Annotated in this window: 116 protein-coding genes (2 of these 116 cut by a window edge); 66 read left to right on the plus strand and 50 right to left on the minus strand. The window is 66.8% G+C overall.

Annotated features, from left to right (window positions below; translation table 11 throughout):
• From panD to ACFC4D_RS05335, 11 genes are all read left to right on the plus strand, one after another.
• Positions 1-24, plus strand: the end of a protein-coding gene (panD, locus tag ACFC4D_RS05285) for an aspartate 1-decarboxylase (protein WP_364637629.1). 396 nt of this gene lie to the left of the window's left edge; 24 of the gene's 420 nt are visible here — the last part of the coding sequence; the start codon falls outside the window, past its left edge; the stop codon is at positions 22-24.
• A gap of 20 nt (positions 25-44) precedes the next feature.
• Entirely contained in the window at positions 45-845 is an 801-nt protein-coding gene (locus tag ACFC4D_RS05290) for a type III pantothenate kinase (protein WP_375962334.1), read from the plus strand.
• A 191-nt stretch (positions 846-1,036) separates the two neighbouring features.
• Positions 1,037-1,651 carry a cysteine dioxygenase gene (locus ACFC4D_RS05295; protein WP_364637633.1) on the plus strand — a complete coding sequence of 205 codons (615 nt, stop codon included), beginning with the start codon at positions 1,037-1,039 and terminating at the stop codon, positions 1,649-1,651.
• A 5-nt stretch (positions 1,652-1,656) separates the two neighbouring features.
• Complete coding sequence (locus ACFC4D_RS05300; protein ID WP_364638010.1) at positions 1,657-2,079, plus strand: rhodanese-like domain-containing protein; 423 nt, start codon at positions 1,657-1,659, stop codon at positions 2,077-2,079.
• A 178-nt stretch (positions 2,080-2,257) separates the two neighbouring features.
• The gene (lysS, locus tag ACFC4D_RS05305) at positions 2,258-3,724 is read left to right on the plus strand and encodes a lysine--tRNA ligase (protein WP_375963860.1); all 1,467 of its coding nucleotides are present in this window, start codon (positions 2,258-2,260) and stop codon (positions 3,722-3,724) included.
• A 117-nt stretch (positions 3,725-3,841) separates the two neighbouring features.
• Positions 3,842-4,204 carry an Lsr2 family protein gene (locus tag ACFC4D_RS05310; protein WP_364637635.1) on the plus strand — a complete coding sequence of 121 codons (363 nt, stop codon included), beginning with the start codon at positions 3,842-3,844 and terminating at the stop codon, positions 4,202-4,204.
• Between the two features lie 197 nt (positions 4,205-4,401).
• Positions 4,402-5,025 carry an FHA domain-containing protein gene (locus ACFC4D_RS05315; protein WP_364637637.1) on the plus strand — a complete coding sequence of 208 codons (624 nt, stop codon included), beginning with the start codon at positions 4,402-4,404 and terminating at the stop codon, positions 5,023-5,025.
• Between the two features lie 140 nt (positions 5,026-5,165).
• Complete coding sequence (locus tag ACFC4D_RS05320; protein WP_376061927.1) at positions 5,166-5,858, plus strand: DUF1772 domain-containing protein; 693 nt, start codon at positions 5,166-5,168, stop codon at positions 5,856-5,858.
• Between the two features lie 154 nt (positions 5,859-6,012).
• Positions 6,013-6,969 carry an esterase/lipase family protein gene (locus ACFC4D_RS05325; protein ID WP_376061928.1) on the plus strand — a complete coding sequence of 319 codons (957 nt, stop codon included), beginning with the start codon at positions 6,013-6,015 and terminating at the stop codon, positions 6,967-6,969.
• A gap of 249 nt (positions 6,970-7,218) precedes the next feature.
• Entirely contained in the window at positions 7,219-9,762 is a 2,544-nt protein-coding gene (locus tag ACFC4D_RS05330; RefSeq protein WP_364637643.1) for an ATP-dependent Clp protease ATP-binding subunit, read from the plus strand.
• Between the two features lie 82 nt (positions 9,763-9,844).
• Positions 9,845-10,627, plus strand: a complete 783-nt coding sequence (locus ACFC4D_RS05335; protein ID WP_376061929.1) for a phytanoyl-CoA dioxygenase family protein — start codon at positions 9,845-9,847, stop codon at positions 10,625-10,627.
• A gap of 3 nt (positions 10,628-10,630) precedes the next feature.
• Here ACFC4D_RS05335 and ACFC4D_RS05340 read toward each other — a convergent pair whose 3' ends face one another.
• A complete protein-coding gene (locus tag ACFC4D_RS05340; protein ID WP_376061930.1) occupies positions 10,631-11,425 on the minus strand; it encodes an LLM class flavin-dependent oxidoreductase in 795 nt (264 codons plus the stop codon).
• 174 nt (positions 11,426-11,599) lie between these two features.
• On the opposite strand from ACFC4D_RS05340, the gene ACFC4D_RS05345 reads away from it, so the two are divergent.
• On the plus strand, positions 11,600-12,256 hold the full coding sequence (locus tag ACFC4D_RS05345) for a VWA domain-containing protein (protein ID WP_375962348.1): 657 nt from the start codon (positions 11,600-11,602) through the stop codon (positions 12,254-12,256).
• 1 nt (position 12,257) lies between these two features.
• Here the strand turns inward: ACFC4D_RS05345 and ACFC4D_RS05350 are convergent, their stop codons facing one another.
• Both ACFC4D_RS05350 and ACFC4D_RS05355 read right to left on the minus strand, forming a co-directional pair.
• A complete protein-coding gene (locus tag ACFC4D_RS05350) occupies positions 12,258-12,920 on the minus strand; it encodes a response regulator (protein ID WP_376061931.1) in 663 nt (220 codons plus the stop codon).
• Positions 12,921-12,944: 24 nt separating this feature from the next.
• Positions 12,945-14,165 carry a sensor histidine kinase gene (locus ACFC4D_RS05355; protein ID WP_375962354.1) on the minus strand — a complete coding sequence of 407 codons (1,221 nt, stop codon included), beginning with the start codon at positions 14,163-14,165 and terminating at the stop codon, positions 12,945-12,947.
• A 126-nt stretch (positions 14,166-14,291) separates the two neighbouring features.
• Between ACFC4D_RS05355 and ACFC4D_RS05360 the strand changes: the two genes are divergently transcribed.
• Both ACFC4D_RS05360 and ACFC4D_RS05365 read left to right on the plus strand, forming a co-directional pair.
• Positions 14,292-15,188: an ABC transporter ATP-binding protein gene (locus ACFC4D_RS05360; RefSeq protein ID WP_376061932.1), complete on the plus strand. Its 897-nt coding sequence runs from the start codon at positions 14,292-14,294 to the stop codon at positions 15,186-15,188.
• Positions 15,185-16,033: an ABC transporter permease subunit gene (locus tag ACFC4D_RS05365; protein WP_376061933.1), complete on the plus strand. Its 849-nt coding sequence runs from the start codon at positions 15,185-15,187 to the stop codon at positions 16,031-16,033. The genes ACFC4D_RS05360 and ACFC4D_RS05365 overlap by 4 nt, the downstream gene beginning before the upstream one ends.
• Here the strand turns inward: ACFC4D_RS05365 and ACFC4D_RS05370 are convergent, their stop codons facing one another.
• A complete protein-coding gene (locus tag ACFC4D_RS05370; protein WP_376061934.1) occupies positions 16,034-16,651 on the minus strand; it encodes a TetR/AcrR family transcriptional regulator in 618 nt (205 codons plus the stop codon).
• Between the two features lie 104 nt (positions 16,652-16,755).
• On the opposite strand from ACFC4D_RS05370, the gene ACFC4D_RS05375 reads away from it, so the two are divergent.
• The 4 genes from ACFC4D_RS05375 to ACFC4D_RS05390 are packed head-to-tail and all read left to right on the plus strand — an operon-like array spanning position 16,756 to position 18,697.
• A complete protein-coding gene (locus ACFC4D_RS05375) occupies positions 16,756-17,403 on the plus strand; it encodes an FMN-dependent NADH-azoreductase (RefSeq protein WP_376061935.1) in 648 nt (215 codons plus the stop codon).
• Position 17,404: 1 nt separating this feature from the next.
• Positions 17,405-17,725: a DMT family transporter gene (locus tag ACFC4D_RS05380; RefSeq protein ID WP_375962365.1), complete on the plus strand. Its 321-nt coding sequence runs from the start codon at positions 17,405-17,407 to the stop codon at positions 17,723-17,725.
• 30 nt (positions 17,726-17,755) lie between these two features.
• A complete protein-coding gene (locus ACFC4D_RS05385; protein ID WP_375962368.1) occupies positions 17,756-18,202 on the plus strand; it encodes an SRPBCC domain-containing protein in 447 nt (148 codons plus the stop codon).
• A gap of 51 nt (positions 18,203-18,253) precedes the next feature.
• A complete protein-coding gene (locus ACFC4D_RS05390) occupies positions 18,254-18,697 on the plus strand; it encodes an OsmC family peroxiredoxin (protein ID WP_375962371.1) in 444 nt (147 codons plus the stop codon).
• 85 nt (positions 18,698-18,782) lie between these two features.
• Here the strand turns inward: ACFC4D_RS05390 and ACFC4D_RS05395 are convergent, their stop codons facing one another.
• The 3 genes from ACFC4D_RS05395 to mhuD form a co-directional block, all read right to left on the minus strand.
• Positions 18,783-19,574: a CbtA family protein gene (locus tag ACFC4D_RS05395; protein ID WP_376062243.1), complete on the minus strand. Its 792-nt coding sequence runs from the start codon at positions 19,572-19,574 to the stop codon at positions 18,783-18,785.
• A 41-nt stretch (positions 19,575-19,615) separates the two neighbouring features.
• Positions 19,616-19,810, minus strand: a complete 195-nt coding sequence (locus tag ACFC4D_RS05400) for a CbtB-domain containing protein (RefSeq protein WP_375962374.1) — start codon at positions 19,808-19,810, stop codon at positions 19,616-19,618.
• A gap of 206 nt (positions 19,811-20,016) precedes the next feature.
• Positions 20,017-20,331: a mycobilin-forming heme oxygenase MhuD gene (gene mhuD, locus ACFC4D_RS05405; RefSeq protein ID WP_364637671.1), complete on the minus strand. Its 315-nt coding sequence runs from the start codon at positions 20,329-20,331 to the stop codon at positions 20,017-20,019.
• A 73-nt stretch (positions 20,332-20,404) separates the two neighbouring features.
• Between mhuD and ACFC4D_RS05410 the strand changes: the two genes are divergently transcribed.
• The 3 genes from ACFC4D_RS05410 to ACFC4D_RS05420 all read left to right on the plus strand — a co-directional run bounded on the left by ACFC4D_RS05410 (position 20,405) and on the right by ACFC4D_RS05420 (position 23,295).
• Positions 20,405-21,169 carry an alpha/beta fold hydrolase gene (locus ACFC4D_RS05410; protein ID WP_376061936.1) on the plus strand — a complete coding sequence of 255 codons (765 nt, stop codon included), beginning with the start codon at positions 20,405-20,407 and terminating at the stop codon, positions 21,167-21,169.
• 78 nt (positions 21,170-21,247) lie between these two features.
• Positions 21,248-22,420 carry an acyl-CoA dehydrogenase family protein gene (locus ACFC4D_RS05415; protein ID WP_376061937.1) on the plus strand — a complete coding sequence of 391 codons (1,173 nt, stop codon included), beginning with the start codon at positions 21,248-21,250 and terminating at the stop codon, positions 22,418-22,420.
• Positions 22,421-22,482: 62 nt separating this feature from the next.
• Complete coding sequence (locus ACFC4D_RS05420; protein WP_364637677.1) at positions 22,483-23,295, plus strand: enoyl-CoA hydratase/isomerase family protein; 813 nt, start codon at positions 22,483-22,485, stop codon at positions 23,293-23,295.
• An 18-nt stretch (positions 23,296-23,313) separates the two neighbouring features.
• On the opposite strand, the gene ACFC4D_RS05425 is transcribed toward ACFC4D_RS05420, so the two are convergent.
• From ACFC4D_RS05425 to carD, 6 genes are all read right to left on the minus strand, one after another.
• Positions 23,314-23,592 (minus strand): DUF4190 domain-containing protein, encoded by a 279-nt coding sequence (locus tag ACFC4D_RS05425; RefSeq protein WP_364637679.1) that lies wholly within the window; start codon positions 23,590-23,592, stop codon positions 23,314-23,316.
• 162 nt (positions 23,593-23,754) lie between these two features.
• The gene (rlmB, locus tag ACFC4D_RS05430) at positions 23,755-24,738 is read right to left on the minus strand and encodes a 23S rRNA (guanosine(2251)-2'-O)-methyltransferase RlmB (RefSeq protein WP_376061938.1); all 984 of its coding nucleotides are present in this window, start codon (positions 24,736-24,738) and stop codon (positions 23,755-23,757) included.
• Between the two features lie 135 nt (positions 24,739-24,873).
• On the minus strand, positions 24,874-26,268 hold the full coding sequence (gene cysS / locus ACFC4D_RS05435; protein WP_364637683.1) for a cysteine--tRNA ligase: 1,395 nt from the start codon (positions 26,266-26,268) through the stop codon (positions 24,874-24,876).
• Positions 26,269-26,327: 59 nt separating this feature from the next.
• A complete protein-coding gene (gene ispF / locus ACFC4D_RS05440) occupies positions 26,328-26,795 on the minus strand; it encodes a 2-C-methyl-D-erythritol 2,4-cyclodiphosphate synthase (protein WP_376062244.1) in 468 nt (155 codons plus the stop codon).
• Between the two features lie 14 nt (positions 26,796-26,809).
• Positions 26,810-27,532, minus strand: coding sequence for a 2-C-methyl-D-erythritol 4-phosphate cytidylyltransferase (gene ispD, locus ACFC4D_RS05445; protein WP_375962386.1), 723 nt, complete (start codon positions 27,530-27,532; stop codon positions 26,810-26,812).
• Positions 27,533-27,534: 2 nt separating this feature from the next.
• A complete protein-coding gene (gene carD, locus ACFC4D_RS05450; protein ID WP_067569016.1) occupies positions 27,535-28,023 on the minus strand; it encodes an RNA polymerase-binding transcription factor CarD in 489 nt (162 codons plus the stop codon).
• Positions 28,024-28,328: 305 nt separating this feature from the next.
• On the opposite strand from carD, the gene ACFC4D_RS05455 reads away from it, so the two are divergent.
• Both ACFC4D_RS05455 and radA read left to right on the plus strand, forming a co-directional pair.
• Positions 28,329-28,976, plus strand: coding sequence for a hypothetical protein (locus ACFC4D_RS05455; protein WP_376061939.1), 648 nt, complete (start codon positions 28,329-28,331; stop codon positions 28,974-28,976).
• 231 nt (positions 28,977-29,207) lie between these two features.
• Positions 29,208-30,608, plus strand: a complete 1,401-nt coding sequence (gene radA, locus ACFC4D_RS05460; RefSeq protein ID WP_376061940.1) for a DNA repair protein RadA — start codon at positions 29,208-29,210, stop codon at positions 30,606-30,608.
• Between the two features lie 100 nt (positions 30,609-30,708).
• On the opposite strand, the gene ACFC4D_RS05465 is transcribed toward radA, so the two are convergent.
• Positions 30,709-31,383: a hypothetical protein gene (locus ACFC4D_RS05465; RefSeq protein ID WP_364637689.1), complete on the minus strand. Its 675-nt coding sequence runs from the start codon at positions 31,381-31,383 to the stop codon at positions 30,709-30,711.
• Positions 31,384-31,495: 112 nt separating this feature from the next.
• Entirely contained in the window at positions 31,496-32,119 is a 624-nt protein-coding gene (locus ACFC4D_RS05470; protein ID WP_364637691.1) for a carbonic anhydrase, read from the minus strand.
• 113 nt (positions 32,120-32,232) lie between these two features.
• On the opposite strand from ACFC4D_RS05470, the gene ACFC4D_RS05475 reads away from it, so the two are divergent.
• Positions 32,233-33,111: an A/G-specific adenine glycosylase gene (locus tag ACFC4D_RS05475; protein ID WP_364637693.1), complete on the plus strand. Its 879-nt coding sequence runs from the start codon at positions 32,233-32,235 to the stop codon at positions 33,109-33,111.
• Positions 33,112-33,230: 119 nt separating this feature from the next.
• Here ACFC4D_RS05475 and ACFC4D_RS05480 read toward each other — a convergent pair whose 3' ends face one another.
• The 5 genes from ACFC4D_RS05480 to kstR all read right to left on the minus strand — a co-directional run bounded on the left by ACFC4D_RS05480 (position 33,231) and on the right by kstR (position 39,885).
• A complete protein-coding gene (locus ACFC4D_RS05480; protein ID WP_364637695.1) occupies positions 33,231-34,109 on the minus strand; it encodes a metal ABC transporter permease in 879 nt (292 codons plus the stop codon).
• Entirely contained in the window at positions 34,106-35,080 is a 975-nt protein-coding gene (locus ACFC4D_RS05485; protein WP_376061941.1) for a metal ABC transporter ATP-binding protein, read from the minus strand. Before ACFC4D_RS05485 ends, ACFC4D_RS05480 begins: the two co-directional genes overlap by 4 nt.
• Positions 35,081-35,216: 136 nt before the next feature.
• The gene (locus ACFC4D_RS05490; protein ID WP_376061942.1) at positions 35,217-36,116 is read right to left on the minus strand and encodes a metal ABC transporter solute-binding protein, Zn/Mn family; all 900 of its coding nucleotides are present in this window, start codon (positions 36,114-36,116) and stop codon (positions 35,217-35,219) included.
• A gap of 231 nt (positions 36,117-36,347) precedes the next feature.
• Positions 36,348-38,918, minus strand: coding sequence for a trehalose-phosphatase (gene otsB, locus ACFC4D_RS05495; protein ID WP_375962403.1), 2,571 nt, complete (start codon positions 38,916-38,918; stop codon positions 36,348-36,350).
• A 301-nt stretch (positions 38,919-39,219) separates the two neighbouring features.
• Positions 39,220-39,885: a cholesterol catabolism transcriptional regulator KstR gene (gene kstR, locus ACFC4D_RS05500; RefSeq protein ID WP_364637704.1), complete on the minus strand. Its 666-nt coding sequence runs from the start codon at positions 39,883-39,885 to the stop codon at positions 39,220-39,222.
• A gap of 147 nt (positions 39,886-40,032) precedes the next feature.
• Here kstR and ACFC4D_RS05505 point away from each other — a divergent pair, with 147 nt between their 5' ends.
• From ACFC4D_RS05505 to ACFC4D_RS05530, 6 genes are read left to right on the plus strand one after another with little or no spacing between them, the layout of a single operon-like run.
• On the plus strand, positions 40,033-42,198 hold the full coding sequence (locus ACFC4D_RS05505; RefSeq protein WP_375962406.1) for an acyl-CoA dehydrogenase: 2,166 nt from the start codon (positions 40,033-40,035) through the stop codon (positions 42,196-42,198).
• A gap of 26 nt (positions 42,199-42,224) precedes the next feature.
• Entirely contained in the window at positions 42,225-43,313 is a 1,089-nt protein-coding gene (locus ACFC4D_RS05510) for an acyl-CoA dehydrogenase family protein (RefSeq protein ID WP_375962409.1), read from the plus strand.
• The gene (locus ACFC4D_RS05515) at positions 43,298-44,467 is read left to right on the plus strand and encodes an acyl-CoA dehydrogenase family protein (RefSeq protein WP_375962411.1); all 1,170 of its coding nucleotides are present in this window, start codon (positions 43,298-43,300) and stop codon (positions 44,465-44,467) included. The genes ACFC4D_RS05510 and ACFC4D_RS05515 overlap by 16 nt, the downstream gene beginning before the upstream one ends.
• A 17-nt stretch (positions 44,468-44,484) precedes the next feature.
• Positions 44,485-45,435, plus strand: a complete 951-nt coding sequence (locus ACFC4D_RS05520) for a bifunctional MaoC family dehydratase N-terminal/OB-fold nucleic acid binding domain-containing protein (RefSeq protein WP_376061943.1) — start codon at positions 44,485-44,487, stop codon at positions 45,433-45,435.
• Positions 45,432-45,851, plus strand: coding sequence for a MaoC family dehydratase (locus ACFC4D_RS05525; protein WP_364637714.1), 420 nt, complete (start codon positions 45,432-45,434; stop codon positions 45,849-45,851). Before ACFC4D_RS05520 ends, ACFC4D_RS05525 begins: the two co-directional genes overlap by 4 nt.
• Positions 45,848-47,020, plus strand: a complete 1,173-nt coding sequence (locus tag ACFC4D_RS05530) for a lipid-transfer protein (RefSeq protein WP_375962415.1) — start codon at positions 45,848-45,850, stop codon at positions 47,018-47,020. Before ACFC4D_RS05525 ends, ACFC4D_RS05530 begins: the two co-directional genes overlap by 4 nt.
• A gap of 59 nt (positions 47,021-47,079) precedes the next feature.
• On the opposite strand, the gene ACFC4D_RS05535 is transcribed toward ACFC4D_RS05530, so the two are convergent.
• Entirely contained in the window at positions 47,080-47,280 is a 201-nt protein-coding gene (locus ACFC4D_RS05535; protein WP_375962418.1) for a hypothetical protein, read from the minus strand.
• Positions 47,281-47,351: 71 nt separating this feature from the next.
• Here ACFC4D_RS05535 and ACFC4D_RS05540 point away from each other — a divergent pair, with 71 nt between their 5' ends.
• The 12 genes from ACFC4D_RS05540 (at position 47,352) to ACFC4D_RS05595 (ending at position 59,269) form a co-directional block, all read left to right on the plus strand.
• Positions 47,352-47,915: a TetR/AcrR family transcriptional regulator gene (locus ACFC4D_RS05540; protein WP_375962420.1), complete on the plus strand. Its 564-nt coding sequence runs from the start codon at positions 47,352-47,354 to the stop codon at positions 47,913-47,915.
• A gap of 84 nt (positions 47,916-47,999) precedes the next feature.
• Positions 48,000-49,028, plus strand: a complete 1,029-nt coding sequence (locus ACFC4D_RS05545) for a medium chain dehydrogenase/reductase family protein (RefSeq protein ID WP_376061944.1) — start codon at positions 48,000-48,002, stop codon at positions 49,026-49,028.
• 53 nt (positions 49,029-49,081) lie between these two features.
• The gene (locus ACFC4D_RS05550; RefSeq protein ID WP_376061945.1) at positions 49,082-50,416 is read left to right on the plus strand and encodes a carotenoid oxygenase family protein; all 1,335 of its coding nucleotides are present in this window, start codon (positions 49,082-49,084) and stop codon (positions 50,414-50,416) included.
• Between the two features lie 72 nt (positions 50,417-50,488).
• Positions 50,489-50,797 (plus strand): hypothetical protein, encoded by a 309-nt coding sequence (locus ACFC4D_RS05555; RefSeq protein WP_375962428.1) that lies wholly within the window; start codon positions 50,489-50,491, stop codon positions 50,795-50,797.
• A 92-nt stretch (positions 50,798-50,889) separates the two neighbouring features.
• The gene (gene zapE / locus ACFC4D_RS05560; RefSeq protein ID WP_376061946.1) at positions 50,890-51,849 is read left to right on the plus strand and encodes a cell division protein ZapE; all 960 of its coding nucleotides are present in this window, start codon (positions 50,890-50,892) and stop codon (positions 51,847-51,849) included.
• Between the two features lie 179 nt (positions 51,850-52,028).
• Positions 52,029-53,180, plus strand: a complete 1,152-nt coding sequence (locus ACFC4D_RS05565; protein WP_375963865.1) for a glycosyltransferase family 4 protein — start codon at positions 52,029-52,031, stop codon at positions 53,178-53,180.
• Between the two features lie 2 nt (positions 53,181-53,182).
• The gene (locus ACFC4D_RS05570) at positions 53,183-54,664 is read left to right on the plus strand and encodes a UDP-glucose dehydrogenase family protein (protein WP_376062245.1); all 1,482 of its coding nucleotides are present in this window, start codon (positions 53,183-53,185) and stop codon (positions 54,662-54,664) included.
• Between the two features lie 280 nt (positions 54,665-54,944).
• On the plus strand, positions 54,945-55,895 hold the full coding sequence (locus ACFC4D_RS05575) for a DUF4129 domain-containing protein (protein WP_364637730.1): 951 nt from the start codon (positions 54,945-54,947) through the stop codon (positions 55,893-55,895).
• Positions 55,892-56,395, plus strand: coding sequence for a hypothetical protein (locus tag ACFC4D_RS05580; RefSeq protein ID WP_375962434.1), 504 nt, complete (start codon positions 55,892-55,894; stop codon positions 56,393-56,395). The genes ACFC4D_RS05575 and ACFC4D_RS05580 overlap by 4 nt, the downstream gene beginning before the upstream one ends.
• A gap of 28 nt (positions 56,396-56,423) precedes the next feature.
• Positions 56,424-57,386 (plus strand): MoxR family ATPase, encoded by a 963-nt coding sequence (locus ACFC4D_RS05585; RefSeq protein WP_364637734.1) that lies wholly within the window; start codon positions 56,424-56,426, stop codon positions 57,384-57,386.
• A 180-nt stretch (positions 57,387-57,566) separates the two neighbouring features.
• A complete protein-coding gene (locus ACFC4D_RS05590) occupies positions 57,567-58,841 on the plus strand; it encodes a DUF58 domain-containing protein (RefSeq protein ID WP_375962437.1) in 1,275 nt (424 codons plus the stop codon).
• Positions 58,838-59,269 (plus strand): hypothetical protein, encoded by a 432-nt coding sequence (locus ACFC4D_RS05595; protein ID WP_364637738.1) that lies wholly within the window; start codon positions 58,838-58,840, stop codon positions 59,267-59,269. The genes ACFC4D_RS05590 and ACFC4D_RS05595 overlap by 4 nt, the downstream gene beginning before the upstream one ends.
• Positions 59,270-59,302: 33 nt before the next feature.
• Here the strand turns inward: ACFC4D_RS05595 and ACFC4D_RS05600 are convergent, their stop codons facing one another.
• Entirely contained in the window at positions 59,303-59,650 is a 348-nt protein-coding gene (locus ACFC4D_RS05600; protein WP_364637740.1) for a hypothetical protein, read from the minus strand.
• Between the two features lie 184 nt (positions 59,651-59,834).
• Here ACFC4D_RS05600 and ACFC4D_RS05605 point away from each other — a divergent pair, with 184 nt between their 5' ends.
• Positions 59,835-60,869, plus strand: a complete 1,035-nt coding sequence (locus tag ACFC4D_RS05605) for an AraC family transcriptional regulator (RefSeq protein WP_375962442.1) — start codon at positions 59,835-59,837, stop codon at positions 60,867-60,869.
• Between the two features lie 187 nt (positions 60,870-61,056).
• Here ACFC4D_RS05605 and ACFC4D_RS05610 read toward each other — a convergent pair whose 3' ends face one another.
• Both ACFC4D_RS05610 and kstD read right to left on the minus strand, forming a co-directional pair.
• Positions 61,057-61,920 carry a MaoC/PaaZ C-terminal domain-containing protein gene (locus tag ACFC4D_RS05610; protein ID WP_375962444.1) on the minus strand — a complete coding sequence of 288 codons (864 nt, stop codon included), beginning with the start codon at positions 61,918-61,920 and terminating at the stop codon, positions 61,057-61,059.
• Positions 61,921-62,166: 246 nt separating this feature from the next.
• The gene (gene kstD, locus ACFC4D_RS05615) at positions 62,167-63,873 is read right to left on the minus strand and encodes a 3-oxosteroid 1-dehydrogenase (RefSeq protein WP_375962447.1); all 1,707 of its coding nucleotides are present in this window, start codon (positions 63,871-63,873) and stop codon (positions 62,167-62,169) included.
• A 151-nt stretch (positions 63,874-64,024) separates the two neighbouring features.
• Between kstD and ACFC4D_RS05620 the strand changes: the two genes are divergently transcribed.
• From ACFC4D_RS05620 to dmpG, 3 genes are read left to right on the plus strand one after another with little or no spacing between them, the layout of a single operon-like run.
• A complete protein-coding gene (locus ACFC4D_RS05620; protein ID WP_375962449.1) occupies positions 64,025-64,810 on the plus strand; it encodes a 2-keto-4-pentenoate hydratase in 786 nt (261 codons plus the stop codon).
• 23 nt (positions 64,811-64,833) lie between these two features.
• Positions 64,834-65,742, plus strand: a complete 909-nt coding sequence (locus ACFC4D_RS05625; RefSeq protein ID WP_376061947.1) for an acetaldehyde dehydrogenase (acetylating) — start codon at positions 64,834-64,836, stop codon at positions 65,740-65,742.
• A 14-nt stretch (positions 65,743-65,756) separates the two neighbouring features.
• Positions 65,757-66,809 carry a 4-hydroxy-2-oxovalerate aldolase gene (gene dmpG / locus ACFC4D_RS05630; RefSeq protein ID WP_364637752.1) on the plus strand — a complete coding sequence of 351 codons (1,053 nt, stop codon included), beginning with the start codon at positions 65,757-65,759 and terminating at the stop codon, positions 66,807-66,809.
• A gap of 79 nt (positions 66,810-66,888) precedes the next feature.
• Here dmpG and ACFC4D_RS05635 read toward each other — a convergent pair whose 3' ends face one another.
• A complete protein-coding gene (locus ACFC4D_RS05635; protein ID WP_364637754.1) occupies positions 66,889-67,098 on the minus strand; it encodes a DUF433 domain-containing protein in 210 nt (69 codons plus the stop codon).
• 83 nt (positions 67,099-67,181) lie between these two features.
• Here ACFC4D_RS05635 and ACFC4D_RS05640 point away from each other — a divergent pair, with 83 nt between their 5' ends.
• From ACFC4D_RS05640 to ACFC4D_RS05655, 4 genes are all read left to right on the plus strand, one after another.
• Complete coding sequence (locus tag ACFC4D_RS05640) at positions 67,182-67,421, plus strand: glutaredoxin family protein (protein WP_376061948.1); 240 nt, start codon at positions 67,182-67,184, stop codon at positions 67,419-67,421.
• 359 nt (positions 67,422-67,780) lie between these two features.
• Entirely contained in the window at positions 67,781-68,173 is a 393-nt protein-coding gene (locus tag ACFC4D_RS05645; RefSeq protein ID WP_376061949.1) for a hypothetical protein, read from the plus strand.
• Between the two features lie 121 nt (positions 68,174-68,294).
• Positions 68,295-69,221: an NADP-dependent oxidoreductase gene (locus tag ACFC4D_RS05650; protein WP_376061950.1), complete on the plus strand. Its 927-nt coding sequence runs from the start codon at positions 68,295-68,297 to the stop codon at positions 69,219-69,221.
• A gap of 80 nt (positions 69,222-69,301) precedes the next feature.
• Positions 69,302-70,234, plus strand: a complete 933-nt coding sequence (locus ACFC4D_RS05655; RefSeq protein ID WP_375962461.1) for an AraC family transcriptional regulator — start codon at positions 69,302-69,304, stop codon at positions 70,232-70,234.
• Between the two features lie 89 nt (positions 70,235-70,323).
• Here the strand turns inward: ACFC4D_RS05655 and hsaB are convergent, their stop codons facing one another.
• The 4 genes from hsaB to hsaA are packed head-to-tail and all read right to left on the minus strand — an operon-like array spanning position 70,324 to position 73,870.
• Entirely contained in the window at positions 70,324-70,902 is a 579-nt protein-coding gene (hsaB, locus tag ACFC4D_RS05660) for a 3-hydroxy-9,10-secoandrosta-1,3,5(10)-triene-9,17-dione monooxygenase reductase subunit (RefSeq protein ID WP_364637764.1), read from the minus strand.
• A gap of 14 nt (positions 70,903-70,916) precedes the next feature.
• On the minus strand, positions 70,917-71,816 hold the full coding sequence (gene hsaC / locus ACFC4D_RS05665; protein ID WP_364637766.1) for an iron-dependent extradiol dioxygenase HsaC: 900 nt from the start codon (positions 71,814-71,816) through the stop codon (positions 70,917-70,919).
• Between the two features lie 2 nt (positions 71,817-71,818).
• Entirely contained in the window at positions 71,819-72,697 is an 879-nt protein-coding gene (gene hsaD / locus ACFC4D_RS05670) for a 4,5:9,10-diseco-3-hydroxy-5,9,17-trioxoandrosta-1(10),2-diene-4-oate hydrolase (protein WP_364637768.1), read from the minus strand.
• A 3-nt stretch (positions 72,698-72,700) separates the two neighbouring features.
• Complete coding sequence (hsaA, locus tag ACFC4D_RS05675) at positions 72,701-73,870, minus strand: 3-hydroxy-9,10-secoandrosta-1,3,5(10)-triene-9,17-dione monooxygenase oxygenase subunit (RefSeq protein ID WP_364637770.1); 1,170 nt, start codon at positions 73,868-73,870, stop codon at positions 72,701-72,703.
• A gap of 214 nt (positions 73,871-74,084) precedes the next feature.
• On the opposite strand from hsaA, the gene ACFC4D_RS05680 reads away from it, so the two are divergent.
• Entirely contained in the window at positions 74,085-75,296 is a 1,212-nt protein-coding gene (locus tag ACFC4D_RS05680; RefSeq protein ID WP_375962468.1) for a Rieske 2Fe-2S domain-containing protein, read from the plus strand.
• The gene (locus tag ACFC4D_RS05685) at positions 75,296-75,625 is read left to right on the plus strand and encodes a hypothetical protein (protein ID WP_364637774.1); all 330 of its coding nucleotides are present in this window, start codon (positions 75,296-75,298) and stop codon (positions 75,623-75,625) included. Before ACFC4D_RS05680 ends, ACFC4D_RS05685 begins: the two co-directional genes overlap by 1 nt.
• On the opposite strand, the gene ACFC4D_RS05690 is transcribed toward ACFC4D_RS05685, so the two are convergent.
• On the minus strand, positions 75,622-76,032 hold the full coding sequence (locus ACFC4D_RS05690; protein WP_376061951.1) for a cupin domain-containing protein: 411 nt from the start codon (positions 76,030-76,032) through the stop codon (positions 75,622-75,624). The genes ACFC4D_RS05685 and ACFC4D_RS05690 overlap by 4 nt on opposite strands.
• A 20-nt stretch (positions 76,033-76,052) precedes the next feature.
• On the minus strand, positions 76,053-76,805 hold the full coding sequence (locus ACFC4D_RS05695) for a DUF427 domain-containing protein (RefSeq protein ID WP_376061952.1): 753 nt from the start codon (positions 76,803-76,805) through the stop codon (positions 76,053-76,055).
• Between the two features lie 85 nt (positions 76,806-76,890).
• On the opposite strand from ACFC4D_RS05695, the gene ACFC4D_RS05700 reads away from it, so the two are divergent.
• Positions 76,891-78,288 (plus strand): amino acid permease, encoded by a 1,398-nt coding sequence (locus ACFC4D_RS05700; protein WP_376061953.1) that lies wholly within the window; start codon positions 76,891-76,893, stop codon positions 78,286-78,288.
• A gap of 15 nt (positions 78,289-78,303) precedes the next feature.
• On the opposite strand, the gene ACFC4D_RS05705 is transcribed toward ACFC4D_RS05700, so the two are convergent.
• The 7 genes from ACFC4D_RS05705 to ACFC4D_RS05735 all read right to left on the minus strand — a co-directional run bounded on the left by ACFC4D_RS05705 (position 78,304) and on the right by ACFC4D_RS05735 (position 85,993).
• A complete protein-coding gene (locus ACFC4D_RS05705) occupies positions 78,304-78,627 on the minus strand; it encodes a heavy metal-binding domain-containing protein (protein WP_375963870.1) in 324 nt (107 codons plus the stop codon).
• A gap of 186 nt (positions 78,628-78,813) precedes the next feature.
• Positions 78,814-80,061, minus strand: a complete 1,248-nt coding sequence (locus ACFC4D_RS05710; RefSeq protein ID WP_375963873.1) for an MFS transporter — start codon at positions 80,059-80,061, stop codon at positions 78,814-78,816.
• Positions 80,062-80,238: 177 nt separating this feature from the next.
• The gene (locus ACFC4D_RS05715) at positions 80,239-81,282 is read right to left on the minus strand and encodes an acyl-CoA dehydrogenase family protein (RefSeq protein ID WP_376061954.1); all 1,044 of its coding nucleotides are present in this window, start codon (positions 81,280-81,282) and stop codon (positions 80,239-80,241) included.
• 40 nt (positions 81,283-81,322) lie between these two features.
• Positions 81,323-82,390, minus strand: a complete 1,068-nt coding sequence (locus ACFC4D_RS05720) for an acyl-CoA dehydrogenase family protein (RefSeq protein ID WP_376061955.1) — start codon at positions 82,388-82,390, stop codon at positions 81,323-81,325.
• A 16-nt stretch (positions 82,391-82,406) separates the two neighbouring features.
• Positions 82,407-83,537: an acyl-CoA dehydrogenase family protein gene (locus tag ACFC4D_RS05725; RefSeq protein ID WP_376061956.1), complete on the minus strand. Its 1,131-nt coding sequence runs from the start codon at positions 83,535-83,537 to the stop codon at positions 82,407-82,409.
• Positions 83,538-84,449, minus strand: a complete 912-nt coding sequence (locus tag ACFC4D_RS05730; RefSeq protein ID WP_364637796.1) for an enoyl-CoA hydratase — start codon at positions 84,447-84,449, stop codon at positions 83,538-83,540. It lies immediately after the preceding gene.
• Positions 84,446-85,993, minus strand: coding sequence for a FadD3 family acyl-CoA ligase (locus tag ACFC4D_RS05735; RefSeq protein WP_376061957.1), 1,548 nt, complete (start codon positions 85,991-85,993; stop codon positions 84,446-84,448). The genes ACFC4D_RS05730 and ACFC4D_RS05735 overlap by 4 nt, the downstream gene beginning before the upstream one ends.
• Positions 85,994-86,063: 70 nt before the next feature.
• On the opposite strand from ACFC4D_RS05735, the gene ACFC4D_RS05740 reads away from it, so the two are divergent.
• From ACFC4D_RS05740 to ACFC4D_RS05765, 6 genes are all read left to right on the plus strand, one after another.
• Positions 86,064-87,284: an acyl-CoA dehydrogenase family protein gene (locus ACFC4D_RS05740; RefSeq protein WP_376062246.1), complete on the plus strand. Its 1,221-nt coding sequence runs from the start codon at positions 86,064-86,066 to the stop codon at positions 87,282-87,284.
• Positions 87,281-88,075, plus strand: a complete 795-nt coding sequence (locus ACFC4D_RS05745) for an SDR family oxidoreductase (protein WP_375962489.1) — start codon at positions 87,281-87,283, stop codon at positions 88,073-88,075. The genes ACFC4D_RS05740 and ACFC4D_RS05745 overlap by 4 nt, the downstream gene beginning before the upstream one ends.
• A 305-nt stretch (positions 88,076-88,380) precedes the next feature.
• Complete coding sequence (locus ACFC4D_RS05750) at positions 88,381-89,070, plus strand: hypothetical protein (RefSeq protein ID WP_375962491.1); 690 nt, start codon at positions 88,381-88,383, stop codon at positions 89,068-89,070.
• Between the two features lie 44 nt (positions 89,071-89,114).
• The gene (locus ACFC4D_RS05755; RefSeq protein ID WP_375962493.1) at positions 89,115-89,723 is read left to right on the plus strand and encodes a TetR/AcrR family transcriptional regulator; all 609 of its coding nucleotides are present in this window, start codon (positions 89,115-89,117) and stop codon (positions 89,721-89,723) included.
• A gap of 96 nt (positions 89,724-89,819) precedes the next feature.
• On the plus strand, positions 89,820-90,971 hold the full coding sequence (locus tag ACFC4D_RS05760) for an acetyl-CoA C-acetyltransferase (RefSeq protein WP_375963876.1): 1,152 nt from the start codon (positions 89,820-89,822) through the stop codon (positions 90,969-90,971).
• Between the two features lie 141 nt (positions 90,972-91,112).
• Positions 91,113-92,942 carry a multicopper oxidase family protein gene (locus tag ACFC4D_RS05765; RefSeq protein ID WP_376061958.1) on the plus strand — a complete coding sequence of 610 codons (1,830 nt, stop codon included), beginning with the start codon at positions 91,113-91,115 and terminating at the stop codon, positions 92,940-92,942.
• Here ACFC4D_RS05765 and ACFC4D_RS05770 read toward each other — a convergent pair.
• On the minus strand, positions 92,932-93,792 hold the full coding sequence (locus ACFC4D_RS05770; protein WP_376061959.1) for a putative PEP-binding protein: 861 nt from the start codon (positions 93,790-93,792) through the stop codon (positions 92,932-92,934). The genes ACFC4D_RS05765 and ACFC4D_RS05770 overlap by 11 nt on opposite strands.
• Positions 93,793-93,873: 81 nt before the next feature.
• Here ACFC4D_RS05770 and ACFC4D_RS05775 point away from each other — a divergent pair, with 81 nt between their 5' ends.
• Together ACFC4D_RS05775 and ACFC4D_RS05780 are read left to right on the plus strand one after the other, a co-directional pair.
• Complete coding sequence (locus ACFC4D_RS05775; protein WP_376061960.1) at positions 93,874-94,467, plus strand: YbaB/EbfC family nucleoid-associated protein; 594 nt, start codon at positions 93,874-93,876, stop codon at positions 94,465-94,467.
• Positions 94,468-94,559: 92 nt separating this feature from the next.
• Positions 94,560-95,939, plus strand: a complete 1,380-nt coding sequence (locus tag ACFC4D_RS05780) for a uracil-xanthine permease family protein (protein ID WP_376061961.1) — start codon at positions 94,560-94,562, stop codon at positions 95,937-95,939.
• A 1-nt stretch (position 95,940) separates the two neighbouring features.
• Here the strand turns inward: ACFC4D_RS05780 and ACFC4D_RS05785 are convergent, their stop codons facing one another.
• The 9 genes from ACFC4D_RS05785 to ACFC4D_RS05825 form a co-directional block, all read right to left on the minus strand.
• Positions 95,941-97,371: an FtsW/RodA/SpoVE family cell cycle protein gene (locus ACFC4D_RS05785; RefSeq protein ID WP_375962506.1), complete on the minus strand. Its 1,431-nt coding sequence runs from the start codon at positions 97,369-97,371 to the stop codon at positions 95,941-95,943.
• Positions 97,372-97,386: 15 nt separating this feature from the next.
• On the minus strand, positions 97,387-98,484 hold the full coding sequence (locus tag ACFC4D_RS05790) for a hypothetical protein (protein ID WP_376061962.1): 1,098 nt from the start codon (positions 98,482-98,484) through the stop codon (positions 97,387-97,389).
• A gap of 49 nt (positions 98,485-98,533) precedes the next feature.
• Positions 98,534-99,517: a cytochrome c oxidase assembly protein gene (locus ACFC4D_RS05795; protein WP_376061963.1), complete on the minus strand. Its 984-nt coding sequence runs from the start codon at positions 99,515-99,517 to the stop codon at positions 98,534-98,536.
• Positions 99,518-99,571: 54 nt separating this feature from the next.
• Entirely contained in the window at positions 99,572-100,555 is a 984-nt protein-coding gene (locus tag ACFC4D_RS05800; protein WP_376061964.1) for a cation diffusion facilitator family transporter, read from the minus strand.
• A gap of 118 nt (positions 100,556-100,673) precedes the next feature.
• Entirely contained in the window at positions 100,674-101,534 is an 861-nt protein-coding gene (locus ACFC4D_RS05805) for a metallophosphoesterase (RefSeq protein ID WP_376061965.1), read from the minus strand.
• Positions 101,535-101,771: 237 nt separating this feature from the next.
• The gene (locus ACFC4D_RS05810; RefSeq protein WP_364637822.1) at positions 101,772-102,857 is read right to left on the minus strand and encodes a nitronate monooxygenase; all 1,086 of its coding nucleotides are present in this window, start codon (positions 102,855-102,857) and stop codon (positions 101,772-101,774) included.
• Entirely contained in the window at positions 102,854-103,612 is a 759-nt protein-coding gene (locus tag ACFC4D_RS05815) for a CoA-transferase subunit beta (protein WP_375962519.1), read from the minus strand. The genes ACFC4D_RS05810 and ACFC4D_RS05815 overlap by 4 nt, the downstream gene beginning before the upstream one ends.
• Positions 103,612-104,490, minus strand: a complete 879-nt coding sequence (locus tag ACFC4D_RS05820; RefSeq protein WP_364637826.1) for a CoA-transferase — start codon at positions 104,488-104,490, stop codon at positions 103,612-103,614. Before ACFC4D_RS05820 ends, ACFC4D_RS05815 begins: the two co-directional genes overlap by 1 nt.
• Before the next feature lie 5 nt (positions 104,491-104,495).
• A complete protein-coding gene (locus ACFC4D_RS05825) occupies positions 104,496-105,260 on the minus strand; it encodes an enoyl-CoA hydratase family protein (protein ID WP_375962522.1) in 765 nt (254 codons plus the stop codon).
• Between the two features lie 56 nt (positions 105,261-105,316).
• On the opposite strand from ACFC4D_RS05825, the gene ACFC4D_RS05830 reads away from it, so the two are divergent.
• From ACFC4D_RS05830 to ACFC4D_RS05850, 5 genes are all read left to right on the plus strand, one after another.
• Positions 105,317-106,105, plus strand: coding sequence for an SDR family oxidoreductase (locus ACFC4D_RS05830; protein ID WP_376062247.1), 789 nt, complete (start codon positions 105,317-105,319; stop codon positions 106,103-106,105).
• A gap of 30 nt (positions 106,106-106,135) precedes the next feature.
• Entirely contained in the window at positions 106,136-107,047 is a 912-nt protein-coding gene (locus ACFC4D_RS05835; RefSeq protein ID WP_376061966.1) for an SDR family oxidoreductase, read from the plus strand.
• Positions 107,048-107,537: 490 nt separating this feature from the next.
• A complete protein-coding gene (locus ACFC4D_RS05840) occupies positions 107,538-108,845 on the plus strand; it encodes a hypothetical protein (RefSeq protein ID WP_376061967.1) in 1,308 nt (435 codons plus the stop codon).
• Between the two features lie 4 nt (positions 108,846-108,849).
• Positions 108,850-109,362, plus strand: a complete 513-nt coding sequence (locus ACFC4D_RS05845; RefSeq protein ID WP_364637834.1) for an ImmA/IrrE family metallo-endopeptidase — start codon at positions 108,850-108,852, stop codon at positions 109,360-109,362.
• Positions 109,359-110,387: a hypothetical protein gene (locus tag ACFC4D_RS05850; protein ID WP_375962527.1), complete on the plus strand. Its 1,029-nt coding sequence runs from the start codon at positions 109,359-109,361 to the stop codon at positions 110,385-110,387. The genes ACFC4D_RS05845 and ACFC4D_RS05850 overlap by 4 nt, the downstream gene beginning before the upstream one ends.
• Before the next feature lie 603 nt (positions 110,388-110,990).
• Here ACFC4D_RS05850 and ACFC4D_RS05855 read toward each other — a convergent pair.
• Both ACFC4D_RS05855 and ACFC4D_RS05860 read right to left on the minus strand, forming a co-directional pair.
• Positions 110,991-111,407, minus strand: a complete 417-nt coding sequence (locus ACFC4D_RS05855) for a helix-turn-helix domain-containing protein (protein WP_011207048.1) — start codon at positions 111,405-111,407, stop codon at positions 110,991-110,993.
• Between the two features lie 371 nt (positions 111,408-111,778).
• Positions 111,779-112,805, minus strand: the 3' portion of a protein-coding gene (locus ACFC4D_RS05860) for a steroid 3-ketoacyl-CoA thiolase (RefSeq protein ID WP_364637838.1). Its footprint extends 140 nt past the window's final position; the window shows 1,027 of its 1,167 coding nt (coding positions 141-1,167); the start codon falls outside the window, past its right edge; it ends in the stop codon at positions 111,779-111,781.

A 112,805-nucleotide genomic window follows, 5' to 3' on the forward strand; every position in this document is an offset into this window, starting at 1 on the left:
CCGCGTTCTCTATCCACGAACTGAACGGAGCGTCGGGGACACCCATGCTGCTGACCATCGATGTCCGCAATACCAGCATCGAGCTGGGCCTGTTCTCCGGTAGCGGGGAGCACGCGAAGCTGGTGCGGCAGTGGCGGACCCATACCAATCCGCTGCTGACCGCCGATGAATTCGCGCTCATGGTGCGGGGTTTGATCGGTGCGGACGCGGAGCAGGTTATGGGTGTCTCCGCGCTGTCCACGGTGCCGCCGGTGTTGCGCGAGCTCCGTGAAATGCTCGGCCGCTACTGGGGTCATGTCCCGAACATTGTGGTGGAACCCGGTGTGCGAACCGGTATTCCGTTGCTCGTGGACAATCCCAAGGAGGTGGGCGCGGACCGTATTGTGAACTGTCTCGCGGCCTACCATCGGTACCAATCCCCGGCCATTGTGGTGGATTTCGGTACGGCTATCTGTGTGGATCTGGTGTCGGCCAAGGGAGAATTTCTCGGCGGCATCATCGCGCCAGGTGTGGAGATTTCCACCGAGGCGCTGGTGGAGCGCAGCGCGCTGCGCCGGGCCGAGCTGGCGCGGCCGCGTTCGGTGATCGGTAAGAACAGCATGGAATGCATGCAGTCCGGTGCTGTTTTCGGTTTCGCCGGTATGGTCGACGGCCTCATCGATCGAATTCGCGATGAATTCGACGCCTTCTCCAGCGATGATGTGGCGATCGTGGCGACCGGTGCGACGGCCCCGTTGATCGTGCCGGAGTCCGAGACCATCGAGCATCACGAACCGCATCTGACCCTGGATGGTCTGCGCCTGGTCTACGAGCGCAATCAGCAGCGCAAGGTGCGCCAGCCGTAATGCGTACCCGTCGGTTTGTGACGCAGTCGTTCTCCGTGGCCTCTGTTGCTTCGGCGAGAACGGCTGCTAAGCTCCCCCTCGTGTATTTCCGCGTGAGCACCCAGGAGTGTTGTCGAGGCTGACCAGCCTCGGCGTCGTCGAGGCATCGTTTTTGCCCTCGACCGTGCACACACTTCTTGGAGTTTCGCCTCATGCGATCTTCGGTACTTTCCCTTTCCACAGCCAATGCGCCCCACGGCGGCTCGCGGCTCCTGCCCGAGGTGACCGAACGGGCCACCGCGTCGGCTCTCCCCACCCGGCTGCGTCCCGCCGACCTGCTGCGTCTCACCGATGAGGGCGCCGAGGACGTACTGGCCGGGCGTTACGATCACCTGCTGCCCGCCGATGGCCTGTGGCCGACCGAAAAGCGCTGGGCGGTAAGACTTCTCGCCGATGACGAGGTCGACCTGTGGCTGATCAGCTGGGTGGCCGATATCGCCACCGAATTGCACGATCACGCCGGTTCACTGGGCGCGCTGACCGTGCTCTCCGGCGCGCTCTCCGAATTCCGCTGGAACGGTAAGGAATTGCGCCGGCGCACGCTGTCCGCGGGCGATCAGGCTTCCTTCCCGCTGGGCTGGGTGCACGACGTGGTGCGCGCCCCCGCCGCCGAAGCCGGTATTTCCGGCCCGCTCGATCCGACTTTGAGTGTGCACGCCTATTCGCCGCCGCTGACCGCGATGTCCTATTACGAGGTCACCGGTCACGGCACGCTGCGCCGCACCCGTTCCGTTCTCACCGACCAGCCCGAAGGCGAACTCGAATGACCCACATGACGATCGACGGCATGCTCGCCGAAGCGCGTGAGCGGCTGCGACGCCTGTACCCGGTGGAAATCCCGCAGGCCATCGCCCGCGGCGCCCTGCTGGTGGATATTCGCCCGCAGGCGCAGCGCATGCGGGAGGGCACGCTCCCCGGCGCACTGGTGATAGAGCGCAATGTCCTGGAATGGCGTCTGGACCCGACCAGTTCGGCCCGCCTGGCCCTGGCCGACGATCACGACCGCGAATGGATCATCGTCTGCTCGGAGGGCTATACCTCCAGCCTGGCGGCCTCCTCGCTGCAACAGCTGGGCCTGCGCCGCGCCACCGATCTGGTGGGCGGATACCAGGCGTTGAAGGCCGCCGGACTGCTCATGGTGGCCGCCACCGCACCGCATTTCGAGCGCGAGGTCGTCACCCTCGCGTGGCTCTGAGCCGATTCGCGAAAATCGGGCCGCGGTTTGCCCGGGCGGCGGAAAAATGGGTTTCCACCGCAGGATAAGCTAAAGCCCCGTGAGCACCCCCACCCCCTCTTCCTCCGCAGGCACCACGTCTCCCGCAGGTCAGAAGCGTTCCGCGACTCCGGTCGTGGAACAGGATGTCCCCGAGCAGATGCGGATTCGCCGCGAGAAGCGGGAGCGGTTGCTGGCCGAAGGCCGTGAGGCTTATCCGGTGGTCATCGACCGCACGCATACCCTCGCCGAAATTCGCGCCGCATATCCCGAACTCGAAGCCGATACCCAAACCGGTCAGGTTGTCGGAGTCGCGGGCCGCGTAATTTTCCAGCGGAATAGCGGAAAACTGTGTTTCGCCACTCTCCAGGAGGGTGACGGCACCAAGTTGCAGGCCATGATCAGCCTCAACGGCGTGGGCGCGGAGTCGCTCGCGGCGTGGAAGTCCGATGTGGATCTGGGCGATTTCGTGTTCGTGCACGGCGAGGTGATCGCTTCGCGCACAGGCGAATTGAGCATCATGGCGGATGGCTGGGAGATGGCGGCCAAATCGCTGCGCCCGCTCCCGGTGGCGCATAAGGAGATGAACGAGGAGTCCCGCGTCCGGCAGCGCTATGTGGACCTGATCGTGCGCCCGGAGGCGCGTGAGATGGCCCGCACCCGCGTGGCCGCGGTGCGCGCGCTGCGAGACGCGCTGGAGCGCAGGGGTTTCCTCGAGGTCGAGACCCCGATGCTGCAGACCATCCACGGCGGTGCGGCGGCGCGCCCGTTCGTCACCCACTCGAATGCGCTGGATCTGGAGTTGTTCCTGCGTATCGCTCCGGAGTTGTTCCTGAAGCGATGTGTGGTCGGTGGTATCGAGAAGGTCTTCGAGATCAACCGGAACTTCCGAAACGAGGGTGCCGACTCCACCCATTCGCCCGAGTTCGCAATGCTGGAAACCTACGAGGCGTACGGCACCTACGACGATTCCGCGAAGATGATGCGGGAATTGATCCAGGAAGTGGCGCAGGCGGTCTACGGCACGCAGGTGGTCACTCTTGCCGATGGCACGGAATACGATCTGTCCGGCGAGTGGACGACAGTGGAGATGTACCCGTCGTTGTCGGAGTCGATCGGTGTGGATGTCACGCCGGAAACTTCCGTACCGGAATTGCTGGCACTGGCCGAACGCGTCGGTCTGGAAATTCCGCAGGACAAGGGCTATGGCCACGGCAAACTGGTCGAGGAACTCTGGGAGCACGTCTACGGCGACAAGCTGTACGCGCCGACTTTCGTTCGCGACTTCCCGGTGGAGACCTCTCCGCTGACTCGTCAGCATCGGAGCAAGCCCGGGGTTACCGAGAAGTGGGATCTGTACGTGCGCGGCTTCGAACTCGCGACCGGATATTCCGAACTCGTTGATCCGGTGATCCAGCGGGAACGTTTCGAGGATCAGGCGCGTTTGGCCGCTGCGGGCGACGATGAGGCCATGCGGCTGGACGAGGACTTCCTTGCCGCGATGGAGCACGGTATGCCTCCGACGACCGGAACGGGTATGGGAATCGACCGGTTGCTGATGGCCCTGACTGGCTTGGGAATCCGGGAAACGATACTCTTTCCAATTGTGCGTCCAGTAGCTCGCTGAGTTCTCTGGATTGCATTGTCGGTGCCCGTTCTGGGACTATCGAATTCAGCGGTATTCTAGTTTTGGGTAATCGGCCTAACTATGCGGGTCGCACGATTTCGAGAGGACGTTCATCTCATGGCAAAGAAGGTCACCGTTAGCCTGATCGACGATGTCGACGGTGAGTCCATCGCGGACGAGACCATCGAGTTCGCAATCGATGGCGTCTCGTACGAGATCGACTTGTCGACGGCTAATGCGTCCAAGCTGCGGGACGGTCTGGAGGTCTGGGTTGCCAACGCTCGTCGCGTGAGCGGCCGGCGCCGTACCAAGGGCGCTGCCGTCGCTTCGACGGGTCCGAAGAGCCGGGTTTCGATCGATCGTGAACAAAGTGCGGCGATTCGTGAATGGGCGCGCCGGAATGGGCACAAGGTTTCTGCTCGTGGGCGTATCTCCGCGGACATCACGGAGGCTTACAACAAGGCCGCTGCGAAGAACTAGTCGTCTTTGCGACTGCCGTCCGGGTGTTTCGTGCGAGCCCGGACGGCAGTGGTTTATTCATACGCTTTGCACATAACTCGTATGGGTGCGCCGTGCCCATATCCATGGCACGATCTTGCTCGTGCCGAGGCGGCACGGCACCATTGAACTGTGCGGACGATGTCACTGGCTGGGTGTAGAGACGAGGTATCGGCGCAGTGACCGCATTTCACGGCTCATTACTGCGGGTCAAGGATCACGAGGGCCGTCAGCACGAGCTGATGCTGACCCCGGATCAGCCGCGCATCACCATCGGCCGCTCCCCGCAGGCCGACCTCTCGCTCTTCTGGGACGTCGAGGTGTCCCGCCTGCACGCGACCGCCGAATACCTGGGCGCGCACTGGACCATCGTGGATGACGGGCTCTCCCGTAACGGCACCTTCGTCAATGGGGATCGCCTGGTCGGACGGCATCGGCTGGCGCCCGGCGATGTGATCCGAATGGGCACCTCGCGGGTCACCTTCCACGATTTCTCCGGCGCCGCAGGCGATGTCACGCAGACCTCCACCGGTGGACTGCCCACGCTGCGCTCGCTCACCGAAACCCAGCGGTCCGTGCTCATCGCGCTGTGCCGTCCGCTGCGCGGCAATGACGGGTTCGCCTCGCCGTCGTCGAATCAGCAGATCGCCGCGGAGCTGTTCCTGAGCGTGGACGCCATCAAGACGCATCTGCGGGCGCTGTTCGCCAAGTTCGGCGTGGAGGATCTGCCGCAGAATCAGAAGCGCGTGCAGCTGGCGAATCTGGCCATGCGCAGCGGCGTGGTGTCCGAACGGGACCTCTGATCGCATCTCCGAGCGTCTCGAGACGCTCGCTGATGTCCCCGAGCTTCTGGGGTATGTCGCACGCTCGCTCCGGACGGTTGACTGGAAGTCGTTGAACAGCCCGGGAATTCCGGGATGAGGACCCAGTCAGGAGATATCTGATGTTTGCGCTTCGTATGGCCGCGCTGGTGGCGGCGACCCTGTCGACCGGTGTCATCGCCGGCCTTTTCTACGGCTACGCGAACTCGGTGATGCCCGCTCTGGGCCAGACCGACGACCGCGTGATCATCGACGTGATGCAGCGCATCAACGTCATCATCGTCAATCCGCTGTTCATGCTCGCCTTCATGGGCACGGTCGGTTTCACCGTGCTGGCGGCGGCACTGCACCTGGGCAAGGATTCCCGCACCACGCTGCTGTGGATCGGTATCGCACTGGTGCTCAACGTGATTGCCTTCGCGGTGACTTCGGGGCTGAACGTTCCGCTGAACAATCAGCTGGCGGCGGCCGGTGATCCGGCGCAGATCGGTGATCTGGCGGCGGTCCGGGCACAGTTCGAAACCTCTTGGGTGCGTTGGAATATCGTCCGCGCGGTGCTGCACACCCTGGCGTTCGCGGTGCTGATCGGCGCGCTGTTCGTGGCCGGTGTGCAGCACGGTAAGGCGAACGCGGCGGCTGCTCCGGCGGGCACCTCGGTGGCGGGTGGCCCGGTGGCGAGTGGCTCGGTCTCGAATGGCCCGGCGTTCCAGCAGCCGCGTGGCGGGTTCGCCGCTCCGGTGGCCCAGCAGCGTTTCGCTCCGGCGGCACCGGGTTTCGCACCGCTCCCGCAGCAGGCTTACCGCCAGCAGTACTGATCACCTCGCACGCAGAACCGGGATCCACTTCGGGTCCCGGTTTTTTGCTGCGTGAGAGACTGAAACAGGTTTCATAAATTACCCGCCAGTATCCCATCTCGCGTGCTTGTTTTTCGATTACGTTGTCGGAACGCGTTCTAGTTTGGGAGGGAACATGCGTGCTGCGCTACTGCGCCGTTCGCCGGGATCACTGCTGGCGATGGCTCTTCTGGCGGTCCTGTCCCTGGGGGTGAGCGGGACGGCCCGCGCCGACCTGCCGGTGGACTACAACTTCTTCGCGGGGATTCCGTACGAACTGGCGAATCCGGGCGGTTCATTGCCCGGGGCCAATGACTGGTCCTGCAAACCGACTGCGGCACATCCGGATCCGGTGGTGCTGATCCACGGCACCGCGGGCGGCGCGCAGACCAACTGGGGTGCGTACGCCCCGCTGCTGGCCAATGAGGGCTACTGCGTCTACTCCCTCACCTACGGCAGTCTCGATGTGCCGTGGCCGCTTTCGGCCATGGGCGGTATGAAGCCGATTCCCGAGAGCGCCGCGCAACTGGGCGCGTTCGTGGACCGGGTGCTGGCCGCGACCGGTGCGCCCAAGGTGGACTTCATCGCCCATTCGCAGGGCAATACCGTCGGGAACTACTACATCAAGCGCGCGGGCGGACACGGCAAGGTGGACAAGTTCGTCGCCATCGCCCCGCCCTGGCTGGGCCTGTTCGGCGACAGCATGAACATGCTGCGTGCGTTCGGGAAGCAGTTGGGCGCGGACGCCGACGCGGTGGACAACATGATCAGCGCGGGTGTCTGCCAGGCGTGCCCGCAGATGCTGGGTAACTCGTCGTTCGTGAACGCCCTGAACGCCGACGGCATCTACGATCCGACCGTCTCGTATACCAATGTGGCCTCGAATTTCGACGAAGCCGTCTGGCCGTCGGTCGCGCTGGTGCCCGCCCCGAATGTCGTGAACATCCTGGTGCAGAGCGATTGCGCCACCGACTTCTCCGATCACATGGCCATCGCCGGCAGCCGCCGAGTGGCCGCCGATGCCCTGAATGCCCTGGACCCGGCCCATCCGCGGGCCGTGCCGTGCGTATTCATCCCACCCTTCACCGGGTAATCGTTCGCGTGTTCGCTGTGGGCGTAGCCGGGACGGAAACGTTCCCGGCTACAGCCCCGTTATGAGGGAATGAGTCGTACTGAGGCCGGTTCGCAATAGGGTGGACGGACGACGTGCGTGACCCCCGCCAACTAGAGTGGAGGCGGGGGATGCAACCCCAGGGCTTCATGGCAGGCTGGCGACCAGAAGGGCAGCACAGGGTCTGAAGCGCCGGATGCCGTAGCAAGCGGAGCAGGAAGTGAGGGAGCGATGTTCGAGAGGTTCACCGACCGCGCACGGCGGGTCGTTGTCCTGGCCCAAGAAGAGGCCCGGATGCTCAACCACAACTACATCGGCACCGAGCACATCCTGCTGGGCCTGATTCACGAAGGTGAGGGCGTCGCAGCGAAGTCGCTGGAGTCGCTGGGCATTTCGCTGGAGGGTGTGCGGTCGCAGGTCGAGGAGATCATCGGGCAGGGCCAGCAGGCGCCGTCCGGTCACATCCCCTTCACCCCGCGTGCCAAGAAGGTTCTCGAGCTGTCGCTGCGTGAGGCGCTGCAGCTCGGCCACAACTACATCGGCACCGAGCACATTCTGCTCGGCCTGATTCGCGAGGGCGAAGGCGTCGCGGCTCAGGTGCTGGTCAAGCTGGGCGCGGATCTGAATCGCGTGCGGCAGCAGGTTATTCAGCTGCTGTCGGGATACCAGGGCAAGGAGCCGGTCGAGGGTTCGGGCACGCGCAGTGAGTCGGGCACCCCGTCCACGTCGCTGGTGCTGGATCAGTTCGGCCGCAACCTGACCCAGGCCGCGCTGGAGGGCAAGCTCGACCCGGTCATCGGCCGCTCGAAGGAAATCGAGCGCGTCATGCAGGTGCTGAGCCGCCGTACCAAGAACAACCCGGTCCTGATCGGTGAGCCCGGCGTCGGTAAGACCGCCGTCGTGGAGGGTCTCGCTCAGGCCATCGTCAACGGCGAGGTGCCCGAGACGCTCAAGGACAAGCAGCTGTACACCCTCGACCTGGGTTCCCTGGTCGCGGGCAGCCGCTACCGCGGTGATTTCGAGGAGCGCCTGAAGAAGGTGCTCAAGGAGATCAACACCCGCGGCGACATCATCCTGTTCATCGACGAGCTGCACACCCTGGTGGGTGCGGGTGCGGCCGAGGGCGCCATCGACGCGGCCTCGATCCTCAAGCCCAAGCTGGCTCGCGGTGAACTCCAGACCATCGGCGCGACCACGCTCGACGAGTACCGCAAGTACATCGAGAAGGACGCCGCACTCGAGCGCCGGTTCCAGCCGGTGCAGGTCGGCGAGCCGACGGTCGAGCACACCATCAATATCCTCAAGGGTCTGCGGGACCGCTACGAGGCGCACCACCGGGTGTCCATCACCGATGGCGCTCTCGTCGCCGCCGCGACGCTCGCGGATCGCTACATCAACGATCGGTTCCTGCCGGACAAGGCGATCGACCTCATCGACGAGGCGGGCGCGCGCATGCGCATCCGCCGGATGACCGCACCGCCGGACCTGCGCGAATTCGACGACAAGATCGCCGACGCCCGCCGCGAGAAGGAAAGCGCCATCGACGCGCAGGACTTCGAGAAGGCAGCGCGCCTGCGTGACAAGGAGAAGCAGCTCGTCGCCAAGCGGGCCGAGCGCGAAAAGCAGTGGCGCTCGGGCGATCTGGACGTCGTGGCCGAGGTCGACGATGAGCAGATCGCGGAGGTGCTGGCCAACTGGACCGGTATCCCCGTCTTCAAGCTCACCGAGGAGGAGACCACCCGTCTGCTCCGCATGGAGGATGAGCTGCACAAGCGGATCATCGGCCAGGAGGACGCGGTTCGGGCTGTCTCCAAGGCAATTCGCCGTACGCGTGCCGGTCTGAAGGACCCCAAGCGCCCGTCGGGTTCGTTCATCTTCGCCGGTCCGTCCGGTGTCGGTAAGACCGAGCTCTCGAAGGCGTTGGCCAACTTCCTGTTCGGCGATGACGACGCGCTCATCCAGATCGATATGGGCGAGTTCCACGACCGCTTCACCGCTTCGCGTCTGTTCGGTGCCCCTCCGGGCTACGTCGGCTACGAAGAGGGCGGCCAGCTGACCGAGAAGGTGCGGCGCAAGCCGTTCTCGGTGGTGCTGTTCGACGAGATCGAGAAGGCCCACCAGGAGATCTACAACACCCTGTTGCAGGTCCTCGAGGATGGTCGCCTGACCGACGGTCAGGGTCGCACGGTGGACTTCAAGAACACCGTCCTGATCTTCACCTCGAACCTCGGCACCTCGGATATCTCGAAGGCGGTCGGCCTCGGCTTCGCCCAGAGCAATGCCGAGGGCTCGAACTACGAGCGGATGAAGCTCAAGGTCAACGACGAGCTGAAGAAGCACTTCCGCCCCGAGTTCCTGAACCGCATCGACGATGTCATCGTCTTCCACCAGCTGACCCAGGATCAGATCATCCAGATGGTGGACCTGATGATCGGCCGCGTCGCCAAGCAGCTCAAGAACAAGGATATGGAGATCGAGCTGACCGAACAGGCCAAGAGCCTGCTCGCCAAGCGCGGTTTCGATCCGGTGCTCGGCGCTCGTCCGCTGCGTCGCACCATCCAGCGTGAGATCGAGGACCAGCTGTCGGAGAAGATCCTCTTCGGCGAGCTGGGCGCCGGTCAGATCGTGAAGGTGGATGTCGAAGGCTGGGACGGCGAAGGCCAGGGCGAGAACGCGAAGTTCACTTTCGCGGCCCGCGCCAAGCTGACCAAGAAGGACACCGCCGAGGAGCAGCCGGTGGTCGTCGCAGGAGAGGCCGCCGCTGTCGGCGAGTAGTCTCCCGCGATGAAAATCGCTTGATCGCGAAGCCCCCTCTCACCAATGGTGTGAGGGGGCTTTCGCGTATCGAAGGGACGGCATGCTCACAGACACTCAGGTGGACGCGTTCATCACCGATGGATTCGTGAAGGTCGACCAGGCCTTCCCGCGCGAGGTGGCCGATGCAGGCCGCGCCTTCCTCTGGCGCGAAACCGGTTGTGATCCGGACGATCCCGCCACCTGGACGCAGCCGGTCATCCGATTGAACGGGTACGGCGACGAACCGTTCCGGCAGGCCGCCACCGCGCCCGCACTGCTCGAAGCCTTTGATCAGCTGGTAGGTCCGGATCGCTGGGTACCGCGAAAAGGTATCGGCACCTTCCCCATTCGCTTCCCGAGCAGCCAGGCTCCCGGTGACGACGGCTGGCATATCGACGCGAGCTTCCCTGGCGACGACGATCCGACCGATTACTTCCGGTGGCGGATCAATGTGCGCTCCAAGGGCAGAGCCCTGCTGATGCTCTTCCTGTTCTCCGACATCACCGCCGCGGACGCGCCGACCCGGATTCGGGTCGGCTCGCATCTGCGACTGCCGAAGGTCTTGTCCCCCTATGGGGAATCCGGTGTGCCGATGCCGGATCTGTTGGACGCCTACGCGGCCACCGCCGATCTACCGCAGGCCGAGGCGACCGGGCGGGCCGGGGATGTCTATCTCTGCCATCCCTTTCTGGTCCACGCCGCCCAACCGCACCGCGGGCGCACCCCTCGTTTCCTCGCCCAGCCTCCACTGGAATTGCGGGAACCATGCGTCCTGGAGCGGAGCGACGGCGTGTATTCGCCGCTGGAGCAGTCGATTCGGCTCGGGCTCACCGAGGCCCGGTAAAACTCACCGGAACCGCGACAGCACGGGCGCGAAGGCGGCGCCGAGCTCGCCGGGCACCAGCAACTCGTCGATCCCGTACTTCTCCCGGTAGTACTCGAGCATTTCGGCGGCATCGGTCGGGTCGGCGGGCAGCAGCGCCGCGGCCCCCGCCTCGCGCAGTTGCTCGATGGTGATGCCGAGATGACGGGAGACATAGAACGGCAATTGATCGCCGATGCCCACCAGTTGCAGGCTGAACGGGATCGGCCGGGAGGTCCGATCGCGGACGGTGGTGATGATCGCGGCCAGCTCCTGTTCGGTGGCGGCGGGGTCGACGGCCAGATGGATGCGATCGGCGTGGTCGGCGGCGACCGCGAGCATACGGGGACCGGCGGCGGCGATGACGATCGGCGGCACGGGCTGCACGGACGTGCGCACGGCCTCGATGGTCTCGATCAGCCGCTGGCGCCGTTCGGTGGCCGAACCCCAAGACACACCGAGCTTTTCGGCCTCGCGTTCGGCGTCGGGCCGGCCGGTGCCGAGGCCGAGTTCGAAGCGGCCGTCGGAAAGCAGTTGCAGGGCAGAGGTTTCGCGGGCGGTCACCATCGGGGTGCGGAGTGGGGCGGCGATGACATTCGGTCGCAGGGCCAGGGTTGTTGTCACGGCGGCCGCCGCGGCCAGCGCCGGGAACGGGGAGGGCGTATAGAGGGTGTCGGGGAGCAGGAGCGTCCCGTAGCCCCGCTGTTCCGCGTCCCGGGCGGTGCGCGCCCATTCCGCGCCGGAGCGGGGTGGGATGACGATTCCGAAGTTCATGCTCATGGTTCGAGAATGCGGTGCGGCGGTGTCGCGCACATCGGTTTCGATGCGGTCACCGGACTACGTCTCGAGGCGTAGCGGGGCCGGGTGGAGCGGCCGAAAAGTCGGCGGCGGGGTCGGTTTCGCGGGCGTACGGTGGGCGGGGTCAGTCACCAATTCGGCTCGGGGGAGCGCACCATGACCAATCCTGATCTCACACTCATCGCGGTTCTGCTGGACCGTTCGGGCTCCATGCAGTCCATCAAATCCGATACCGAGGGCGGGTTCGCCGCCTATTTCGAGCAGCAGCGCGAGGTGCCCAAGCGCATCGAGGTGACGCTGGCGCAGTTCGATACCGAATACGAAGTGGTCTACGCGAATCGGCCGCTCGCGCAGGTGCCGCCGCTGGACTTGCAGCCGCGCGGGATGACCGCGCTGTACGACGCGGTGGGCAAATTGATTACCGATGTCGGTGCGGAGCTGGCGGCTCGCGACGAGTCGAATCGCCCGGGCACGGTCATCGTGGTGGTCATGACGGACGGCCACGAGAACTCGAGCCGCGAGTGGTCGCACACCGCCGTGAAGTCCCTGATCACCCAGCAGCAGGACACCTGGAACTGGAACTTCCTGTTCCTGGGCGCGAATATGGACGCGGTCGCCATCGGCGCGGATATGGGTTTCTCGCCCCGCCAGTCCATCACCTATGCAGCCGCCCCGCAGGGCGTCTCCGGCGTCTTCAAAGCCGCCTCCGCCTACTCCGCCCGCCTCCAGGCCCCGCCCGCCCCGGGCAGCTACTCACCTCGCGAGGAGGGCTTCACCGACGCCGAGCGGGATCAGTCCAACCCCGGCCGCTGAACTACTGCCAGCCGGGGCGGACCAGACCGGATTCGTAGGCCATGACGACCAGTTGGGTACGGTCGCGGGCGTTGAGTTTCAACAGGATTCGGCTGACGTGGGTGCGGGCGGTGGCGGGGCTGAGGTAGAGGCGTTCGGCTATCTCGGCGTTGGTGAGGCCCTCGGCGACCAGGGTCATGACTTCGCGTTCGCGGTCGGTGAGTTCGGTGAAGGTCTGGGCCGGTGCGGGTTTGGCGTGGGTGGCGAATTCGGCGACCAGGCGTCTGGTGACGCTGGGGGAGAGCAGTGCGTCCCCGGCCGCCACCACCCGCACGGCCTTGACCAGGTCGGCGGGTTCGGTGTGTTTGACCAGGAAGCCGGTCGCGCCCGATCGCATCGCCTCGAAGACGTACTCGTCGAGTTCGAAGGTGGTCAGCACCACCACCCGCACCTCGGAAAGTTCGGGGGCGGCGGCGATTTCGCGGGTGGCGGCGAGGCCGTCCAGGATCGGCATGCGGATATCCATCAGCACCACATCGGGGATGAGTTCGCGCGCCAATCGCACGGCCTGATCACCGTTGTCGGCCTCGCCGACCACCTCGATATCGTCCTGTGCGTCCAGCAGGGCCGCGAAGCCCGCGCGGACGAGCGCCTGATCATCGGCGATCAGAACCCGGATGTTCATGAAATCTCCTGCGGCACAGTGAACCTAGGCGGCCGGTTCGGGATGGTTCAGGTGGACGGGTAGCCGGGCTTCCACGCGGAAGCCGCCATCGGCCTTGGGTTCGGCGAGCAGCCGCCCGCCGAGCGCCTTGGCGCGTTCGGTCATACCGGTGATGCCGTGCCCGCCGGTGCCCGCGATGGCGGCGGGTGCGCGCGTGGGCCGGGTGTTGTCGACCGCCAGATGCAGTCGATCGGCCGAATAGCGCACGGTGACAAGCACACTCGCACCGGGTGCGTGCCGCACCACGTTAGTGAGCGATTCCTGCACGATGCGCGCGGCGGCCACGTCGACGACCGAGGGCAGTCGTTTGGGCACCCCGGTGACGATGGCCCGCACCTCCAGGCCGGTGGCGCGGGCGGGTTGCAGCAGACTCTCCAGATCGCTGATGACGACCGTGGGCGTGATCGGCGCGGGCACGGTGCCGGTGCCGCCGCGAATGGAGCGCAGCAGCGCGTGCACCTCGCCGAGCGCGTCCTTGCTGGCGTCCTTGATCGCGGCCAGCGCGGTCGCGGCCTGTTCGGGCCGACGATCGATCAGTTCTAGCGCCACCGAGGACTGCACATTGATGAGCGAGAGGCTGTGCGCGAGCACATCGTGCAGTTCACGGGCGATGGCCAGCCGTTCCTCGCTGACCCGCTGTTCCCGTTCGGCCGCCACCCGTGCGCGTTCGGCGGCTTCGCGTTCGTGCTGCGCCTGTTCATTGCGGCGCGCCTCCTCGGCGCGTCCGCGGCGCGCCGTAGTGGCGGCCATCCGCTGACGCAGTCCCTCGGCGATGGCGACGAGCACGACCAGCCAGGCGAGCAGTCCGAACTGCTGCCACGAATTGGTGTCGTAGCCGCGCCAGCCGGGCACCGGCCACACCATGAGCAGATAGCCGACCGGTACGAAACCGTAAGTGCGCCAACGCGGTCCGCGCACCCCTGCGGTGAGGAACGACACAACGAGCGCCAGGAACACCGGACCGTATCCGTAGCCCGCCAGCAGGTAGGCGCTGGTGATCGCGAGCACCGCGTAGAAGACCGGTTCCGGGTAGCGCCGCCGGAACAGCAGTAGCAGCGGTCCGGCCGCCAACAGTGCGTATCCGAGCAGGTCGAGCCCACGTGTTCCCGTCTGATGCTCGTTGGCCAGGGTGCCCGCGCCGAGCTGGATCGCGGCGACCACCAGTGCGAGCAGCACATCCCACCGCCGTGCCGCACTCGTCTCCATAGCTGCACGGTAGCGCCGTATCCACCGGTTCGGCACTGTCTCGGGGGTAAATACGTCGCGATACGTACGCCGGATCGCGCTGTGCGGCGGATGTTTCTGCGCAGGTCGCGGCGGATTCTCGTAGTCATGAAAGAAGCGATCGCCGAGACCGGCCGGTTGACCAAACGCTACGGCGCGCACACCGCGGTGGATGCCGTGAGCATGAGCGTGCGACGCGGTGAGATCTACGGATTCCTGGGCCCGAACGGTGCGGGCAAGACCACCACCCTGCGCATGCTGGTCGGTCTGATCCGGCCCACCGAGGGGACCGCGACGGTGCTCGGCCGACCGCCGGGCGATCCCGAAACCCTGCGCCGCATAGGCGTTCTCATCGAAGGCCCGGGTTTCTACCCGTACCTGTCCGGCCGCGACAACCTGCGGGTGCTGGCGCAGTATCGCGGCGTCTCCCACGACGAGGTGGAGCAGGCACTGCACCGGGTCGCCCTCGCCGATCGCGGTGGTGACAGATTCCGCACCTATTCACTCGGTATGAAACAGCGCCTGGGCGTGGCCGCGGCCCTGCTGGGCAGTCCCGACCTGCTGATTCTCGATGAGCCCACCAATGGCCTCGACCCCGCCGGGATGGCCGAGATGCGGGAGCTCATCACCGGACTCGCCGCCGACGGGCACACCGTTGTGCTGTCCAGTCACCTGCTCGCCGAAGTGCAGGAGATCTGCGATCGCGTCGGCGTCATCTCCGGTGGGCGGCTGCTCGCCGAATCCACGGTGCGCGAATTGCGCGGCGCGGCATCGCTTTTCCTGCGCGCCGAACCGCTGGACCTGGCCTTCCCGGCGGTGCGCCGGGTGGTCGGGGAACGTGCCGCACTGCTCACCGCGAACGGCATCAGGGTCGATGCCGGTGTGGCGAAGGCGCCCGCGGTGGCCCGTGCGGTGATCGAGGCGGGCGCGGATCTGTTGGAGCTGCGCACCGACGAAAAGTCCTTGGAGGAAGTGTTTTTCGAGATGACGGAGACCGCGAAATGAATGATCTGATCGCCAGTACCCGGGCCGAGCTGCTGCGCCTGCGCAAATGGCCCGCGTTCTGGATCGTGCTCGGGACATGGATCCTGTTGAATCTCACGTTCGCCTACCTGTTCAACTATCTGGCCTATACGACCGGCGATTCCAGCCGGATGTCGAACGGCCAGCCGCGCGAGGTCCTGCTCCAGTTGATGCTCCCGTCGGCCGTCCCGGAGGTGTTCACCCAGGGCATGGCCATGTTCGGCGGCGCGCTCATGCTGGTGCTGGGCGCCCTCGCGGTGGGCAGCGGATACGGTTGGGGCACTTGGAAAACCGTGCTGACCCAGGGACCTTCGCGGGCCGCCGCGATCGGCGGGGTGGTGGTGAGCCTGGCGGTGACGGTGATCGCGCTGGTGCTGGTCGCCTTCGTGGTCGATACCGGTGTGGCCGCGCTCATCGCCGCGACGCAGGATCAGCCCCTGGCGCTGCCGCCCGCGAGCCGGATACTGCTCGGAATCGCCTCGGGCACAGCCATTCTGGGCATGTGGACGCTGGCGGGCGCATTGATCGGGGCCATCGCTCGCGGTCCCGCGCTCGCGGTGGGCCTGGGCCTGGTGTGGGTGCTGGTGGTGGAGAACCTGCTGCGCGGGGTAGCCGGAATCTTCTCGCCCATAAAGGCTCTCACCGATCACCTGCCCGGCACCGCCGCCGGATCCCTGGCGGGTTCGCTGCGCACCACCACCGGTCCGGGCACCCCGGGCGTGCTGGATATCCTCACCCGGGGTGAGTCCCTGCTGGTGCTGGCGGCCTACGTCGCGGTCTTCGCGGCGGGCACGATCTGGCTGATCCGCCGCCGGGACATGATCTGATCAGTCGGAAGTTCTTGCGGCACAACCGATGACGCCGTCCGCGAGCTGTCGCAGGGCGGCGTCGATCTGTGCCGGGGTCAGCCCGCGTTCGCGCTGATACCGATAGACCTCCGCCGCGAGCGGCGCGAGCAGCACGTCCACCAGCGGTTCCGGTTCGGCCACACCGGCTTCGGTGAGCAGAGACCGCACATGCACCCGCCAGAACTGGTACGCGCCGGTCCGGAAGCGCGCACCGCCGGTCTCCGCGCCCAGGATCAGATTGGCATGCGTGCCGAGTAGTTCGAGCATCGCCGTATAGAACGCCGCGAGCCGCTCGGCAGGCGGCGCACCCGGCCCCAAAGGCGGTGCGCCGCGCAGTAATTGCTCCTGGAGTTCACGTTCGTGCTGATCGAGCAGGGCCACGGCGATGGATCCGGCATCGGGATAGCGCCGGTACAGCGTCCCGCGTCCCACCCCGGCGGCCTTGGCGATGTCGTCCATGGTGACGGTGCGCGGATCGCGGGTGCTGAACAGTTCCGCCGCCGCGGCGAGGATCTTGGCCCGATTGCGCGCGGCGTCGGCGCGTTCCGGCGGCGGGGTCTGCGCCGCGCCGATCAGCGGTAGTCCTGCCGGTTCCATGCGGCCACTGTAACCCCGAAACGGATAAGTGGACAAGCTGTCCGGTTAGCGCTATCGTTCGAATCATCAAACGGACACACTGTCCACTTATGAGGAGAATGGTCATGCCGACCCTGCTGCACATCGATTCCAGCGCCCGCCGCACCTCCATCAGCCGCGAACTCGGCGCGGCCTTCGCGGACTCCTGGCGGGCCGAACACCCGGACGGGAACTACATCCACCGCGATGTCGCCGCCGATCCGATTCCCTTCATCGACGAGGGCTGGACCGAACTCTGCGACCGTGTCCTGGCGCACGGCAGCACCGATCTCGATCACCTCGCCGAACTCGCCGATACCCCCGCCGCGGCGGCCGCCTGGGCGATCGCCGAACCCCTGCTCGCCGAGATCCGCGCCGCCGATGTGGTGCTCATCGGCACCCCGATGTACAACTACTCGATTCCGGCCAGCCTCAAGGCGTGGCTGGATCAGCTCACCTTCCCGCGAATGTCGCTGGCCCCCAGTCGTTTCGTGGTCGTCACCGCGCGCGGCGGCGCGTACACCCCGGGAGCGCCCAAGGCCGCCTTCGACTATCAGGAGCGCTATCTGCGCGACTTCTTCGCGGGCCATTTCGCCGTGCACGACACGGTTTTCGTCAATGCGGAACTGGTGAACTCCCGGCAGGATCCCGTGCTCGCGCATCTGCGCGAGAAGCATGACGCGTCCTATGCCGCCGCCCTGGACGCCGCCCGCAGACTCGGCAAGGAGTACTGACATGAACTGGGTCATCCTGGGCCTGGCCGGTCTGGTGGAGATCGCCTGGTCCCAATCCATCAAGCCGACACAGAATTTCACCAAACCGCTGGCCACCCTGATCTGCTTCGTGCTCATGGTGATCGCGGTGTACCTGCTGTCCTATGCCATGCGGACGCTGCCGGTCGGCACCGCGTACGCGATCTTCACCGGAATCGGCGCGGTCGGGGCGATCGGCCTGGGCGTGATCGTGCAGCGTGATCCGCTGTCGGCGGGGCGGGTGCTGGCGCTCTCGCTCATCATCGGCGGCATAGTGCTGGCACGGGTGACCAATCCCGAATGAACCGCGGCGCGGACTGTATCGTGCTCCGCCATGGACGTTGCGCCGATCCGGCCTCCCGACCTCTCCGCGCGGCCCTTCTTCCTGGCCGTGGAACGCATTATGTCCGCTTCGCCCGATGAGCTGTATCGCATGGCCACACAGCAATTGGGCCTCTGGTTCGCCGATCCGGGTTCGGTGCTCATGCGCCCCGCGGTGAACGAACCGTTCTTCTTCACCGCAGGCGGCGGACATCCGCACTACGGGCGCTTCCTGCGCCTGCTCCCGGACCGCCTGGTCGAATTGACCTGGGTGACCGGTCCCGGCGGCACCGAGGGCACCGAAACCGTACTCACCCTGGAACTCTCGGCGCACGGCGCGGGCAGCGCGCTGCTGCTCACGCACGCCGGATTCCCGACCGCGGCCGCCCGCGACCGGCATGAGCGGTCCTGGCCGCAGGTGCTCGAGCAGTGGGATCAGCGAACCCTCGCGGTGAGCTGAAACCGGCGGGGTAGGTTCGGATTCGTTCTCCCCTCACTCGAAAGGACAGCGATGCCAACACGTACCGCACGCACCGCCTGGACCGGCGGCCTGCAGGACGGCTCCGGTCAGGTCGAACTCGTCAGCTCCGGCGTCGGCAAGTACGACGTCAGCTTCCCCAAGCGCGCGGCCGATAACGCCGACGGCACCACCAGCCCCGAAGAGCTGATCGCTGCCGCCCACTCCTCCTGCTACTCGATGGCGCTGTCGGGTCAGATCGCCGCCGCCGGTGGCACCCCGGAGAGCCTGGACGTGACCGCCGACGTCACCTTGAGCCCGGATCCGGCGGGCGGTTTTCGCATCTCCAAGATCAAGCTGACCGTGGTCGGCCGCGCCTCCGGCATCGACGCCGACGGTTTCGCGACCGCCGCCGCGGCCGCCAAGGCGGGCTGCCCCATCTCCAAGGCCCTCGCGGGCGTGGACGATATCGAGCTGGACGCCACCTTCGAGTCCTGAGCTCGGACAACGGCTTTCGCTCCACATACGAAAAGGCAGTGCCGGTATCGCACCGGCACTGCCTTTTTCGCTGTTTCGAAGGGTATTACCGCACCACGGCTTCGGCGGTCTGCGCCTTGCTCGCCGCGAATTCGGTGAGCGCCGCGAAACCCAGCCCGAGCACCAGCCACAGCGTGCCGGTCTCGGCCAGCGACGCCGCCCGGAACTGCCACAGCAGCGCCGCCGGGAAGTCGGCCTTCACCTCGTTGATGCCGGGCAGCAGCACGTATCCGATACCCGCGACGACCACCAGGGCCAGCACGGAACCGATCAGCCGTACGGTGCCGAGCTGACTCCGCAACAGCTTGAACACGTACACGCTCACCCCGACCGCCGCGAAACCGAGCAGCACCACCGCGACCCACAACCAGGTGCGCTGATTGATGGTGTCCGGATCGCCGACGGCCGGCGGATTGGCCGGGTACTTGAAGAACGGAATGATGACGATGGCCAGCCAGCCGCCGCCCGCCAGCGCGAGCGCCAGCCGCGGACCGGACAGCGTGGAGTACCGCCGCGCCACATTCGCCACCACGGCCAGCAGTGCGCCGATGGCCATGCCGAACAGGCCGAGCGCCAGGAACTGACCGGCCTTCTGCCCGGACCGGCTCACCAGTGGCTCTTCCTCGTCACCGTGCGAATGACCGCTCGCGGCCTGATCCGCGGCCGCGCCGTGTTCGTGGGTGTCCGCGGCCTGGGACTGCGATTCCTCGATGGCGATGGCCGCGTTGATCTTCGGTTCACCGACGAAGAAGCCGACGGTGGCCGCCAGCAGTCCGGCGATGAGCCCGGCCAGCAGGCCGCGCAACAGCAGGGTCTTGAGCGAACCGGTCAGCGGCAGCGATTCGTTCGGCCGGGATGCGGCCTGCGTCTGGGTCTCGGTCAGTGGCACGGGACGCCCAGCAGGTGTCGTCCGTCATGCATGAGCTCATGCATGTACATGCCACTGCGGGAGATCGCGCCCTGATCGAAACCGACCAGGTACAGCGTGAGCAGTGCCAGTAGAACGACACCCGCCGAGACGAGCAGCGCGGTGAGCGCGTCGTTCGACCGGGCAGGGCTGTGGACGATTGCCATACGAGTCCTCCTAGGGGATGCCGCGTCCCCGCGAGCTTCGGGTGCGACGGTGCCGGTGTCTGGCTCTCCCTCTCGGGACACAGTGGCGCGACCGCCCCGGATTCCCACCGGGTTACGCGTCACCGTCGCTTACTTCACCCCGAACTGTGACATCCGTGTCGGCTCTGCGTCAACACGCATGCTGATCAGGCATTCTCAGCAGAAGTTCAGGAGTTCTTGGCGGGCACGTCCAGGACGACCTCGAACTCCAGCAGCGAAGCGCCGGTGGAGACGGGCTGCCGGTTCTCGCCGCCCGCGTGCGCCGCGCGCGCCGGGCCGTCCCGCCACGCCTCGAAGGATTCGTTCGAATCCCAGTGCGTGACAACGAAATACCGATTGTCACCGGACACCGGGCGGAGCAGCTGGAAGCCGAGGAAACCGGGGGAGCCCTCGACGGCGTGCGCGCGATGCGCGAACCGCTTCTCCAGTTCGGGGCCCGCGCCCTCGGGAACTTCAATAGCGTTGATCTTGACGACTGCCATGCAGCCGAGGCTACGCCCGCCGCCGGACGGGGCAGGACACCGCCGAATGGTTCGCGCGTCCTAGATTGATGGCGTGTTGGTTGACGATCACGGCCCGCTGCACGACGAGGGCGGAAGCGGAACTCCAATCCTGTTGCTGCACGGCCTGATGGGCAGTGCGCGCACCTGGCAGCGGCAGGTGGACTGGTTACGCGGGTTCGGGCACGTCTACACCTTCGATGCGGCGGGGCACGGCCGCCCCGCCCCGGCGGAACTCACCACCGAGGCATTCGTGGCCGATCTCGCGGCGGCGACCGCGGCCATCACCGAACCCATGGTGGTGATCGGGCATTCCATGGGCGGACTGCACGGCTGGATGTTCACCGCCGCGCATCCGGACCGGGTGCGCGCCTTGGTCGTCGAGGATATGGCCCCCGATTTCCAGGGCCGCACCGCCGAACACTGGGCCGCGGTGATCGGCGCGTGGCCGCAGCCGTTCCCGAATGACGATGCGGTACTTGAGTTCTTCGGTCCGGTGGCCGGGCGGTATTTCCTCGACTCCTTCACGCGCGGACCCGACGGGTACCGCCTGCACGGCGAGGTCGCGACCTTCCGCGATATCTCCGAGGAGTGGGGCACCCGCGACTTCTGGACCCAGTGGAAGTCGATCACCGTGCCCACCCTGCTCATCGAGGGCGAGTACACCATCACCCCGCCCGGGCAGATGGCCGAGATGGCGGCGGTGCATCCGGACGCGCGGCACGTGGTGATCGCGGCTGCCGGGCACCTCGTGCACGATGATCAACCCGCCGCCTACCGGGCCGAAGTCGAGGCTTTCCTGCGCCGCGTCATCGTTTGAGGGCGGGTGCCTTCAGTCTCCGGTGCGGCCCGTCGTATGCTCGGCTCCGACGCAACCCGGAATGAATGGTGACCAACGATGATCGACTTCACGATTCCCGCCGAACTCGCCGCCGAACGCGATCGGGTGCGGCAATTCGTCATCGACAAGATCGTCCCGTACGAGCGCGATCCGCGCCTGACCGCGCACGGCCCCACTGACGAATTGCGCCAGGAGCTGGTCGAACTCGCGCGCGCGGAGAAACTGCTCACCGTGCAGGCCCCCGTCGAACTCGGCGGCCGCGGACTCAGCCATATCGAGCAGGCGGTCCTCTACGAGGCGGCGGGCTGGTCGACGCTCGGACCCGTCGCCATGAACTGCGCCGCACCCGACGAGGGCAATATGTTCCTGCTCTCCAAGGTCGCGAATCAGGAACAGACCGAACGCTTCCTGCAGCCCGTCATCGACGGACAGCAGCGCTCGGTGTTCGCCATGACCGAACCGGACGGCGCGGGCTCGGACCCCAACCAGCTCACCACCGCCGCCACCTTCGACGGTGAGAACTTCACCATCAACGGCCGCAAATGGCTGATCACCGGCGCGGACGGCGCGAAGACCTGGATCATCATGGCGCGCCTGGCCGATAACCCGCACCTGCCCGCCGGGCCGACCCTGTTCCTCTGCGACGGTGACACCCCGGGCATCGTCATCGAACGCATCATGAACACGATGGACCGCAATTACGTCGGCGGCCACGCGGTGGTGCGCTTCGAGAACCTGGTGCTGCCCAGGGAATCCGTGCTCGGCGAGACCGGTCAGGCGCTGCGCTACGCCCAGCTGCGGCTGGCTCCCGCGCGGCTCACGCACTGCATGCGCTGGCTGGGCGCGGCCGAGCGCGCGCAGTCCATCGCCATCGACTACGCCAAGACCCGCACCGCCTTCGGCAAGCCGATCGGCGAACATCAGGGTGTGTCATTCATGTTGGCGGACAACGAGATCGCGCTGCATCAGTGCCGCCTCACCATCTGGCACGCCTGCTGGCTGATGGATCAGGGCGAGAAGGCGCGGCACGAGAGCTCCATCGCCAAGTCGTATGTCTCGGAGGAGCTGTTCAAGGTCACCGACCGCTGCGTCCAGGTGCTCGGCGGCATCGGCATCAGCGATGAGACCGTGGTCGAGATGATCTTCCGCGATATGCGCGCCTTCCGCCTCTACGACGGCCCCACCGAAGTTCACAAGTACGCCATCGGCCGCCAGATCCTGCGCGGCTGAGCACGTAAAGGCAGCTCGGACATGGCCCGTGGCGGGCGGGGGTTGCATTAGGATTCCGGGGCATGAGCTCGGAACTGCATGTGGACGTGTCCGACGGGGTCGCTGTGCTCACGCTCAATCGGCCCGCTCAGCAGAACGCGCTCACGCCCGGCATGGCCGCGGCTCTGGGCGCGGCACTGCGCCGCTGCGATAGCGAGGACGCCATCGGCGCGGTCGTCATCACCGGCACCCCGCCCGCCTTCTGCGCGGGCGCGGACCTCTCGCTCAAGGCCGGTGAGGTGAACGGGCTCATCGACCCGCCGCCGTTCCGGATCCGCAAGCCCGTCATCGCCGCGGTGAACGGGCATGCGGTCGGCATCGGCCTGGAGCTCGCGCTGCAATGCGATCTGCGCTACGTGGCGCGCGATGCGGTGTACGGGCTCAACCAGGTCCGCCGCGGCGCGCTCGCGGGCGGTTACGCGCACTGGACGCTGCCCCGCCTGATCGGCAGCGCGAACGCCGCCGACCTACTGCTCACCGGCCGCACCTTCGACGGTGACGAAGCCCGTGCGCTGGGTGTCGCCAATTCCTGCCTGCCCGCCACCGAGGTGCTGCCGACGGCCCTGGCGATCGCGCACGATATCGCGCACGGTTCCGCGCCGCTGCCGGTCGCGCTGTCCAAGCGGCTGCTCTGGGAAGCACCCACCATGAGCCCGGAAGCCGTGGGCCGCTTGGAAACCGAACTCAACGACTACGTCGCCAAGAGCGCCGACGGTGGTGAGGGCGTCGCGGCTCTGAAGAACGGCCGCGCGCCCAAATGGTCCGGCACGGTCAGCACCGAATGGCCCGCCTGGGACGCCGTCACCGGCGGTGAGGCCCGCCCCGGCCTGGACTGACCCGGATCCGCTTGCGGCTCAACCTCTTCCGCCGATGGCGAGCAGCAGGAAGAGAATGCCGAAGATGACCATGAGAATGGTCCCGATGATCCCGAGCACATAGCCGACGACCACCTGCACGCGCCCACCGTACGCACCCCCGGACGCCTCGATGTCATTGAGCGCCCGCCGCCCCAGCGCCCACGCGATCGGCCCCAGTGCGCCACAGCAGAACACGCTGAGCGCTCCCAATAGCAACACCGCCGTCGCATGCTCGTGCTCGGTCGGTGCGCCGATGGGCTGCTGAGGGATCACCACCCGTCCGATTTTACGTTCAGCACCCGTCCCTGAGCATGCTGACGCGCGGACTTCCCTTGCGCCACTTCACCGGTCACGCCCTCGAAGACACGAAATCCCCGGTCCTGGCCGGACCGGGGATTTCACGAATCATGTTTTACCGCAGTGTTTTCGGCTCGCGGATCAGGCGCGGCGCTGGCGGGCCAGATCGGCGAGCACCACGCCCGCGGCGACGGAGGCGTTCAGTGATTCCACCGGTCCGGCCATGGGGATGCTGATGATGGCGTCGCAGGTTTCGCGGACCAGGCGGGACAGGCCCTTACCCTCGGAGCCGACGACGATGACCGTGGGAGCGGTGCCGTCGAAGGCGTCCAGATCGGTATCGCCGCCCGCGTCCAGGCCGACGATCTGGTAGCCCTGATCGGCCCAATCCTTCAGTGTGCGAGTCAGATTGGTGGCACGCGCCACGGGCAGCCGGGCGGCCGCGCCCGCACTGGTGCGCCAGGCGACGGCGGTGACGCTGGCGCTGCGGCGGTGCGGGATCACCACGCCCTGACCGCCGAACGCGGCGACCGAGCGGATGACCGCGCCCAGGTTGCGCGGATCGGTGATGTTGTCCAGCGCCACCAGCATGGCCGGTTCGCCCGACGCGCGGACCCGGTCCACCAGATCGTCCGGATGCGCGTAGCGGTACGGCGGCACCTGCAACGCCAGCCCCTGATGCATGGCGTTGTGGCTCATCTTGTCCAGGTCGGTGCGCGGCAGTTCGAGAATGGTGATGCCGGTATCGGCGGCGATCTTCACCGCCTCGGTGAGACGCTCGTCGTTCTCGGTGCCGACGGCGACGTACAGCGCGGTGGCGGGCACTCCGGCGCGCAGGCACTCCACGACGGGGTTGCGGCCGAGCACCAGCTCGGGTCCCTCATTGTCCTTGCGCCCGGCGATCGGCCGCGAGGCATTGCGGGCGCGGGCATTGCTGGCCGACGTCGCCGCCTTGGCCGCGGCCTTGGCGCGCTTGGCCGCTGGATGCTTGGTGCGCTCCACGGCGGGCGGGGTCGCGCCCTTGCCCTCGAGTCCCCGGCGGCGCTTACCGCCCGAGCCGACGACCTGCCCCTTCTTGGTGCCGGTCTTGCGGATCGCACCGCGCCGCTGCGAATTGCCTGCCATTACTTCGCCTTCCGTATTACGCGGGGAACCCGCGGTCGGCCGGTCACGGGAGAACCCGCTCTCGGTCGATCATGCGGGATACCTGCATCCGGTCGGCGCAGCGAACGGCTGCGCCCAAATATCTGTCGAGACCCGTCATTCCTTGGTCAAGGCCCATTCCGGTCCGCGCGGGGTGTCGGTGACCTCCACGCCCGCCGCCTTGAGCCGGTCGCGGACCGCATCGGCCGCTCCCCAATCCTTATCGGCCCGGGCCTGTTGCCGCCGATCCAGTTCCGCGCCGATGAGCACATCCAGGGCCGCGATGGCCGCGGACGAATCGGCCGGTGCGGCCCAGTGCTCGTCGAGCGGATCGACGCCGAGGATGCCGAGCATGGCCCGCACCTGTGCGGCGTACGCGCGCGCACCGTCCAGATCATTGGCGTCCAGGGCCTTGTTGCCCTCGTTCACCACACCGTGAATCTCGGCCAGCGCCTTGGGAACCCCGAGGTCGTCGTCGAGGGCCTCGGCGAATCCGGGGGTCCAGGTTCCGATCGGCACGGCTCCGGCGCGCTCGCCGACCCGCTGCACGAACGCCTCGATGCGCTGATACGCGGCGGCGGCCTCGGTGAGCGCCTTATCGGAGTACTCGACCATGGACCGATAGCTCACGCTGCCGAGGTAGTAGCGCAGCTCCACCGGCCGCACCCCGACCCGCTCCAGCACATTCGGCACAGACAGCACATTGCCGAGGGATTTGGACATTTTCTCGCCGCCCATGGTCACCCAGCCGTTGTGCAGCCAGTAGCGGGCGAACCCGTCCCCGGCCGCGCGCGACTGCGCGATTTCGTTCTCATGGTGCGGGAAAACCAAATCCATTCCACCGCAATGAATATCGAATTCGGGTCCGAGATAGAACTCGGCCATGGCGGAGCATTCCAGATGCCAGCCCGGTCGGCCCGGACCCCACGGCGACGGCCAGCTCGGCTCACCGGGTTTGGCGGCCTTCCACAGCGTGAAGTCGCGCTGATCCTTCTTACCGGTGCCGGCGCTCTCGCCCTGGTGCACATCGTCGAGCTTGTGCCCGGACAGTTTTCCGTAGTCCGGATAGCTCACCACGTCGAAATAGACATTGCCCTCGGACGGGTAGGCGTGCCCGCGCTCGATGAGCCGTTCCATCATGGTGACCATCTGGGTGATGTGCCCGGTGGCCCGCGGCTCCGCGGACGGCGGCAGTACGCCGAGCGTGGCGTAGGCGCGATCGAAGGCACGCTCATAGGTGGCGGCCCATTCCCACCACGGGCGGCCGTGTTCGGCGGCCTTGTGCAGAATCTTGTCGTCGATATCGGTGACATTCCGAATGAAGGCGACATCGAAACCATTGGCGCTCAACCAGCGTCGCAGCACGTCGAAGGCGACGCCGCTGCGCAGATGTCCGATGTGGGGTTCGCCCTGAACGGTCGCGCCACACAGGTACACCGAAGCGTGGCCGGGGACCAGCGGCGTGAATTCACGCAGGGTCCGCGTCTCGGTGTCGAAAAGGCGCAGAGTCACGACAGAGCATCCTAGCTGTTGGGATGGAGCGGAATTACGGCGGATACGGCTGCTGATTGTCAGGAACGACAACACAGCAGCGCGGTGGCGACCGATGCCACGCCTTCGCCGCGACCGGTCAGACCCAAACCGTCGGTGGTCGTGCCCGAAACCGAAATCGGTGCGCCCAGAATTTCCCCGAGCACTTTTTGCGCCTCGGCGCGCCGCGGGCCGATCTTGGGACGATTACCGATTACTTGTACAGCCGCATTGACAATGCTGAACCCGGCCTCATCCAACAGCCGTCGCACTTCCTTCAGCATGGCGGCCCCGGAAACACCTTCCCATTCCGGGCGGCCGGTGCCGAACACCGCGCCGACATCGCCGAGACCGGCGGCGGACAGCAGTGCGTCGCATAGTGCGTGAACTGCGACATCACCATCGGAATGGCCTTCGCAACCGCTATCGCCCTCGAACAGCAGACCGGCCATCCAGCAGTCCCGGCCGGGTGCGATGGGGTGCACATCGCTGCCGATGCCCACGCGCATGGAAGCGGGATCGATCATCGAGTTGTCACCGCCTCCCGCGTTCCGGTCGTACCGTCCTGGGCCACCAGTGTATTGGCCAGGACCAGGTCCAGTGGCGTGGTGATTTTGAAGGCCAGGGCATCGCCCGGCACGGTACGCACGGTCGCGCCGAGCAATTCGACCAGGCCCGCGTCATCGGTCGCCTGGGTGCCGGTGGCGTAGGCCGCGCGCAACAGCGGTGCCTCGAAGCCCTGCGGAGTCTGGATGGCGCGCAAGCCCGCTCGATCCGGCGTCCCGACCACCGCGCCCGTGGCGTCCACGGCCTTGATGGTGTCGGTGACGGGCAGTGCGGGAATCACGGCCTGTGCGCCCGCGCGCAGCTCATCCACCACGCGGGTGATGAGCGAGTGCGGGGTCAGGGCGCGTGCCGCGTCGTGCACGAGCACGAAGTCGGCGTCCGGCGCGGCGTCGAGCCCGGCGCGGACGGAATCGGTGCGCTCGGCGCCGCCGATGACGACGTGCACCGGGATATGCGACACCGGGAGTAGTGCGCGGGTCTCGTCGACGAGTTCGGCGGGCACCATAACCACAACTTCATCGACGGACCCGGAATCGATCAGGCCGCTTACAGCGAGTGCGAGCATGGGACTGCCGCCGACTGGAACGAACGCCTTGGGCTTGTTCTCACCCAGGCGCACGCCCATACCGGCGGCAGGGACCAGCGCTACGACACGGCTCGCACCGTGTGACGCGTTCACGATCAGGAAGCCGCGGCGAGAACCTCGTCGAGCAGGGTCTCGGCACGTACATCATCGGTGCCCTCCGCGAGCGCGAGCTCACCGACGAGAATCTGCCGGGCCTTGGCCAGCATGCGCTTCTCACCGGCGGACAGGCCGCGGTCCTGTTCCCGACGCCACAGGTCGCGAACGACCTCGGCCACCTTGTTCACATCGCCGGAGGCGAGCTTCTCGAGGTTGGCCTTGTAACGGCGAGACCAGTTGGTGGGCTCTTCGGTATGCGGTGCGCGGAGCACCTGGAAGACCTTGTCGAGACCTTCCTGGCCGACGACGTCGCGGACGCCGACATACTCTGCGTTCTCTGCGGGAACCCGAACGGTCAGGTCGCCTTGAGCGACCTTCAGGACCAGATACTCCTTTTGTACACCCTTGATGGTGCGGGTTTCGATTGCTTCGATCAGCGCCGCTCCGTGGTGGGGGTAAACGACGGTGTCTCCGACCTTAAAAATCATGTGTCCCGTGCCCCTTTCGATGTTCACAGTTTAACATGCGACTCGGTAACGGCGCGATCAACGGTGCAGGTCAGAGCCACAACCAACCGGCGGTGGGGGTTGACAACCGCCGAAGTGTGTGCATCTTGTTGTGGCATAACGGGATACCGCTCAGTTGTGTTGGAAGGCGAATGCGCGACCGCTCTCCGCATACGCGACTTTCCGTATAGCCGCCCCCTCGAGGGGGCGTGGGAACACACGCATTACTCTTCTGGACTACTACTCTGCATAGTGGAGTGAGCCCGGTCGACATGGAGGAACAACCCGTGACTGCCCTGAAAGCCACCACCGCGTCCAAGACGCGCCGGCGTGCCATGACGGTTGCCGCACTCGCCGCGGGCGCGGTGCTCGCGCTGACGGGTTGCGGCGCCGGTCAGATCTCGCAGACCGCCCACCAGGTCGCGGCCGTCAACGGCAACAGCGCCAACGTCGGCAAGGTCGCGCTGCGCGATGTGCGCTTCCTGCTGCCGCAGACCGAGGAATACGACAACGCCAAGGGTGGCAAGGCCGTGCTGGCGTTCAGCGCCGCCAACCTCAGCGAGGCGAACCAGGACGAGCTGGTCAGCGTGACCACCGAGCTGGGCACCGTGAAGATCGGCGGCAAGGCCGAGGTCAAGCCGCAGACCACGCTGGTCGCGGACCTCGCCAAGAAGGAAGCCGCCCCGGCAGCCGGGCACGATTCGCACGGCACCGAGACCGCGAGCGATAACAAGGCCACCACCACCGACCCGGACGCGCATCCGCTGCTCGTCGAGGTCACCGGGCTGACCAAGGACGTCACCCCCGGCCTGACCTACCCGGTCACCTTCATCTTCAAGGAAGCGGGCACCGTCGTGGTGAACGTTCCGGTCGACGCCGGCCCGAACAACCCGCGCCCCGAGCCGGTGAACACCGAGACCAAGTCCGGGCACTGAGTTTCGACTCGAATTCGCTTGAACCGCACCCGCTTCGGAATTCCGGAGCGGGTGCGGTCGTATTCGGGTCCGGAAAATATCCGAGCCGATGTTCGCCGGGCGTGTCGATGCGGAACGGATTCGCGTCGCTTTCTTCCCCACGATGGGAATGGACTCGCGCCGCTTTCCCTCGGCTCGAATGGACTCCGCGTGGCGCGGGTTTCTGTCGGGGGCGGTTATTAGGCTGCGCGCGTGGCCAAGGTGAAAACCGTGTATCGGTGCGCTGATTGCGCGAATGAGCTCGCCAAATGGGTGGGGCGCTGCCCGGCGTGCGAAGCCTGGGGGACGGTCGAGGAGGTGGCGGCTTCCGCGGCGTCGGTCGCGCCGGGGCGGCGGGCCATGTTGCCGAGTACGGCGGCCACGCCCATTTCGAGTATCGATTCCAAGACCACATTCGCGCGCACCACCGGTGTGTCGGAATTGGATCGGGTGCTCGGCGGCGGGATCGTGCCCGGGTCGGTGGTGCTGCTGTCCGGTGAGCCCGGGGTCGGCAAGTCGACGCTGTTGCTCGAGGTGGCGCATCGGTGGGCGCGGGCGCGCGATGAGATCGCGCTGTACGTGACGGCCGAGGAATCGGCGGGTCAGGTGCGCCTGCGCGCGGACCGGACGGGCGCGGTGCACGAAAAGGTGTACCTGGCGGCCGAATCCGATCTGGCCACGATTCTGGGGCATGTCGAGCAGGTGCGGCCGTCGCTGCTGGTGGTCGACTCGGTGCAGACCATGCTGGCCGCGGATGTGGACGGGGTGATCGGCGGCGTCACCCAGGTGCGCTCGGTGACGGCCGCGCTCACCTCGCTGGCCAAGGCGACCGGTATCGCGGTGCTGCTGGTCGGTCACGTCACCAAGGACGGTTCGGTGGCGGGTCCGCGCACGCTCGAGCATCTGGTGGACGTGGTGCTGCAGTTCGAGGGGGACAAGCATTCGACGCTGCGCATGGTGCGGGGCATCAAGAACCGCTTCGGCAGTACCGACGAGGTCGGCTGCTTCGAGATGCGCGAGGCCGGAATCGTCTGTGTGGACGATCCTTCCGGGCTGTTCCTGCATCACCGTGGGTCTGCGGTGCCGGGTACCGCGGTCACCGTCGCCATGGACGGGAAGCGGCCGATGCTCGGCGAGGTGCAGGGCCTAACGGTCGACACCCAGGTGCCCGCGCCGCGCCGTGCGGTGAGCGGGCTGGACTACAACCGCGTTTCCATGGTCCTGGCTGTCCTGCAGAGCCGCTGCGGGGTCTATGTGGGCAAGCAGGATGTCTACGCGGCCACCGTAGGCGGTATGCGGCTCACCGAGCCCGCAGCGGATCTGGCTGTCGCGCTTGCCATTGCGAGCGCCAGTCAGGACAAGGCGTTGCGGCCGGGCATGGTGGTGCTCGGCGAGGTCGGGCTGGCGGGGGAGGTGCGGCAGGTGACGGGGGTGACGCGCCGACTCGCGGAGGCGGAGCGGCTCGGCTTCACCGAAGCTCTCGTACCGACCGGTGTGGATCGTGCGGGGCGCACCATCAAGGTGCACGAGGTCGCGGATCTCAGTGCGGCACTTGCCGCCTGCGGGCTGCGGCATCCGCGCCGCAAGGCCAAGGCGGGCAGCGACGAGGACTGACCCGAATCCCGTTCCGCTTCAACAGCGAAGGCCGGACCTCTTCCGAGGTCCGGCCTTCGTGCTGAAAAACGCTGGCTGTCAGGCGATATTGCGTCGGCTGTCAGGCAATATTGAACGGCTCCGGTGAGCTGCGCACCGAACCCAGTTGGGCCACAACGGTGTACGGCCCCGAGGGCACCGGGACGCGATCCCCGGCGCAGCCGGGCTGGGAACTGGCCCCGGACCAGGTGACGGTGAAAGCCGCCTGCTGGCCGGGCATCAGGGTGCGCATATCGGGGGTGCCGTCCGGATAGCAGTCGGTGCTGGCCCACAGGCGGCGCTGACCGTCCAGCGATTGCACCGAAACCAATTGCAGGCCCGAGCCCATATCGCGCTCGCACGCCGTGCTCGAGATATTGGTGATGACGATGCCGAACACCGGCTGCTCACCGGTCTTGTAGGTGGGTTGTCCGACATTGACTTTCACGGCCAGCGACTGATCCGAGCACTGTCCGGCGCCGGCGACCGGCGCGGCGCTGCCGCTGACCGGAGCCGCGGACGGTTTGGCAGAACTCGGATCGGCCGCACCCGAGCTGCTCCCGGCGGCCTTGTTGGTCGCGCCGGGAGCGGAGGTGGGGGCTTTGGCGTCGGCTTTCTTCTCATCGCCGCTGCCACCGCGCAATAGCGCGAAACCCACCCAGAGCACCAGTAGCAGCGCGATCGCGATCGCGCCTATGGCGACCAGGCGACGGCGCCAGTAGATTTCCGGCGGCAGTGGTCCATTCGGTTCCAGCACGCTGTCAACGGTAAGGGCACCGTCGGGTGTGTCCGCGCCAGGGTCTCGGCGTGTCGGAGGTGAAAGAGCCTACGGGGCAGGTACATTTCGCCGCCCCGGGCAGGCGACCAGCTCAGACCACCTCGCCGATATTGCCGATCACGCGATGCAGTTTGATCTGGCCTTCTTCGAGGTTGTAGGTGACGCAGGCGATGGCGCACTCTCCGGTGGCCACGCGCTGGGAGATGATCATCGAGCGCTGCATGAGCAGGCGGGCGGTCTCCTCGACATGCCTGGCCTCCAGCTCATCGACCGATTCGAGTCCTTCGCGACGACCGATCAGAATGGACGGCGTGACGCGTTCGACCACACTGCGAATGAAGCCGCCGGGCACATTGCCGTGGTCCAGGGCGTCGATGGTGGCGCGCACCGCTCCGCAGCTGTCGTGGCCGAGCACCACGATGAGCGGAACCTTCAGTACTTCCACGCCGTATTCGATGGAGCCGAGCACCGAGGAGTCCACCACGTGACCGGCGGTGCGCACGACGAACAGATCGCCGAGGCCCTGATCGAAGATGATCTCGGCGGCCACGCGGGAGTCGCCGCAACCGAACAGGATCGCGCCGGGCTGCTGGCCGCCGACGAGTCTGGCCCGGTCCGCCGCCCCCTGGCTAGGATGCTGCAACGTACCGTCGACGAAGCGTTCATTGCCTTCGCGGAGGGCCTTCCAGGCACTGATCGGGTTGTTATGCGGCATGTGTCTCATTTTCCATACGGAAGCGGTTACCGGCGAGTCCGGAACGTTACGGTCCGGCAACTAGCAACCGACCGGTCGACCGCTCAGCTGGTGAGCCGGGGGTAAGGGAACGAATGACGATAGACAGCGACACCCTCATCGACTGGTACGAGGAGACCGCCCGGGACCTGCCGTGGCGGCGGCCCGAGGTGACGGCCTGGCAGATCTTGATGAGCGAGATCATGCTGCAGCAGACCCCGGTCGTGCGCGTCGAACCCATCTGGCGCGAATGGGTGGCGCGCTGGCCGGTGCCCTCCGCCATGGCCGCCGCACCGCAGGGAGATGTGTTGCGCGCCTGGGGAAAACTCGGCTACCCGCGCCGGGCGCTGCGCCTGCACGAGTGCTCGCGGGTGCTCGCGGAGCAGTACGGCGATGAGGTGCCGACGGATGTCGATGTACTGCTGAGCCTGCCCGGTATCGGTGATTACACCGCGCGCGCCATCGCCTGCTTCGCCTACGGTCAGCGAGTTCCCGTGGTGGACACCAATGTTCGGCGCGTCGTGGCTCGCGCCGTGCACGGCCGCGCCGATGCGGGCAATCCGGCCAGCCGCGATCTGCGCGAGACCGAAGCCCTGCTGCCCGCCTCCGTACCGCGCGCGGCCGTATTCTCCGCCGCTCTCATGGAATTGGGCGCGACCGTGTGCACGGCCCGCACCCCGGACTGTTCCCGCTGCCCGCTCCCCACCTGCGCGTGGGTCACCGCGGGCCGCCCCGCCTCCGATATCGTCCGGCGCACACAGAAATTCGAGGGCACCGACCGCCAAGCGCGCGGCCGCCTGCTGGACGTACTGCGCGCCGCGACCGGCCCCGTGGAGCGAATCCGCCTGGATATGGCCTGGACTCGCGATATCGGCCAGCGCGACCGCGCCCTGGATTCCCTGCTCATCGACGGCCTCATCGAGCAGACCGCCGACGGCCTGTTCGCGCTGGCGGGCGAAGGCGGAGCCGCGTAGCCGGACGAGAACGTGCGCGACCATTTCCGGACGGGACGAGGGGACGTCGTCCGGAAATGGTCGCGGCACGGCACGATCTGCCACCCCTCATGTGGCAGATCGGGAATGGGTGCCCGGAATCAGGCGGCTACGAGTTCGCGGCGGCGAGTTCTGGTGCGGGAGCCGATGATTCGGCACACCAGGTAGATGGTGAACGAGATCGTGGTGACGAAGGTGGACACCGGGACGCCGGGCGCGAGGGACAGCAGGATGCCGCCCACCGCCGCGGTTTCCGCGAACACGATCGCGAGGATGGTGGCGCGCACCGGGCTCGCGGTGATCTGCGCGGCGGCCGCCGCCGGGGTGATGAGCAGGGCCAGCACCAGCAGTGCGCCGACGATCTGCACGCCGAAGGCGGCGGTGATGCCGAGCAGCACGGCGAACACGATGGACAGCGCCCGCACCGGAACCCCGCGCGCCACCGCCACTTCCGGATCGGAGCTGGCGAACAGCAGCGGCCGGTAGACCGCCGAGAGCACGATCAGCACGCCGACCGTGCAGGTCGCCAGCAGCGTGAGCCCGTTGTAGCCGACGCTCACCACCTGTCCGGTGAGCAGTGAGAACTTGGATCCCGCGCGCTCCGGGCCGAGCCACAGGAACAGCACCGACAGACCGAGCCCGAAGGACAGCACCACGGCGATGACCGAATCCCGTTCGCGGGCACGCGAACCCAGCACGCCGAACAGTACGGCCGCGACCACGGATCCGGCGATCGCGCCGAATCCCACGCCGACACCGGCGAGCAGCGCCGCCGCCGCACCGGTGAGCGACAGCTCGCTCGTCCCGTGCACGGCGAACGACATCTGACGGCTGATGATCAGCGGCCCGATGGCTCCCGCGAGCAGTCCGAGCAGTGCGGCCGCGAGCACCGCCTGCTGCACGAAGTCGTAGCCGAGCAGGTGTGCGGTGGTGGAGAAGTCGAACATCTTCGAGAAGACGCCGGAGAGTTTGTCGATCATGCGGATACCCCGTCCGTCTTGCCGTGCTTGTCGTCGCTGCCGTGGCAGTGGCCGCCCGCTTCACCGAGGGCGTCCATGACGTCACCGGTGCCGACCACCACGAGGCGGCCGCGGACGCGCAGCACATCCACCTGGGTGCGGTAGAGCTCGGACAGGACCTCGGAGGTCATCACCTCGTCCGGGGTGCCGATCCGGAATTTGCCGTCGACCAGGTAGAGGACTCGATCCACCAGGGGGAGAATGGGATTGATCTCGTGGGTGACGAACAGGACCGCGGTGTCGTGGGTGCGGCGGCGCTTGTCGATGAGTTCGGAGACCAGGCGCTGGTTGGCCAGGTCCAGGGACAGCAGCGGTTCGTCGCAGAGCAGCACGCTCGGATCGCCCGCGAGGGCCTGTGCCACGCGTAGTCGCTGCTGTTCGCCGCCCGAGAGCGCGTCGATCGGCGCGTAGGCGTACTTCTCCGCGCCGACGTCCGCGATCGCCTGTGCCACTTTGCGTTTGCGTTCCTTGCGGCCGCGGAAGCCGAGGCCCCAGCGGTGGCCGTCGACCCCGAGGCCGACCAGGTCGACCCCGCGCAGCTGTACCCCGGCGTCCATGGTCTTCTGCTGCGGGATGTAGCCGATATCCGAATTGCCCAGCCGGGCGGGCGATCCCGCGATCTCGGCGGTGCCGTCGGAGAGCGCCACCTGGCCCAGCAGCATTTTCAGCAGTGAGGTCTTGCCCGAGCCGTTGGGGCCCAGCACCGCGATGAATTCGCCGGGCGCGACCTCCAGATCCAGTCCCTGCCACAGGGTTCGCGCGCCGTACGCCAGCCGCGCGTTCGTCAGTCGCACCGCGGGCACGGGTGCGGCGGTGGGGACGGCGCTCACGCGCGGTTCCGGGGCGGTGCCGTCACCGGCGTGCGCGCCCGGGATCAGGCAGTCGGATCCCGGTGCGGTGCCGAGGGTTTCGAAGGCGGGTTCGGTTTTCATGGTGGCGCTCCCGGCTGCGGAGGTGGGAGAACCCCCGGGCGCGGGATGCGCGGCGGGGGTTTGCTGGGTGACTCGGCCGCTGGCTGCGGCCGGGGTTCCCAGGGGTAATGCTTTGGCGGCGGGCATGATTCCGGATCTAGGACAGTGCGGTGGACAGGGATTGGGCGTTGCGGGTCATCCAGCCGATGTAGTCCAGGCCCTGCGGCAGGGTTTCGGTCACCTCGACGACGGTGATGCCCGCGGATTGCGCGGTGGCGCGCATATCCTTGGTGGTCTTGTCCTCGGTCTGGATGTTGTAGACCAGGGCGCGAACCTTCTTGCCGGACAGCAGGTCCCGGACCGCCGCCACATCGGCGGGGGAGGGGTCGGTGCCCTGTTCGATGGCTTCCTGGAAGGAGTGCGGGGTGCGGTCGTCGGCCTTGGCGGCGAGCAGCATGTAGTAGGCGAGCGGCTCGGTCTGCACCACGGGCTGATTCGGGTGCTCGGCGGCGATCTTGGCCGTAATGGCTTCGATCCCGGTCAGTTTCGCGGTGAAGGCGGCGGCGCGATCGGCGTAGTCCTGCTTGTGCGCGGGATCGATCTGGCCCAGGCTGTCGGCGATGTGCTCGGCGACATGGCCCGCGGCGTGCACGTCGTAGAAGACGTGTTCGTTGCCGTGCTCGTGATCGTGGCCCGCGGTCTCCTTGGCGGGTGCGGCCGCACCGTGCGAGTCCTCGCCCGCGATGTCGACGGCGTTCACGGTGCGCTTGTTCTTGCCGGAGATGGCCTTGTCGATGAATTCGTCGTAGCCGCCGCCGTTGTAGACGATGAGGTCGGCATCGCTGATCTGCGCGGCCTGCACGGCGGTGACCTCGTACGAGTGCGGGTCGGCGGCCGGATCGCTGATCAGGGATTCGACCTTGGCGTCGGGTCCGGCGACGGTCTTGGCGATATCGCCCCAGACATTGGTGGAGGCGACGACGGTCACCCCGGAATCATTTTTCGAGGATCCGCAGGCGGTCAGGGTGGCCACGGTGGCCAGTCCCGCGGCGAACACGGCGAATCCTTTTGCAAAGCTTCTGGTCACGCGGGTACTCCTGAAACGCTTATCTGAAACGAAAACGATTGCCAATAAAATGTAGCGCAAGTGCCCGGCGCTGCCTAAATCCGACCGGTAGGTGTGGTAGGCGACACACGGGCGCTCGCCATCCGAAACCACCGTGAACAGCGAAGAACCCCGCGAACAACATGTTCGCGGGGTTCTGGATTCCTTCGTCCGGATCGCGGACTAGGTCAGTGCGGCTACCGGCTGGCTCAGCAGTTGAGCGCAGCGGAGGAGGCCGAGGTGGCTGTAAGCCTGGGGGTGGTTGCCGAGGGAGCGTTCGGCGACCGGGTCGTACTCCTCCGACAGCAGGCCGGTGGGGCCCGCGACGTCGACGAGCTGGGCGAAGAGCGCCTCGGCGTCCTCGCGCTTGCCGATGAGGAGGTAGGCCTCGACGAGCCAGGCGGCGCAGAGGTGGAAGCCACCCTCCCCGCCGGGCAGGCCGTCATCGTGGTGGTAGCGGTAAACGGTTGAGCCGCTGCGCAATTCGGCTTCGGTCGCGACGACGGTGGCGGCGAACCGGGGGTCGGAGGGGTCGATCAGACCGCTCAGGCCGATGTGCAGGGTGGCGGCGTCGAGGTCGGTGCCCTCGTAGGCCGCGGTGTAGGACTGGACCTCTTCGCTCCAGCCTTCGACCTTGACCTCTGCCGCGATGGTGTCGCGGAGTTTCTCCCAGCCGGGTTCGACGGTGCGGCCGAACTGGCGGGCGAGGGTGATCGCCCGGTCGGCGGTGAGCCAGCCCATGACCTTGGAGTACACGTGGTGCCGCGGGTTGCCGCGGATCTCCCAGATGCCGTGGTCGGGTTCGCGCCAGCGCCGCTGTACGGCGGAGACCATGGCGTGCACCAGATCCCAGTCCGCGTCCGGCAGGGCCTTGGCCGGATCGGTGATGCCCTTGCGTTCGCGGGCGTGCGCGAGCTGTGAGATGAGGTCGACGATCGGCCCGAACACGTCGAGCTGCACCTGCATATTCGCCGCGTTGCCGACTCGCACCGGCCGGGATCCGGCATAGCCGGGCAGCTGGTCGATGACGGCCTCGGGCGGCAGGGTTTCGCCGTAGAGCGTGTAGAGCGGGTGCAGCCGTTCGGGTCCGGGGATGGTCTCCAGCACCCGGTGCACCCAGGCGAGTAGTTCCTCGGCTTCGCCGACGGAGCCCAGCGATACCAGTGCGGACGCGGTGAGTGAGGCGTCGCGCAGCCAGCAGTACCGGTAGTCCCAGTTGCGCACGCCGCCGATGTCCTCGGGCAGCGAGGTGGTGGCCGCCGCCAGGATCGATCCGGAGGGGGCGTGCACGAGTCCGCGCAGGGTGAGCGCGGAGCGTTTCATGAGATCCGGCTTGAGCGGCGGAAGTTCCAGCGCCCCTGCCCATTCCGACCAGTACCGTTCGGCTTCGCGCCGCCGGTCCGCCTCGGGTGTCATGCAGGGTGCGAGATCTGAGGTGCCGCAGCGCATTTCGAGCACGATCGGACCCTGGCGCGGGTCCACGACGGCGCGGGCGGTGTGATGATTGCCCTCGTCGATGATCACCCATTCCACGCCCGGGGAGCGCAGGACGAGTGGATCGTTGGTGCCCTGCACCCGCAGTCCGGCGTTATCGCGCACGATGCGCACCGGCACCTGACCGAATTCCGGTCGCGGTGCGAAGGTGATGACCGCCTTCGCGTCACCGGTGATGACACGGGTGAGGTCGGTCCGCACCGCGGCTACGTCGTGCGGCAGGTAATCCACCACTTGCAGACTGGCCCACCGGGTTTCGACGGTCATGGTGCCGTCGATATAGCGCTGGGACAGCGGCAGTCCGGCCCGTTCGGGCTGGATGGTGAAATGCCCCGCGCCGGGTCCGCCGAGCAGGTGCGCGAACACCGCCGCCGAATCGGGTTCGGGGTGGCACAACCAGGTGATGGTGCCGTCGGGGGTGACCAGGGCCTTGGATCGAGGGCTGGCCAGCATGGTCAGCCGTTCGATTCGAGGGGCGGAGGCTCCTGCCAGCCAGGTGCGCCGCTCCTCGAGCAGGAATGCGAGGGCCTTGGAGACGTCCTCGGTGCTGGAAACCCGGAATTTGGCGAGGCTTTCACCGTCGCCGACCTTGATGCCGACGTCCGGTCCGGACAGGCGTTTGAAGGCCTTCTCATCGGTGACGTCATCACCGATGAATACCGCCGCGGACGCGCCCTGCTGGTGCCGGACGATGTCCAGCGCCGCGCCCTTATCGGTTTCGACGACCGCGAGCTCGATGACTTCCTTGCCCTCGGTGGTCTGCACGCCGACCCAGCTGGACGGGCCCTGGCGGACCTGAACCACTGCGCGGCGGCCTATTTCGGGGCTGGCGTTGCGCACGTGCAGCGCGACGCTGGCCGGTTTGATCTCGACGGTCGCGCCGGGGTTGTCCTGCGCGATCTGGGTCAGCGTCGACTGCACTTCCTGCAGTAGCTGTTTGGCGTCGTTATCGATGGCGTGCACGAAGCCGACATCGAATTCGGAACCGTGGCTTCCGATCAACTGCACCTCGACGGGCAGCCGGGAGAGAGCCGCGAGATCTCGCAGCGCTCGTCCGGAAATGACGGCGGCGGTGGTACCGGTCAGGCCGGAGAGTGCGCGGAGCGCATTCACCGACTCCCTATGGGGATAGGCCTTCGCGGGGTCGTCAACGATGGGTGCGATCGTCCCGTCGTAGTCCGAAGCGACCAGCAGCCGTGGCACTCGGGCGACAGCCGCCAACGCACGGCGAAGTTCCAGTGGCAAATCCTGTGCGCTCACGCATCCAACCTAGTGATCGGAGGAGATTTTTCAGGGCGAGCCAGACTCTACTGGGTCTTGATTGCCCGCTCGTTCTGACGGTGATACATAGCGTTTACAAGACACTTGCCTCCGGTTCACCATATGTCCGATTTCCGCTCGGGCAGTACGGCTTCGGTGCCTGTGACCTGTGACGTTGTGGTTGAACGCGAAAGGGCCGGATCGTCTCGAAAAGACGACCGGCCCGGATGCATCCGTGCGAAAGCCCGGAGTGCGTTTGCCGCGTGCTACCCCCGGTGCTGGGAGTAAACCCGGAGAAATCTCACTTGTCGCCGATCAGCAGATCCACTGTGAGCTCCAGTCGTTCGGTGACATCGGTGGCCGATGCGCGACGGGTGAGCCAGGCGACCAGATTCGACAGCCACACATCGCTTATCACGCGGGCGATGGCGAGCTGGCGCTCATCGGGCACCTCGTCGGACAGCGCGCGGGCGAAGAATCGGTCCATCACCTTGCCGACCCGATCCACCTCGGCGGCCGCGGAGGCGTCGGCGAACATGAACGCTCGCGTCATGGCCTCGGTGAGCAGCGGATCGCGCTGCATGGCACGGGTGATCTGGGTGAGCATGAGGTGCATGCGCTCGCGCGGATCGCCGCCGGGCAGCGGCTTGCGGCGGCTCTCCAGCTGTTCGAATTCGCGGGCCAGGGCCGAGACGAGCAGGTGCACCTTGGACGGGAAGTACCGGTACAGGGTGCCGACGGCGACATCGGCGCGCTCGGCGACCGCGCGCATCTGGACGGCGTCGTAGCCGCCCTTGGAGGCCAGCGCGAGGGTGGCGTCGAGAATGCGTTTGCGCCGGTCGCGCTGTGCAGCCGAGCTCAGATCCTCCTCGCTGAGGGTGGTGACGGGCGCACTGCGCCCGGTGCCCACAGGCGCGGTGCCCGCAGCGGCGCCATCGGCGGACTGCGATCGGGAGGGACTGGCCATCGGTTGAAAGTCCTTTCCTGCACGAATCGTTCGATTCATCCCGGCTACGAGTTCGTACCGCGATTGGGCGGCGCTTGACTTACGCCCGGCTCGAACATTAGAACATGTTCTAGGAGTGGAAGTCACCCCGGAAAGGCGGTACGTGGTGTGACCATAGCCACCACTGACGAGCATAAAGCCGTCCAGGAGTCCATGCGCGGGTGGGCGGCAGCGGTGCGCCCAATTGCAACAATGCGTTCCGGTGGGTCGGATTTCTGGCGCGAATACTGGTCGCGCCTCGCCGATCTCGGGATATTCCGGGTCGCGGTCCCGGAGGAGGCCGGCGGTGCGGGTTGTTCCGTCGGAGATCTGGCCGTGCTGGTGGAGCAGGCGGCACATGATCTCGTAGGCGGACCCGTACTTTCGACGGCCCTCGCCGGCCTCGTTGCCGGAGAGATGCTCGACGAGAATACGCCGTGCGGTATCGCGCTCGGTGGCGAAATCGCGATATCGGTCGGCGAATCCGGGGCAATTCTGTCCGGTGAGTGGGACTCGGTTCTCGGCGCCGCGCCGGGCACCGCCGTCCTGGTGCCGGTCGTCGACGGTGAGCGCCACCTGTGGGGTCTGATCGACGCCGATGCGGCGGGCCTGCGGGTGGAGCCGCTGCCCACCATCGACCAGACCGTCCCGCTCGCGCGGGTGGTCTGCGCGGAAGTTGCTGTCGCGCCGGACCATTTGTTCGAACCCACGCAATCCGTACTCGATATCGCCGCCACGCTGATTGCCGCCGAGGCCGCCGGTATTGCCGGATGGTGTTTGGAAACCGCGACCGAATACGCGAAGGTGCGCGAACAATTCGGGCGCAAGATCGGCGAATTCCAAGCGGTCAAACATATTTGCGCGTGGATGCTGTGCCGGGCCGAGCAGATTCGCGCGGTGGCTGCCGATGCGGCCGCCGCGGTTGATGCTGAGACGAACGAACTTCCGCTCGCGGCGGCGGTGGCACTGTCCATCGCGCTGGACGCCGCGGTGGAAACCGCCAAGGACTGCATTCAGGTGCTGGGTGGAATCGGTTTCACCTGGGAGCACGACGCGCACCTGTATTTGCGCCGGGCCACCGCCATGCGGCAGTTGCTGGGCGGTTCCGCGCGCTGGCGCGCCCGGGTCACCGAATTGACATTGCAGGGTGTGCGCCGCACGGTCGGTCTCGATCTCGGCACCGCTTCCGGCGGGGCCGAGGGCGAACCCAATTGGGACGCAGTCGGTTTGACCGCGGCCGAGGCCGCGGTGCTGGCCGCGGACCTGGCCAAGATCGCCGCGCTGCCCGAGGCGGAACAGCGCAACGCGCTCGCCGAGTCCGGTCTGCTGGCCTCGCATTGGCCGGTGCCGTACGGACGCGGCGCGGGTCCGATCCAGCGCACCTGGATCGATGACCAGGTGCGCAAGGCGGGCATCACGCTGCCCGAACTGGCCATTGCCAACTGGGCGATTCCGACTCTGCTGCAATGGGGTTCGCCCGAGCAGATCGAGCGCTACGCACTGCCGACGCTGACCGGTGAGGTCATCTGGTGCCAGCTGTTCTCCGAGCCGGAGGCCGGTTCCGATCTGGCCGCGCTGCGCACGGTGGCCGAGCGGGTCGAGGGTGGCTGGAAGCTGCGCGGTCAGAAGGTGTGGACGTCGCTGGCGGACAAGGCGACCTGGGGCATCTGCCTGGCGCGCACCGATCCGGCCGCGCCCAAGCACAAGGGCATCAGCTACTTCCTGGTCGATATGAAGAGCGCGGGCATCGATATTCGCCCGCTGGTCGAGATCACCGGTGAGGCGCGCTTCAACGAGGTCTTCCTGGACGATGTGTTCGTCCCGGACGACTGCCTGGTCGGTGCGCTGGAGAACGGCTGGAAGATCGCGCGCTCGACGCTGTCGGCCGAGCGGGTCGCCATGGGCGGCAAGGGAATCGGGGATGAGCTGGAGGCGTTGATCGCCGCCGCGCCCACCTCCGGACCCGGTGCGGAATTGGTGGCGGATCGACTCGGCGGACTCGTCTCCGAATCAATCGCTGGAACATTGCTGGACGCGCGCGCGGCGCAGAAACTGCTATCCGGTGGAGACCCGGGTCCGCAGAGCAGCGTGCGCAAACTGGTCGGTGTCAGACACCGGCAGGCAGTCGCCGAATTTGCCGTGGAAGTGGCTGGCGCGGCGGGTGCTTTGGAAACCGATGTGGTGAAAGAATTCCTGCTCACACGCTGTTTGTCCATTGCGGGCGGTACCGAGCAGATTCTGTTGACCGTCGCCGGTGAACGAATTCTCGGACTGCCGCGCGAATCGCACGGTTAGCCCACACCTCAACCGGGAGTAATGAATTGGACTTCACGCGGGACGAGAGCCAGGATGCTGTCGCCGAGGTTGTTGTAAGTTTGCTGGAGCGTGAAAGCGCACGCGATATCGCGCTCTGGCCGATTTTCGCGGGCAGTGGACTGCTCGCCGTGCCCCTACCCGAGCGGTTCGGCGGTGACGATATGGGTCTGCTGGAAGTTTCCGCCATGCTGACCGAGCTCGCCACCGACGCCGTGCAGATTCCGGCGCTCAGCACGCTCGCCTTCGGCGTGCTGCCGCTGCTGGCCATCGGCGTGCCGGATACGGTGGCGCAGAAGGTGTTTCCCGCCGTCGCCGACGGCGCGGTGCTCACCGCCGCACTGCACGAGGCGGGCGCGCCGTTCACCGTGAAGCCCGAGACCACGGCGGTCGCGGACGGTGACACCGTGCGCGTCACCGGTTCCAAGGTGGCGGTGCCGTACGCCGATACCGCGCGCTGGATTCTGGTCCCGACCACCTCGGGTATCGCGATCGTCGACGGTGACGCGCCGGGCGTCACCAAGACCGCGAGCCCGACTTCCGATGGGGTGCCGGAGTTTTCGCTGCGCTTGGACGGTGTGCAGATTCCCCCCGAGCAGTTGCTGCCCGGCGGTATCGCCGAACTGCACCGCTTCGCGCTGGCCGGAATCGGCTCGGTCGCGGACGGTCTGCTCAAGGGCGTTCTCGCGCTGACCGCCGAACATGTGCGCACCCGCGAGCAGTTCGGTCGTCCGCTGGCCGAATTCCAGGCTGTCGCACAGCAGATCGCCGATGTGTACGTGGTCTCGCGGACCCTGCACGCGGCGGCGGCATCGGCCAATTGGGCGCTTGCGCAGGCTGTGTCCTTCTCCCGGGACGGGGTGGACAACGCCGAACACCTGGACCGCACCGAAGACGATCTGGATGTACTCGCCTACACGGTGGCATCGGAGCTGCCCGCTGCCATGCAGCAGTGTCATCACCTGCACGGTGGTCTCGGCGTCGATATCACCCATCCACTGCACCGCTACTACTCACAGGCCAAGGACATCGCGCGCTGGCTGGGCGGCGAATCGTTCCGGCTGGACCGTTTGGGAGCCAGATGTTCATCGAACTGACCGCTGAGCAGCGCCGGCTGCGGGACGAATTGCGTTCGTATTTCACCGGTCTCGTCACTCCCGAAGAGGAGGCCGAGATGCTGGTGAACCGGCACGGTGACGCCTACCGCACGGTCGTGAAGCGCATGGGCGCGGACGGCAAGCTGGGCGTCGGCTGGCCGAAGGAGTACGGCGGGCAGGGTTTCGGGCCGCTGGAACAGCAGATCTTCTACAACGAGGCGGTGCGCGCCGACGTACCCGTCCCGCTGGTGACGCTGCTGACCGTCGGCCCGGCGCTGCAGTCCTTCGGCACGGATGAGCAGAAGCGGAAGTTCCTGCCCGGAATCCTCACCGGCGACATCCATTTCGCGATCGGCTACTCCGAGCCCGATGCCGGAACCGACCTGGCGGCACTGCGCACCAGCGCCGTGCAGGACGCCAACGGTGACTGGATCGTCAACGGGCAGAAGATCTTCACCACCGGAGCGCACGAGGCCGATTACATCTGGCTGGCCGTGCGCACCGGCACGGTGGAATCGCGGCACCGCGGCATCACCATCCTGATCATGGACACCAAGGATCCGGGCTACTCCTGGACCCCGATCATCACCGCCGACGGCGCGCACCACACCAACGCCACCTATTTCGACAATGTGCGCGTGCCCGCGAGCATGGTCGTCGGCGAGGTGGACAAGGGCTGGAAGCTCATCACCACCCAGCTCAATCACGAGCGGGTGAGCCTGGGCCCGTCCGGCAAGATCGAACAGCTCTACACCCGGGTCCGCGAATGGGCGCATAAGCAGGGCGTACTGGGTGAGATCGAGGTGCGGCGGTCGCTGGGCCGGTTGCACGCCATGGTGCGGCTCAACGAGCTGCTGAACTGGCAGGTGGCCTCCAATATGGAGCGCCCCGACGCCGATCCGGCCGATGTGATCGCCGACGCGTCCGCGACCAAGGTGTACTCCACCGAGGCGCTGCAGGAGGCCGGACGCCTGGCCGAGGAGATCGTGGGCCGCTACGGCGATCCCGCCGATCCGGCGACCGCGGAACTGCTGGTGTGGCTGGACCGCCGCACCAAGCAGAATCTGGTGGTCACCTTCGGCGGCGGCGTCAATGAAGTCATGCGCGAGCTCATCGCCCAAATGGGCCTGCGGCTACCCCGCGTGCCGCGCTAGCAAGAAGGAATTCGACAGTGACGCAAAGCTTCACGGCCGACGAGATCCGAGCGGCCGGGGAAAAGATCAAGGAAGCGGGGCAGTCGTCCCCGCGTCTGGCCCGCGATCCGGTGAACCAGCCCATGATCAACAACTGGGTGGAGGCCATCGGGGACGCCAACCCGATCTATGTCGACGAGGCCGCCGCCATCGCCGCCGGACATCCCGGCGTCGTGGCCCCGCCCGCCATGGCGCAGGTGTGGACCATGCTGGGGCTCAACGGGACCCGGCCCGCCGACGACCCGATGACGGTCACCAACGAGCTGCTCGACGCGGCCGGGTTCACCTCGGTGGTGGGCACCAATTGCGATCAGGTGTACCACCGCTACCTCGAGGTCGGCGAGCAGGTCACCGTGCGTTCGTCGCTGGATTCCCTGGTGGGGCCGAAGCGCACGGGTCTGGGTGAGGGCTGGTTCGCCACCTATCGCACGAATTGGTATGTGGGAGAAGAGCTCGTCACCGAGATGCTCTTCCGCATCCTGAAGTTCGCGCCCGGCACCGGTGCCGCGCCCAAGGCCGATCCGGCGGCGGATCTGGCCAAGCGGGTCAAGCCGGTGGTCTCGCACGACACCCAATTCTTCTGGGACGGCACCAAACTCGGCGAGCTGCGGATTCAGCGACGACCCGACGGCACGCTCCAGCACCCGCCGGTTCCGGCGATCTGGCAGGACAAGGCCAAGGAGACCGAATACGTCGTGGCCTCCGGGCGCGGCACCGTCTTCAGTTTCGTCGTGCACCATGCCCCGAAGGTGCCCGGCCGGGCGCTGCCGTTCGTGGTCGCGCTGGTCGAACTGGAGGAGGGTGTGCGCATGCTCGGTGAGCTGCGCGGTATCGATCCCGCCGACGTCGCCATCGGTCAGGCCGTCGAGGTCGGTTTCGAGGCCCTCGATGACGACAACACCGTGCCCTATTGGAAGGCTGTGTCATGACCTCCACCGTGGAACTTGCCGCAGTGCAGGTCGGAACGACGTTGCCGGAGTTGGTGATTCTCGCCGACACCACCTTCATCGTGTCCTCGGCGCTGGCCACCCGGGACTTCCAGGACGTGCACCACGATCCGGCGCTGGCGGTGGAGCGCGGCTCCAAGACCATCTTCGCGAACATCCTCACCGATACCGGTGTGGTGCAGCGCTTCGTCACCGACTGGGCCGGTCCGGCCGCGCGGGTGAAGTCGATCTCGCTGCGCCTGGGCGTGCCGCTGTACTCGGGTGACACCCTCACGCTGTCCGGCACGGTATCGGCCGTGCAGGGCACCGAAATCACCATCGACGTGGTCGGCAAGGACAGCCTGGGCGACCACATCACGGCGAAAGCCGTTATCTCGCTTCAGGAGGCACGCGCGTGACGGGTCTGAGTGGCCGCGCCGCCATCGTAGGCATCGGCGCCACCGACTTCTCCAAGGACTCCGGCCGCAGTGAACTGCGCCTGGCCGCCGAGGCGGTCACCGCCGCACTCGCCGACGCCGGACTCACCCCCGCCGATGTGGACGGCCTGACGACCTTCACCATGGACACCAATACCCAGGCCGCCGTGGCCCGGGCCGCCGGTATCCCGAGCCTGAAGTTCTTCAGCAATATCCCGTTCGGCGGCGGCGCGGCGGCGGCGACCGTGCAGCAGGCGGCCATGGCCGTGGCGACCGGTGTCGCGGATGTCGTTGTGGCGTACCGCGCTTTCAACGAGCGCTCGGGTCACCGCTTCGGTCAGTTCTCCACCCAGCTGGCGGGCAATGCCACCTCCTCCGGTGTGGACAACGCGTTCTCGTACACGCACGGTCTGGGCACCCCGGCCGCGCAGGTGGCCATGGTCGCGCGTCGCTATATGCACGTATACGGCGCTACCAGTGCGGATTTCGGCACCATCGCGGTGACCGATCGCAAGCACGCCGCGGTGAATCCGAACGCGCACTTCTACGGTAAGCCGATCACCCTGGAGGAGCATCAGGCTTCCCGCTGGATCGCGGAGCCGCTGCATCTGCTCGACTGCTGCCAGGAGACCGACGGCGGTGTGGCGATCGTGGTCACCAGTGCCGAACGGGCCAAGGATCTTCCGAACAAGCCCGCCGTGATCGTCGGCGCGGCACAGGGTTCCGGCGCTGATCAGTACGTCATGACCAGCTACTACCGTGATGCCATGACCGGCCTGCCGGAAATGGGCCTGGTCGGCGATCAGCTGTGGGCCCAAAGTGGTTTGCGCCCGGAGGATATGCAGGCCGCGATCCTCTACGACCACTTCACCCCGTTCGTGCTCATGCAGCTCGAGGAACTGGGTTTCTGCGGTCGCGGTGAGGCCAAGGACTTCATCAAGGACGGTGCGCTGGAGGTGGGCGGGCGACTGCCGCTGAACACCCACGGCGGCCAGCTCGGTGAGGCGTACATCCACGGTATGAACGGCATCGCCGAGGGCGTGCGCCAGATTCGCGGCACCTCGGTGAATCAGGTTGCGGGACTGAGCAATATCGTCGTGACGGCCGGCACCGGCGTCCCGACCTCGGGTCTGGTGCTCAGCTCCAACTGATCCGTCATGTCGAATGCCCGGGTGAGATCCGTTCTCGCCCGGGCATTTCGCGTTCATGGCTACCTGCGGTGGAACACCCGGTAGAGGTTGAAGTCGTAGCCCCAGCCGTAGGTCTTGGGGGTGAGGAAGCGCGGCTCGTCCGGATTCCACCAACGCGCCTTCGCTCGCTCCCAGGTCGGTCGCCGCCAGTCATAGGGCATGCCCAGGAAGGTCCCCTGGGGTTCGGGCGGTGTCTTGTCGGTGCGCTCCGGTTCCGTCATAGGGCCAGGCTACGACCATTTTCGAGGTGGGGGGTTGCGCGCCGCGAAAGAGTGAGTGTACAGTCACTCACATGACCAAGCGCGGAGTTACCCTCTCCACCTCGGACGTTCGCCGGGAAGCCGTTCTCGACGCGGCCATCGTGGAGTTCGCCCGGACCGGGTATCACGGCACGCCGATCACCACCGTCGCCACGGCGGCCGGGATATCGACGGCCTACGTGTTCAAGCTCTTTCCGAGCAAGGTCGAACTGTTCGTCGCGGCACTGGACCGGTGCTTCGAACTGGTGGAGCGTTCGCTCGCCACGGGTGCGGCCCGGGCGGGGGAGGGTGATCCCGAGAAGATCCTCTACGAGATGGGCGGGGCCTACGCCGAACTCATCTCGAACAAGAGTCTGCTCATGCTCCAGGTGCACGCCCAGTCCGCGACCGATATCGCCGATATCGCCGACGCGCTGCGCCGGGGCCTGGCCCGGGTCACCGACTATGCCAAATCACGTTCGGGCGCAACCGATCCCGAGGTGCAGAAGTTCATCGCCTACGGGCAGCTGTGCCACCTCATCACCACGCTGGGGCTGGACGGGAGCGAGGGCGGCTGGGCCGCGATCCTCAATCTCGGCATCCGGCATCCTGGCTGATTTTTCGAGCCTCTCGAACGAGAGGCTTTTCATTTACCCATCGAGTGACTGACCGGTCACTCACACATCAGGAAGAAGAAGATCATGTCGATCACCGCCACCGAAATCGTCCTGCCCGGCACCGTCGAGCCCGAGGGACTGCTCACCACCCACCGCGAACTGGCCGCCCCGAAGCCGGGCCAGGCGCTGATCGAGGTCGAGGCCACCGGCGTCTCCTTCGCCGAACAGCAGATGCGCCGCGGCAAGTACTACGACCAGCCCGCCTTCCCGTTCGTGCCCGGCTACGACCTGGTCGGCACGGTCGTCGAGGTCGGATCGCCCGCCGATGCCGGACTGGTCGGCAAGCGGGTCGCCGCGCTGACCAAGGTCGGCGGCTGGGCCAGCCACGTGCTGCTGAACAGCGCCGATCTGATCGAGGTGCCCGCCGAACTCCCCGCCGACGCCGCCGAAACCTTCGTCGTCAACGGCATCACCGCCTGGCAGATGCTGCACCGCTACGCGAAAGTGCGTGCGGGACAGACGATCCTGGTGCACGGCGCGAACGGCGGCGTCGGCTCCACGCTGGTGCAACTGGCCCTGGCCGCAGGGGTAAAGGTGATCGGCACCGCCTCGGCCCGCAATGCCGACCAGGTCACCGCACTCGGCGCGACCCCGGTCGACTACCGCGGCGATGTCGTCGCCCAGGTCCGCGCCCTGGCCCCGAACGGCGTCGACGCGGTCTTCGACCACGTCGGCGGCCCCGGCATCGTGGACTCCTTCAACCTGCTCGCCCCCGGCGGCACCCTGATGGCCTACGGCACCGCCTCCACCAAGGACGACACCGGCAACTCCCGCCTCCCGGTCCTGAAACTCTTCGCCCGCCTGCTGCTCTGGAACGTCCTGCCCAACAAGCGCAGCGCGCACTTCTACAACATCTGGGCCGGACAGCGCCGCGCGAGCACGTTCCGCCGCAAGCTCACCACCGACCTGACCGCCGTCTTCGCGCTCGCCGCCAAGGGTGACCTGCGCCCCCAGATCGCCGCCCGCTTCCCCCTGACCCAGGCCGCCGAAGCGCTGACCCTGGCCGAATCCCGCACCGTCACCGGCAAAGTCGTGCTGCTCCCCGCGCAGTAGTCGCCAGTCGCTCGCTCGCCCAGCAGCTTTCATACAGCAGAGGAAGAACCGTCATGCTCGCCAAGCCGTACCTGACCGCACACTACGAGCCCGTCCCGGATGAGCTGACCGCCCACGATCTCACCGTGCGCGGCAGCATCCCGCCCGAGCTGAGCGGCCGCTACTTCCGCAATGGCCACAATCCGAAACCCGGTGACGTGCCGACGCATTGGTTCAAGGGCGCGGGCATGATCCACGGCCTGCGACTGCGGGACGGCCGCGCCGAGTGGTACCGCAATCGCTGGGTGCGCACGCCCGCGCTGGACGGTGCGCCGCTGCTGCGGGAAGACGGTTCGATGGATCTGACCGCGAGCATCGCCGGGACGCACATCATCGAGCACGCCGGTCGCATCCTCGCACTCCAGGAGGCGAACCTCCCCTTCGAGATGACCCCCGAGCTGGATACGGTGGGCCCCTACGATTTCGGCGGCAAGCTCACCACCGCCATGACCGCGCATCCCAAACAGGATCCGGTCACCGGTGAACTGCACTTCTTCGGCTACTCGCCGATTCCGCCGCATCTCGTCTACTACGTCGCCGGTCCGGACGGTGTGATCCTTCGGCAGCAGATCGTCGAGGGTGCGGGGCCGTCGCTCATGCACGATTTCGGCATCACCGAGAATTACGTTGTCTGGCTGGATATGTCGGTGATCTTCGATCACGCCGAGCAGTCCGGCATCCCGTACCGGTGGAGCGATGACTACCGGCCGCGCATCGGCATCCTGCCCCGCTCCGGCGGCGCGGTGACCTGGTTCGACGTGGAACCCGGTGCGCTGCTGCACGTCTCGAACGCCTACGAGGACGAATCCGGCCGCGTCGTGATCGAGGGGCCGCGCTTCGACCGGTCGGCCTGGGAGACCGGCTGGAAGTGGTGGATCGGCGCTCCCGGATATCCGCCCAGCCCCAATGGTGGTGCGCTGCAACATCGTTACGTTCTCGACCCGCAGGTGGGGCGGGCGCGGGAGACCATGATGGACAGCCTGATCACCGATTTCCCCACCATCAACGAGGACTACATCGGGCGGCGCAATCGCTACAGCTACGCGGTCGCCTTCCCCGGTGCGGGGTTGGAGGGCGTGGGAATCCTCAAGTACGACAACGATTCCGGTACGAGCACGCTGGCCGCCACCGGTGCGGGCCGGATTCCGGGCGAGGCGGTGTTCGTCCCCGCCGCCGGGGCCACGTCCGAGGATGACGGCTACCTGCTGACCATTGTCGGCGATGCCGCCTCGGCCTCCTCCGAACTGCTCATCCTCGACGCGCACGACATCACCGCACCGCCCATCGCGGCCGTCGAACTGCCGCGCCGGGTGCCCGGCGGCATCCACGGATCCTGGATCGAGGATTGATCCGCAACCGGGTCGCCGAGCCCCGGCCCGGGCGTACGTTGGGGGGACGTATGTTCGGGAAGGGGATCGGTCATGTTGCAGGATCGGATGAAAGAGCTTCCGGCGGTGGATCATTCGCTGGTTTACGGGGCTCCGCTGCAGACGGCGGATGGGTCGACGATCATCACCGTGACCGGGACCTCGGGGTTTTTCCGGCCGCGGCCGCGTCCGCTGGGGGTGTTCGTGGTGCACGGGGGTGAGGTCAAGTGGGAGCCGGTCGAGGATGACGGGCGGATCGCGTTGATCGGGGTGCTGACCGGGTTCGTGGCGGCGGCGTTCGCGACCGCCGCGATGGTGAAGCGCCCGCCGTGGCCGGATGTGCGTATTACGCAGCAGAACTGAATCGTCCTGTGCGAGTGGTCACCTTCGGCTCCACTCGGCGGCGAATCCCTCTATAGATATAGAGGAAGGTGATTCGGGCGCAGGAGGTTGCCGTGCAGACCAGCGATATCGTTCTCGACCACGATCAGCGGCTGGCCGCGGATCGACTCGACGAGATCGCCGCGCGGGTGGGGAAGCGGTGGCATCGGCCGCGCGGGCTGTACCTGTACGGCGGCCCGGGACGCGGCAAGACCATGCTGATGGATCGGTTCTTCGCCGCGGTGCCCTCGGAACGCAAGCGGCGCTTCCACTTCCACAGCTTCTTCGCGCAGCTCAACGCGGGCATCCACGAGCACGGCGGTATCGATGCCGCCGCCGCGGCCCTGCTCGGTGACGCCCGGCTGATCTGCTTCGACGAATTCCACGTGCACGACGCGGGTGATGCCCGGCTGGTGGCACGGCTGCTCGATATCCTGTTCGCTCGGCACATCACGCTCGTGGTCACGTCGAATTACCCGCCGCGGGAGCTGATGCCGAACCCGCTGTGGCATCCCATGTTCGTGCCCACCATCGACCGCATCCTGGAACACCTCGATGTGCTCTCGGTGAACGGTCCCCAGGATTACCGGCGGCTCGGCGGCAGGCACACCGGATTCGCGGCCGGGCGGTACCTCGTGGGGGAGTGCCCGGCCACCGGGCGCGCGGAGGTTCCCATCGCCCATCGCCTGATGCACGCGCGCGCCGCCGAAAACGGGGCGCTGACGGTCGATTTCGCCGAGCTGTGCGGAATCCCGGTGTCGGCGGCCGATTTCCTGGAGCTGACGCGGCGGTTCCGGACGTGGACCCTGTGCGAGGTGCCGCCGCTGGATTCGGTGCCGCCGGACTGGGTGATGCGGCTGGTGAATCTGGTCGACGTGCTCTACGACGCCGATCTGGAACTGTCCGTGTACGCGCGGGTTCCGCTCGCGGATATGGGCGCTGACGTGGCCCGGGTCCCCGATCTGTACCGGACGCTGAGCCGCCTCGGCGAGCTCTCGGTACCGGCGCGCGACGCGGTGGCGACGCTCGGGTGAACACGTCGACTTGATCGACGGGAACGGTTCATGTGCCGTCTACGCGGAAGGGTGCGTGCGTTGCAAGTGACTTCTTACCGTGCATTCAGGAGGCAGCACCGAACCGGAGGGGACCGATGCGAATCCGCGAGCAGGCCAAGGGCACAGCGCCTCGCCACCCGAGCATCCCCGGCGGCCGATTGCGCGTGCTGGTGGTCGCCGAATCCTTCCTTCCCCAGGTCAACGGCGTCACCAACTCGGTGCGGCGGGTGCTCGATCACCTCGCCGCCAAGGGGCACGAAGCAGTTCTGATGGCCCCGACGGGTCCGGCCAAGTACGCCGGATTCCGGGTGCACGTGGTGCGCGGGGCGCGCCTGCCGTTCTATCGCGACTTCCGGATCGGGCTGGAGACGCGTCGCCGATTGCGCAAGGTCATGCGGGAATTCGAGCCCGATGTCGTGCATATCGCCTCACCCGCGACGCTGGGATATCAGGCGGCCCGGGTGGCCGGTGAGCTCGGCGTGCCGACGGTCGCCATCTATCAGACCGATCTTGTGGGTTTCGCCGAACGCTATGACCTGCCCGGTGGTGTGCGCACCATGACGGCGCTGACCCGGCGCATCCACCTGCAGGTCGATCGCACGCTCGCGCCTTCCACCGCAAGCCTGCGGCAACTCGAGCTGATGGGTGTGCCGGGCCTGGCGCGCTGGCCGCGCGGGGTCGACCTGGAGCAGTTCGGCCCGTTCCGGCGCTCGGCGGAACTGCGAAAGCGGCTGGCCCCCAACGGTGAACTGCTGATCGGCTATATCGGCCGCCTGGCTCCGGAGAAGGAGCTCGAGCTGCTCGCGCACCTGCTGCCGCTGCCGAATGTGCGCCTGGTCATCGTCGGTGGCGGCCCGGAGGAGAAGCGCCTGCGAAAGTTGTTGCCGGGCGCGGCTTTCCTGGGTGTGCTGCACGGCGAGGAACTCGGCGCGGCCTACGCCTCGCTGGATGTGTTCGTGCACACCGGACGTCACGAAACCTATTGCCAGGCAGCGCAGGAGGCTCTCGCCTCCGCCGTGCCGGTGGTCGCGCCGCGCTCCGGCGGCCCCATCGACGTGGTCGCGCCCGGCGCCGGATTCCTTTATCCCCCGGGCGATGCCGAGGCTTTGACAGCCCTGGTTCGCCGTCTCGTCGACGATGCCGAGTTGCGCGCGCAGACCGCGCAGAACGCTCAGCGCAGCGTGCGCGACCGCTCCTGGGCGGCCGTGAACGATCTGCTGATTCGCCACTACCGCGAAGTGATCGCGGAACGCCGCCGACTGCCAGGCGATGGCGACCTCCGCAGCCCGCTCTCCAAGGAGGCATCCTGATGCTGCGCATCTCCGTCATCGGCACCGGTTATCTCGGTGCCACGCACGCCGCGGGCATGGCCGAACTCGGCTTCGAAGTGCTCGGGGTGGACAATAATCCGGCCAAGGCGGCCGCGCTCTCGGCGGGGCGGGTGCCCTTCCACGAGCCCGGACTGCCGGAACTGCTGGCCGGACATGTGGAATCCGGCAGGCTGCGGTTCGGCACCTCGCTGGTGGCGGCCGCCCGGTTCGCCGATGTCCATTTCCTCTGTGTCGGAACGCCGCCCGGCACCAACGGCGCGGCGGATCTGTCCCAGCTGTACGGGGCCATCGAGGGCCTGGTGCCGCATCTGACCCGCAATTGCCTGATCGTGGGCAAGTCGACGGTGCCGGTCGGCACCGCCGAGGCGCTCACCGCTCGCATCGCCGAGCTGACCCCGGCCGGGATCTCGGTGGATCTGGCCTGGAATCCGGAATTCCTGCGCGAGGGTCACGCGGTGCACGACACGCTCAGCCCCAATCGCCTGGTGTTCGGCGTGACCACCCCGGACGCGGAATGGGCTCTGCGCCAGGTGTATTCGACCCCGATCGCGGGCGGCTCGCCGGTGGTTATCACCAATCTGCCGACCGCGGAATTGATCAAGGTCTCCGCGAATGCCTTTCTGGCGACCAAGATCTCGTTCATCAACGCGATGGCCGAACTGTGCGAGCTCACCGGTGCGGATGTGACGCTGCTGGCGGACGCGCTCGGGCACGACGATCGGATCGGCCGCAAATTCCTCGGCGCCGGACTGGGTTACGGCGGCGGCTGTCTGCCCAAGGATGTGCGCGCGCTCATCGCCCGCGCCGGTGAACTGGGCGCGGCCGAGACCGTGGACTTCCTGCGCGATATCGACACCATCAATCTGCGCCGCCGCGAACGGGTGGTGCGCGAGACCCTGGATCTGCTGCACGCCAGCGGTTCCCATCGGGTCGGCATTCTCGGCATCGCCTTCAAACCGCTGTCGGACGATGTGCGCGATTCGCCCGCGCTCGATGTGGCGGTGCGCCTGCAGGCCGCGGGCGTGCAGGTCACCGCGTTCGATCCGGCGGCCACGGTTCCGGCGCGCGCGGTCGCCCCGCAGCTGATCTACGCGGCCACCGCGGCGGCCGCGCTGCACGAGGCCGATGTGGTGCTGCACCTCACCGAGTGGAGTGAGTTCAGGGACCTTGATCCGGTCTTCCTGCGCACGGTGGCGCGCGGTCGCACCCTCATCGATGCCCGCAACGCCCTCGATCCGGAGCCGTGGCTGGCGGCCGGATGGGATTTCCGGGCACTGGGTCGTCTGGTCGAGTCCCGGAATCCGGTGGCGCGCGCGGAATCCCGCGAGTCACTGAACGCTCCGGCGCCGGAGTCGTTGCGTCCCGGCTCGCTGCGTGGCTCCCGCCGGGGTGTGGAAGCACCTGCCACACTGGCGGATTCGGCGCTGACCCGATTGCGGGCCCGGGTGCGCCGCTCCGCGTGACCCGATGCGGACGTCTCGGCTCGGCCGCCCGGGGTGGCCGAGCCGCCGCTGCTCGGATGCGGTCCGGTCCTTCCGATCGGATCTATTCAGTGCGGTTTGTTATGAGCGGAACATGCGAATTGTCCGGCCCACTACCACGGGACGTGCGATGCGGTCACCGAACCTCGAGCGCGAATATATTCAGGATTCGCATGTAATCGGTGTTTCGCAATTCCCCCCAACCGGACCTACCGGCATGTAACTATGTGCCTGATTTGCAGGACTCTGGTTAGGGGTACACGTGACTGGGGTGGGGACGCTGGCATCGCGGGTGATCGGCTTGATCGCCCTGCTGATGCTCGCCGTTTTCGCGCTGCGCGGCTACATCCCCGGCACCGGCGGACCCTCCGCGCCGGGTGCGCCGTCGGCGGTGACGCTGGCGCTCATGCCGGTATTGCTGCTGGTCTCGGTGGTGATCCTGGCCGCGGGCGTGATCAATAGCCAACACCGGCTGCCACTTTCGATGCCCGAACCCGATCCCGATCGCGAGCGCGAGCGCACCGGACTGCCCCGGCTCGGACTGCTGGTGCTGATCGCGCTGGCCGCCATCGCACTGGTCGCGACCGCGGTGCTGTCGATCTACCTGGTCGGTCCCGGCCGCAAAGAACCCGCGGATCAGACGTTTTCGACGCCGTCGCCGACCACCGGCGGCACGCAGCCGGTGGACACCCTGGCCCCGCCGCCGGAATCGCTGCCCGATCCACCGCTCAGCGGCACCGTGCTGGTCCTGGTGGCCGTCGGTGCGATCGCGCTGGTACTGGTGGCCATGACCGGACTGGTGGTGGTCGCGGTCGGCTCCACGCGCCGCCCGGAACCGAAAATCGCCGGTATCGTGCCCAGTTCGCCCACCGAGGCGGTGTCACTGGCCAAGGTCGCGGAAATGGGCCTGGCGGCCATGATCGCGCCGGGTCAGGATCCGCGCACCGCCATCATCGCCTGCTATGTCGCGATGGAACGCGGTCTGGCGCAGGCGCGGGAGGTGGCTCCGCTGGCCTCGGACACTCCCTCGGAGGTGCTGGCGCGCGCCTTCGATCGCGGCTTCCTGCACGATGCCTCGGCGCGAGAGTTGGTGGCGCTCTTCGAGGAAGCCCGGTTCAGCCCGCACTCCATGCTGGAGTGGCAGCGCATGCGAGCCGAACAGCTGCTGCGCATCGTCTTGGCCGATCTACAGGGACAGGCGGAAACCGCATGAGCCGGATAGCGATAGTGGTCGGCGGCCTGCTGCTGGCGGGTCTGTTCGAGATGTTCGCACTGCACAATGACCGCACCACCCTGCTCCCGGTGGCGGCCATTCCGGTCGCCGGGGTGCTGGGATTGCTGGTCTGGTCGCTGCTGGACCGGGCCCGCCGGTATCAGCCCGCCAGTCCGGAAGATCACGAGATCGACAATGGCCCAGCGGAAATGCTCAATCGCTGGCAGGCTCGGGCACAGATGCTGGCGGATCGGTCCGAGGGCAGCCGCGCGGACTGGGACCGGCATCTGCGGCCGCTGCTCGCGAAGGAGTTCGAACTGACCAGCGGCCATCGGATGGCCAAGAACCGGCGCGCCACCGAGACCGCCGGGCAGCTGCAGTTCGGACCCGAACTGTGGCGCTGGGTGGATCCCGCCAATTCGGCGCTGCGTGACCAGACGAATCCGGCACCCGGCCGACCGGCGCTGGACGAGATCCTGCGCCGCCTCCAGAACATGTGAACGGGTTTTTCGATATGCGAGTACTGATATGACCTCACCGATGGACGTGACCGTCAAGCGCACCGATGCCGTGCTGCGGGAGATGTCCCGGGTGGTGGTGGGCAAGCGGGATGAACTGCAGCTGATCATGATCGCCGTGCTGTCCGGCGGGCACATCCTCATCGAGGATCTGCCCGGTCTGGGCAAAACGCTCATCGCCCGCTCGTTCGCGACGGCGCTGGGGTTGAACTTCACCCGCGTGCAGTTCACCCCGGACCTGTTGCCCGCGGACCTCATCGGCTCCACCATCTACGACATGCATTCGGGCCGGTTCACCTTCCGGCGCGGCCCGGTCTTCACCAATATGCTGCTGGCCGACGAGATCAACCGCACCCCGCCCAAGACCCAGGCCGCGCTGTTGGAGGCGATGGCCGAGGGCCAGGTGTCGATCGACGGGGAAACCTTCCCGCTGCCACAGCCTTTCGTGGTCATGGCGACCGACAATCCGATCGAGTACGAGGGCACCTATCCGCTGCCCGAAGCCCAATTGGACCGCTTCGCACTGCAATTGCGGCTCGGCTATCTGTCCGAGACCGATGAGATGCAGATGATCCGCCGCAGGCTGGAGCGTGGCTCGCAGCCCGCTCAGATCGGCCAGGTGGTCGACGCCGAGGGCCTGATGGAAATGCGCCAATCGGTGGAGTTCGTGACCGTGCACCCCGATGTGGTCGGCTACGTCGTCTCCCTGGCCGCCGCCACCCGCAGCCACCCCCAGGTCGAGGTCGGCGCCAGCCCCCGAGCCGAACTCGACCTGGTCCAAATGGCCCGCGCCCGAGCCCTTCTCAACGGCCGCGACTACGTGGTACCCGAGGACGTCAAGGCCCTGGCCATCCCTGCCATGGCGCACCGCATCACGCTGCGCCCCGAAATGTGGGTCCGCCGCATCCGCGGCGAGGACGTCATCGCCGAACTCTTGCGCCGCCTCCCGGTACCCCGCGCCAACCAGGCATGAGCGATCGCGTAGGCCGAACATGAACTCCCACCCCGCATTACCCAACCCGCCGCACACAGCGCGTCCCACTGCCGCCCGGGTGGGACCCGCCCCCACGAGATCTGCCGAGCGTGCCGGAATGAGGCTGCGTCGCGAGGGCATCGAAACGGCGCGGCGACCTGAGCGGTCTGCGGGGCGCTTGTGAAGCATCGGGATGAGAGTGCGGCCTCCTCGACCGAATTGCGGTGGCGGCCCGCGCCGTTGGTGTTCATGCTGGCGGTGGTGTCGGTGCCCGCGCTGGTGGCGGCGATCGTATTGGGGCAGTGGCAGTTGGTGGTGTTCGCCGCGCCCATGCTCGGGGTGCTGGCGACCGCGCCGTTGCAGTTGTCGCGCACCAGGATTCAGGTGGACGGGGTCGGGGTGCTGCGCTGCTTCGAGACCGAGGAAGTGGTGCTGACCGCGGCCGCCTTCGTGGAGAGCGGACATGCGTTGCTGCGCATGCATTCTCAACGGGTGGCCGGGATGGACACCCAGGTGGAGGAGGCGTTCGATTCCGGGGCGGCACCCGCCGGGATGCGCATCGCGCTATCCGCGCCGCGCTGGGGGCGGTACCCGATTCCGGTGCGGGTGACGGCGTTGAGTCCGGCGGGGCTGGCGGTGGCCTCCGTGCAGCTGCCCGCGGGCGACGTATACGTGTACCCGATCACCGATCCGCAGCGAATGCGCCTGCCGCGCACCGAACTTCCCGAGCGGATCGGCACGCATCTCACCCGCAGGCACGGTCCGGGCGTGGAGTTCGCCGATGTGCGCGCGTACGCGCCGGGCGATCAGCTGCGCACGGTGAACTGGGCGGTGAGCGCCCGGCGCGGACGCCTGTTCGTGACCGAGCGCTTCACCAATCGCGCGGCGGATGTGGTTGTGCTGGTGGACACCTCGCTACAGGCCCCGGGTCCGGCCTCGGACTCACTGGAGCTCTCGGTGCGCGGCGCGGCGCAGGTGGCGCAGTCGGCGCTGCAGGCCGGTGACCGGACAGCCGTTGTCTGCCTGGGCCGTTCGCCGCGCTGGCTGCGCCCGGATATCGGCCGCCGCCAGTTCTATCGCATCGTCGACACCGTGCTGGACGTGGGCGATGAACATATCGCCACCCAGGGCTCGCTGGCCCCGCACGCGGGTGTGCCGATCGGCGCGGTGGTGGTCGCCTTCTCCACGCTGCTGGACACCCAATTCGCGCTGGCGCTCATCGATCTGCGCAAGCGCGGGCACGTCGTGGTGGTGGTGGACGTGCTGCGCGGCCCGCCGTTCTCCGACGGCCTGGATTCCACCCTGGCGCGCATGTGGCAGCTGGAGCGCACCTCCATGTACCGCGATATGAGCACGGTCGGCGTGGATATCGTGCCGTGGCCCGAGGACGCGCGCCTGGATCAGATCATGCGCCTGCTGCCCCAGCAGCGCCGGACCGTGCGGGTGCGCCGATGACCAGATTCCTCGCGGTGCTCTCCGGTCTGCTGCTCGCGCTCGGTGTCGCCCTGGTGTTGCCGTGGGCGGCCATTCCGACGGTCGTGCTCGCGATCGCGGGCTGGCGGTGGCGGGTGAGCGCGGTCGGCGCGGTGCTGGCCGCACTGGCCGTACTGGCCTTCGTCGAGACCGGCGCGCTGGTCGCCGGGGCGATCGGCCTGGTGGCCACCACCTACCTGCTCAATACCGCGACGGTGTCGGCTCCGATCGGGGTGGTGCCCACCACCATCCCCTCGGTGGCGGGCGCCCTGATCTTCACGGTGGCCGCCGGAACGGCGACGTTATTGCCTGCGGGCTTGTCCTGGATTCCGATCGTGGCGCCGATCGCGGTGATCCTGCTGTACGCCTTGATCATTCGAGGACTGGTGGACGAACGTTCCGGCGGGTGAAGACTTTCGGAGTGACCCCGGGGCCGACCCGGGTTACTGCAGGGCCGGCGGCATCCGCGTCGGCTTGATGCGCCCGGCGTCGACGAGGGCGCGGAAGGCCGCACCCTTGCGATCGCATTCGCCGACCACGCAGCGGCGGTGCTGCTGCATGGTGCGGTGCGCCTCGGTCACATCGAGTTCGTGATCGGGTGCGCCGTGCGACCAGACGGAAGTGGACAGGATGGGATCGGCGGATGCGGTGTGCTCATTGCTGATTCGCTCGCGGATCCGGTCCACCGACAGTCTGTCCGGATCACGATGCGGTTGATGCAGGCTCACGAACGTGACGGCCATGATCGTGAGCATTGCCAGGGTGGCTGTGAACACCTGCCAGCCGGCCATTGGTTCACCTTCTCCATGTCTATCGGTTGAATCGGGGGTAGTTCGCTAGATATTCACCATAAGGCCGCGAGCGTTACTTGTTCCAGTACTTCATAGGTCAGAAACAGCCGAATTTCGGCCTATAACAGCAACTTACCGACCGGTTCCGGCCCGAAGTACGCCGAGAGTTTGCGAAGATTTTCCTGTGACCGACGGCCAGGCGCAGTTGCGTTCCATAACCAGTGCGGCACTGCTGGTCGAATTCGCGTCGGGACGGGGGATACCCACGCCTGCGCTGTTGCGCGGCACCGGAATTCGCGAAGGCGATCTGCTCGACTCCACCGCCGAGATCACCCTCGGGCAGGAATTGGCGCTGATGCGCAATGTGGTGGCCGAGGTCGGCGACGAACCCGGCATGGGTCTGATGGCCGGATTGCTGTGCCATCCGCCCAGCTTGGGCGTGCTGGGCTTCGCGCTGATGAGCTGTCCGACCGTGCGCGACGCGGTCGGTCTGGCGTTGCGCTACGCGGATCTGTCCTTCACCGTCGCCCGGCATCACCTGGTCATCGACGGGCAGGATGTCTCAATTGTCCGGGACGACAGCGGTGTTCCGCGCGAGGTGCGGCGCTTCGCGGTGGAACGCGATGTGGCGGCCATCTGGACGATTCAGCAGGATGTGCTGCCCATGCGGCCGCCCATCACGCGGGTCGCGGTGGCCTTTCCGCCGCATCCGGTCTACGAGATGTTCGGGGCCATGCTGGGGGTCGAGGAGGTGACCTTCAATGCCGCCCGCTCGGTGGTGACCGGTCCCGCCGATATTCAGAGTCTGCAACTGCCGCAGGCGAATTCGGCCACGGCGCGGTTCTACGAACAGCAGTGCGCCGATCTCATGCAGCGCCGCCGCAGCCGGGTCGGCATCAGCGGGCGGGTGCGGCAATTGCTCATCAGCCGGGGCGGTATCGCCGATCAGTCCCGGATCGCGGCGGAACTCGATCTGAGCGTGCGCACCCTGCGCCGCCGGCTCGCCGATGAGGGCACCACCTTCCGTGAACTGACCACCGAGACCATCGGATTGCTCGCCGAGGAACTGCTCATCACCGGAATGACGGTGGAGCAGGCCGCGATTCGGCTCGGCTATGCCAGCGTGTCCGCGTTCACCTCGGCCTTCCGCGCCTGGAAGGGGCAGTCGCCCGGGCAGTTCGCGCGCGAGAACCGCGGACGGGTGTCGCGCGCCAGCTGAACGCTGCGTCACGGTCCAGCTGAACGCTACGGCTCGCGCGGGTGCGAATCGGGCGAAGGCCGCACTCCCGGACCGTCGAATGCACTATGGCGATTGAAATATTCCGATCTCCCGGAATTCTTCCGGTGGCCCGAATCAGCAAGGGCCGCGACCGAAAATCGGTAGCGGCCCGGCTGTTTCGGGGGGTTTACGCGGTGTGGGTCAGCACCACATCGGCCAGTACGGGCGCGTCATCGCGCTCCACCACGGTCGCGGCGATGAGCAGTTCGCCCTCGGTCTCCCAGATGCGGGTGCGCAGGGTCTCGCCCGGGTAGAGGACTCCGGCGAACCGGGCGCGGAATCCGGTGACGCGGGCGGCATCCGAGCCCAGCGCGGTATCGGTGGCGGCCTTGAGGACCAGGCCGTACGTGCACAGGCCGTGCAGAATCGGGTTGGGGAATCCGGCATTACGGGCGAATTCCGGATCCGAGTGCAGCGGATTGCGGTCACCGCACATGCGGTACAGCAGCGCCTGCTGCGGCAGGGTCGGGGTCAGCACATCGAAATCCGGTGCGCGGTCCGGGAGTTCGGCCTTGGCCGACGGTCCGCGATCGCCGCCGAAACCGCCCTCGCCCTTGGCGAAGATGGAAGAGCGCGCGGTCCACAGCAATTCACCGTCCGAGCTGGTGGCGGTGTGTTCCTGCCAGATCACCGCGGCCGAGCCCTTATCCCAGATCTCACTGATCCGGCGCTCGAAAACCGCCTTGCCCGAAGCCGGAATCGGCCGGTGCACCACGATCTCCTGGCTGCCGTGCACCACCTTCGCGAGGTCGATGTCGACACCCGGGAACTGCACCTTGGGTGGCTCCGTTTCGTGGAAAAACGGTGCGACAGTTGCGAAAGAGGGCAGAACCTGCGGATTGCGGTCATCCAGGTACCGAAGTTCGGCCGGTTCGGTCCAGCGCGCACCCGCGCCCAGCGCCAGGTTGTACAGCTGCACATCCGACGGCGTCCAACTGAAGTCGACGGACGGCAGCACCGCGCCGAGCGCGATATTCGGATCGATGGGCATTACTACTCCTCGTGAGATCGGTGGGCATAGACCCATCGGGTCCGATACTCCGGTGCACAGGCCGCGCGCGGCAAGCGGCGCGCCCGCTCGCCGGGACAGCCGACCCCGGTGACGTTTCAGTTTGTGATGCCCGCCGCGCCACCGGGCAGGGGGTTCCGGCGATGCGGCGGGCAGGGGGGTGGGCTGGGCGCGAGCACGACGTGACCCGACTCGCGCCCAACCCGTCCTGAACTGGGTTGGGACAGTTCAGGAGTTCTGGTCGGCCGTCACGGCCGCGCCGTTCTTCGCCTTGGCGGCGATATCGAGCGCGGCGAGGTAGCCGAAGGTGATCGCGGGTCCGATGGTCGCGCCGGGACCCGCGTAGGTGTGGCCCATGACGGGGGAGGAGGTGTTGCCCGCGGCGTAGAGGCCGTCGATGACGGTGCCGTCCTCGCGGAGCACGCGGCCGTCGTTATCGGTGACCAGACCGCCCTTGGTGCCGAGATCGCCCGGGTACATGCGGACACCGTAGAACGGGCCCACCTCGAGCTTGTTCAGGCACGGGTTCGGCTTGATGGTCGGATCGCCGTAGTAGCGGTCGTAGGCGCTCTTGCCGCGGCCGAAGTCCTCGTCCACGCCACTGTCCACGAAGCCGTTGAAACGCTCGACGGTCGCGGTCAGGCTATCGGCGGGCACGCCCAGCTTCTCGGCGAGTTCGGCCAAGGTCGGCGCCACGACGATGTTGTCGTTTTCCATCCAGCGGGACGGAAAACGCTGACCGGGCTGCAGACCAGCGAAGATGTAGCGACTCCGGTAGCGCTGGTCGAACACCAGCCACGAGGGCACGTTCTCGCCCGGACCATCACCCTGCCCGTATTCGCCGCCGTACATGGTGTGCACAGCCTCGACGTAAGGAGCGGACTCATTACCGAATCGCTTGCCTTCGTCGTTGACGATGATGCATCCCGGCAGATTGCGCTCGGCGAGCGCGAACCACGGCTTGCCCTGGCCCTTGAGTGTGGTGGGACCCCACCAGGCGTCTTCCATGAAGTCAACGGCCGCACCGGCATCCAGGCCCGCGCGGATGGCGTCGCCGGTATTGGCGGCCGCACCGGTGGTCCATTCGGTGGTGATGGGTTCACGCTGGTACTTGTGCCGCATATCGGCGTTGTGCTCGAAGCCGCCCGCGCCCAGGATCACGCCGTATTTGGCGTTGAAGCGGACGGTCTCGCCGTTCTGCTCGGCCTCGACGCCGGTGACGACGCCGTTCTCGATGACCAGTCCGGTGAGCGGAGTGTTCAGCAGCACAGGCACATTCGCGTCCAGCAGGCCCTTGCGCATACCGGCGATGATCGCCTGTCCCATGCCCACGAGCGCCTTACCGGTGACTTTGCCCCAGGCCCAGCGGGTTCCGACGCGCAGCACCGTGGCGAAGCCGATGGGGTGCCGGCGCAGCAGGTTCAGCTTCTTGTAATCCGCCTGCAGGATAACGACATTCAGCGGAGCCTTGGAGTAGGGCGGTTCCAGGTTGAAGCGTTCGGCGCCGAGGATCTTGAGGTTCAGCGGTTTGGGTTCGCAGGAGCGGCCGTCCGCCTTGCCGCCCGGTGCCTCCGGGTAGTAGTCGGAGTAGCCCGGCACCCACTTCATCTTCAGCGCGGAGTGGTCCAGCACGAAGTCGAAAGCCTCCGCGCCGCGGTCGATATAGGTATCGATCTTGTCGGCGGGCACCACATCGCCGATGATGCTGCGCAGGTAGGTGCGGGCTTCCTCGCGGTCGTCGGGACGTCCCGAAGCCTTGAGCGCCTTATTGCCCGGAATCCAGACACCACCACCCGAGCGGGCGGTGGATCCGCCGTAATGCGCGGCCTTCTCGATGAGCACCACGCGCAGACCGCGGTGTGCGGCGGTGAGGGCGGCGGTCATACCGGCGGCACCGCTGCCGACCACCACCACGTCGTAATCCCGATCAGTCATGTAGAACACGTTATAGAATCAATCCTGGTTTGGTCTATGTTGGTCTGGCAGGTGGGACTGCTGAGGCGATTTACTTCACAAAAACTCGTTTCAGTTTCTAGTCTCGTAACTGCTTGGCCACCGGCCGGCCCCTTGTACGGAAGGAAACAGCGTGCTGACCGACGCGCTTCGTGAGGAACTTGCGGACGAACTCGCCGTAGCGGAACGGGACCGTATCGCGCTCGACCCCCTGGTCGCGCGGCATCCCGACATCGACGTGGTCGATGCCTACGAGATCCAGCTGATCAATATGCGTCGGCGGTTCGCGGGCGGAGCCAAGGTGGTGGGCCACAAGGTGGGCCTGTCCTCCAAGGCCATGCAGCAGATGATGGGCGTGGACGAACCCGACTATGGACATCTCCTCGCGGAGATGGAGGTCTTCGAAGACGTTCCGGTCGACACCGCCAAATTCCTGTACCCGCGCGTCGAGGTCGAGGTCGGCTTCATTCTGGGCGCGGATCTGCCCGGCGAGGACTGCACCGAGGAAGACGTGCTGAAGGCCACCGTCGCCTACGCGCCCTCCATCGAGTTGATCGATACCCGCATCAAGGACTGGAAGATCGGCCTGTGCGACACCATCGCCGATAATGCCTCCTCGGCCGGATTCGTCCTCGGCAAGCAGCGCGTGGCCCCGGATCAGTTGGATATCAAGGCAATCGACGCCGTGCTGACCCGCAATGGCGAGGTCATCGCCGAGGGCCGCTCCGACGCCGTGCTCGGCGACCCCACCATCGCGGTGGCGTGGCTGGCCCGCAAGGTCGCCCAGTTCGGCGTGCGACTCAAGGCCGGAGACATCATCCTGCCGGGGTCCTGCACCCGCGCCATCGACGCCCGTCCGGGTGACGAGTTCATCGCCGAGTTCACCGGACTCGGCTCCGTCCACCTGTCTTTCAGCTGAGCTCACCGAAGTAGGAGAAAGCCGTGACCGCAAGCAAAGTCACCGCCGCGATCGTCGGGTCCGGCAACATCAGCACCGATCTGCTGTACAAGCTACTGCGTTCGGACAAGATCGAGCCGCGCTGGATGGTCGGCATCGACCCGGAGTCCGAGGGCCTCAAGCGCGCTCGCGGCCTGGGTCTCGAAACCTCCCCCGAGGGCGCGGATTGGCTGCTCGCCCTCGATGAGAAGCCCGATTTGCTGTTCGAGGCCACCTCGGCCTACGTGCACCGCGCGTACGCGCCGAAGTACGAGGCCGCGGGCATTCGCGCGGTCGACCTCACCCCCGCGGCCGTCGGCCCCGCCGTCATTCCGCCGGTGAACCTGGACTCGCTGCGCGACGCCATGAACGTCAACATGATCACCTGTGGTGGCCAGGCGACGATTCCGATGGTCAACGCGGTCTCCCGGGTCGTTCCGGTGTCCTATGCCGAGATCGTGGCCTCGGTCTCCTCGGTGTCGGCCGGTCCCGGCACTCGCGCGAATATCGACGAGTTCACCAAGACCACCTCCAACGGCGTGGTGAGCATCGGTGGCGCCGAGCGTGGCAAGGCGATCATCATCCTGAACCCGGCCGAGCCGCCGATGATCATGCGCGACACCATCTTCTGCGCGATTCCCGAGGACGCGGACCGCGATGCGATCAGCGAGTCGGTCTTCCGCATGGAGAAGTCCATCCAGGAGTACGTGCCCGGTTATCGCCTGCTCAACGACCCGCAGTTCGACGACCCCTCGCTGGTCTCCGGTGGCCTGGCGAAGGTTTCGATCTTCGTCGAGGTCGAGGGCGCGGGCGACTTCCTGCCGCCGTACGCGGGCAACCTCGACATCATGACGGCTGCGGCCACCAAGGTCGGCGACGTGCTGGCCGATCAGATCCTCTCGGCTCGGGTGTAAGGGAGAACTCAACCATGAGCAATGTGCTGAAGCCCTTCTCGGGCGAACTCGATGTGCGCGTCACGGACACCTCGCTCCGCGACGGCTCGCATCACAAGCGCCACCAGTTCACCGTCACCGAGGTCCGCGATATCGTCGGCGCCCTCGATGCCTCCGGCGTGCCGGTCATCGAGGTCACCCACGGCGACGGCCTCGCCGGTTCCTCGTTCAACTACGGTTTCTCCAAAACCCCTGAGCAGGAACTGATCAAGGCCGCCGCGGAGACCGCCAAGCAGGCCAAGATCGCCTTCCTCATGCTGCCCGGCGTGGGCGTGAAGGAAGACATCAAGATCTCGCAGGACAATGGTGCGTCCATCTGCCGCATCGCCACGCACTGCACCGAAGCGGATGTGTCCATCCAGCACTTCGGTTACGCACGGGATCTGGGTCTCGAGACCGTCGGCTTCCTCATGATGGCGCACTCCACCACCCCGGAGCTGCTCGCCAAGCAGGCGCGCATCATGGCCGATGCGGGCTGCCAGTGCGTCTACGTCGTCGACTCCGCCGGTGCCCTTGTGCTGGAACAGGTTTCGGATCGCGTCTCCGCGCTGGTCGCCGAACTCGGTGATGACGCGCAGGTCGGGTTCCACGGCCACGAGAACCTGGGTCTGGCCGTCGCCAACTCGGTGTACGCGGTGCGCGCCGGTGCGACCCAGATCGACGGTTCGGCGCGCCGCTTCGGCGCGGGCGCGGGCAACCTGCCCGTCGAGGCGTTCATCGGCGTCTGCGACAAGCTCGGCGTCAAGACCGGCGTCGACTTCTTCGCCATCACCGATGCCGCGGAAGACGTTGTGCGCCCGGCCATGCCGAGCGAATGCCTGCTGGACCGTCAGGCCCTGATGATGGGTTACGCGGGCGTCTACTCCTCGTTCCTGCGGCACGCGGAGCGTCAGGCCGAGCGCTACGGCGTCTCCGCCGCCGAAATGCTGGTGCGCGCGGGCAAGCGCAAGCTGGTCGGTGGCCAGGAAGATCAGCTCATCGATATCGCCCTGGAACTCCAGCGCGAGCAGGCGGCGGTCACCGCCTGATCCGCTGGCATAACGAACTGGGCCGCAACCACTTTCGGTTGCGGCCCAGTTCGTCGTCACGCACCGCTCAACCGCGCAGTCAAGGAACGGCGACCGCCAGCGTCGCGTATCCGAGCGCCGCGAACACGTCATCGGCTTCCAAATCGGGATGATCGCCGAGAATCTCCTCGACCGAAACCCCCGCCGCGAGCAGCTCGAGCACCAGCTCCACGGGATAGCGCATCCCTCGAATCACCGCCCTGCCACCGCAGACGGCCGGATCGAAGGTAATCCGCTCCTGATAGGACATGCCCCGAATTCTAGGGTCGCACCCTAACCGAACTCTGTGGTTGCGGTGATCCCACCCTATGACTTGTCCTCTACTGTCAACCCATGACCGACATCGTCCTCTACGGAGCCGACTGGTGCGGCGACTGCCGCCGAGCGAAAACCTGGCTCCGCGAAAACCACATCCCCTTCACCGAGATAGACGTCGAACACGACGACACCGCCCGCGAAAAAGCCATCGCCCTCGCCAACGGCCGCAAAAACATCCCAGTAGTGGTCTTCCCCAACGGCACAGTCCTCATCGAACCCACCAACGCCGACCTCGCCGCGGCTCTCGCGGATTAGCGTCGCGGCTGGTAGCGGCCATTGGCAGGAAAGTGCCAATGCTGGCCAACGGGTGTTTCGGGGCCGATGATGGGGGGATGCGGCAGCAGAGTGTGAATGTGCCGGGGGTTGTCCGGATTCGGCCCAGTGGGGATTTGGGTGGGGACGTGCGGCGGTTGTTGCGCGGGGTGCGGAGTGAGGCCGTGGTGGCGGTGTCGGGGTCGTTGCGGGGGGAGCGGCATTATGTGTTGGGGCACAGTGCTGTTCGGCAGTTGACGGGGGCTGGGAAGCGGGTTCGGGTGTTGTATTCGCCGGACTTTTTGGAGTCTCGGGATCGGTTGCCGTTGCTGGCGGATTCGGCGGTGGGGCCGGTTATTCGGGTGTCCAGCACCGGGTTTCGCAATGCGCTGATCATCGATCGGCGGGCGGCGGTGCTGTGGAGCGGGGTGGGGGCGGTGGATCCGTATGTGGTGCTGGTTCGGGATCCGGTGTTGATCGGGACGATTCATCAGTTCGCGACCATGACGTGGGAGGCGGCGGCCCGGGTGGAGGGGCGTAGGAAGATCGGGCAGCCGAGCTTCGACGACAGGTCGCTGGCGGTGCTGGATGCGCTCGCGCAGGGGGTCAAGGATGAGGTGGCGGCGCGGGAATTGGGGGTTTCGCTGCGGACCTATCGGCGGGTTGTCGCGGATCTGATGGTGCGGCTCGAGGTCGGTACGCGCTTTCAGGTGGGGGTGCGGGCGGCACAGCTGGGGCTGATCTCCCTGGACTAGGGTGAGACTTGCGGATAAATAGTCGAGATTTTCAGCTATTCATCGTCTTGTTCTGTCCGCATAACGTAGTCCTCGTTCGGTTCGCCGGAATGGCCGGAGACCAGCGGTAGAGGAGAAGACGATGCGGGCGGTTATTCAGGAAAGCTTCGGTGGGCCCGAGGTGCTCAAGGTGGTCGAGGTCGCGAAGCCGGAATTGCTGTCGGGTGAGGTGCTGGTTCGGGTGCGGGCCAGTGCGGTGAATCCGGTGGATGTGGCGGTGCGGTCGGGGGCGTTCCCGCTGCTGGGGCAGCCGCCCTTCGGGGTGGGCTGGGATATTTCGGGGGTGGTCGAGGCCGCCGGACCGGGAGCCCGGTACGAGGTCGGTGACGAGGTGTACGGGATGCCGTTCTTCCCGCGTGCCGCGACCGGATACGCCGAATACGTGGCCACGCCTTCGCGGCAGGTGGCTCGTAAGCCCAAGTCGCTCAGTCATGTTGAGGCGGCCGCGCTGCCGTTGGCCGCGCTGACCGCGTGGCAGGGGTTGGTGGATCGGGCGGGCGTCAAGGCGGGGGATCGGGTGCTGATCCACCGGGCCGCCGGTGGCGTCGGGCATCTGGCGGTGCAGATCGCCAAGGCGCACGGTGCGTATGTGATCGCGCTGGCCAGCGCCGAGAAGCACGATTATGTACTCGGGCTCGGTGCCGATGAGGTAATCGATTACCGCACAACCGATTTCACCGAAGCGGTGCACGATGTCGATGTGGTGTTCGATTCGGTCGCCGATGGCGCGCGATCGCTGACGGTGTTGAAGCCGGGCGGGGTGCTGGTGAGCATTCTCGAACATCCGAACGCCGAACTGGCGGAGACGGTCAAGGCGTCCGGGCGGCGCTTCGCGGGTGTCTCGGTGGAGCCGGATTACGCTGCGCTGGAAGCGATCGCGGAACTCGTCGACGCGGGCAAGCTGCGCCCCACCATCGCCGAAACCCTGCCGCTGGCGGATGCGGGCAAGGCGCACGAGATCGTCGCCGAAGGTCGCACGGTGGGCAAGATCGTGCTCACGGTCGACTGAGGATGTCCCGGACCACCGTCCGTCGAATAATGAAACCGGAGCTCGACGCGGAATCGGGCTCCGAACCGAAGGAGAACGGCATGGATGTGCTGAGCGAGGCGCTGGCCTCCATGCGAACCGGTGCGCCGAATTCGGTGCGCACCGAGGGCCGCGCCCCCTGGGGGCTGGCCCTGCCGGAGACCGCGGGCGCGGGATTCCATGTGGTGCTGCACGGTTCGTGCTGGATCTACCCCACCGCGCACAGCACCGAACCGATCGCGCTCGGCACCGGCGATGTGGTGTTCGTGCGGGACGGTTCCGGGCATGTGCTCGCCGACCATCCGGATACCCCGGCCGCGGTATCGCGTCCCGACCAGTACTCCGGTCGCCCGCCGATCGGCGCGGTGCGGATCGGCGGGGACGGTCCGGTCACCAGCCTGCTCTGCGGCAACTATCACCTGGACGGGCAGCGCCCGCATCCACTGCTGCGGCAGCTGCCCGAGTTCATCCATCTACCCGCTCGGGACGGCCGTCACCCCGAATTGGCCGCCGCCATCACGCTTTTGCGCGCCGAGCTGGATAACCCGCGCATCGGCTCGCACGGCATCGTGCCCGCACTCATCGATTCGCTGCTGCTGTACATCCTGCGCGCCTGGGTGGAGGAGCGGCCGCGCTCGGAAGCGGTGGGATGGGCTGCGGCACTGCGTGATCCGGCCGTCGCCCCGGCACTGGCCGCCATGCACGACGATCCGGCCGCCGCCTGGACCGTGCAATCGCTGGCCGATGCGTCGGGCCTGTCCCGCGCCGCGTTCGCCCGCAAATTCAACACCATGGTCGGCGAACCCCCGCTGGCGTATCTGACCCGCTGGCGGCTCACCACCGCCGCGCGCCTGCTCCGCGAGGATGATCTGCCGATGGATCGGGTCGCCGCCCGCGCGGGCTACAGCTCGGAATTCGCCTTCGGCAAGGCGTTCAAGCGCGAATACGGCGTCGCCCCAGGGCAATACCGCCGTCAGGCACGCACCGCGGCCTGAATTCCACAGGTGTGCACAAGTTGTCCACAATGCACAGCGCCCCTGTGGATGAATTCCACAGGGGCGCTGGCGCAGTCGGTTCGATCAGCTCACAACCAGGTATCGAGCGTGGTGGTGGTGAGGAAATGCTCCAGATCCGCACGCCACGGCGCGGGCACCGTCTTATCCGGCTCGATGGCCGTGTACTGCCCGCGATAGAACAGCAGGGGCCTGCCGGAATCGGTGGATTCCGACAGGGCCTGCACGCGGCCGATCACGATGTAGTGATCACCGCCGTCGACGACCTGATCCACAGTGCACTGGATCGTGGCCAGGGCGTCGTCCAGCACCGGAAGCTCCAAAGCTGAAGTGTTCCAGGGAACTCCGGCGAACTTGTCCGGTTCGCGCGAGCCGAAGCGCGCGCACACCGATTGCTGTTCCTCGGCGAGGATATTGACGCAGAACTTGCCGTTGGCCTCGATGGCCGCCCACGATTTGGACGCCTTGGTGGGGCAGAACACGATCAGGGGCGGGTCGAGGGACAGTGCGGCGAACGACTGGCAGGCGAACCCGATCGGCGCGCCCTCCCCGTCGAAGGTGGTGATGACGGTGATGCCGGTGCAGAACTGCCCCAGCACATTCCGGAATTGCCGTGCGTCGATCTCGGGCTGATCGTCCGTCGTTGTCATGGCCGCCTCTTCGCTTACTTGAATCCGACGGTGAAGTCGTGACCCCACAGGCTCACCGCGGTGGATTCCCGCGCGATCCAGGACTCGTCCTCGACTTCCAAACCCTCGCAGCCGAATTCGATATCGAATCCGCCCGGCGTCTTCATATAGAACGACAGCATTTTATCGTTGATATGCCGTCCGAGGCTGGCCGACATCTTCACCTTGCGGCGCATGGCGCGATCCAGGCACATGCCGACATCGTCGGAACTCTCCACCTCGACCATCAGGTGCACGATGCCGGTCGGATTCGGCATGGGCAGGAACGCCAGCGCGTGATGGCGCGGATTGCAGCCGTAGAACCGCAGCCAGGCCGGATCGCCGTCGGCGGGGCGGCCGAGCATCTGCGGATGCAGCTTCATCGAGTCGCGCAGCCGGAAGCCCAGGATGTCCTGGTAGAACGCCTGTGCCGCGGCATCGTCGTCGCAGGTGAGCACGACGTGCCCGAGACCCTGTTCGGCGGTGACGAACTTGTGCCCGTACGGGCTGATGAAACGCCGCGCCAGGTATTGCGAGCCGTGGAACGCCTCCAGCACATTGCCGGACGGATCCTGGAACGAGATCAGCGCCTCGACGCGACGGTCGGCGACCTCTTCCCTGGTGCCCTCGCGGAACGCCACGCCGGCCTTGGAGAGCTTCTCCCGAAGCACCTGCAGCGCGGGGCCGTCGGTCACCTCCCAGCCGGAAACCTGAAGCCGGTCAACGTCGCTCGGCACGATCACCAGGCGCGCCGGGAAATCATCCATGCGCAGGTAGAGGGCGTCCGGATCGGGTCCGGTGCCCTCCATCATGCCGAGCACCTTGAGCCCGTACTCACGCCAGGCCGCCATATCGGTGGCCCCGATGCGCATGTATCCGAGTGCTCGAATGCTCATGCTCACTTCTCCTTGACGCCGAGCAGGAAGTCGGTTGCCAGGCGGTTGAATTCGTCGAACTTCTCCAGCTGCGCCCAATGCCCGCAGCCGCCGAATACGTGCAATTGCACGCGCGGCACCATCTTCAGAGCTACGAGCGCGCCGTCGATCGGGTTCACCCGATCCTCGCGGCCCCAGATCATCAGCACCGGCTGCCGCAGTTTGAACGCGTCGCGCCAGATCATGCCCTTGGCGAAGTCGGCTCCGGCGAAGGAGCGTCCCATCGCGCGGGTGGCTTCCAATGATTCGGGCTTGCTGGCGGATTCGAAGCGCGCGTCGATGAGCTCCGGCGTGATCAGCTTCTGGTCGAAGACCATGATCCGCAGGAACGCCTCGAGGTTCTCGCGCGTCGGCTCGTAATTGAACTTCGACAGCAGCTTGACGCCCTCGGTGGGGTCCGGCGCGAACAGGTTGGTGGACAACCCACCCGGACCCATCAGCACCAGTTTGCCCGCGCGATCGGGATAGTCGAGCGCGAATCGGGTGGCCGCGCCGCCGCCGAGCGAATTGCCCAGCAGGTGCACGCGTTCGGTGATGCCGAGGGTATCGAGCAGATCCTTCAGCGCCGAGGACGAGTGCACGAAGTACTGCGGATGCTCGGTCGGCTTATCGGACAGCCCGAAGCCGGGCTGATCGACGGCCAGCACGTGGAAGTCCCGCGCCAGCACCGGAATGTTCTTGGCGAAGTTCGACCACGACGACGCACCGGGCCCGCCACCGTGCAGCAGCACGATGGTGGGGCCGTTGCCGACGCCCGCCTCGTGATAGTGCAGCTTCAGATCCGGGCGGACCTGCGCGTACTTCGAAGTGGACTCGAAGGTGATGTCCTCAACAGTGGTCATGGACTACACCATCGTGTCGGTGATCGGCAGCCCGAACGCGTGCGTGCCGTACATGACGTAGGCGCGCTCGGCATCATTGGCCGCGTGCACCCGCCCGGCGTGCGCATCGCGCCAGAAGCGCTGCAGCGGAGTGCCATTGGCGAGCGCGGTGGCGCCCGAGGCCTCGAACAACTTGTCGATGGAGGCGACGGCCCGGCCGGTGGCGCGCACCTGATCGCGACGGGCGCGAGCCCGCACGTCGAACGGAACGTCTTCGCCGCGAAGCAGATACGCGTATTCGTCCGCGACATTGCCGGACAGCTGACGCCAGGCGGCGTCGATATCGCTGGCGGCCTCGGCGATGCGCACCTTGCCGAACGGATCGTCCTTGGCGTTCTCACCGGCGTAGGCCGCGCGCACACGCTTGCCCTGATGTTCCACGTGCGCCTCGTACGCGCCGTAGGCCATGCCGACGATCGGGGTGGAGATGGTGGTGGGGTGGATGGTGCCCCACGGCATCTTGTACACCGGATCGGTATTCTGCTCCAGGCCAGGCGATTTCAGCTCGCCCATGGCGCGGAAGCTGAGGAACCGGTGCTTGGGTACGAACACATTCTCCACCACGACGGTGTTGGAGCCGGTGCCGCGCAGGCCGACCACGTGCCAGACATCCTTGATGTCGTATTCACTGCGCGGGATCAGGAAGCTGCCGAAGTCGACCGGCTTGCCGTTCTTGATCACCGGGCCGCCGACGACCACCCAGTCCGCGTGGCCGGAGCCGGAAGACCAAGCCCAGGAACCGTTCACGGTGTAGCCCGAGGCGTCCTCGGTCACCACGCCCGCACCCATGGGCGCATAGGAGGAGGAGATGCGGACGTCGGTGTTCTCGCCCCAGACCTCTTCCTGCGCACGCTGATCGAACAGCGCCAGGTGCCAGTTGTGCACGCCGATGATGCCCGCGACCCAGCCGGTGGAGCCGCAGGCGCTGGCGATCTTGCGGACGGTGTCGTAGAAGACGACGGGGTCGGCGGCGTATCCGCCCCACTGCTTGGGCTGCAGCAGCTTGAAGAATCCGGCGGTCTGCAGGTCCTTGATGGACTCCTCGGGGATCTGCCGGAGATCCTCGGCCTGCTGGGCCCGCTCGCGGAGAGTGGGCAGCAGGGCTTCGACCCGCTCAACTACTTCTTGCGTCATCGCGCCAGTTGCTCCTGCCTGGTGAATCGGGCGGTTCTCGTTTGTCTCTGAGACTAGAACACGTTCTTATTTCTGTCGAGAACAGGTGGCCGCTATATGCCACGCGCGCGCGTCGTTCGCCTCACGAGGCGTTTTGTCCATTGATTGGACGAACAACTGGCGTGAAGCGCCGCATTTTTGTAACGTGTTCTAGTACTTCCAGAGGAGGATCACGATGTCAACAACCCCACCGGGGCCCCGTGGGAAGGTTCGCGAGATCGATGTGGGTGCGATGCCCACCCGCTACGCCCGGGGCTGGCATTGCCTGGGACTCGCCAGCACCTTCCGCGACGGCAAGCCGCACTCGGTTCAGGCCTTCGGTACCAAGCTGGTCGTCTTCATGGACAGCAAGGGCGATCTGAAGATCCTCGACGGCTACTGCCGGCACCTCGGCGGCGACCTGTCCATGGGTGAGGTCAAGGGCGATTCCATCGCCTGCCCGTTCCACGATTGGCGCTGGGGCGGCGACGGCAAGTGCACGGGCATTCCCTATGCTCGGCGCGTACCGCCGCTGGCTCGCACCCGCTCGTGGACCACGCTCGAGCGCAATGGTCAGCTGTTCGTCTGGCATGACCACGAGGGCAGCAAGCCCACCGACGAGGTGACGATTCCGTACATCGACGGGCCGTTCCAGGACAAGGACGGCAACGCTCTCGAGCAGCTGTCCGGCGACTGGACCGAGTGGACCTGGCACTCGATGCTCATCGAGGGCGCGAACTGCCGCGAGATCATCGACAACGTCGTGGATATGGCGCACTTCTTCTATATCCACTACGCCTTCCCGACGTACTTCAAGAACGTTCTCGAGGGTCACGTCGCGACGCAGTTCCTGGAGACCAAGGGGCGTCCGGATATCGGTGCCGCCGCGGAGGCCGGGATCGATTCGCTGCTCAAGTCCGAGGCGTCCTACTTCGGTCCGTCCTACATGATCAATCCGCTGCTGAACAGCTACAGCGGTTTCGAGGTCAAGACGGTGCTGATCAACTGCCACTACCCGGTCACGCAGGATTCGTTCGTGCTGCAGTGGGGTGTCACGCTGGAGAAGCCCAAGGGCCTCCCCGATGAGCAGGCCGCGGGCTTCGCGCGCAAGATGACCGACGGCGTCTCCGAGGGCTTCCTGCAGGACGTCGAGATCTGGAAGCACAAGTCCAAGATCGACAATCCGCTCCTCACCGAGGAGGACGGCCCGGTTTACCAGCTGCGCCGCTGGTACGACCAGTTCTACGTGGACGTCGCCGATATCGATCCGAAGTCGCAGCAGCGCTTCGAATTCGAGGTCGACACCACCAAGGCCAATGAGGCCTGGGGCATCGAGGTCGAAGAGAACATGCGCAAGAAGCGCGAAGCCGCCGAAGCCGCAGCGGCTTCCGAGGAGGCGAGCGTCTGATGACCGCCTGGGCGAAGGCACCCGATTTCGCGGACCGTCCGGAGCGGCGGGCGCAGGTGCGCGCCCAGACGGTGCTGGACAAAGAGCACTACATGGAATCCGGGATGACACCGATCGCGTGTGCGTCCTGCGGCACCGAGGTGCTGGTGCGCAAGCACAGCAGCAACCAGAAAACCGTGCAGTGGACGGTCAATCCGGCCGAACACTGCCCGGTATTCCGCAAGATGGCCGAGGCCGGTCCGACCTTCGGCAAACCGGATTCCTGCCCGAACCTCGAGAAGACCATCGACCACGCCGTGGCCGAGGGCCTGCTCGAAATAGACGACTAGTCCAGACGGAAGTCGGCGAAGTCGAAACCCGGTGCGACGACACAACTCACCAGCACGTAGTCGTCGCCCGCCGGACGGGCGGCCTGGCTCACACCGCCGGGAATCACCGCCTGGGGCCGCTGCCCCTGCTCGACATCGGGTCCGAGGACGATCTCCTCGCCCCCGATGTTCAGCAGCAGCGGGCCGCCCCGATGCCAGAACCAGATCTCATCCGAGCGCACCGTATGCGGCGCGGATTTCTCACCCGGCAGCAGCAGGAAATAGATGGCCGTCGCGCTGGAGCGCGGGCCCCCATAGCCTTCGGGCTCGAATTCGACCGCACTGCGCCAGGTTTCCCGGTACCAGCCGCCCTCGGGGTGCGGGGCCATATCCAATTCCGCTGCCAGCTTCGGCCTTTCGATGCTCATGGCATCCACAGTAGGTCCCGTCAGCTGAACGGTGAGTCGGGTCGTTCCTCGCGCACGCCGTCCACCCAGATGTCGACCTTCTCGTTGTAGAAGCTGGCGAAGCCCGCGATCTTCTGACTCTCCGCGGTGGGTGTGCGGTAGATCCAGACGATGTCGGGGTAGATGTCCTCGCCGAGCTGCACGCTCCAGTATTCGGCGTTGCCCTTGTACGGGCAGAGCGTCGTGGTGTCGGAGTCCTCGAGCAGGTCCAGGCGGATATCGGTGAGCGGCAGGTAGTAGCGCGCGGGCAGCCCGGTCTCGAACAGGATGCGCGGGTTGCGGGATTCGGCCACGGTCTGCCCGGCGATCTCGACGCGGATATGCCGGGAACTGGAGAGGATGTCGACCCGATGGAAGGGGTCGCGGGGATGACCGTAGATCGGCTCGTCCTCTTCGAACCAGGCGTCCATGGCCTTGGGCTCGAGACGGACCAGATCCTGTAGTTCGGGGGTGGGGGAGTCGAGGTAGCGGACCGCGGCACCCGGGGCGGTATGGCCGTCGGCGATGACATCGAAGCCGACGGGGGTGCCGAGATGATTCGCGGTGCGGGTATCGCCGGTCGGCTCGAGTTTGACCCGCAACTCATCGGCCGGGAAGTAATAGGTGGGGAAGTAGGCGTGCTCCCACACCAGCCTGGACTTGATGGTGTCGACGGCCAGTTGACCGCCCAGATAGACGCGTACTCGTTTGGCGCACGGCAGCACGCGCACCTGATCCGTCTTCGTTTCGGACATACCTCCCGAAGGTACTCCGAAGTGGAAGGAGCAGGCCCGCTATGGTGTTCGGGCAACAACCGGGCAACAACCTGAAGGCGGCCAGATGTCGGAAACGCTCAGCACCGAGCAGCAGGGACTGCGGACCGGGCTGCGCCGCCGCCATATGACCATGCTCGCCATCGGCGGCGCGATCGGCGCGGGCCTGTTCGTCGGCAGCGGTTCGGTCATCGGCACCGCCGGGCCCGCCGCCATCCTCTCCTACGCGGCCGCCGGACTGCTGGTGCTCTGCGTCATGCGGGCGCTCGGCGAAATGGTGGTCGCCCGCCCGGTCGCGGGCTCACTCGCCGAATACGCGCGCATGTCGATGGGTCCGTTCGCCGGATTCACCATCGGCTGGCTGTACTGGTACCTCTACGTCATCCTGGTCGGCGCGGAAGCCGTCGCGGGCGCGGCCATCCTGTCGAATTGGATCGAGCTGCCGCAGTGGGTGCTCTCGGCCGCACTGCTCACCCTGATGACCGCGGTCAATCTGGTGTCGGTGAAATCGTTCGGCGAGTTCGAATTCTGGTTCGCCTCGATCAAGGTCGTGGCCATCGTGCTGTTCCTGGTGATCGGCGCGGCCTGGGTCTTCGGCCTGTGGCCGGATGCCGAGAGCGGTTTCGGCAACCTCACCGCATTCGGCGGTTTCGCGCCCAACGGCATCACCGGCATCTTCTCCGCCATCGTGATCGTCATGTTCGCCTTCGGCGGCACCGAGATCGTGACGGTCGCGGCCGCGGAATCGAAGGAGCCCGGCCAGGCCGTGGCCCGGGCCACCAATAACGTGCTGTGGCGGGTCGGCCTGTTCTACGTGGCCTCGATCTTCCTGGTGGTGACCATCCTGCCGTGGAATGACGCCCACGTACTACAGAGCCCGTTCGTCAGCGCCCTGGACCATATGGGCATCCCCGCCGCGGGCACCATCATGCAGGTCGTCATCCTGACAGCCGTTCTCTCCGTGCTGAATTCGGCCATCTACGTCTCCTCCCGCATGCTCTACGTCCTCACCCGTGACGGAGACGCCCCCGCCGCCCTGGTCACCGTGAACCGGCGCGGTGTCCCGGCCCGCGCGGTCCTGCTCGGCACGGTCGCGGCATGGGGCGCGGTCATCGCCTCCTACGTCTCGCCCGACCAGGTCTTCACCTTCCTGGTGAACTCCATCGGCGTCGTCCTGGCCTTCGTCTACGTGGCGATCATGCTCTCCCAGTTGCGTTTACGCGCTCGCCTCCGCCGCGAGGACCCCTCCGCGCTCACCTATCGCATGTGGGGCTACCCGTACATCTCCTGGGCCGTGATCATCGCCATCCTGGCGGTCTTCGTGGCCATGGCGGCCAACCCCGATCAGCGAAACCAATTGCTGGCCTCCACAATCAGCCTCCTGGTCGTGGCCGCCCTCTATCCGCTGCGCAAACGCTTCGGTAGGAAGCCGCCCGTTCACGAGGTGGAAGTGCTGCGGCACTGAGCATTCGGGGCCTGTCTACTCGATGGGCTCCAACAGGACGGCCGTGCCGTAGGCGGCGACTTCGCTCATGGTGTTGGCGATCTCATTGCAGTCGAAGCGCATGGCGATCACGGCGTTCGCGCCGAAATACATGGCGTGCTGGCACATTCGCATGACCGCCTCGTGGCGCGACTGATAGAGCAGCTGCGTGTATTCGTGGATCTCACCGCCGCCGAGGGCGCGAAATCCGGCGCTGAAGTTCGCGCCGAGGCCGCGACTGCGCACCGTGAGCCCCGCCACCTCGCCGAAGACCCGCACCACTTTGCTCCCGGGAACGTCGTTCATCGTCGACACGAGAATCGGGAACTGCGGTGCGGGCTGCTGCGGCGGTTGCTGTTGCTGCGGTGCCTGCTGGTACGGCTGACCCTGTTGCGGGTGCGGGAACTGCTGCGGCGGCATGGGCTGATTCATGCGCGGATCGTACGACGTCAGCGGGTATGCCGGGAGTGCGCGAAGGTGAAGGATTCGTGTCGCGCCGATGCGCGCTCAGTCCTCGCCGAGGGTGATGGCCTGGGCCTCAGCCGGGGTGTGCGCGCCGGGTGCGCGAGTGTCCATGTGCGCCAGCAGACTCCGGCCGGAGACCAGGACGACCACGGCGGCGGCGGTGCAGGCCGCGCCGACCCAGAACGGCAGCGCCATATGGTGTTCGCCGAGCTTGCCCGCCAGGTAGGGGGCGGCCGCACCGCCCGCGAAGCGGACGAAGCTGTAGGCGGCCGAGGCGGTGGCGCGCTCCACGGGGGCCGATTCCATGACGGCCTCGGTGATCAGGGTGTTGTTCACCCCGAGGAACAGGCCCGAGATCACGGTGCCGATCACCAGGACCGGCTTGTGGTCGGCGAACGCGGCCATGACGCCCAGATCCACCGCGAACAGCGCCAGCGATAGCGCCATCATGCGCACGGTTCCGAAGGCGCGCTGCAGTTTCGGAGCCAGGAAGACCGAGGAGAACGCGAGCAGCAGACCCCAGCCGAAGAAGATGAAGCCGATGGAATAGGTGCCCATGTTCAGCGGGAACGGGGTGTAGGCGAGCAGGGTGAAGAAGCCGTAGTTGTAGAGCAGCGCGGTGACGCTGACCAGTAGCAGACCGGGATAGGCGAGGGCCTTGAACGGTGCCGTGATGGAGGTCGGCTTGGCGGGTTTCGGGGCCTCGGGCAGTAGCACCACCAGGGCGATGAAGGCGATGGCCATCAGCACCGAGACGCCGAAGAACGGTGCGCGCCAACTGAAGTGGCCGAGGAAGCCGCCGACCAGCGGTCCGGTCGCGATGCCGATGCCGAGCGCCGCCTCGTACAGGATGATGGCGCGGGCGGTGCCCCCGCTGGCAGCGCCGACAATGGTGGCGAGCGCGGTCGCGATGAACAGCGCATTGCCGAGCCCCCAGCCCGCGCGGAAGCCGACGATCTGGCTCACGGTGCCGGAACCGCCTGCGAGAGCGGCGAATACGACAATGATGGCCAGACCCGCGAGCAGGGTCTTCTTCGCGCCGAAGCGGCTGGAGATGACACCGGTGATCAGCATGGCCAAGCCCGTGACCAGCATGTAGCTGGTGAACAGCAGCGTCACCTGGGACGGTGAGGCGTGCAGTTGTTCGCCGATCGGCTTAAGAATGGGATCGACCAGGCCGATCCCCATGAACGCGATGACCGAGGCGAAGGCCACGGCCCATACGGATTTGGGTTGTTTGGTTTCTCCGGTGCTGGCAGGTCCGTCGATGGCGGGCCGCGTAACCGACATTGTGCTCAAGGCCAGTTCCTCATCTAGGAGTGCGGTTGGTTCGCAGCTGCTCCCTAGATTGTTGCACAAGCTAACTAAATAGTTAACAAGGCTAAGGATATTTTCGGGTGAAATAACGCACAAGGCCGGGACCAGCGCTTTTGCGCCGATCCCGGCCTGAGTCGAGGGGTTCTCCGCTTACGCCGGACGGGCCAGCGGACGGGCCGGGGTGCCGAACAGCTGGGCGTCACCGTGCGCGCGCTTGAAGAACAGGTGCGCGTCGTGCTCCCACGTGATGGCGATGCCGCCGTGCAGCTGCACGGTCTCCGAGACCACCGAATTGAGCGTGGCGGTGGCGTGAATGCGGGCCGAGGCCACATCGACGGCTTCGGCGGTGCCGTTCGCAAGTTCGGCGATGGCCAGGTAGGCGACCGAGCGGGTGGACTCCACCAGCACGTACATATCCGCCATGCGGTGCTTGAGAGCCTGGAAGCTGCCGATCGGGCGACCGAACTGCACCCGGGACTTGCTGTACTCGACCGTCATGTCCAGGCAGCGCTCGGCAGCGCCGAGCTGCTCGGCGGTCACTGCGGCCCAGGCGATTTCGCGCAGGCGCGACAGATCGACCGTGCCCAGCGCACGCGCCGGGGCCGAAGCGAACTCGATGGTGGTCAGGCGACGGGTCGGATCCATGGTGGGCACGACCGTGCGGGTGACGCCGTCGGCCGCGCCGTCGACCTCGTAGAGGCCATCGGCGGTGAGCACCAGCAGGGTGTCCGCGTACGCACCATCCAGGACGTAATGGGCGGTGCCGGAGACGGTTTCGCCCTCGGCGCGGACGCCGAAGGAATCCCAGCCGGACGGACCGGCCCAGCACAGCGCCAGGGTGCGCACACCCTCGGCGACCTCGGGCAGCAGCCGCTCATTGGCTTCGGCGTCACCCGCCAGCAGCAGCGCCTGCACACCCAGCACGGCGGAACCGAGCATGGGCGGTGCGGACAGCGTGCGGCCCAATTCCTCTACCACCAGCAGGGATTCGACCAGGCCGACGCCGACGCCGCCGAACTCCTCCGGAATGGCGAGCGCCGCGACGCCCACCTGCTCGCACAGCAGCTTCCACAGTTGTTCGTCATAGCCGCGCTCGGCTTCCAGCCCGCGCCGCATGGCCGCGCTGTCGCCGTGCTTGGCCAGCACCGCGCGCACGGTCCCGGCGAGTTCCTGCTGCTCAGCCGTAATGCTCATGCGTCGGCTCCCATCGTGTCGTGCCGTAGCTGAAGGTGGTTCACGCCGCCGCACCCGCGCGCAGGGCGGCGGCGATGCGGGCGCGGTGGAAAGCCGGTGTGCCCCAGGCGGAACGGAGCGCGGTGACCTTGGTCAGCCACAGCGACAGATCGAATTCGGCGGTGTAGCCGATCGCGCCGTGCACCTGCAGGCCGATGCGCGCCGCCTGGTACGCCGCTTCACCGCAGGCCAGTTTGGCCGCGGAGATATCGCGGGCGCGAGTGGTGGCGTCCGCTCCGGCCTCGAGGGTGAGGGCGGCGCGGTAGAGCAGCGGCTGCGCCATCTCCAGGGCGATGGAGACATTGGCCAGGTGATGCTTAATGGCCTGGTACTGGCCGATCGGCTTGCCGAACTGCTGGCGCTGTTTGACGTAGTCGACGCTGGTGTCGAGCAGGGCGCGGCCCGCGCCGAGCAGCTGCGCGGCGGCGGCCAGGGCGGCGGAATCGAAAGCCAGATCGATTGCGGCGCCGACGCCTTCGCCCTCGGCGAGCACCGACTCGGCGGTCACCGGGAACAGGCGGCGGGCCGCGTCGACGGACTTGGCCTGCGCACCGGCGATGGCGAGGGAAACCCGATCACCCGCGGCGAGCAGCACCAGGTCGGCGATATCGGCGTCCAGTGCGACCGGCGTGCCGGAGGCGGCGAGCGCGCTGGCTCCGGCCGTCGCGGCGGCCGCGCCACCCGCGTCGGGACCGATGGCGATGGTGCCCAGCTTCGCGCCCTCGGCGAACTGCGGCAGCCATTCCGCCGCTGCGGCCGCATCCGGAAGTGCCTGCAGCAGTGCGGGAATCGCGGCGGCGGTCTCCACCAGCGGTCCCGGCACGGCGGCCCGGCCGATTTCGGTGAAGGCCACGATCAACTCGACCGGGCCCGCGCCGAAGCCGCCGTTGTCCTCGGTGATGGTCAGGCCCAGCGCACCGGCCTCGGCGAGCTGGCTCAGCAGCGCCCGGCCGGACGCGGAATCGCCCGCGCCCCAGGCGCGTACGACGCCGGGCGTCTTGGCCGCCTCGCCCATTTTGCGCAGGCTGGCGGCGAAATCGATTTGTTCAGCGGTAAGTGCGAATCGCATGTCGTCCTCCGGGTGACTAGCGCGGCAGCCCGAGCAGGCGTTCGGCGATGATATTGCGCTGGATCTCATTGGTACCGGCGTAGATCGGGCCCGCCAGCGAGAACAGGAAACCGTCGGTCCAGGCCGACTCCTGTTCGGCCGCGGCACCGTGCAGATCCAGTGCGGTCTCGTGCATGGCGATATCGAGGTCGGACCAGAAGACCTTGTTCACCGAGGATTCCGCGCCCAGCTGACCGCCGTCGGCGAGCCGGGTGACGGTGGCCCAGGTGTTCAGGCGGTACGCCTCCGCACCGACCCAGGCGTCGACGACCTGATCGCGCAGCGCGGTATCGGATTCGTCGGCGACGGTGCGCCACAGGTCGATCAGCTTATCGGCGGTGGCATTGAACCGGCCGGGGGAGCGCAGTGAGAGCCCGCGCTCATTACTGGAGGTCGCCATGGCGACCTTCCAGCCGTTATTGGCCTCACCGATGACATCGGCGTCCGGCACGAACACATTGTCGAGGAAGATCTCCGCGAACCCGGGCTCGCCGTCCAGCTGCGGAATCGGCCGCACCGTAATGCCTTCGGCAGTCAGCGGGAACATCAGATAGGTGAGTCCCTTGTGCCGCTGCGCTTCCGGATCGCTGCGGAACAGCCCGAAACCCCAGTCCGCGAACGAGGCCCGCGAGCTCCAGGTCTTCTGGCCGTTGAGAATCCAGCCGCCCTCGGTGCGCTTGGCGCTGGAGCGGATACCGGCGAGATCGCTACCGGCCTCCGGCTCCGACCAGGCCTGCGCCCAGATGTCATCCGCGCGAGCCATTCTCGGCAGAATCCGGGCCAGCTGCTCCGGCGAACCGTGCTCGAACAGGGTCGGCGCGAGCAGGAAGATGCCGTTCTGCGATACCCGGCCGGGCGCTCCGGAGGCGTAGTACTCCTCCTCGAACACCACCCATTCGGTCAGCGACGCGTCCCGGCCGCCGTATTCGGCGGGCCAGGCGACACAGGACAACCGAGCCTCGGCCAGCTTGGCTTCCCAGGCTCGGTGCGCCTCGAAGCCCTCCTCGGTGTCCATCGACGGCAGTGGCGTCGCGGGCACGTTGGCGGCCAGGAACTCGCGCACCTCGGCGCGGAATTCCTCTGTCTTGGCGTCGAATTCGAGATCCACTTACTTCGCCCCGTTCTTTCCTGCGGCATCTGTGGTTGTGGCGGTGGCCTTCATGGACTTGGCGTTCATCCCGCCCAGCGAGTCCGCACCGACCTCGGCATTGTGCGCGTGCGCGAAGTGGTGCAGCCCGAACACCGAATCCATGCCCGCGCGCATACCCATCAGGTCCTCGCACTGGTTGACGGCCTTCTTGGTCAGCGCCAGGCCGAATTGCGGCATGGCCGAGATCTTCTCGGCCAGCGCGAAGGTTTCGGTCTCCAGATCCTCGCGTGCGACAACGCGATTCACCATGCCCCACTCGTAAGCCTGTGCGGCGGTGAAGCGGTCACCGGTGAACAGGATCTCCTTGGCGCGGCGGGGTCCCAGCACCCACGGGTGCGCGAAGTACTCGACACCCGGAATGCCCATGCGCACAACCGGATCGGAGAAGAACGCGTCCTCGGAGGCGACGATCATGTCGCACGACCAGGCCAGCATGAGCGCGCCCGCGATGCACGCGCCCTGCACCATGGCGATGGTCGGCTTGGGGATCTCCCGCCAGCGCCGGCACATGCCCAGGTAGACCTCGGACTCGCGCGCGAACCGCTGATCGCCGCCGGGCCGATCGGTGTGGTCCCACCACAGCGCGGCCTGGTTCTCGTACTTGATGTGGTGATCGCGCCCCGGCGTACCGATATCGTGCCCGGCGCTGAAATGCTTTCCGGCCCCGGCCAATACGATCACCTTGACCTCGGCGTCCTCGACCGCGCGCACGAAGGCGGCATCGAGCGCGTAGGTCATGACCGAGTTCTGCGCGTTGCGGTAGTCCGGCCGATTCAGCGTGACGACCGCGACCGGCCCCCGCTTCTCGTAGAGGACGACCTCGCCCTCATCGGGAATGGGCCCCGGATCAACACTGTCGTGTGCGCTCACGCCTTCTCCTCACGTAGTTGCCGCTTGAGGACCTTGCCCGCGGCGCTGTAGGGCAGCTGATCGCGGAACTCGACGAACCGCGGAACCTTGAAATTGGCGAGCAGCGTCTTGGCATGCGCCAGTACGTCTTCGGCGGTCAGTTCGACGCCCGGCTTGCGCACCACGAACACCTTGCCGACCTCGCCCATGCGCTCGTCCGGCACACCGATGACCGCGGTCTCGGCGACCCCGTTCAACCGCGCCATGGCCTGCTCCACCTCGGCGGGATACACATTGAAGCCGCCGGAGATGTACATGTCCTTGAGCCGGTCGGTGATCTTCACATAGCCGCGGTCGTCGATCACCGCGACATCGCCGGTGTGCAGCCAGCCGTCCCGGTCGATGGTGTCCGCGGTGGCCTGCGCGTCATCGAGGTAGCCGACCATGATCTGCGAACTGCGCAGCAGCAGTTCACCATTGTCGGCCAGGTTCACCTCGAAACCGTCGATGGCGCGGCCGCAGGTATTGGCGATGGTCTCGGCCGAATCCTCGGGACGGCACATGAGCCCGAACCCGCCGGATTCGGTCTGCCCGTACGCGGTCAGCACCACATCGAATTTCAGCTCGCTGCGCATTCTCTCGATCAGCACGACCGGTACGGTGGCCGCGCCGGTGACCGCGACCCGCAGCGTGGACAGATCCGCCTCGGCGCGCGCCGGATGTTCGAGAATGGTCTGGAAGATCGTCGGCGGCCCGGTCAGCACGCTGATCCGCTCATCGTGGATCAGTCGCATGGTCTCGGGCACATCGAAGGTGGCCTGCGGAATGATGTGCGCGCCGGTGACCAGCGCGGCGAGAATGCCCGCCTTGTAACCGAAGCTGTGGAAGAACGGCGGCACCACCAGATAGCGGTCATCGCTGCTCAGGGTGGCGCAGTCGGCCCAGGCGCGGGCGCTGGTGAGCGCCTTACCGTGCGAGATCAGCACGCCCTTGCTGCGCCCGGTGGTGCCGGAGGTGAACAGGATGTCCGAAAGATCTTCCGCCCGAATCGATTCCGCGCGCGCGATGGCATCCTCGAGGCTGACCGCCTCGGCCAGCTTCGGCAGTTCGGACCACGCGATGGCGTTTTCGACGATCTCTTCCCGCTCAGCGGGAATGACGATGACGGTGTCGATGACCAATTCCGGTGCGTCCGCGCGCAGTTCGGCGAGGCGGTCGCGGCCCAGGAAGGTGCCGGCGATGAACAGCGCCTTGGCCTCCACCCGGCCGAGCACATCGGCGGCCTCATCGGCCACGTACCGCGTGTTCAACGGCACGATCACCGCGCCGACATAGTGGGTGGCCAGTACCGCGGTCACCCAGTGGTGCGTATTCGGAGCCCAGATGCCGATCTTGTCGCCGCGTTGCACACCGCGCGCGATCAGTACGCGTGCGGTCTCACGGACCGAGTCGAGCAGTTGTGCCCAGCTCAATCGCACGGCACCGTCGGACACGGCGGGTGCGGAACCGTGTGCGTTCGCGGCGGCGTGCAGCGCGAGCGGAGTGGTCTGCGGTGGGGATGTCACGGCGTCTCCGAGCGTCCGGGAATGGGTCTAACAAAGCAAGTGCTTGGTAGGTTACTCTACGGAGGTGAGCATGATCCAGACCCCCGAACCGGCCAGTGGGAACACCTCTCACGAGGACGCCGCATTCCGCACCGAAGTGCGGGAATGGCTGGCCGAGAACCTGAACGGACAGTTCCGCGAACTGCGCGGTCTGGGTGGTCCCGGGCGCGAGCACGAGGCTTTCGAGGAGCGTCTCGAATGGGACCGCGCCCTCGCCGCCGCCGGACTGACCTGCCTGGGCTGGCCCAAGGAATGGGGCGGCCGCGACGCCACCCTTGCGCAGCAGGTCATCTTCCACGAGGAATACGCCAAGGCCGACGCACCCAGCCGCGTCTCGCACCTGGGCGAGGAACTGCTCGGCCCGACCGTGCTGGCCTTCGGCACCGAGGAGCAGAAGCGCCGCTTCCTGCCCGGTATCCGCAATGTCACCGAACTCTGGTGCCAGGGCTACTCCGAACCCGGCGCGGGCTCCGATCTCGCCGCGGTGAGCACCTCGGCGTACCTGGACGGCGACGAATGGTCCATCACCGGACAGAAGGTGTGGACCTCGCTGGCGCATCTGTCCGACTGGTGCTTCGTGGTCGCGCGCACCGAGAAGGGTTCGACCCGCCATCACGGCCTGTCCTACCTCCTGGTGCCCATGAAACAGCCGGGCGTCGAGGTGCGGCCGATCATCCAGCTCACCGGGACCGCGGAATTCAACGAGGTCTACTTCGACAATGCCCGCACCGCCGCCGATCTGGTGGTCGGCGCGCCCGGCGACGGCTGGAAGGTCGCCATGGGCACGCTCACCTTCGAGCGCGGCATCTCCACCGTCGGCCAGCAGATCCGCTACGCCCGCGAACTCGCCGACCTCGAGGCCGTCGCCCGCAAGAACGGCGCACTCGAAAACGCCGTCATCGCAGACCGTTTCGACAAGGCGTGGGTCGGACTGCGGGTGCTGCGCGCACACGTGCTGCGCACCCTGGAGTCCGGGCACGACGGTGCGGCCGTCGACGCCCGCACCGCCGCCGGATCGGCCTCGGTGACCAAACTGCTGTGGGCCAACTGGCATCGCGATCTCGGCGAGCTCGCCATGGACGTACTCGGTGCGCCCGGCCTGATCGCCGATGCCGAGGGCGATGACCTCAATGCCTGGCAGCGGCTCTTCCTCTTCACTCGCGCGGACACCATTTACGGCGGTTCGAACGAGGTGCAGCGCAACATCATCTCCGAGCGTGTGCTCGGACTTCCCCGAGAGGCTCGTCCGTGACCGACCTGTCCGTCGCCCCTGAAATCACCCCCGGCCATAACCTGCTGGCCGGAAAGGTCGCGGTCGTGACCGCCGCCGCCGGAACCGGCATCGGCTCGGCCACCGCGCGCCGCCTGCTGTCCGAGGGCGCGGACGTCGTCGTCTCCGACTGGCACGAGCGTCGCCTGAAGGAGACCGAGGAAGCGCTCCAGGCCGAATTCCCGGACCGCAGAGTCGCTTCCGTGCCCTGCGATGTCAGCTCGACCGAACAGGTCGATCAGCTCATCACCGGTGCGGTCGCCGCGTTCGGGCGGATCGACGTGATGGTCAACAATGCCGGGCTCGGCGGTGAGACCCCCGTCGTCGATATGACCGACGAGCAGTGGGACAAGGTCATCGACATCACGCTGAACGGCACGTTCCGCGCTACCCGGGCCGCGCTCAAGTACTTCCGCGAGGCGGGCCACGGTGGCGTCATCGTCAATAACGCCAGCGTGCTCGGCTGGCGCGCGCAGCACGGGCAGGCGCACTACGCCGCCGCCAAGGCGGGCGTGATGGCGCTGACCCGCTGCTCGGCCGTCGAGGCCGCCGAATACGGGGTGCGCATCAATGCCGTCGCGCCGAGCATCGCCCGGCACGCGTTCCTGGACAAGGTCACCTCGGGTGATCTGCTGGATCGCCTGGCTGCCGGTGAGGCCTTCGGCCGGGCCGCCGAGCCGTGGGAGGTGGCCGCCACCATCGCCATGCTGGCCAGCGATTACACCACCTACCTGACGGGTGAAGTGGTTTCCATTTCCAGTCAGCGTGCCTGATTAGGCGCGGTGCTTCCGATTTCGGTTGAACGCAACCAATTCGGATATCCGCGGTGATGTGGAAAGCCGTGTCACCCGGTTGCGGTATTTTTCACCGGCACGCCAGATATGGGCGTGCCGGTGCGTTTTTCGGGGTCTGAACGCTGCCTGAATTATCGGCGGCGCAAAATGGCTGGGGCGCGGATCGGCCCGTTGTGCAATCCTGGTTTAGGCCGGTTCCGCATAGTCGAAGGGCGCGACCCATGGGTCCGGATCGCCGACAACAACAAGCCACAGAAGAACCCAATCCCGAGGAACTCGAGTTGGTGCGCGAGGTGGTTCTCGCGCGCCGCCGACTCGACAATGTCGTTATGGCCGCGCTCACCCTGGGCGCGGAATTACTCGACCACGATTCCGAACGCGCCACCGCCATGCGCGCGGCGCAGATACTCGAACAGCATGCCGTCGACGAGGGCGAGATCCTGCGGGATCCGCGAGCAGCCCTGCGCCGGGACCTGATCCGCGATCGGGAGCGAGCCCGTCGCATCGGATTGGCCCGCGAATCCTGGCATCCGCTGTCCGAGGCCGAACAGCACCGCCGAAAACAGACCGAGCTCCTCCGCGAAGTGCGCTCGGACCTGCTCGAGGTGGTGCGCACCTGCGGCCGCGTGCATTACGACCGCACCACCTTCGCCGACGGCATAGCCAAGGGCCTGTGCGCCGCCACCGACAAACTCGTCGAAGGCGCCGATATGGAGACCTATCGCGCCTGGCAGCGCGGCATGGTCCTGAAAATCACCGAGGAACCCGCCCACGACGACACCCCGGCCCGCGTCATGGCCACCGTCGACGCCGGCCCCGGCCTCGAACCCCTCACCGTCGAATGGGACAGCCCCGAACGAAGATTGGCCCTCGTAGCCCGCATGGCCCGCGCCGGAATCTCCCCGATAATCATCTGCGACAGGCTGCTGGCAGATTTGTCGGTGTCATCACCGCTTCGGTACTCCGTCAGATAAACCCGGACTCGACCAAGCAAATGCTTGGTTGTATATTGGGCTTCGTGACCCCACCCCAGGAGCCTTCGAAGTCGGCACGTCGTAGCGAGCTGCTCGGCCTGGCCGCCAGCCTGTTCGCCGAACGAGGTCTGCGCGCCACCACGGTTCGCGATATCGCCGACGCCGCGGGGATTCTATCCGGGAGTCTCTACCACCACTTCGATTCCAAAGAAGCGATGGTGGACGAAATTCTGCGCGGGTTCCTCGACGACCTCTTCGGCCGCTACCGCGAGATCGTCGGCTCCGGCCTGAGCGCCCGCGACACCCTCGAAGCCCTGGTGATCGCGTCCTACGAATCGTTCGACCAGTGGCACGCCGCCGTCGCCATTTACCAGGCCGAGGCCAAACGGCTCAGCGGCACACCACGATTCGAATATATCGACGAGTACAACCGTGAGTTCCGCGAACTCTGGTACCAGGTGCTCACCAATGGCGTGGCCGACGGCAGTTTCCGCCCGGAAATGGATATCGAACTGGCCTACCGGTTCCTGCGCGACACCGTATGGGTCTCGGTGCGCTGGTACCAGCCCGGCGGCCGGATCACCGTCGACAACCTCGCCAAGCAATACCTGACCATCGTGCTCGACGGGCTCACCAGCCCCGACGCGCGATAGTCCCACCGCCACAGGCTCTCTCCGAGCCACAGCACAGCCCGCAGTCAGCAGTAGGAGCAGATCATGTCAGCACCGTCCCGCCGCCAGTATTCGCCCATGCGTGAGGCGTATGTGATCGATTCCGTGCGCACCCCGGTGGGCAAGCGGGGCGGTTCGCTCGCCGCCGTGCACCCGGCCGATCTGGGCGCGGCGGCGCTGCGCGGGCTGATGGGCCGCACCGATCTCGATCCGGTGGCAGTGGACGATGTGGTGTTCGGCTGCTGCGACACCGTCGGCCCGCAGGCCGGAAATATCGCTCGCACTTCATGGTTGGCGGCGGGCTACCCCGAATCGGTGCCCGGTGTGACCGTGGACCGGCAGTGCGGTTCCTCGCAGCAGGCCATCACCTTCGGCGCGCAGGCCATCATGTCCGGCACCTCGGAAATCATTGTGGCGGGCGGCATTCAGAATATGAGCGCCATCCCGATCTCGGCGGCCATGCTCGCGGGCCAGGCGTACGGGTTCGACTCCCCGTTCGTCGGCGCGCAGGGCTGGGATCACCGCTACGGCACCGGTGAAGTGTCGCAGTTCAATTCGGCGCACATGATCGCCGAGAAGTGGGATATCTCCCGGGTGGACATGGAGGAGTGGGCGCTGCGCAGCAATGAGCGCGCCCGCAAGGCCATCGTCGACGGCCGCTTCGACCGCGAGATCGTGCCGGTCGGCGATTTCTGGATCGACGAGTGCCCGCGCGAGACCACCATGGAGAAGATGGCCGGGCTCAAGCCGCTCGCCGAGGGCAGCCGCGTCACCGCCGCGCTCGCCAGCCAGATCTCCGACGGCGCGGCGGCCACGCTGCTCGCCTCGGATTGGGCGGTGCAGGAGTACGGGCTCACCCCGCGCGCCCGCATCCACCATGTCAGCGCGCGCGGCGCGGATCCGATCTACATGCTCACCGCGCCGATTCCGGCCACCAAGTGGGCGCTGGAGAAGACCGGCCTGACCATCGACGATATGGATGTCATCGAGATCAACGAGGCGTTCGCCTCGGTGGTGCTGGCCTGGATCAAGGAGACCGGCGCGAACCCGGACAAGGTCAATGTCAACGGCGGCGCGATCGCGCTGGGCCATCCGCTCGGCGCGACCGGCGCGAAGCTGTTCGCCTCGCTGCTCAATGAGCTGGAGCGGGTGAACGGGCGCTACGGCCTGCTCACCATCTGCGAGGGCGGCGGCACCGCCAACGTCACCATTATCGAGCGCCTGGGCTAATACCCGCTCCGATCCGGCCGATAGTCCCGTTGCGTAACGAAAGCGACGCGGACGCGGCAATCTCGAGGATTCACGCCGAAGAATCGGGATAGTCGAAAACGAGCCCGGCGCACCCGCCGGGCCGGGCGGATCGACGAGGATATGAACGAGAACCTGCCGAGACGGGGGTTCCTACTCGGGACTCTCGGTGCGGTGGGCTTCGGCCTGATGGCGAAGGCGGCGGCCGCTCCGTCGCCGCTGCCACCGCCGCCCGTCCCGATTCCACCGCTGCCCGCACCGGTCGTCACACCGCTCAACTATCACTCGCCCGCATTGCAGCCGTTCGTGGACGAGCTGCCCATACCCGAGACGCGCGCGGCCGCAGGGGAATTGGCGGCTGTTTCCGGTGTGCACCGTTATCACCGGGATCTACCGGAAACGCGCAGTTGGGGTTTCGGTCGGCCGGTGCTCGGACCGAATCTGGAGGCGCGACGGGATCGGGTGGCGCGCATCGCGTTCCGCAATGAACTCGGCACCCATGTGCTCGCCCCGCACGTCGATTTGACCATGCACGGGGTGACCGAACTGGATCGCACCGATCCGCGGTTCACCGTGCACCTGCACGGCGGGGCGAACGCGCCAGATGACGACGGGCATCCGCTCATCGCCTGGCGCAATGGGGGCGGACCCACATTCAGCTACGCCAATCGGCAAGAGGCCGCGACACTCTGGTACCACGACCACGCGATGGGCATCACGCGGTTGAACATTCAGGCCGGACTGGCCGGAATGTATTACCTGCGGGACGAATTCGATACCGGTCGCGCGGACAACCCGCTCGGGTTGCCCAGCGGCGAGTTCGAGCTACCGCTGATCGTGCAGGACCGGACCTTCAATGCCGACGGCAGTCTGCAACCCATGGTCGGCACCTATATTCCGCAGGGGTTCAATCAGTCCGGGCAGGTCGGGGATGTGGCCTGCGTGAACGGTATGGCCTGGCCCCGGCTCCAGGTGCGGCGGACGCTGTACCGGTTCCGGCTGTTGAACGGATCCAATTCGCGCCCATACATTTTCGAGTTCTCCAACGGCATGCCGTGCTGGGCCATCGGGACCGATCTGGGACTGCTGGACGCGCCCGTGCCCACACCGTCCATTCGGGTGAGCCCGGGGGAGCGGGTGGATCTGCTGGTCGACTTCAGCGCCTTCGGTGACGGGACGACCGTCGATCTGATCAATACCGCCCGAAATGATTTGGGCAACACCGTTTTCATGGTGCCGGAGCTGCGGCCGATCATACGGTTCACGGTGGCGGGGGACGGACCGGCCGCCGCGATTCCGGCGCGGCTGCGCGGTGGCGCCGGACTGCCCGACGCGCTGCCGCCGCTCGGGCCGCCGGAATCGGTGCGCACGGTGACGCTCATCGGGCTCAATGACGATTCGCGGGCGGCGGCGGTGTTCCCGACCCTGATGTCGCTCAACAATCTCGCGTTCCTGAGCGACGATGTCGATATGGCGGCGGCGGGTGCGGTCGAGCAGTGGGACATCGTCAATACGACTCCGTTCGACCACCCCATTCACCTGCATCTGGCGCGAATGCGGGTGATCGGCCGCCAGCCCATCCTGACCTCGGCCTACTGGTTCGCCAATCTGCCGCCCGCGTTCGGCATCCGATGGGCGCCGTCGGCCGACGAGTACGCCATCGGACCGCAACAGGGCCCGCCGCCTTGGGAATTCGGCTGGAAGGACACCGTCGAATGCCCCACCGACACCATTACCCGGGTGCTGGTGCACTGGCCCGCGGTCGATGAGCTGGGCTTCGACCCGGACGTCGCACTGACCGTCCCGCCCGGGGCCGAGGCCATCGCGCCCGCGGAAATGGCCGGTATGGACCATGTTTCGGGCGCGGGCGAGATTCGCGGCTACGTCTGGCACTGCCACAATCTCGACCACGCCGATCACGACATGATGCAGCGCATTCGCGTCATGCCGTGACGGTGCGCCGCCGCTCGGCGATATCGCCCTGCGTCTTCGCCTTTATCTCCGTGAGCAATTCGAGCTCGGGCAGGTCGGCCCATTCCGCGCCGAACAGGCGCGGCAGATCGTGATAGTGCACCACGCATTCGTCGACACCGGCCGTGCGGCAGGCGTCGATCAGCTCGGCCGAAAGGTATCCGGCGACCGACAGTTCCACGCCGCGCCGCTCGGTTACCTTGCGTGCCAATGTGATCGCGGACATCACGCCGCCGGTGGGTGCCACACCCCGGGCGCGCAGCCGGGCGTCGACGAGCGAGGACAGATCGTTCACCCCGATCAGCGCGTGCTGTACGCCCGCGTCGATGAGGCGATCCAATTGCAAAAGCGCCGAAGGGGTTTCGATCATGGAGCCGATGCGCAATCCGGCCGCGCGTTCGCGGATCTCCGCCACCGCCCACTCGACCTCTTCGGGATCGGTCACGAAGGGCAGCAGCACCCCGAGACCGTCGTCCGCCGCGGCCACCCCGGTGATCTCCGCGCGGAAGTGCTCCGGAAACCGCCGCGCCCGCCGGATGCCGCGCATGCCGAGCAGCGGGAAGGTCTCATCGTCGACGACCTCCTCCACCCCCGCGAGCACATTCGCCTCGATGGTGGTGACCTCGGTGAACCGATACCAAACCGGTTGCCCCGCAGCCTGATCCACCACCTCGTGCAGATACGGCGTCAACAGCTCGCGCACCGATTCCGTCCCCGGATACCGACCCGCCCGCCGGAACACATACTCCCCGCGCACCAAACCCACCCCGGCGAACTTCCCCGCCAGCCGCGAGTCCAGCCGCTCCCCACTCAATGCCACGCTGATTCGCATCCGAAAAACCCTACGGCGTGTTGGGGTGCGAAGCTCGCCGAGCCGATGCGCACCGCCCTTTCCCGGCCTACCGTGGTGATCATGTCCAGGTCAGGGGAGGGCCGCTTCGAGGAGATAGCGCGCAAGGCCCGGCGCGTACAACAGTCCGTCGAACTAATCCGCGCCACCGCATCCACACCGGACGTGCGCATCGAGGTCACCGCCGACGGCCGCATCACCACCCTGCACCTAGCCGATCAAGCCCTGGCCCAAGCCATTTCGACCACTCACGAACTAGCGCACCGGAAAGCGTTGGCGCAGGCGGCCGAACAGCGTGGCGAACTGATCCACGATCCGGCCGTAGCCGCCCTGCTGCGCCGAATCCTTCAGGCCGAGCCGCCCGTCGCTGCCGGTTGTGCCGAGTCGGCGGGAGTGAGTCCCGGAGCCGTCGGGTACCTGCCGCCCGGCGCACTGAAAGGCGCTGACGGGCAAGGGAACCGCGGCAGTGCGTGGGGGTGGTCCGATCCGGGTGCGGCGGAGGCCGGCACCCTCGCGCGCAAGGGCGGCTCCGACCTCGACTCGGCGCGCAGGCAGGACGACACCGCGGCCGGTGGCGGTCGTCCGGTGGATGAGCGGCCGGATGCCAATCCCTATGCCCTGCCTCGGGCGGTGGCGCGGCGGTACGGGCTGAGGTAGGCCGCGCGGGCGCGTGTGGTGTCAGCTGGGGGTTTGCTCGGATTACTATTTGCCCGAATTGGTTTCCGGCCTCGGTAGAAAGCGGGCTGTTCATGGATTTGGGTGTCCGCTGGCGCGTGCACGGGGATGGGCGCACGCCCGCGCCGGGTGCGGTGGTCCGGCCCGATGAGCGTTTGTCCTGGCCTCGGACATTGGGGCTGGGCGCACAGCATGTGGTGGCCATGTTCGGGGCCAGTTTCGTGGCCCCGATCCTGATGGGCCTGGACCCGAATCTCGCGATCATGATGTCCGGGGTGGCCACGGCCATCTTCCTGCTCGCGACCAAGGGCCGGGTGCCGAGTTATCTCGGGTGCTCGCTGTCATTCGTGGGTGTCGCGGCGGTCATTCGGGCACAGGGCGGCGATAGCGCGACGGTTACCGGAGCCTGCCTCGCGGTCGGTGCGGTGCTGTTTCTCATCGGCCTGGCGGTGCAGCGGTTCGGGGCGCGCATCATTCACGCGGCCATGCCGCCGGTGGTGACCGGAGCCGTGGTCATGCTCATCGGTTTCAATCTCGCACCGGTGACCGCGTCCACCTATTGGCCGCAGGATCAGTGGACGGCCTTGCTGGTCATGCTGTTCACCGGGCTGGCGGTCGTCGCACTGCGCGGATTCTTCTCGCGCATCGCGATTTTCCTGGGCCTGGTGTTCGGATACGTCTTCTCCTGGCTGCTGGACCGGATATTCGGCAAGATCCACTCCGCCGACGGCACCGGCGCGGTCACCGATCACTGGCGGCTGGACCTGTCCGGTGTCGCGCACGCGGATTGGATCGGCCTGCCGCAGTTGCACGCGCCCTCGTTCGAATGGTCGGCGGTCCTGGTCGCGCTACCCGTGGTGATCGCGCTGGTCGCCGAGAACGCCGGACATGTGAAGGCCGTCGGCGAGATGACCGGCGACAATCTGGACGGCAAGCTGGGCACCGCCATCGCCGCCGACGGCGCGGCCTCGATGCTGTCCACCGCGGTGGGCGGTCCGCCCAACACCACCTATTCGGAGAATATCGGCGTCATGGCCGCCACCCGCGTCTATTCGACCGCGGCCTATTGGGCCGCAGCCGGTTTCGCGCTGCTGTTCGGACTGTGCCCGAAATTCGGTGCGGTGGTCGCGGCCATTCCGGGCGGTGTGCTCGGCGGTATCACCGTCATCCTGTACGGCATGATCGGCCTGCTGGGCGCGCAGATCTGGACCAATGCCGGTGTGGACCTTCGCAATCCACTCAATCTGGTGCCCGCGGCCGCCGGTCTGATCATCGGCATCGGCAATGTGAGCATGAAATTCACCGACACCTTCACGCTCAGCGGTATCGCGCTGGGCACGCTCGTGGTGATCACCGGGTATCACGTGCTGCGCCTGCTCGCTCCCGCGCATTACAAACAGGAGCCGCTACTCGACGAGGGCACCTCGTCCTACGACGAACCCTCCGGCAAATAGCTCACTGCGCCTTACCCAGCCACCGCCGCGAGACGTGCTGGGTCTGCGCCTCGGCGATCGCCACCGGCGGCCGGGGCGCGGGCGGCGGGGGAGCCGTGCGCGCATCGTGCGAGATCCGGATCAGCAGCGCCACGATGATGTAGTTCGCCAGCAGCGACGAACCGCCGTACGACATGAACGGCGTGGTCAGACCGGTCAGCGGAATCAACTTGGTCACCCCGCCCACCACCACGAACAGCTGCCAGCCGATGGAGAACGCCAGTCCGCCGCCGAGCAGTTTGCCGAACGCGTCCCGGGTGGCCAGCGCGGCTACGAAACCGCGCACGGTCAGAATCGCGAAAACCGAGATCACCGCGGCCAATCCGATCAGCCCGAGTTCCTCGCCGATGGTCGAGATGATGAAGTCGGTCTTGGCGAACGGCACCTCCTGCGGCCGCCCCGCGCCGATTCCGGTGCCGAGCAGCCCGCCGGTCGCCATGCCGAACAGCGCCTGCGAAATCTGGTATCCGGAGGTGTAATACGTGGCGAACGGGTCCTGCCACACCTCCACGCGCACCCGCACGTGCGGGAACGCCATATACGCGATGGTCGCGCCCACCGCGAACATGCTGAACCCGATGACCAGCCACGACACCCGATCGGTGGCGATATAGATCATCGCCAGCACGGTCCCGAACACCAGCAGCGAGAACCCGAGATTCTTCTCGTACATGAGCACCAGCAGCGACATGGCCGTCACCAGCAGCAGCGGGCCCAGATCGCGCAGGCGCGGGAAGGTCATGCCCAGGAATTGATGTCCCGCCGTGGTGAACAGCTCCCGATTCGCCACCAGGAACGAGGCCACGAAGATCAGCAGCAGTACCTTCGCGAACTCGCCGGGCTGAATCGAGAAGCCGTGCAGCAGAATCCAGCTCTTACCGCCGTTGACCTCGCTGTACTGCGCGGGCAGCAGCGCCGGGATGAGCAGTGCGCCCAGGCCCGCCAGCCCGCAGGTGTAACCGTATTCGGCGGGCCGGGTGTGATCGCGCACCACCAGCAGCACTCCGGCGAAGAGCACGATTCCGATTCCGGTCCAGATCAATTGGTGCGCGGCATCGCTGGATTGCGCACCGTTCTCCAGCGGATTCTCATGATCGAGCCGGTCGATGAGCACCAGCCCCAGCCCGTTCAGCAGCACCACGCACGGCAGCAGCACCGGATCCGCGCTGGGCGCCCACCGGCGCACCGCCAGATGCGCGGCGAGGGTGAGCCCGGCGAATATGCCGAGCGTGCTGATGGTGGTCGCGCCGCTTCCGGCCGACGCCGACAGGATCAGTGCCGCGAGTGCGGTAATGGCCACCGCACCGGCGCAGAGCGCCGCTTCCGCGCCTCGGAAGGCGCGCCCGGGCGAGCCGGCCGCATGCGAACTCTGCCGAAACCTGTTCACGCCCAACAGTAACGCGGTCGGTCAGGTGCGCGCAGCGAGAAGGTCGTTCCGGTCGGCGACCGCGCCGACTCCGGCGCGGGTGCGGTAGCGGATGAGCAACCAGAGCAGCAGCGCCTCCGCCAGCGCGGTGAAAACGGTCAGGAATTGACTGAAATAACTGGCCATCACATTGACCACGGTCAGCGAGATGACACTGGACCAGATGCCCAGGCGCACACCGAGTTCCTCGCGTCCGCGCAGCCACAGCACCGCGCCCACCGCGCAGCCGACACCGACCAGTATTTCGGCGACGGCGGCAATACCCAGGCCGGACAGCGACTTCCAGCCGCGATGCTGCGAAACGTCCAGCAGATGATCGAGTTCGGTCCACGGCATATGGCGGCCGGAGATGATGATGACCGCGAGCACCAGGTGCACCAGCGTCCATACCGCGTGGCCCAGCAGCACGATGATCAAGACAATGCGGAGCAGCGGCAGCGGAAGCAGATGGCGTTCCAGCCATTCCAGCCTGGCCTCCCGGCGAATCTGCGGTTCGGGCCGGGTGTCCGGATGCGCGGTGTTCAGATAGCTGGTCAGCGCGTCCGTGAGCTTGCACAGATCGGGACTGAAACCGGTGCGGTCCACCGACTTCAGCTCGGTGAGCAGGGTGGTGCGCTCATCGGCGCTCATGCGGTCGCCGGTCAGTTGGCCGATCGCGACCGTCACCTCACCGAGCACCAGCAGCGGCGGGCGATGGCGGTGCCGTGCAGCAAACAGGGCGACCGCGGTGATCAGCAGAAAGGCCAGGTAGATGATCGGGGCGGCGAGTGGGAAGAAGTAATTGTTATCGGCGGTGATGAACTTGCCGACCTCGTCGATGAACAGGCCCAGCCCGACGCCCGCCAGCGCCGCCGCGGTGGTCAGGGATGATCGCGAGGAGGTGAGCAGCAGCATCAGACAGGCGATCACCAGCAGCAACCCGCCGAACAGCGCGTGCGCGATGTGATAGGTGCTGCCGCCGATCTTCGGATAGCCCGCCGCCATCAGATACAGGCGCGTGATCACCACGGTCACGCCGAAGCAGACGGCCATCACGGTGACCAACCGGCCTGCCTCGGGACGCCATCGAATTCTTGTCACCCGCGTGCCGAACACCCGAACAACGATGGCACAGAACGGGGTTGCGCGTTCAGCGTCGGCGGAACCGCTGACTCAATTGCGGATCGTTCTCCCACCACAGGCCGGTGCTCGGCGGCGCGTCCGCGGTGTGCGCGGGCGCATCGGTGCGGTTCGCGGGTGCTTCGGCCTGTGCGGCGACCGCATCGAGTTCGGCGTCGACCTGCGCGGCCTTGCGCTTCTCGTCATCGGACCAGGCGCGCATGAGCATGAGCGCGAATGGAATTCCGAGCACATCGCCGAGCAGCCACAGAATGCCCGCGCCCGCGGTCTGATCCATGCGCTGGCTCGGCCCCCAGGTGCGGCCGACCTCCGCGTAATACCCGGCCGCCAGAATCGGTCCCAGCCACACCACGATGCCGAGAATGCCGTCCGCCAGCGATTCGACCACCGTGATCAGCAGCGATACCGCCTGCGAGTACCGGCGCGGCACCGGATCCGCCTGCAGGCGCGAGTAGAAATACAGGAATCCGATGCCCACCAGGGCAATTCGCGTCACCGCGTCGATCACGCCATTGCGCAGCACCGCTTCGTACCAGGGCGAGAAATACAGCAGCCACGGCGTCAGCAGCATCGCGGCGGACGGGACCAGTGGGAACGTCAGCCCGGTCACCAAGCGGCTGTTCAGGATTCGATCCATCCGCGCCCGCCCGGCATCTCCGAGCGCACCGCGCAGCACCGTCAACGGCGTCCCCGCCGCCAACCCGAACGACACCAGATAGAGCAGCAGCAGCGTCTGCAACGCCCGAACCCAGAACAGGGTGTCCGAGTACACCCCGAGCGCCCCGACCCCGGTATAAAGCCACAGCGCGAGCCCGACGACACCGAAACAGATGGCCCGCCCGCGAACCGGAAGCTCTACGCCCTTCCGCCGCGCCGCCGTCCAGGCCAGCAGATACCCGGCCCCGATGACCGCGGTAACGACCACGGTCGAGGTATCCCACCGCCACGACGTCAGCAGCGAACTCACGGTCAGCGGCGTATCGATACCAAGCACGCCCGCCAGTATCCGCTTGCCCGGAAATCACATCACCCCGGTGCCCGGGATCGCTCAGCGCAGGGTCTTGTGGGTTTCGCCGTGTGACTGTTCGCAGTGGGATTCGGTGTCGCGGCCCAGGGTGAGCAGGTCCGATTGGGCGTGGTCGACCTGGAGGGTGGCGTGGTCGATGTGGTGCTCGTGGGAGAGGAAGTGGGCGAGGTCCTCTCGGACGGAGTGGCAGTCGTAGCCGGGTTCGACCAGGACGTGCGCGGAGAGCGCGGGGGAGCCGGAGGTGATCTCCCAGATGTGCAGATCGTGCACCTCGACCACGTGATCGCGGCCGGCCATGGCCGCGCCGATCACGGTGGGGTCCAGGTTCTCCGGGGCCGCCTCGAGGAAGATGCGGCTGGAGGCGCGGACCAGGCTGATACCGGCCTTCACCATGAGCACGACCACGATCAGGGTGGCGATCACGTCGGCCTGCACCCAGCCGGTGAACATGATGATCGCGCCCGCGATGGCGGTGGCGATGAACCCGTAGAGATCGGTGAGCAGGTGCTGGAACGCGCCCTCCACATTGAGGCTGGTCCGATTGGCGCGGCTGATCATGACCGTCGCGATCAGATTCACCACCACACCGATGAGCGCGGTGACCAGCACCAGCCCGCCGGTGACCTCGGGCGGATCGAGCAGTCGCCGGATCGCCTCGAAGGTGAGCCAGGCCGCCAGCACCAGCAGCGTCGCGCCATTGGCCATGGCGGACAGGATCTCGACCCGTTTCCAGCCGAAGGTCATGCGCCCGGCGGCGGGCCGGGCGGCGAGTTGAATAGCCCAGAGCGCCAGCACGATCGCCGCGGCATCGGTGAGCATATGCGCCGCGTCCGAGAGCAGGGCCAGCGATCCGGAGATCACGCCGACCACGACCTCACCGGCCATATAGGCGACGATCAGCGCGAGCGCGCCCGCGAGCCAGCGTTTGTCACTGTCCGCGGTGGCTCCGTGTGTATGCCCGGCGCCATGGGAATGGCCGTGCCCGTGGTCGTGCCCTGCACCCATGTCGATCTCCCTTCATCCTGACCGCAGGCGATCATATGCACGCATCGCTATGTATGCAAGGTTAACGATCTCCAACTTCGGCGATACCCGCCGTCATCAGGTGTATTCGGGGACCGGATCAACCGGCGGCGGACTCGGGCAGCAGTCCGGCGGCAGCCTGCGGCAGCCGCAGCACACTCCAGGAATCGTCCGGGGTGTAGGCGGGATGGTGCGACGCTTCCGGATCGGCGGCCAGCCCCTCGACCCGGGTCAGCTGTCCGGACCCGGCCGGAATGATCTCGGTGTACCGGTAGTGCAGATGCCCGTGATAGTGCACGGCGGGCCGCAACCGCTCCACCACCTGCTGAATCCGGTCCTGATTGGGAAAGCACTCCGGCTTGTTCTTGCGATTGAACTTCGGCTGCGTCGCTCGCGGCTTATCGTGCGTCAGCAGTACGTCGACCGGTGAATCATGTTCGGCGAGAAGCACTTCCAATTCGTCATCGGTCATCTCCTCCTCCGGGAACCACAGCGATCCGGCCGTGAGCGGCCGCCGGCTCGACCCGTAGGCCCGTCGTTTGGCCGCCTGTTCCTCCTTGCGCCCCTCCCGGGCCAGCCGCCACCCCTTATCGGTGGACCGGGCCCCGCCGAACGCCGCGAAAACGGTGTCCTCCCATACCCATCGGTGCCCCCGGGGTGCGAACCGCACATGTCTGCGGCACTCCAGGAACCCCTGCTCATCCCGCTTGTCCCCGTACAACTCCAGCACCAGCGACGACTTGTCGTGATTCCCGTCGAGGAAATAGACGGTCACCCCCGCCCGCTTGGCGGCCTTGTTCACCACATCGAAATACCGCCGCCCCGACGGCATATGCTCCCAGGCCCCGAAATCCCCGACCCCGAACACCCGCGAGCACTCGAGCTCCACCGCGACCCGCACCACCGTCAGCGCGTGCGCCGTGTTCCCGTGTAAATCACCGACAATCAGGACATTCCCCATCGCCCCATGGTCCCAGCCCACCCCGCTTCCGGCACTCCCATTTCCCCGCGCGCCGCCCGAACGCAACGAGGCCGCCCCTGGGCGAGAGGTTCCAGGGACGGCCCGTGCGCGCGGTGGGAAGACCGCGCTACGGATCCGAGGTCGATCGGATCCGCGAGATGCGCGGCCGATCGTGTCGGGCCGCGCAGTATGGGGCGCCGCGGGTGAGAGTCCGCGGCGCTGATCGGGGGAGTGGGATCAGGCGGGGGTTTCCGCCTCGGTGACGCGGTAGGCGGAGAGGGCGTCGATGCGGGTGATCGCGTCGGCGACGATGCGATCGATCAGCTCCTGGACCGTGGGCAGATCCTCGATGATGCCCGCCACCTGACCGGAGGCCAGCACGCCCGCCTGGGTATTGCCTTCCACCAGACCGGCTTTGAGCAGCATGGGGGTATTGGCGGCCATGATCACCTGGGACCAGGTGAGGTCCTTGTGCTTGCGCATGGCCAGACCGTCCTTGACGATGGTCGACCACTTCATGCCGGTCATGCCCTTGAACTTGAGCGCGTTCGACGCGGCGGCGGCGAAACCGCGGGCCTTGCCGGAGTGCTCCAGCTTCTGCACCAGTTCGGTGTTCAGCACGCGGTGCGGCATGCCGTCGACCTTGGTGGAGACGACGGTGTCCTGGAGGCCGCGGGTCAGGTACTCGCGCTTGACCGCCTCCGGCACGCTGCTCTCCTGGGTGAGCAGGAAGCGGGTGCCCATGGCGACACCGGCGGCTCCGTAGGACAGCGCGGCGGCCAGACCGCGGCCGTCGAAGAAACCGCCACCGGCGATGACCGGGATGTCCACCGCGTCCAGCACGGACGGCAGCAGCAGCGTGGTCGCGACGGAGCCGGTGTGGCCACCGCCCTCGCCACCCTGCACGATCACCGCGTCCGCGCCCCAGGAGGCGACCTTCACCGCGTGCTTGGCCGCGCCGATGGACGGAACCACCACCACGCCATTGTCTTTGAGCCGCGCGATGAGTTCCTTCTTGGGCGCGAGCGCGAAGGAGGCGACCTTCACGCCCTCGCGGATCATCAGCTCGCAGCGCTCGGCGGCATCGAAGCCGTCGGCGCGGATGTTCACGCCGAACGGTTTATCGGTCTGCGATTTGGTCTTGGCGATGGCCACTTCGAGTTCTTCGAAGGTCATGGTGGCCGAGGCCAGAATGCCGAGGCCGCCCGCGTTCGCGGTGGCCGAGACCAGGCTCGGTCCGGCGACCCAGCCCATACCGGTCTGCACGATCGGATGCTCGATGCCGACCAATTCGGTCAGCGGCGTCTTCAACCGAGCGGTCATGCCGTCACTTCCTTCTCACGGAAGCCCTTGGGGTCCAGCACGGTTCGGATGATCCGCAGCTCTTCCTCGGTGGGCAGGCGGGTTTCGCCCGCCTCGGCCAGGCCCGCGATCTCGAACGAGGTGTTCTCGGCGACCTCGTCGGCGGTGACGCCGGGGTGCAGCGAGAGCGCGCGCAGGGTGTGGTCCGGGCCGTTGAAATCGAAGACGCCCAGGTTCGAGACCACGCGGTGCAGGTGGTGGAACCGGTAGGCCGGATTCTCGGGATCGATCTTGTCGTAACCGATTCCGGAGACGATGTCGACGGCGTCCACGAACACCCGCCTATTGTGCTTGGGCACGAAATAGCTGGTGGCGTGGTTGATGGTGTTGCCCGGCGCGCCGCGCACACCGAACATCTGCCGCGAAGGCTGTTGCAGCGGACCGAAAGCCGACAGGTTCTGATTGCCGTGCCGGTCGATCTGGTTCGCGCCCATCACCACGTGGCGACGGCCGGAGGCGACGACGTCGAAAACCTTCGAGAACGGAATCCAGCCCTCGATCGGGGCCTTGCCGCCGATGGCCGGAACCTCGGCGAAGAACAGCGCCTCACCGTCGGACAGCAGCAGATCCGGTTCGAAGGTGAGCCGCGCCAGCCGCGCGCCGATGGTGGTGACGGTGGACATCGGGCTGGCCATGATCTCGCCCGCGCCGCGGAAGATTTCGGCGGAGGCGACGACGCAGATCTCCGCGCGAGTGATCGTGGTGGTGTCGGTCATTACTTCTGCTCCTCGGCGAAAGCACGGACGGCGGCCTGGTATTCGTCCTCGGACACATCCAGGTAGGTCGCCTTGAACTCCGCCCACGATTCGGGCGTCTTGGCGGCCTCGACATAGTGGCGCTGGAACTTCTCATCGCGGCCGTAGCTGCCGGAGAAGGTGAAGTGCGCGCCACCCGGGGCCTCGACCACGCCGTCGACCATCATGCGGTTGAGGATGATCGACTGCTGCGGAACGGCTTTCACCAGTTCATCGGTCTCGACGAGGCGGTCCACCGACAGGTAGCGGCGCTCGGCGGCGAGGGAGTACAGATCGTCGAAGTACGGGTCGACGCCGGTGTACGCGGCATTGCCGTGCTTATCGCCCAGATCCAGGTGCACGAAAGAGGCATCCAGGTTCAAAGCGGGCATGGCGATGAGGGTTTCGCTGCGGCCGTCGGCATCGGCGTAGGGGGACTGCACGGTCTTCAGCTCGCCCTCCCAGAAGTCGACGACGGCCGAACCGAGTCCGGCGCGAATCGGCAGGAACGGCAGGCGGGCGGCGGCGGCTTGCAGGCCGCACTTGACCATGCCCTCGTCCATTTCACGCACGGTGATCTCGCCACCGGTGCGCGCCTTGGCGAACCACGGATCGTAGAACGGCGCGGAGTCGAGAGATACGAAGCCGTAGTACGCCTTTCGGACCTTTCCGGCCGAGCAGAGCAGGCCCAGATCCGGTCCGCCGTAGGTGACGACCGTCAAATCCGTTATGTCCGAACGCAGAATCGCACGCACGAAGGCCAGCGGCTTGCGCCGGGAACCCCAGCCGCCGATGCCGATGGTCATACCGCTGCGGAGTTCGCCGACAACTTCGTCGAGGCTCATCCTCTTGTCGCGCATGGCTTTTACTTCCCCTTCTTCTGCGCGGCCAGGTCGTCATCGAACCGGGCACGAATCTCATCGGCGACACCGGCGAGGTTGAGCTCCATGGTGAAGCCCTGCTCGAACCGGTAGGACTTGTGCACGTCCTGTACGTCGATACCGTTCAGCGCCTTCTTGGCGGCGCGAATGACGCGGCCGTCCTTATTGGCGATGTTCTTGGCGACTTCCATTGCGGCGGCGTCGAGTTCGGCGCGCGGCACCACCTTGAACACCGAACCGTAGTGGTGCAGCTGCTGCGCGGTGAGCGTGCCCGCGGTGTAGAACATGGTGCGCATCAGGTGCTGGGGGACCAGGCGCGAGAGGTGGGTGGCCGCACCGAGCGCGCCGCGGTCGACCTCGGGGAGGCCGAAGGTCGCGTCGTCGGAGGCGATGATGACATCGGAATTGCCGACCAGGCCGATGCCGCCGCCGAGGCAGAAGCCGTTGACCGCGGTGACGACCGGAACTTCACAGTCGTAGATGGCGGCGAACGCGGCGAAGCAGCCGTGGTTGGCGCGGATGAGGGCGGTATGCCCGGTGTCCGCGTTCATCTCCTTGATATCGACGCCCGCGTTGAAGCCGCGGCCCTCGGCGCGCAGCACCACGACCCGGGTTTCCGGGTTGCGGCCCGCCTCGCGGACGGCGTCGGCAAGTGCGAACCAGCCGTCGGAAGGCAGGGCGTTGACCGGGGCGTAGTCGACAGTGACGACCTCGACGCCTTCGGTTTCGGTGTGACGGATGATCCCCATCGCAAGTCCCATCGTTGGCAAAACAAGCAAGTGCTTGGTAGGTTAGCACGGTGGCAATCGAAGTGAACCTCTCCGGCTCCGTCGTCTTGGTCACCGGCGGCGTGCGAGGAGTCGGGGCCGGCATCAGCCGGGTATTCCTGGACGCCGGCGCGACCGTGGTGGCCTGTGCGCGGCGGCCCGCCGACATCCCCGTCGAGAGCAATGGGCGGGGCATCGACTTCCTGCCCTGCGATGTGCGCGATCCCGATTCGGTGCGCGAACTCATCGACGCGATCGTGGCGAAATACGGGCGGCTGGACACCGTGGTCAATAACGCGGGCGGTGCGCCGTTCGCCTTGGCCGCCAATGCCAGCCCGAATTTCCACTCCAAGATCATTCAGCTGAATCTGCTTGCGCCGCTACTGGTCTCGCAGGTCGCCAATGATGTGATGCAGCGGCAGGAGACCGGCGGCTCCATCGTCATGATCTCCAGCGTCTCCGGTCACCGCCCGTCGCCCGGCACCGCCGCCTACGGCGCCGCCAAAGCCGGTGTGGACAGCCTGGTTTCCTCACTCGCGGTGGAATGGGCCCCGAAGGTGCGAATGAACTCGGTCGTCTGCGGCCTGGTCAATACCGAATCCTCACATCTGCACTACGGCGACGAGGACGGTATCGCCGCGGTCAGCGGCACGGTCCCCATGCAGCGCATGGCAAGCCCCGAGGACATCGGCCGCACCGCCGCCTTCCTGGCCTCCCCGCTGGCCGGCTACGTCACCGGCAGCGCCCTGCTCGTACACGGCGGCGGCGAGAAGCCCGCCTTCCTGACCGCATCCACCGCAGACGTCCCTGCCGTCTCCGGTCACTGACCCCTTCCACTCTCAGCGAGGTATTTCGATATGACCGAGAAAATCTGCGACGGCCGCGTCGTCATCGTGACCGGCGCGGGCCAGGGCATCGGCCGGGCGCACGCGCTGGCGTTCGCCGCCGCCGGAGCCAAGGTCGTGGTGAACGATCTGGGCGCGGAGCTCGACGGCACCCCCAAGCCGGATTCCGGTGCGGCCAAGGTGGTCGAGGAGATCAAGGCGCTCGGCGGCGAGGCCGTGGTGAACGGTGACGACGTCTCCGATTGGGAGGGCGCGCGCCGCCTGGTCGCCACCGCCATCGAAACCTTCGGCGGTCTGGACGTACTGGTCAACAATGCCGGTATCGTGCGCGACCGCATGCTGGTCAACCTGGGCGAGGACGAGTGGGACGCCGTCATCAAGGTGCACCTCAAGGGTCATTTCGCCCCGATGCGGCATGCCGCGGAGTACTGGCGCAATGAGTCCAAGGCCGGTCGTCAGCCCGAGGCCCGCGTGATCAACACCAGTTCCGGTGCGGGCCTGCTCGGCTCGGTCGGCCAGGGCAACTATTCGGCTGCCAAGGCGGGCATCGCCGGTCTCACCATCACCGCCGCCGCCGAATTCGCGCGCTACGGCATCACCGTGAACGCGATCGCCCCGGCCGCGCGCACCCGCATGACCGAGACCGTCTTCGCCGAGACCATGGCCGCCCCCGAGGATGGCGGTTTCGACGCCATGGCCCCGGAAAACGTTTCCCCGCTGGTGGTTTGGCTGGGCAGCGCGGATTCCGCCGGTGTCACCGGCCGCATGTTCGAGGTCGAGGCGGGCAAGGTGACGGTCGCCGATGGCTGGCGGCACGGCGTCTCGGTCGATCGTGGCGCGCGCTGGGAGCCCGCCGAGCTCGGCCCCGCCGTGCGCGATCTGCTCTCCAAGGCCACCACCCCGGAGCCGGTCTACGGCGCGTAGTCGCGAACCGCTCCACCAGCTTTCATCGCCGGTGCCCCGAATGGGGTACCGGCGATGGCCGTTTTCAGAGGGTTCGGAAATGAGCCACTGTGACATGTCTCTCAATCGGGTGGGGAGGCATCATCCGCCCCGTTATCGCTGGTTGCGGTATCGGAACGGTTGCTGTCGGGTTGGTCTGGAATGTCCTTGTCTGCCATCGACAAGTACGTTTCCGGCGGTGCCGGTGGGGTGTGAGAGCAGACCTGAGGACCGTGTTACCAGCCAATTGTGCTGGGGCGCTTGCTGATATTCGGGACATCGGGGCAAAGGCAGGCGTACGGTTTGGACTGGCCCCTAATGGGTTCGGGAGTTGTGCGGGGATGCGTGCCGGCTTGTACGATGGCCGCGTTCCGCAAAGGTCCGGCAATCGGGGTTAGCCGGACAGAGGTGCACCGCTCCGCAGTACTGGAGCAAGCCGACTGCGCAGTATTGATGAGGGGATGGCTCTCGCATGATCATTGGTCGTGCATTGCGCTTGGTGGCAGTGATCGCCGCTGTCGCCGGGTCCGCGCTGCTCGGGCCGGTGCCCGCAGGAGCGCAACCGGGCATCGACCTGGAGCCCGCGCCGGGGGCGGGCAATGGCCCGGTCGCGGGCGGCGGCTCCGACCCCCAGAATGTCGCGGTTCCGGCCAATCCCGTTGCCGGACCGCAGGATTTGCTCGCCGTAATACTCGGCCTCGGAACCGGTTCCGCCGCGGTGGGCTCCGCGGGGGCCGGATCGGCCGGAGTCGGCTCGGCGGGTACGGGATCCACCGGATTGGGCGTGCTGCTCGGCGGCACCGGATCGGCGCTGGGCGGCACCGGTTCGGCGGCGGTCGGCTCCGCCGGTGCGGGTACGGGTTCCGCTGCTCTCGGACTCGGAGCCACGGGTTCGGCGGCGGTCGGTTCGGCGGCCGCCGGTACCGGGTCGGCTGCTCTGGGCCTCGGCGCCTCGGGTTCCGCCGCCGCTGGAACAGGTTCTGCCGCAGTGGGTTCCGCCGGTGTCGGCACCGGTTCCGCACTCGGACTCGGTTCCGCCGCGGTGGGCTCCGCTGGCGCGGGCCTGCTCGCGACTCTGCTCGGCACCGGTTCCGCCGCGGTCGGCTCGGCTGCGGTGGGCTCCGCGGCCGTCGGCTCCGCCGGTATCGGTGCGCTCTGCACCGGTTCGGCGGCGGTGGGTTCGGCCGGAATCGGTTCCGCCGCAGTGGGTTCGGCGGCCGGTGGTGGTTCGGGTGTCGGTTCGGCGGGTGTCGGTTCCGCCGCTGCGGGTTCGGGTGTCGGTTCGGCCGCCGTCGGTGCGGGTTCGGCCGGTGCCGGTTCTGCCGCATTGGGTTCCGCCGCGGTGGGTTCGGCGGGCGTCGGCTCGGCGGCCGTGTGCGCCTCGCCGCTGTTGTTGCTGCTGCTCCCGCCGCCACCGGCTCCGGCGGCTCCGGCTGTGCCACTGGAGATTCCGTCCGCGCCGAGCGTGCCCGCACCGCAGCTCGCCGCACCGGTGCTCGCGCCCGCCCTCCCCGCACCGGAGGCCGCGCCCGCACCGGCACCACCACCGCCCCCACCGGCTCCGGCCCCGGCTCCCGTGCTGGCGCAACCGAATCCGGACGTGAAGCCGACGTCGGCGAACGCGCCGCTGCCGCCGGTGAAACTGCTGTCGGTGATCGGCGGCCTGATCGCGCTCGGTTTGGCGGGCGCGGGTTCCGGTGCGGTGAGTTTCCAGAGCGCTTCGGCGGCACAGGCGCGGGTCGATGCCGCGCGGGCCGCGTTCTTCGGACCGAGGGTGTGAGGGCATGACCGAGAGCCGGGCGCATAGCATCGGGTCCTACCGCCGGGTGGCGGCGGCGGTGGACGCGGTGTGCGCGGTGGCCGCCGATTTCGACGCCACCAATCTGGACGAGGTGGTGCTGGCCATCTCCGCCGAACGCCGCCGCATGATCGAAATCGCCAGTGCCCAACTGGGTCCGGGCGTCTGCGGTCAGCGCCGCAGTTATCCGGACAAGGATGTGATCGTGCTGGCCGAGGCGCTGCCCAGCCGCGAGCACACCCTCGCGCACGAGCTGGGGCATATCGTCTTCGACCATCCCGGCGAGGCGGCCACCGAGGTGGTGCTGGAGGCGAGCGACGATCTCATCGCGTACATGCTCAGCCAGCGCGCACATCAGAAGATCGTGGAACTCGGCGAGGACGAGCAGTGCGAATGGGAGGCGGAGACCTTCGCCTCCATGCTCATGACCCGCCTGCGCGTGTTCAACAGCCGAGGCGCAGGCGTCTCGGTCCTTCGATTCGATGAGGCACTCGGATGACCTTCTGGTTGACAGCGCTTCTCATTTGGATGGCGGCCGGTGCGAGAGTCGGCCGGGTGCTCGTCAAACCCGCCACCACGGCGCGGGTGGCGATCATCATCGCGGTGGCCTCGGTGGCGCTGGCCGCGACCGTCTCCGTCCCGGAAATCGGTGTGGCAGTTGATCATCTGCTGCCCAATGGCGTGCACGGCAGCTGGTTCTCCGATCGGCTCACCACCGCGGCCTGGATTCTGTTCGGCACCGCTACCTCGGTGGTGGCGGCCGCCGCGTGGCCGGTGGTGTCGCGGGTGAATCTGCGGCAGATCGCCTGGATCATCTACGCGGGCGGCGTGCTGGCCATGACGCTCACGCTGCTGTGGTCGATCACCTTCGGCTGGGTGATCGTGGCGCTGGAATGCCTGTTCATCGTGATCACCGGTGTGCGCAACCTGGATTGGACCGCGCTCGGCCGCGGTATCGCGCTCTACTGCGTGGGCACCCTGGTGGTCGGCGTGCTGGCCGCACTGGCGGTGCGGCGCGAACTCATGCATCAGCCGATGGCCAAACCGGCGGCGGGCGACTGGTTCTGGCCGGTGTGGCAGTTGGCGAGCCTGCTCATCGCGGTCGGCGCGGTCTGGATCGTGATCGAGCTGTGGGCGCGAGCGCGCCTGCTGCTGAAGCAGATTCGCACCCTGCATCGGGTGCTGATCGCGCGCTTCCCCGAGGTGGTCGCCAAGGATCAGACCGGTTCGGCCACCCAGTTGAAGGCATCGGACCAGGTCGCGCAGGTGATGGACGCGCTGTACCTGCAATCCGGCGGCGGTATGGAGCTGCCCGCGGCGGGCATTCCGCCCGAAGCGGTCACCGAACGCGCGGCCCGGGTGGCGGAGTGGGCCCGAAACCCCTTCGGCGACGTACTGATCGACGGTCGCTGGATCGCACCGCCGGAGGGCGTCGGCCCGCGCGGCTGGGTGCAGGCGATTGCTCGCGCCTATGAGGCGGGCGCCACCACGTCGACGGTGAGCCGGGCCGCCGCCAAGCGCTGAGTTCGATCGACCGCTCTTCCGGACCGCCGGACTTCCGCAATCCTTCCGAATAGAAACGGCCCCCCGTGCCATGCGCGGGAGGCCGTTCTGTGTTGTCTGTTGTCTTAGTTGCGCCAATGTCATATCGGCGTCATGGAATTGCTGCGGGGCGGGGTTGGGCGCGACCGAATTGTCGCTTTTCTGTGCACAGAGCACAAAGAGTTTGTGCATCAGCACATAAGAATTTATGCACACAGCACAATAGGGCGCTTGTCGTAGATGGTGCATTGGGGGCGAAACGCTCACATCACACAAAACGACATACTGCACAAGTCGCCCGGCTCTATCTCGGCCCCCGTGATGTGGGCAGGGAAATGCCAGGATTGTGCATAACGCACCAGCGCAGAGACCTACGCCACTTGGCCCCAAGCGCAATGGGACCGGTGCAACACTCTTCAGCCGGCCGAATGGCTCCACGATGAACGGCGCTGCCCTGCAAGCAGCGCCGTCATCACACCGTGTTCAGGCACCCTGCAGTACCTGATCGGGCGCGGAGCAGTTCCCTACCGGGCCACCCCGGTGCGACCTCCGAGACGGCCGCGCCGAGTTGCCCCGGTAGAGAACCTATTCCGTACCGTCCGGAGGAATTTCGGGCAGCCCTTCGCTGGCCCGCAACTTCTCCGCCATGGAGGTGAGGAGGTTCTGAGATTCTTCGGAGAGGTCGAACGCCCTACTCGACAAACGACGAAGTCCATAGCCCTGCAGCTGGGACAGCAGTTCGAGATCGTGATCGATCTTGGCCGCGTAGATGTCGTTGAAGAAGTAGTCCGGTTTCACCTTGAAGAACTTCGCCAGCGCGGCCACCGTCTCATCTGAGGGGTTGGTCCGCTGTCCCGACCGCAACTGCGAGAGATACGGTTTCGAGATCGGATGGCCGGAGGCCGTGAGCGCCGCCGCCACCTCTGCATTGGTGTGCGGCTTACGCCCCGGGGGATGCACGGTTTCGAACAGCTTGTTCAGCCGCGCCGCGAAATCAGCCATTGTGAGCCGCCCAATTCCCTTCGCTGTACTAACAGTCGTTATCTCGGATACGTATCATTGATATTAGCGGCTCAGTAACTGAAAACCTACGCCTGATCCGCGATTTCCTTGAAGCTTCTAGGCGGTGATCCGGTGAACCGGCTGTGGCTTGGGTGTTTGCGGGCCAGCGCCACCGTTCTTGCGGAGGGCTTAAGAGTCCCGGTTCTGGCCCGTCGCGAAGGTCTTCCACGACGGGCCGTCGGTAACCCTAAGATAGCTGACATCTCATCTTCTTGTCTGTACCCGAGTTTGTGTGGCGTACGCCACGTTTCACGACAAGTGGGATGAACGTTCAACCTCGCCCGAAAATGATTGAAGTGACGACTAAGTGACTAGATCCGCTCGATGATCGTGCCCGTCGCGAGCGCGCCACCGCAGCACATGAGGATCATCGCGGTCTGCTTGTCGGACCGTTCCAACTCGTGCAAAGCCGTTGTGATGAGCCGGGTTCCGGTGCTGCCGACCGGATGTCCGATGGCGATCGCGCCGCCGTTGACGTTCACCCGATCCAGATCCGGCTTGTGCACCGAGGCCCACGACAGCACCACGGACGCGAACGCCTCGTTGATTTCGAACAGATCGATATCGCCGATGCTCATCCCGCTGCGCTCCAGCAGGCGCTCGCACGCCTGAACCGGTCCGTCCAGGTGGAATTCGGGCTCGCCGCCCACCAGGCACTGCGAGATGATCCGCGCGCGGGGGCGCAAACCCGCTCGCTCAGCGGCCTTTTCGTCCATCAGCAGCACCGCAGAGGCGCCGTCGGAGATCTGCGAGGAGGAGCCCGCGGTGTGAATTCCGCCCTCCAGCACCGGCTTCAGCTTCGCCAGGCCCTCGCGGGTGGTGGCGCGCAGGCCCTGATCTCGGCTGATATCGGCGGTCTCGCCGGTGAGGTTGCCTTCCTTATCGACCTGCGGCGCACCGACAATGGTGAGCACCTCGCGGTCGAACCGGCCCTGCTCCCACGCCTGCGCGGCCAGACGCTGTGAGCGCTCGCCCCATTCGTCGGTGTCGTCGCGAGTGATGCCGCGCCGCTTGGCAATTCGCTCGGCGGCGGTGAACTGGTCCGGCATATCGATATCCCACGACGCCGGACGGCGCGGGCCCGCGTGCGTTCCGACGTTGGCGCCCAACGGAACATGGCTCATGGACTCCAGGCCGCAGGCCATGCCGACATCGATCGCGCCGGTGGCGATCAGGCCCGCGACCAGGCCGGTGGCCTGCTGCGCGGAGCCGCACTGATTGTCGATGGTGACCGCACCGGACTGCCAGGGCAATCCGGCGTGCAGCCAAGCGGTTCTGGTGACATTGTTGGACTGTTCGCCCACCTGCATCACGCAGCCGCCGATGACCTGCTCCACC

The sequence above is a fragment of the Nocardia sp. NPDC056000 genome, from assembly GCF_042269265.1.
Taxonomy (GTDB): domain Bacteria; phylum Actinomycetota; class Actinomycetes; order Mycobacteriales; family Mycobacteriaceae; genus Nocardia.

Coding starts and splice junctions, on each gene's coding strand:
- ACFC4D_RS05290 (WP_375962334.1), top strand. CDS start 45: ATGCTGCTGACCATCGATGTCCGCAATACCAGCATCGAGCTGGGCCTG.
- ACFC4D_RS05295 (WP_364637633.1), top strand. CDS start 1,037: ATGCGATCTTCGGTACTTTCCCTTTCCACAGCCAATGCGCCCCACGGC.
- ACFC4D_RS05300 (WP_364638010.1), top strand. CDS start 1,657: ATGACGATCGACGGCATGCTCGCCGAAGCGCGTGAGCGGCTGCGACGC.
- lysS (WP_375963860.1), top strand. CDS start 2,258: ATGCGGATTCGCCGCGAGAAGCGGGAGCGGTTGCTGGCCGAAGGCCGT.
- ACFC4D_RS05310 (WP_364637635.1), top strand. CDS start 3,842: ATGGCAAAGAAGGTCACCGTTAGCCTGATCGACGATGTCGACGGTGAG.
- ACFC4D_RS05320 (WP_376061927.1), top strand. CDS start 5,166: ATGTTTGCGCTTCGTATGGCCGCGCTGGTGGCGGCGACCCTGTCGACC.
- ACFC4D_RS05325 (WP_376061928.1), top strand. CDS start 6,013: ATGCGTGCTGCGCTACTGCGCCGTTCGCCGGGATCACTGCTGGCGATG.
- ACFC4D_RS05330 (WP_364637643.1), top strand. CDS start 7,219: ATGTTCGAGAGGTTCACCGACCGCGCACGGCGGGTCGTTGTCCTGGCC.
- ACFC4D_RS05335 (WP_376061929.1), top strand. CDS start 9,845: ATGCTCACAGACACTCAGGTGGACGCGTTCATCACCGATGGATTCGTG.
- ACFC4D_RS05340 (WP_376061930.1), bottom strand. CDS start 11,425: ATGAGCATGAACTTCGGAATCGTCATCCCACCCCGCTCCGGCGCGGAA.
- ACFC4D_RS05345 (WP_375962348.1), top strand. CDS start 11,600: ATGACCAATCCTGATCTCACACTCATCGCGGTTCTGCTGGACCGTTCG.
- ACFC4D_RS05350 (WP_376061931.1), bottom strand. CDS start 12,920: ATGAACATCCGGGTTCTGATCGCCGATGATCAGGCGCTCGTCCGCGCG.
- ACFC4D_RS05355 (WP_375962354.1), bottom strand. CDS start 14,165: ATGGAGACGAGTGCGGCACGGCGGTGGGATGTGCTGCTCGCACTGGTG.
- ACFC4D_RS05360 (WP_376061932.1), top strand. CDS start 14,292: ATGAAAGAAGCGATCGCCGAGACCGGCCGGTTGACCAAACGCTACGGC.
- ACFC4D_RS05365 (WP_376061933.1), top strand. CDS start 15,185: ATGAATGATCTGATCGCCAGTACCCGGGCCGAGCTGCTGCGCCTGCGC.
- ACFC4D_RS05370 (WP_376061934.1), bottom strand. CDS start 16,651: ATGGAACCGGCAGGACTACCGCTGATCGGCGCGGCGCAGACCCCGCCG.
- ACFC4D_RS05375 (WP_376061935.1), top strand. CDS start 16,756: ATGCCGACCCTGCTGCACATCGATTCCAGCGCCCGCCGCACCTCCATC.
- ACFC4D_RS05380 (WP_375962365.1), top strand. CDS start 17,405: ATGAACTGGGTCATCCTGGGCCTGGCCGGTCTGGTGGAGATCGCCTGG.
- ACFC4D_RS05385 (WP_375962368.1), top strand. CDS start 17,756: ATGGACGTTGCGCCGATCCGGCCTCCCGACCTCTCCGCGCGGCCCTTC.
- ACFC4D_RS05390 (WP_375962371.1), top strand. CDS start 18,254: ATGCCAACACGTACCGCACGCACCGCCTGGACCGGCGGCCTGCAGGAC.
- ACFC4D_RS05400 (WP_375962374.1), bottom strand. CDS start 19,810: ATGGCAATCGTCCACAGCCCTGCCCGGTCGAACGACGCGCTCACCGCG.
- mhuD (WP_364637671.1), bottom strand. CDS start 20,331: ATGGCAGTCGTCAAGATCAACGCTATTGAAGTTCCCGAGGGCGCGGGC.
- ACFC4D_RS05415 (WP_376061937.1), top strand. CDS start 21,248: ATGATCGACTTCACGATTCCCGCCGAACTCGCCGCCGAACGCGATCGG.
- ACFC4D_RS05420 (WP_364637677.1), top strand. CDS start 22,483: ATGAGCTCGGAACTGCATGTGGACGTGTCCGACGGGGTCGCTGTGCTC.
- rlmB (WP_376061938.1), bottom strand. CDS start 24,738: ATGGCAGGCAATTCGCAGCGGCGCGGTGCGATCCGCAAGACCGGCACC.
- ispF (WP_376062244.1), bottom strand. CDS start 26,795: ATGCGCGTGGGCATCGGCAGCGATGTGCACCCCATCGCACCCGGCCGG.
- carD (WP_067569016.1), bottom strand. CDS start 28,023: ATGATTTTTAAGGTCGGAGACACCGTCGTTTACCCCCACCACGGAGCG.
- ACFC4D_RS05470 (WP_364637691.1), bottom strand. CDS start 32,119: ATGCCGCATAACAACCCGATCAGTGCCTGGAAGGCCCTCCGCGAAGGC.
- ACFC4D_RS05475 (WP_364637693.1), top strand. CDS start 32,233: ATGACGATAGACAGCGACACCCTCATCGACTGGTACGAGGAGACCGCC.
- ACFC4D_RS05480 (WP_364637695.1), bottom strand. CDS start 34,109: ATGATCGACAAACTCTCCGGCGTCTTCTCGAAGATGTTCGACTTCTCC.
- ACFC4D_RS05485 (WP_376061941.1), bottom strand. CDS start 35,080: ATGAAAACCGAACCCGCCTTCGAAACCCTCGGCACCGCACCGGGATCC.
- kstR (WP_364637704.1), bottom strand. CDS start 39,885: ATGGCCAGTCCCTCCCGATCGCAGTCCGCCGATGGCGCCGCTGCGGGC.
- ACFC4D_RS05515 (WP_375962411.1), top strand. CDS start 43,298: ATGTTCATCGAACTGACCGCTGAGCAGCGCCGGCTGCGGGACGAATTG.
- ACFC4D_RS05525 (WP_364637714.1), top strand. CDS start 45,432: ATGACCTCCACCGTGGAACTTGCCGCAGTGCAGGTCGGAACGACGTTG.
- ACFC4D_RS05535 (WP_375962418.1), bottom strand. CDS start 47,280: ATGACGGAACCGGAGCGCACCGACAAGACACCGCCCGAACCCCAGGGG.
- ACFC4D_RS05540 (WP_375962420.1), top strand. CDS start 47,352: ATGACCAAGCGCGGAGTTACCCTCTCCACCTCGGACGTTCGCCGGGAA.
- ACFC4D_RS05545 (WP_376061944.1), top strand. CDS start 48,000: ATGTCGATCACCGCCACCGAAATCGTCCTGCCCGGCACCGTCGAGCCC.
- ACFC4D_RS05550 (WP_376061945.1), top strand. CDS start 49,082: ATGCTCGCCAAGCCGTACCTGACCGCACACTACGAGCCCGTCCCGGAT.
- ACFC4D_RS05555 (WP_375962428.1), top strand. CDS start 50,489: ATGTTGCAGGATCGGATGAAAGAGCTTCCGGCGGTGGATCATTCGCTG.
- ACFC4D_RS05580 (WP_375962434.1), top strand. CDS start 55,892: ATGAGCCGGATAGCGATAGTGGTCGGCGGCCTGCTGCTGGCGGGTCTG.
- ACFC4D_RS05585 (WP_364637734.1), top strand. CDS start 56,424: ATGACCTCACCGATGGACGTGACCGTCAAGCGCACCGATGCCGTGCTG.
- ACFC4D_RS05595 (WP_364637738.1), top strand. CDS start 58,838: ATGACCAGATTCCTCGCGGTGCTCTCCGGTCTGCTGCTCGCGCTCGGT.
- ACFC4D_RS05600 (WP_364637740.1), bottom strand. CDS start 59,650: ATGGCCGGCTGGCAGGTGTTCACAGCCACCCTGGCAATGCTCACGATC.
- ACFC4D_RS05610 (WP_375962444.1), bottom strand. CDS start 61,920: ATGCCCATCGATCCGAATATCGCGCTCGGCGCGGTGCTGCCGTCCGTC.
- kstD (WP_375962447.1), bottom strand. CDS start 63,873: ATGACTGATCGGGATTACGACGTGGTGGTGGTCGGCAGCGGTGCCGCC.
- dmpG (WP_364637752.1), top strand. CDS start 65,757: ATGAGCAATGTGCTGAAGCCCTTCTCGGGCGAACTCGATGTGCGCGTC.
- ACFC4D_RS05635 (WP_364637754.1), bottom strand. CDS start 67,098: ATGTCCTATCAGGAGCGGATTACCTTCGATCCGGCCGTCTGCGGTGGC.
- ACFC4D_RS05640 (WP_376061948.1), top strand. CDS start 67,182: ATGACCGACATCGTCCTCTACGGAGCCGACTGGTGCGGCGACTGCCGC.
- ACFC4D_RS05650 (WP_376061950.1), top strand. CDS start 68,295: ATGCGGGCGGTTATTCAGGAAAGCTTCGGTGGGCCCGAGGTGCTCAAG.
- ACFC4D_RS05655 (WP_375962461.1), top strand. CDS start 69,302: ATGGATGTGCTGAGCGAGGCGCTGGCCTCCATGCGAACCGGTGCGCCG.
- hsaB (WP_364637764.1), bottom strand. CDS start 70,902: ATGACAACGACGGACGATCAGCCCGAGATCGACGCACGGCAATTCCGG.
- hsaC (WP_364637766.1), bottom strand. CDS start 71,816: ATGAGCATTCGAGCACTCGGATACATGCGCATCGGGGCCACCGATATG.
- hsaD (WP_364637768.1), bottom strand. CDS start 72,697: ATGACCACTGTTGAGGACATCACCTTCGAGTCCACTTCGAAGTACGCG.
- hsaA (WP_364637770.1), bottom strand. CDS start 73,870: ATGACGCAAGAAGTAGTTGAGCGGGTCGAAGCCCTGCTGCCCACTCTC.
- ACFC4D_RS05680 (WP_375962468.1), top strand. CDS start 74,085: ATGTCAACAACCCCACCGGGGCCCCGTGGGAAGGTTCGCGAGATCGAT.
- ACFC4D_RS05685 (WP_364637774.1), top strand. CDS start 75,296: ATGACCGCCTGGGCGAAGGCACCCGATTTCGCGGACCGTCCGGAGCGG.
- ACFC4D_RS05690 (WP_376061951.1), bottom strand. CDS start 76,032: ATGAGCATCGAAAGGCCGAAGCTGGCAGCGGAATTGGATATGGCCCCG.
- ACFC4D_RS05695 (WP_376061952.1), bottom strand. CDS start 76,805: ATGTCCGAAACGAAGACGGATCAGGTGCGCGTGCTGCCGTGCGCCAAA.
- ACFC4D_RS05700 (WP_376061953.1), top strand. CDS start 76,891: ATGTCGGAAACGCTCAGCACCGAGCAGCAGGGACTGCGGACCGGGCTG.
- ACFC4D_RS05710 (WP_375963873.1), bottom strand. CDS start 80,061: ATGTCGGTTACGCGGCCCGCCATCGACGGACCTGCCAGCACCGGAGAA.
- ACFC4D_RS05715 (WP_376061954.1), bottom strand. CDS start 81,282: ATGAGCATTACGGCTGAGCAGCAGGAACTCGCCGGGACCGTGCGCGCG.
- ACFC4D_RS05720 (WP_376061955.1), bottom strand. CDS start 82,390: ATGCGATTCGCACTTACCGCTGAACAAATCGATTTCGCCGCCAGCCTG.
- ACFC4D_RS05740 (WP_376062246.1), top strand. CDS start 86,064: ATGATCCAGACCCCCGAACCGGCCAGTGGGAACACCTCTCACGAGGAC.
- ACFC4D_RS05760 (WP_375963876.1), top strand. CDS start 89,820: ATGCGTGAGGCGTATGTGATCGATTCCGTGCGCACCCCGGTGGGCAAG.
- ACFC4D_RS05765 (WP_376061958.1), top strand. CDS start 91,113: ATGAACGAGAACCTGCCGAGACGGGGGTTCCTACTCGGGACTCTCGGT.
- ACFC4D_RS05770 (WP_376061959.1), bottom strand. CDS start 93,792: ATGCGAATCAGCGTGGCATTGAGTGGGGAGCGGCTGGACTCGCGGCTG.
- ACFC4D_RS05775 (WP_376061960.1), top strand. CDS start 93,874: ATGTCCAGGTCAGGGGAGGGCCGCTTCGAGGAGATAGCGCGCAAGGCC.
- ACFC4D_RS05780 (WP_376061961.1), top strand. CDS start 94,560: ATGGATTTGGGTGTCCGCTGGCGCGTGCACGGGGATGGGCGCACGCCC.
- ACFC4D_RS05800 (WP_376061964.1), bottom strand. CDS start 100,555: ATGGGTGCAGGGCACGACCACGGGCACGGCCATTCCCATGGCGCCGGG.
- ACFC4D_RS05805 (WP_376061965.1), bottom strand. CDS start 101,534: ATGGGGAATGTCCTGATTGTCGGTGATTTACACGGGAACACGGCGCAC.
- ACFC4D_RS05810 (WP_364637822.1), bottom strand. CDS start 102,857: ATGACCGCTCGGTTGAAGACGCCGCTGACCGAATTGGTCGGCATCGAG.
- ACFC4D_RS05815 (WP_375962519.1), bottom strand. CDS start 103,612: ATGACCGACACCACCACGATCACTCGCGCGGAGATCTGCGTCGTCGCC.
- ACFC4D_RS05820 (WP_364637826.1), bottom strand. CDS start 104,490: ATGCGCGACAAGAGGATGAGCCTCGACGAAGTTGTCGGCGAACTCCGC.
- ACFC4D_RS05825 (WP_375962522.1), bottom strand. CDS start 105,260: ATGGGGATCATCCGTCACACCGAAACCGAAGGCGTCGAGGTCGTCACT.
- ACFC4D_RS05835 (WP_376061966.1), top strand. CDS start 106,136: ATGACCGAGAAAATCTGCGACGGCCGCGTCGTCATCGTGACCGGCGCG.
- ACFC4D_RS05840 (WP_376061967.1), top strand. CDS start 107,538: ATGATCATTGGTCGTGCATTGCGCTTGGTGGCAGTGATCGCCGCTGTC.
- ACFC4D_RS05845 (WP_364637834.1), top strand. CDS start 108,850: ATGACCGAGAGCCGGGCGCATAGCATCGGGTCCTACCGCCGGGTGGCG.
- ACFC4D_RS05850 (WP_375962527.1), top strand. CDS start 109,359: ATGACCTTCTGGTTGACAGCGCTTCTCATTTGGATGGCGGCCGGTGCG.
- ACFC4D_RS05855 (WP_011207048.1), bottom strand. CDS start 111,407: ATGGCTGATTTCGCGGCGCGGCTGAACAAGCTGTTCGAAACCGTGCAT.